71 protein-coding genes and 3 pseudogenes (1 of these 74 cut by a window edge) are annotated in these 87,629 nt (G+C 60.4%); 39 read left to right on the forward strand and 35 right to left on the reverse strand.

Going from position 1 to position 87,629, the window contains the following annotated elements; genetic code table 11:
* The 6 genes and pseudogenes from VF684_RS06315 to VF684_RS06340 all read right to left on the reverse strand — a co-directional run.
* Positions 1–196: the 5' end (the start) of an ABC transporter substrate-binding protein gene (locus tag VF684_RS06315; RefSeq protein ID WP_376900324.1), read on the reverse strand. It extends 722 nt beyond the left edge of the window; the window shows 196 of its 918 coding nt (coding positions 1–196); it begins with the start codon at positions 194–196; the stop codon falls past the left edge of the window.
* A gap of 83 nt (positions 197–279) precedes the next feature.
* Positions 280–1,083: an ABC transporter ATP-binding protein gene (locus VF684_RS06320; protein ID WP_110302425.1), complete on the reverse strand. Its 804-nt coding sequence runs from the start codon at positions 1,081–1,083 to the stop codon at positions 280–282.
* On the reverse strand, positions 1,083–2,120 hold the full coding sequence (locus tag VF684_RS06325) for a FecCD family ABC transporter permease (RefSeq protein WP_042656962.1): 1,038 nt from the start codon (positions 2,118–2,120) through the stop codon (positions 1,083–1,085). The genes VF684_RS06320 and VF684_RS06325 overlap by 1 nt, the downstream gene beginning before the upstream one ends.
* Positions 2,121–2,127: 7 nt before the next feature.
* A pseudogene (locus tag VF684_RS06330) lies at positions 2,128–3,142 on the reverse strand (FecCD family ABC transporter permease).
* Positions 3,143–3,267: 125 nt separating this feature from the next.
* Positions 3,268–5,235, reverse strand: coding sequence for a TonB-dependent receptor domain-containing protein (locus VF684_RS06335; protein WP_139439918.1), 1,968 nt, complete (start codon positions 5,233–5,235; stop codon positions 3,268–3,270).
* Between the two features lie 278 nt (positions 5,236–5,513).
* Entirely contained in the window at positions 5,514–6,317 is an 804-nt protein-coding gene (locus tag VF684_RS06340; RefSeq protein ID WP_139439909.1) for a siderophore-interacting protein, read from the reverse strand.
* A gap of 324 nt (positions 6,318–6,641) precedes the next feature.
* Between VF684_RS06340 and VF684_RS06345 the strand changes: the two genes are divergently transcribed.
* Positions 6,642–8,159 carry an HD domain-containing phosphohydrolase gene (locus tag VF684_RS06345; RefSeq protein ID WP_005361714.1) on the forward strand — a complete coding sequence of 506 codons (1,518 nt, stop codon included), beginning with the start codon at positions 6,642–6,644 and terminating at the stop codon, positions 8,157–8,159.
* Positions 8,160–8,252: 93 nt separating this feature from the next.
* On the opposite strand, the gene VF684_RS06350 is transcribed toward VF684_RS06345, so the two are convergent.
* A complete protein-coding gene (locus VF684_RS06350) occupies positions 8,253–9,518 on the reverse strand; it encodes a TIGR03503 family protein (protein WP_139439910.1) in 1,266 nt (421 codons plus the stop codon).
* Positions 9,515–10,249, reverse strand: coding sequence for a DNA polymerase III subunit epsilon (gene dnaQ / locus VF684_RS06355; RefSeq protein ID WP_005337813.1), 735 nt, complete (start codon positions 10,247–10,249; stop codon positions 9,515–9,517). The genes VF684_RS06350 and dnaQ overlap by 4 nt, the downstream gene beginning before the upstream one ends.
* 79 nt (positions 10,250–10,328) lie before the next feature.
* On the opposite strand from dnaQ, the gene rnhA reads away from it, so the two are divergent.
* Positions 10,329–10,793: a ribonuclease HI gene (gene rnhA, locus VF684_RS06360; protein WP_005353268.1), complete on the forward strand. Its 465-nt coding sequence runs from the start codon at positions 10,329–10,331 to the stop codon at positions 10,791–10,793.
* Here the strand turns inward: rnhA and VF684_RS06365 are convergent.
* Positions 10,781–11,503, reverse strand: coding sequence for a methyltransferase domain-containing protein (locus VF684_RS06365; RefSeq protein ID WP_162516067.1), 723 nt, complete (start codon positions 11,501–11,503; stop codon positions 10,781–10,783). The genes rnhA and VF684_RS06365 overlap by 13 nt on opposite strands.
* A 72-nt stretch (positions 11,504–11,575) precedes the next feature.
* Here VF684_RS06365 and gloB point away from each other — a divergent pair, with 72 nt between their 5' ends.
* Positions 11,576–12,340 (forward strand): hydroxyacylglutathione hydrolase, encoded by a 765-nt coding sequence (gloB, locus tag VF684_RS06370; protein ID WP_139439911.1) that lies wholly within the window; start codon positions 11,576–11,578, stop codon positions 12,338–12,340.
* Between the two features lie 70 nt (positions 12,341–12,410).
* The gene (locus tag VF684_RS06375; protein ID WP_376898646.1) at positions 12,411–13,964 is read left to right on the forward strand and encodes a lytic transglycosylase; all 1,554 of its coding nucleotides are present in this window, start codon (positions 12,411–12,413) and stop codon (positions 13,962–13,964) included.
* 157 nt (positions 13,965–14,121) lie between these two features.
* On the opposite strand, the gene astE is transcribed toward VF684_RS06375, so the two are convergent.
* Positions 14,122–15,147, reverse strand: coding sequence for a succinylglutamate desuccinylase (gene astE, locus VF684_RS06380; protein ID WP_201986062.1), 1,026 nt, complete (start codon positions 15,145–15,147; stop codon positions 14,122–14,124).
* Between the two features lie 282 nt (positions 15,148–15,429).
* On the reverse strand, positions 15,430–15,639 hold the full coding sequence (locus tag VF684_RS06385; RefSeq protein ID WP_113739172.1) for a DUF1127 domain-containing protein: 210 nt from the start codon (positions 15,637–15,639) through the stop codon (positions 15,430–15,432).
* Positions 15,640–16,164: 525 nt separating this feature from the next.
* On the opposite strand from VF684_RS06385, the gene VF684_RS06390 reads away from it, so the two are divergent.
* Positions 16,165–17,058 carry a DNA replication terminus site-binding protein gene (locus VF684_RS06390; protein ID WP_204484264.1) on the forward strand — a complete coding sequence of 298 codons (894 nt, stop codon included), beginning with the start codon at positions 16,165–16,167 and terminating at the stop codon, positions 17,056–17,058.
* Between the two features lie 155 nt (positions 17,059–17,213).
* Here the strand turns inward: VF684_RS06390 and VF684_RS06395 are convergent, their stop codons facing one another.
* The 3 genes from VF684_RS06395 to VF684_RS06405 all read right to left on the reverse strand — a co-directional run bounded on the left by VF684_RS06395 (position 17,214) and on the right by VF684_RS06405 (position 23,333).
* Positions 17,214–21,089, reverse strand: coding sequence for an SNF2-related protein (locus VF684_RS06395; RefSeq protein ID WP_440173958.1), 3,876 nt, complete (start codon positions 21,087–21,089; stop codon positions 17,214–17,216).
* A 433-nt stretch (positions 21,090–21,522) separates the two neighbouring features.
* Entirely contained in the window at positions 21,523–22,608 is a 1,086-nt protein-coding gene (locus VF684_RS06400) for an ATP-binding protein (protein ID WP_440173959.1), read from the reverse strand.
* Positions 22,605–23,333, reverse strand: coding sequence for a response regulator (locus tag VF684_RS06405; protein WP_058055860.1), 729 nt, complete (start codon positions 23,331–23,333; stop codon positions 22,605–22,607). The genes VF684_RS06400 and VF684_RS06405 overlap by 4 nt, the downstream gene beginning before the upstream one ends.
* 157 nt (positions 23,334–23,490) lie before the next feature.
* Here VF684_RS06405 and VF684_RS06410 point away from each other — a divergent pair.
* Positions 23,491–24,646: pseudogene (locus VF684_RS06410) on the forward strand (efflux RND transporter periplasmic adaptor subunit).
* Positions 24,647–24,661: 15 nt separating this feature from the next.
* Complete coding sequence (locus VF684_RS06415) at positions 24,662–27,796, forward strand: multidrug efflux RND transporter permease subunit (RefSeq protein ID WP_201997962.1); 3,135 nt, start codon at positions 24,662–24,664, stop codon at positions 27,794–27,796.
* Positions 27,797–27,848: 52 nt separating this feature from the next.
* Here the strand turns inward: VF684_RS06415 and VF684_RS06420 are convergent.
* A pseudogene (locus VF684_RS06420) lies at positions 27,849–28,625 on the reverse strand (IS5 family transposase).
* Between the two features lie 104 nt (positions 28,626–28,729).
* Positions 28,730–30,346: a phosphoethanolamine transferase gene (locus tag VF684_RS06425; protein WP_201912471.1), complete on the reverse strand. Its 1,617-nt coding sequence runs from the start codon at positions 30,344–30,346 to the stop codon at positions 28,730–28,732.
* 230 nt (positions 30,347–30,576) lie between these two features.
* Between VF684_RS06425 and VF684_RS06430 the strand changes: the two genes are divergently transcribed.
* The 9 genes from VF684_RS06430 (at position 30,577) to VF684_RS06470 (ending at position 41,520) form a co-directional block, all read left to right on the forward strand.
* Positions 30,577–31,812: an HD-GYP domain-containing protein gene (locus VF684_RS06430; RefSeq protein ID WP_058056006.1), complete on the forward strand. Its 1,236-nt coding sequence runs from the start codon at positions 30,577–30,579 to the stop codon at positions 31,810–31,812.
* Positions 31,813–32,165: 353 nt separating this feature from the next.
* Positions 32,166–33,836, forward strand: a complete 1,671-nt coding sequence (locus tag VF684_RS06435; protein WP_019445443.1) for a sensor histidine kinase — start codon at positions 32,166–32,168, stop codon at positions 33,834–33,836.
* Complete coding sequence (btsR, locus tag VF684_RS06440) at positions 33,833–34,537, forward strand: two-component system response regulator BtsR (RefSeq protein WP_019445442.1); 705 nt, start codon at positions 33,833–33,835, stop codon at positions 34,535–34,537. Before VF684_RS06435 ends, btsR begins: the two co-directional genes overlap by 4 nt.
* Positions 34,538–34,677: 140 nt before the next feature.
* Complete coding sequence (locus tag VF684_RS06445) at positions 34,678–36,099, forward strand: carbon starvation CstA family protein (protein WP_005350521.1); 1,422 nt, start codon at positions 34,678–34,680, stop codon at positions 36,097–36,099.
* Between the two features lie 222 nt (positions 36,100–36,321).
* Entirely contained in the window at positions 36,322–36,660 is a 339-nt protein-coding gene (locus tag VF684_RS06450) for a DUF3302 domain-containing protein (RefSeq protein ID WP_149153237.1), read from the forward strand.
* A 3-nt stretch (positions 36,661–36,663) separates the two neighbouring features.
* A complete protein-coding gene (locus VF684_RS06455) occupies positions 36,664–37,701 on the forward strand; it encodes an HlyD family secretion protein (protein ID WP_149153238.1) in 1,038 nt (345 codons plus the stop codon).
* 115 nt (positions 37,702–37,816) lie between these two features.
* Positions 37,817–39,577, forward strand: coding sequence for a DEAD/DEAH box helicase (locus VF684_RS06460; protein ID WP_149153239.1), 1,761 nt, complete (start codon positions 37,817–37,819; stop codon positions 39,575–39,577).
* 112 nt (positions 39,578–39,689) lie between these two features.
* Positions 39,690–41,129 carry a D-alanyl-D-alanine carboxypeptidase/D-alanyl-D-alanine endopeptidase gene (gene dacB, locus VF684_RS06465; protein ID WP_005350510.1) on the forward strand — a complete coding sequence of 480 codons (1,440 nt, stop codon included), beginning with the start codon at positions 39,690–39,692 and terminating at the stop codon, positions 41,127–41,129.
* A 94-nt stretch (positions 41,130–41,223) separates the two neighbouring features.
* On the forward strand, positions 41,224–41,520 hold the full coding sequence (locus VF684_RS06470) for a GrxA family glutaredoxin (protein ID WP_223849348.1): 297 nt from the start codon (positions 41,224–41,226) through the stop codon (positions 41,518–41,520).
* Between the two features lie 104 nt (positions 41,521–41,624).
* Here VF684_RS06470 and VF684_RS06475 read toward each other — a convergent pair whose 3' ends face one another.
* Positions 41,625–42,470, reverse strand: coding sequence for an endonuclease/exonuclease/phosphatase family protein (locus VF684_RS06475; protein ID WP_005350508.1), 846 nt, complete (start codon positions 42,468–42,470; stop codon positions 41,625–41,627).
* Positions 42,471–42,577: 107 nt separating this feature from the next.
* Between VF684_RS06475 and VF684_RS06480 the strand changes: the two genes are divergently transcribed.
* Positions 42,578–42,802, forward strand: coding sequence for a hypothetical protein (locus tag VF684_RS06480; RefSeq protein WP_005337874.1), 225 nt, complete (start codon positions 42,578–42,580; stop codon positions 42,800–42,802).
* On the opposite strand, the gene yciA is transcribed toward VF684_RS06480, so the two are convergent.
* The 6 genes from yciA to VF684_RS06510 form a co-directional block, all read right to left on the reverse strand.
* On the reverse strand, positions 42,803–43,207 hold the full coding sequence (gene yciA / locus VF684_RS06485) for an acyl-CoA thioester hydrolase YciA (protein WP_005337875.1): 405 nt from the start codon (positions 43,205–43,207) through the stop codon (positions 42,803–42,805).
* A gap of 59 nt (positions 43,208–43,266) precedes the next feature.
* A complete protein-coding gene (locus VF684_RS06490; protein WP_440173966.1) occupies positions 43,267–44,115 on the reverse strand; it encodes an NAD-dependent epimerase/dehydratase family protein in 849 nt (282 codons plus the stop codon).
* Between the two features lie 294 nt (positions 44,116–44,409).
* On the reverse strand, positions 44,410–45,300 hold the full coding sequence (locus VF684_RS06495) for a TIR domain-containing protein (RefSeq protein WP_440173968.1): 891 nt from the start codon (positions 45,298–45,300) through the stop codon (positions 44,410–44,412).
* 256 nt (positions 45,301–45,556) lie between these two features.
* Positions 45,557–49,132, reverse strand: a complete 3,576-nt coding sequence (nifJ, locus tag VF684_RS06500) for a pyruvate:ferredoxin (flavodoxin) oxidoreductase (protein ID WP_376898658.1) — start codon at positions 49,130–49,132, stop codon at positions 45,557–45,559.
* Positions 49,132–50,775: an NAD(P)-binding protein gene (locus VF684_RS06505; protein ID WP_376898660.1), complete on the reverse strand. Its 1,644-nt coding sequence runs from the start codon at positions 50,773–50,775 to the stop codon at positions 49,132–49,134. Before VF684_RS06505 ends, nifJ begins: the two co-directional genes overlap by 1 nt.
* A 176-nt stretch (positions 50,776–50,951) precedes the next feature.
* A complete protein-coding gene (locus VF684_RS06510) occupies positions 50,952–51,704 on the reverse strand; it encodes a substrate-binding periplasmic protein (RefSeq protein WP_368174471.1) in 753 nt (250 codons plus the stop codon).
* 77 nt (positions 51,705–51,781) lie between these two features.
* Here VF684_RS06510 and VF684_RS06515 point away from each other — a divergent pair, with 77 nt between their 5' ends.
* Positions 51,782–53,632 carry an MOSC N-terminal beta barrel domain-containing protein gene (locus VF684_RS06515; protein WP_376898662.1) on the forward strand — a complete coding sequence of 617 codons (1,851 nt, stop codon included), beginning with the start codon at positions 51,782–51,784 and terminating at the stop codon, positions 53,630–53,632.
* A 221-nt stretch (positions 53,633–53,853) separates the two neighbouring features.
* On the forward strand, positions 53,854–55,566 hold the full coding sequence (locus tag VF684_RS06520; protein WP_021231121.1) for a methyl-accepting chemotaxis protein: 1,713 nt from the start codon (positions 53,854–53,856) through the stop codon (positions 55,564–55,566).
* 77 nt (positions 55,567–55,643) lie between these two features.
* Here the strand turns inward: VF684_RS06520 and htpX are convergent, their stop codons facing one another.
* The 5 genes from htpX to bioB all read right to left on the reverse strand — a co-directional run bounded on the left by htpX (position 55,644) and on the right by bioB (position 60,456).
* The gene (gene htpX / locus VF684_RS06525; protein WP_005337890.1) at positions 55,644–56,516 is read right to left on the reverse strand and encodes a protease HtpX; all 873 of its coding nucleotides are present in this window, start codon (positions 56,514–56,516) and stop codon (positions 55,644–55,646) included.
* A gap of 113 nt (positions 56,517–56,629) precedes the next feature.
* A complete protein-coding gene (bioD, locus tag VF684_RS06530) occupies positions 56,630–57,307 on the reverse strand; it encodes a dethiobiotin synthase (protein ID WP_005337893.1) in 678 nt (225 codons plus the stop codon).
* Positions 57,308–57,366: 59 nt separating this feature from the next.
* Positions 57,367–58,182 carry a malonyl-ACP O-methyltransferase BioC gene (gene bioC, locus VF684_RS06535; protein WP_139441188.1) on the reverse strand — a complete coding sequence of 272 codons (816 nt, stop codon included), beginning with the start codon at positions 58,180–58,182 and terminating at the stop codon, positions 57,367–57,369.
* Positions 58,175–59,371 (reverse strand): 8-amino-7-oxononanoate synthase, encoded by a 1,197-nt coding sequence (bioF, locus tag VF684_RS06540; RefSeq protein WP_376898664.1) that lies wholly within the window; start codon positions 59,369–59,371, stop codon positions 58,175–58,177. The genes bioC and bioF overlap by 8 nt, the downstream gene beginning before the upstream one ends.
* Positions 59,368–60,456, reverse strand: a complete 1,089-nt coding sequence (bioB, locus tag VF684_RS06545; protein WP_201997949.1) for a biotin synthase BioB — start codon at positions 60,454–60,456, stop codon at positions 59,368–59,370. The genes bioF and bioB overlap by 4 nt, the downstream gene beginning before the upstream one ends.
* Positions 60,457–60,649: 193 nt before the next feature.
* Between bioB and bioA the strand changes: the two genes are divergently transcribed.
* A complete protein-coding gene (bioA, locus tag VF684_RS06550; protein ID WP_201997948.1) occupies positions 60,650–61,924 on the forward strand; it encodes an adenosylmethionine--8-amino-7-oxononanoate transaminase in 1,275 nt (424 codons plus the stop codon).
* A 177-nt stretch (positions 61,925–62,101) separates the two neighbouring features.
* Positions 62,102–62,914 carry a HAMP domain-containing protein gene (locus VF684_RS06555; protein ID WP_005350472.1) on the forward strand — a complete coding sequence of 271 codons (813 nt, stop codon included), beginning with the start codon at positions 62,102–62,104 and terminating at the stop codon, positions 62,912–62,914.
* A gap of 9 nt (positions 62,915–62,923) precedes the next feature.
* Here the strand turns inward: VF684_RS06555 and VF684_RS06560 are convergent, their stop codons facing one another.
* Positions 62,924–63,268 carry a hypothetical protein gene (locus VF684_RS06560; RefSeq protein WP_139441191.1) on the reverse strand — a complete coding sequence of 115 codons (345 nt, stop codon included), beginning with the start codon at positions 63,266–63,268 and terminating at the stop codon, positions 62,924–62,926.
* 200 nt (positions 63,269–63,468) lie between these two features.
* Here VF684_RS06560 and asnS point away from each other — a divergent pair, with 200 nt between their 5' ends.
* From asnS to VF684_RS06580, 4 genes are all read left to right on the forward strand, one after another.
* A complete protein-coding gene (asnS, locus tag VF684_RS06565) occupies positions 63,469–64,869 on the forward strand; it encodes an asparagine--tRNA ligase (RefSeq protein ID WP_043818544.1) in 1,401 nt (466 codons plus the stop codon).
* A 110-nt stretch (positions 64,870–64,979) separates the two neighbouring features.
* Entirely contained in the window at positions 64,980–65,735 is a 756-nt protein-coding gene (locus VF684_RS06570; protein ID WP_440173975.1) for a substrate-binding periplasmic protein, read from the forward strand.
* A gap of 374 nt (positions 65,736–66,109) precedes the next feature.
* The gene (locus tag VF684_RS06575) at positions 66,110–67,453 is read left to right on the forward strand and encodes an anaerobic C4-dicarboxylate transporter (protein ID WP_005337916.1); all 1,344 of its coding nucleotides are present in this window, start codon (positions 66,110–66,112) and stop codon (positions 67,451–67,453) included.
* 174 nt (positions 67,454–67,627) lie between these two features.
* A complete protein-coding gene (locus VF684_RS06580; protein WP_376898667.1) occupies positions 67,628–68,284 on the forward strand; it encodes a hypothetical protein in 657 nt (218 codons plus the stop codon).
* A gap of 139 nt (positions 68,285–68,423) precedes the next feature.
* Here the strand turns inward: VF684_RS06580 and VF684_RS06585 are convergent, their stop codons facing one another.
* Both VF684_RS06585 and dcuC read right to left on the reverse strand, forming a co-directional pair.
* Positions 68,424–69,563, reverse strand: a complete 1,140-nt coding sequence (locus VF684_RS06585) for a M20 family metallopeptidase (RefSeq protein WP_376898669.1) — start codon at positions 69,561–69,563, stop codon at positions 68,424–68,426.
* Between the two features lie 134 nt (positions 69,564–69,697).
* A complete protein-coding gene (gene dcuC / locus VF684_RS06590; protein WP_005359344.1) occupies positions 69,698–71,074 on the reverse strand; it encodes a C4-dicarboxylate transporter DcuC in 1,377 nt (458 codons plus the stop codon).
* Between the two features lie 285 nt (positions 71,075–71,359).
* Here dcuC and VF684_RS06595 point away from each other — a divergent pair, with 285 nt between their 5' ends.
* The 8 genes from VF684_RS06595 to VF684_RS06630 all read left to right on the forward strand — a co-directional run bounded on the left by VF684_RS06595 (position 71,360) and on the right by VF684_RS06630 (position 78,713).
* Positions 71,360–71,674 (forward strand): hypothetical protein, encoded by a 315-nt coding sequence (locus VF684_RS06595; protein ID WP_005337929.1) that lies wholly within the window; start codon positions 71,360–71,362, stop codon positions 71,672–71,674.
* Between the two features lie 319 nt (positions 71,675–71,993).
* On the forward strand, positions 71,994–72,344 hold the full coding sequence (locus VF684_RS06600; RefSeq protein WP_005337930.1) for an ArsC family reductase: 351 nt from the start codon (positions 71,994–71,996) through the stop codon (positions 72,342–72,344).
* Positions 72,345–72,363: 19 nt separating this feature from the next.
* Positions 72,364–73,491 carry a succinyl-diaminopimelate desuccinylase gene (dapE, locus tag VF684_RS06605; protein WP_139463231.1) on the forward strand — a complete coding sequence of 376 codons (1,128 nt, stop codon included), beginning with the start codon at positions 72,364–72,366 and terminating at the stop codon, positions 73,489–73,491.
* Positions 73,488–74,177 carry a M15 family metallopeptidase gene (locus VF684_RS06610; RefSeq protein ID WP_376898671.1) on the forward strand — a complete coding sequence of 230 codons (690 nt, stop codon included), beginning with the start codon at positions 73,488–73,490 and terminating at the stop codon, positions 74,175–74,177. Before dapE ends, VF684_RS06610 begins: the two co-directional genes overlap by 4 nt.
* Positions 74,174–74,320 (forward strand): hypothetical protein, encoded by a 147-nt coding sequence (locus VF684_RS06615; protein ID WP_005337933.1) that lies wholly within the window; start codon positions 74,174–74,176, stop codon positions 74,318–74,320. Before VF684_RS06610 ends, VF684_RS06615 begins: the two co-directional genes overlap by 4 nt.
* A 280-nt stretch (positions 74,321–74,600) precedes the next feature.
* On the forward strand, positions 74,601–76,328 hold the full coding sequence (locus VF684_RS06620; protein ID WP_376898673.1) for a potassium/proton antiporter: 1,728 nt from the start codon (positions 74,601–74,603) through the stop codon (positions 76,326–76,328).
* A gap of 43 nt (positions 76,329–76,371) precedes the next feature.
* The gene (locus VF684_RS06625; RefSeq protein WP_376898675.1) at positions 76,372–77,475 is read left to right on the forward strand and encodes a beta-N-acetylglucosaminidase domain-containing protein; all 1,104 of its coding nucleotides are present in this window, start codon (positions 76,372–76,374) and stop codon (positions 77,473–77,475) included.
* Positions 77,476–77,504: 29 nt separating this feature from the next.
* Positions 77,505–78,713, forward strand: coding sequence for a cation:proton antiporter (locus VF684_RS06630; RefSeq protein ID WP_376898677.1), 1,209 nt, complete (start codon positions 77,505–77,507; stop codon positions 78,711–78,713).
* Between the two features lie 72 nt (positions 78,714–78,785).
* On the opposite strand, the gene VF684_RS06635 is transcribed toward VF684_RS06630, so the two are convergent.
* Positions 78,786–79,418 (reverse strand): LysE family translocator, encoded by a 633-nt coding sequence (locus VF684_RS06635; RefSeq protein ID WP_042058111.1) that lies wholly within the window; start codon positions 79,416–79,418, stop codon positions 78,786–78,788.
* Positions 79,419–79,650: 232 nt separating this feature from the next.
* Here VF684_RS06635 and VF684_RS06640 point away from each other — a divergent pair, with 232 nt between their 5' ends.
* The 4 genes from VF684_RS06640 (at position 79,651) to VF684_RS06655 (ending at position 82,616) form a co-directional block, all read left to right on the forward strand.
* Positions 79,651–81,273 carry a methyl-accepting chemotaxis protein gene (locus VF684_RS06640; RefSeq protein ID WP_376898679.1) on the forward strand — a complete coding sequence of 541 codons (1,623 nt, stop codon included), beginning with the start codon at positions 79,651–79,653 and terminating at the stop codon, positions 81,271–81,273.
* 175 nt (positions 81,274–81,448) lie between these two features.
* Positions 81,449–81,979: a DUF1523 family protein gene (locus VF684_RS06645; protein WP_005337948.1), complete on the forward strand. Its 531-nt coding sequence runs from the start codon at positions 81,449–81,451 to the stop codon at positions 81,977–81,979.
* Positions 81,976–82,272, forward strand: coding sequence for a winged helix-turn-helix domain-containing protein (locus VF684_RS06650; RefSeq protein ID WP_005337957.1), 297 nt, complete (start codon positions 81,976–81,978; stop codon positions 82,270–82,272). The genes VF684_RS06645 and VF684_RS06650 overlap by 4 nt, the downstream gene beginning before the upstream one ends.
* 74 nt (positions 82,273–82,346) lie before the next feature.
* Positions 82,347–82,616: a putative quinol monooxygenase gene (locus VF684_RS06655; protein ID WP_234879884.1), complete on the forward strand. Its 270-nt coding sequence runs from the start codon at positions 82,347–82,349 to the stop codon at positions 82,614–82,616.
* 136 nt (positions 82,617–82,752) lie between these two features.
* On the opposite strand, the gene VF684_RS06660 is transcribed toward VF684_RS06655, so the two are convergent.
* Together VF684_RS06660 and rihA are read right to left on the reverse strand one after the other, a co-directional pair.
* Complete coding sequence (locus VF684_RS06660) at positions 82,753–83,220, reverse strand: hypothetical protein (protein WP_139441201.1); 468 nt, start codon at positions 83,218–83,220, stop codon at positions 82,753–82,755.
* Between the two features lie 33 nt (positions 83,221–83,253).
* On the reverse strand, positions 83,254–84,189 hold the full coding sequence (rihA, locus tag VF684_RS06665) for a pyrimidine-specific ribonucleoside hydrolase RihA (protein ID WP_139441202.1): 936 nt from the start codon (positions 84,187–84,189) through the stop codon (positions 83,254–83,256).
* A 222-nt stretch (positions 84,190–84,411) separates the two neighbouring features.
* On the opposite strand from rihA, the gene VF684_RS06670 reads away from it, so the two are divergent.
* Positions 84,412–85,140, forward strand: a complete 729-nt coding sequence (locus VF684_RS06670) for an RluA family pseudouridine synthase (protein WP_162516118.1) — start codon at positions 84,412–84,414, stop codon at positions 85,138–85,140.
* 154 nt (positions 85,141–85,294) lie between these two features.
* Here the strand turns inward: VF684_RS06670 and udp are convergent, their stop codons facing one another.
* Positions 85,295–86,050, reverse strand: coding sequence for a uridine phosphorylase (gene udp, locus VF684_RS06675; RefSeq protein ID WP_005337975.1), 756 nt, complete (start codon positions 86,048–86,050; stop codon positions 85,295–85,297).
* 382 nt (positions 86,051–86,432) lie between these two features.
* On the opposite strand from udp, the gene yiaY reads away from it, so the two are divergent.
* On the forward strand, positions 86,433–87,584 hold the full coding sequence (gene yiaY, locus VF684_RS06680) for an L-threonine dehydrogenase (protein WP_005337978.1): 1,152 nt from the start codon (positions 86,433–86,435) through the stop codon (positions 87,582–87,584).
* Positions 87,585–87,629 lie beyond the last annotated feature (45 nt).

The raw sequence follows: 87,629 nt of genomic DNA on the forward strand, positions 1-87,629 counted from the left end.
CGGCGCCGATGGGGGTCAGCCCCAGGGTCAGGGTGCTGTCGAGTTCGAGCTCGCTCAGCACCACCACCCGCGTTGGCTGGACTGGCACCTGCACCTTCTGGCCAAACGCATCAGTCACTTCACGCATCTCCTGCGCCTGAACCAGCGGCGCGGCCAGCATCAGGATGGCTGCTGCCAGGGCGGCAAAACGCTTCATCATCTCACTCCTTCTCGTTGCACGGCCCGGATAATCGGCCGCGAGGATACACTCGGTGGGCCCACAGAGCAGGCCCATATGACTCAACTCGCCGAACGCAGGGCTCGGCCATGTTCGTGACGACGGGGCACGATAATGGGCGCCCCATCGCCGGGGGCATGCAGAATGTCGACACTGGTCTGGTAGAGCCGGTCGATTAGATCCTTGGTCACCACCTCCCGGGCCGGGCCCATGGCGGCAATGGTCCCCTCGCCGATGGCGATCAACTCGTCACAGTAGCGGGCCGCCATCGCCAGATCGTGGATCACCAGCAGCACGGTTTTGCCCTCGGCAGTGATGCGATGGATCGCCTCCATCACCTCGGTCTGGTGACCGATATCGAGGGCACTGGTGGGCTCGTCGAGCAGCACCATGTCGCTGTCCTGCGCCAGGATCATCGCCAGCCACGCCCGCTGTGCCTGCCCGCCGGAGAGGGACGCGGCGCTCTGCTGCCAGATGCTTTCAAGCTGCATCCGCTCGCATGCAATACGCACCATGCGGGCATCCTCCTCCCCCCACTGATTGAACCAGCCCTGATGAGGGTGACGGCCATACTGCACCAACTGCTCCACCAGAATGCCGGCAGGCAGGGTTGGCCGCTGAGGCAGATAGGCGAGCTCCCGCGCCAACCCCTTCATGGGGTAGCTGGCGAGCGGCTTGCCCTTAAGCAGGATCTCGCCGCGTTGGGCTTTCATCTGGCCGGATAACAGCTTGAGCAGGGTCGATTTGCCGCAGCCGTTGGGGCCGACGATCCCCACCAGCTTGCCCCTCGGCACGCTGAAAGAGATGTCCCGCAAAATGGGGGTCTGCTGATAGGCGAAATGGAGGCGATTTACGGTGAGCGTCATCAGTCAGCCCTCTGGCGATCGTTAACAAGAAGAAACAGCAGCAACAGGCCGCCGAGAATACGGGTCATGATGCCGGTCGCCACCTCGTGAGGGCTGGCCAGCACCCGGACCAGGGTATCGCTGGCAAGCAGCAGCAGGGCACCGCTGAGTGCTGCCAGCCAGAGCGGCACCACCCGGTCTTTCACCAGCCAGGAGGCAAGAATGGGGGCCGCCATGGCGATAAAGACCACGGGGCCGCCGATGGCGGTGCCGAGCGCCGCCACCAGAATGGCCTGGGCCAGAATGCCCAGTTGTACCCGATCGCCGTTGACGCCAAGCCCTCTGGCCATCTCGGGGCCAAAGCGCAGCACCGCCAGCGAGCGGGAGAGATAGACGATCCACGGGCAGAGCAGCAGCAACAGGATGGCGATGGGGGTGATGGTGCTGTAACCCACGGCGATAAAGCTGCCCATGTTCCACAGATAGAGAGAGCTCAGGTGCAGCAGGGCCTGAGTGGACATCACAAACTGGCCGAGCGCCTCGAACAGCTCGGAGAGGCCGATGCCGATCACCACGAACAGATAGCCCTGCTCACCCGGTTTGCGGCAGAGGGCATAGAGCACCAGCGCCGCGAAGATGGCACCGATTGGGGCAGCCCACCAAGGCCAGCTGCCCACGGTCAGGTAGAGGGAGAAGACGATGATGGCCAGAGAGGCGCCGTTGTTGACCCCCACCATGTCGGGAGTAGCCAGCCGGTTGCGCACCAGAGTTTGTACCAGACAGCCGGAGAGCCCCATGGCCGCCCCCGCCACCACCACCCCAAGGATGCGCGGCAGCCGGATCTTGAACAGGGTGAGCTGCTCAAGCCGCGTCCCCTCCCCCAGCAGAGTGTTGACCACCCCGGCAAAGCCGAGCTTGCCGCCGCCAACGCTCAGGGCCAGCAGACCCAACGCTAGCAGCGCCATGGCCAGCAGAGCCAGCCAGCGCCAGCTCGGCAGATGGATCAGCAAAGAGCGGTTGCCGGCACGCAGGCAGAGCATATCGGTAGGTGTGCGCATCAGCCCCTCACTTGACGGTCAGCAGGGTACGAAAGCCCCCGCGATGAACAATGGCGATCAGTACTGGCGCACCAATCAGGGCCAGAATAACCCCGTTGGGCAGCTCGAACGGCTGGATCAGCCAGCGCGCCAGAATGTCGGCCAACAGCAGAAACAGAATGCCGAACAGGGCGGAGAAACAGACCTGCACCGACAGCTTTACCGGCTCTACCAGTCGGCCACAGTAGGCGGCCAGAAAGCCGACAAAGCCGATGGGGCCGGCGATGGCGATGGCACTGGCGGTAAACAGGGTGGCGGCCAGCAGCACGCCAATTCGCACCCGGTTGGGGCGAATCCCCAGCGCCTGGGCCTGACTGTCCCCCATCTGCATCAGGGTCAGCTGGCGACAGAGCAGCAAGGTGATGACAAACGCCGCCAGCACGAAGGGCAGCACGGCGACGATGGCATCGAGATTGGCCGCCGACAGGGAGCCGAGGTTCCAGAAGCGGTACTGCTCCAGCACCATCTTGTTGGAGAGCAGCAGAAAGCTGGAGAGACCGCCGAAGGTGGCGGAGAGCGCCACCCCGACCAGAATCAGCTTGAGGGGATTGGAGCGGCCAATCATCATGCCGAGCCCCAACACAATCACGTTGCCGAGCAGTGCGCCAAGTCCGGCCCAGAGCAGATAGCCATAGGCGGACTCCACCCCGAACCAGGTAAGCCCCACCACCAGCGCAAAGACGGCCCCGGCGTTGACACCGAGCAGGCCGGGCTCCGCCAGCGGGTTGCGGGTCGCGCTCTGCAACAAGGAGGCAGCCAGAGAGAGAGGCGCCGACCACCATGGCACAGAGGGTGCGCGGCAGTCGCAAGGTTTTGAGCACCATGGCGAGCTTCTCGTCACTCGCCCAAGGCGCGTCACCCATCAGGTAGCCAAGCACCTCGCGGGCACCATAGACGCCCGCACCGGTGGCGAGCGAGAGAGAAAGCAGTACGAACAGGAGGAAAAATCCCAGCCAGAACAGCGAGGTCTGGTCTCTAAACACCCTTTAACTCCTTATGGTGGCAATGCGCATGTTGTTGACATACATGTGGTTGAAATAAAAGCCTTCACCCGAGGTGATACCGTGGCAACAACGGATGCCCGCCAGTGCGGGCTCCCGCTCAGCCACTACATCTTGTAGGCCACACCGGCATAGACAGTGCGCCCGTCGAGGATCTGATCGGCCTCGGTGGAAACCCAGTCACGCTTGGTATTGGTCAGGTTGTTGAGCCCGAACTTCAGCTCCAGTGCCCGGGTGGCGTTCCAGACTGCCCCGATATCCAGTGTGTGGAATCCGGCGGTAGTCTCATAGGTGGTGCCGCTCATGCGCGGAACCGGCAGAATCTGGCTGCCGGTGTAGTTCCAGCCGAGCTGGGTACTCAGGCTCTCGATGACCTGCCACCCCAGCTTGGCGTTGGCGGTATGCTCCGGCGTCCGATAGAGATCCTTGCCGCTGGTCTTGTCCTCCCCGTCGATCAGGGTGACGTTGCTGGAGAGGGTCAGGGCATCGGTGATATCAAACCAGCCGCTCAGCTCCACCCCCTTGATGCGGGCCTTGCTGACATTCTGATAGGTCATCACAGCCGGACGCCAGGTGGCGGTCCATGCCTCGCTCTGGATCTTGTCCTTGATATCGTTGTGGAAGGCGGTAACCCCGGCGCCCCAGAACGAACCATCATAGGCGGTGCCCAGCTCGTAGCTGACGGCGGTTTCCGGCTTCAGATCCGGGTTGCCCACCACGGCGCAGCGACCGCGACAGGCAGCTACGGCATAATCCGGGTTGGACTGGGCAATGGTCGGCGCCTTGAACGCCTTGCCAATGCCGCCCTTGACCACCCAGTTGTCCGTCAGGCTGTAGAGGGCATAACCACGGGGGCTGAACTCGGTGCCATAGGTCTCGTGGTGATCGACCCGGCCACTCAGGGTCAACGCCAGATCGCCAAAGCCAAACTCATCCTGCAGATAGAGCGCGCTCTGGTTGACGCTGACATCGCCCCCCTTGAGGTTGACGTTATGCTTGAGTTCGGTGATGCGGTACTCGGCACCGCTGGTCAGCAGGTGGCTGCCCAGATTACCGCTCAGCTGGCCATCGAAGGTGTGGTTGGTCTGGCTCACATCGCTGCTGGTCTTGCTCAGCGCCGTCATCAGTTCGGAGTCGTCAAACAGGTCAACCTGCTCGAAGGCATAGCCGACCCGGCTGTCGAACTGATCCCAACGGCCGACGTGGGTGGCGTTGAGTCCCAGTCGTTCCATCTGCTGGATGTTGCGCGGCGTCTGGCCGTAGTTGTTCCAGTGGGCCTCCCGATCGTCTTTGGCGTAGTTCATCCCCACATCCAGATCCTGACGATCGTCGATCAGCCATTTGACGTTGGAGAGGATCCCCAGCTTTTCACGCTGCTCGATGGCATCGGCCTTGGGGTTGATGCTCTGCTCGCTCTGCCAGGCATCTCTGTGGTTCCCTTCCACCACCAGGTTGGCCAGCAGCTTGTTGTCGATCAGTGCCCCGCCCACATAGGCACTCGCCTTGTTGATATCCCCGCCGTGACCATCGGTGGGGTCGCTGAAGGTATAGGTGGCCGCCGCTTCGGTCTTCTCCCCGGGTTGACGCAAGATGACATTGACCACCCCACCCAGCGCATCGGCACCGTAGAGGGAGGAGATAGGGCCACGGATCACTTCGATACGCTCGATGGCCGCCATCGGGATGGCGGAGAGATCGAAATCATTGCCATAACCGGAGGTAAGAGCATCGCGGGAACTGATACGCCGGCCATTGACCAGCAACAGGGTGTAATCCCCCTCCAGCCCGCGCAACTTGATCTCGCTGCGGCCGTAGCTGGTCGCAGGGCTGATATTGACCCCCGGCAACTGTTTCAGAGCGCCGGTCAGATCATTGACATTGAGCTTGTCGAGCTCGGCCCGGGTCACCACAGAGACGCTGGCCGGGGCGGTCAGCTCGCTGTGCCGGGTTTTACTCGCCGTCACCACCATAGTTTCATGAGCGGTGACAGGCGCAGTCCCTTGGGCCAGAACTGGCAGGGCAAAAAGGGACAACACCAGCGGATGCACTGCAAATCGTCGGGATGATGTACGCATCATCAACACTCCACATAAAACAACCAAGGCCAACACCACCGACATCCCTGTCTGACCTCGCCAGACCCGGTGCAAAGTGATGGAGTTCATTGGCATGAACAGTCGTCCATGCCCCATCACCCCGAACATCAGTGCATTACGGCAAGCCCTGCGTTGTGCTATGCCACTCGCAGCCATCAATAACAAAAGCGCCGTACCGACTGACATCGGGACGGCGCAATACTAAATGCAAATCATTTTTATTTGCAAGGGTGAATCAGGTATTCTTTCGCATCCGCTTAATTATCCATCACATCGTGACGGGTCTGGTGATAGGCCTCTTCACTCTTGCCCCGACGCCAGTACGGCACGGCGTAGAGCGACTGGCGATCCACCTCGAGCACAGACCGAAAATGGCGGCGCAGCGGCAGCACCAACGCCTCTTCCCCACCCAGCCAGAAGAAGCTACCATCGCGCACCAGCGGCAGAGCAATCACATGCTCCAGCAGGCCACTGGACTCGGGCTCACCGACAAACCAGTGACAGCGCACCCCGACCGGTAGCGTCAACGGTTGAGCATCGGCCTGATCCGGCACCAGAATCGCAATTTCCCCTCTGGCATCGGCAGGCATCACCTCACACATCGCCATGATGGCGGGCAAGGCGGTGAGATCCCCCACCAAGCAGTAGTGATCGGCCGATTGCAGCATGGGGTTGGGACCACCCGGCCCGGAGAGGATCACCTTCTCTCCCAGCTTGGCATGGGTAGCAAAGGCGCTGGCGGGCCCGCCGTCACCGTGCAGCACGAAGTCGATATCAATTTCCTGCTCATCACGGCGAAACGCGCGGATGGTGTAGGTGCGGATCACCGGCTTGTCAGCCGGGTCACTCCAGCGCGGGCCGCTCGGGGTCATGGCAGGCAGCACCGGCTCTACCTGATGGGGCTGGGCCAGCATCACCTTGATATGGGCTCCACCGCAGGTAAAGGGATAGTCAGCCAGTTCGCTGCTACCAAAGGTGATGCGACGCAAATGGGGGGTGACCTGGGTAATGGCTTTGACAGTCAGCAGACGGGGACGATTGGGAGGCAGAGATGGGGACACAATGAGGCTCCTCGTTGAGTGTGTCGCCCATGCTACACGCAAATAGGAATTACTATCAAATAAGATTATTTCTCGTCTAATAGCTACAAACTGGATTCAAACATCCCCAACCACTGGCGTCCACACCCCAATCCAGAAATAGGCTTTATGCACGCTAGCTCCATGATTGGGCAAAGAAAGCAGCCGGACAACGCCACAGTTACAAAGGGTTCCATTTGCTTATTTCGACCATAGTTTTTCGAGATCAAATTTTATTTCCCAATAAGTTTCCTATCCTTAGTGAAGCAGTTAATGTAAGCACAGGATGCCAAACAGGATTGTATGATGGATGACCAGATCCTGATTATTGATGATGACGATCTCTCCCTCCCCGACGCACAGCAAGCGGGCTGGAAGGTGATGATTGTTGACGATGAGCCTGAAGTGCATCGCATCACCAAAATCACCTTGAACAAATTCGAGTTTGACAATCGCCCCATCGATTTTCTGCATGCCTATTCCGCGGCACAGGCCAAAGAGTTGCTGGCCACCACCCCGGACGTTGCTCTGTTGCTGCTGGACGTGGTGATGGAGGTCGACCACGCCGGCCTCGATGTCGTCAAATACGTCCGTGAAGATCTGCAAAACAAGATGGTACGCATCGTGTTGCGTACCGGCCAACCCGGCCAGGCGCCGGAAGATGACGTGGTCACCAACTACGACATCAACGACTACAAGGATAAAACCGAGCTCACCTCCCAGAAGCTGCGCACCCTGCTGCGGGCCAGCCTGCGATCCTATCGGGATATCCGCACCCTGGAGAGTAACCGTCAGGGGCTGGAAAAAGTCATCGAAGCCTCCAAGGGGATCTTTGAGAAACGGGCGTTGCGCCAGTTTGTCGAAGGCGCTCAGGAGCAGCTCAGCGCCCTGCTCCATCTGGGGGAAACCCAGATATACGACGTCAAGCAATACGCCTATGAGGTGAAGGATCAAGTATTGGAGCCCCTGCTCCCCGGCCATCCCGCCATGCTCCTCACGGATGCGCCGGAGATCCTGCGCCAGGCTATGAGCAAGCGCAGCAACGTCTATAACGCCACCCAGATGGTGCTCTACTGCCAGAATCCGCGCCACCATCTGCTGTTCCACATCGAGACCACCCGCCAGCTCAGCCAGATCGATACCAGTCTGCTGACCCTGTTTACTGAAAACATCATAGTGGCGCTGGAGAATATCCGGCTCAATGAGGTGATCGCCGACAACCAGCGGGAGATCATCTATCGCATCGGCGAACTGGTCGAAACCCGTTCAAAAGAGTCAGGACTGCACGTCAAACGGGTCGCGCTCTATACCGAACAATTCTGCCACCTGATGGGTATGAGCGAAGAGCAGAGCGAGCTGGTGAAACGCGCCTCGCCGCTCCATGACATTGGCAAGGTGGGAATTCCCGATGCCATCTTGCACAAGCCGGGCAAGCTGACACCGGAAGAGTGGGAGATCATGAAAACCCACGCCCAGCTCGGGCAGGATATGCTCTCCGGCAGCGATCTGGCGCTGTTTCAGATTGGTGCCACCATCGCTGGCAATCACCATGAGAAATGGAATGGCAGTGGCTATCCCCGCGGTCTGAAAGGGGCGGATATTCCGCTGGAGGGACGAATTGTGGCGCTGGCTGACGTGTTCGATGCCCTGGGTTCGGATCGCTGCTACAAGAAGGCGTGGCCGCTGGACAAGGTGCTGGCCCTGATTGAAGAGGAGAAGGGGCAGCATTTCGACCCCCAGCTGGTCGAGCTGATGATGGCCAATCTGGACAAGTTCCTCGAGATCCGCGAGCAGAACAAGGATGTCTATATCGGCGAACACTGATAGCCAGCTTGTTCTGTTTATGAACTAAAAAAAACCGCCCTGCTTATCAGGGCGGTTTTTTATATCTGGCATCACGCCACTTCAGAACGAGGGTTACTGCTCTGGCAGATTGAGATCCAGCTTGGCAGCCGGTTGTCCGGCTTGCTGATTCTCGGCCTGCGCAGCGGCCAGAGCACGCTTCAGAGCACGCCGTTTTTGTATCACCACAAACCCGACCCCACCCAATACCGCCAGCAGCACACCACCACCCGCCAATGCCCAGATCAGCCAGCCCATTTCCTCCTCTGCCGGAGCTTCATGGGTCGCCTCGGCGCTAGATACAGGAGCTGCGGCCGACACCACCTCTACAGGAGGCGGCGGTGGCGGGAAGACATTGAAGGTTTTCACCGGCAACTCGATTTTCAGCTCACGGCCGAGGCGAGTGGTGCCATAGAGGGTTGCTTTCACCTCATGCTGACCGACCTCCTTGATGTTGGAGAGATCGATATCAAGCTTTGGGTCGCTGGCGGTCTCGCTGAACTCGTAGAGGCCGCCCACATTGCTGGTCACACTCCCCTTGACCACCACGGAAGCGGGATCCAGCTCATCACGGTCGATTAGCAGTGAGAGCTTGGCACCCAGCTCATCCGAAGGCAGCGCCAGGTTATAACTGAACGGATAGGGGTAAAGCAGCACATCCTGATAACGGGCACGGACAAACACCTGATTACCCGTGCTGTACATGGCGCGGTACTTGCCACCGGGAATATCCTGCAGCGTCACTTCCGCCGTCATGATGCCATCGCCCGGCACTTCGTCGAGCCCCTTGCCATCATCGCGATAGTGGCCAAGTACTTGATCCAGCACGACCTCTTTCTTATCGGCATCGCTGAACGATTGCAGCTTGACGGTCATGCCAAGGTCAGAGAGATAGTATTTATCTTTCGGCGGCTGACCATTGATCAGCAACCACGCCTTGAGCTTGACCACCTCCCCCTGATAGAGCTGCATCGGCAGGGCGGCGATATCGAGCCGGATATCGGAGAGAATGCGCACCCGATTGTCGGGATCCACCTCGCCAATCGCCTGCCAGGGGCCCGGCATGGGATTGCGCAGGGTAATGAGATCATGCTCCGGCAACGCCAGCCAACCCACATCGGCAGGTTTGACCTTGCCCACGTAAAGCTTGCTGCCATCGGGGCGAACCAGGATCACGGACGGGGTGCCCGGCTTGCGCTTGATGATGAAGGTGATCTCCTTCACGCCGTAATCGATGCGAAAGCGGTTATCCAGCAGCGGAATATCGGAAGGGGCAAATACCTCGGTCGCCGTCGCCCCCAGCGAGAGCAATAGCAGCAGACCGGCACACCACTTGCTCATTGCCGCCACAGACAACTTCCTCCTTTCTTCTGTACCAGGTCCAGTCTCGCCTCGTGCAGGGCCTGAACCTCGGTGCTGGCACGCACCACCTTGAGGGCGGGTCGGTTGCTCTCTAACCGGCGAATGCTGGTGTCCTGATTGCTTTCGTTTTCGTTGCTCTCGGTGGCCAGATTGAGTTTGGTCTGGCCGCCGGTCATCAGCAGGTAGACGTCCGCCAGGATCTCCGCATCGAGCAAAGCCCCGTGCAGGGTACGGTGGGAGTTGTCGATACCGTAACGATCGCACAGCACATCCAGGTTGTTGCGCTTGCCGGGGAAGAGATCCCGCGCCATCGCCAGGGTATCTGTGATGGTGCAGATATCCGCCGTCTTGAAGTTGAGTCCGAGCTTGCTGAACTCGTAGTCCATGAAGCTCACGTCAAACGGTGCGTTGTGAGCGATCAGTTCGGCGCCGCGGATGAAGTCGAGGAACTCGTCGGCGATCTGGCTGAACGACGGTTTGTCACGCAGGAACTCGTCGGTGATACCGTGCACCTGGATCGCTTCCGGGTCGACCAGACGATCAGGCTTGATATAGACGTGATAGTGGTTACCGGTCAGCTTGCGGTTGATCACCTCCACACAGCCGATTTCGATAATGCGGTGCCCCAGATAGACAGGGCCACCCGCCGTATTCATACCTGTGGTTTCAGTATCCAGAATGATCTGGCGATTCAGTTGGGGTGTGTTCATGATCCAATCTATGTCAAACTTCGGCTTTACTTACTCGCTAGTTTACCCCAAGCCTCATGTTAAAACAGATTGATTGCTCATGTTAAAACAGATTGATGTCTATACCGACGGCTCCTGCCTTGGCAATCCGGGCCCGGGTGGTTACGGGGCCGTCATGGTCTACGGCAAGCACCGCAAAGAGATTTCCGCCGGATTCAAGTTGACCACCAATAACCGGATGGAGCTGATGGCCGCCATCATGGGGCTGCGCACCCTCAACGAACCGTGCAAGGTTCGCCTCACCACCGACAGCCAGTATGTCCGCCAGGGGATCACCCAGTGGATCATCGGCTGGAAGAAGAAAGGGTGGATGACCGCCAACCGGCAACCGGTCAAGAACGTCGATCTCTGGAAGGAGCTGGATGCGGAAGTGGGTCGCCACCAGATTGAGTGGCTCTGGGTGAAGGGTCACTCCGGCCACCCGGAGAACGAACGGTGCGACGAGCTGGCCAGAGAGGCCGCCTGCGGCAAGGATCTGGCCGAGGATACCGGCTACCAGCCCTGACGGGCCATTCCCGGTGTGGCGAGGGACTTTGGCAGTTGCCAGCGCCGCCGCACCGGGATCAGTGGAAAGCGCCGTTTACGGGCCGCAATCACGTATACCGATGCAAATGCCCTGCAATAATCCCGCCCGACACTCTCCCGCCACCAACTGTGCCAGCTCTGTTTACCCATAAACGAGTAACCGAAACGCTCGTCGAACATCACCTCACATCCCAGCAGATGCAGCCAGTCCGTCACCCGCCCCGGGGTGAACATCCGTGCTGACCAAGGCATTCTGCGCCGCAAGAACGGCACACAGTGACCGATCCCGACCAGACTCATGGGGTTGTAGCCGCTGATGATCAGCCAGCCATCGTCGGTCAACACTCTTTCGGCTTCGCGCAACACTTGGTGGGGATCGGCGGAGAAATCAAGGCAGTGAGCCAGTAGGCAGGCATCGACGCTGCCGGTCCGCACCGGCAGATCGAGGGGATCGCCATACATGTCGAGCAGCCGCCCGCCGGGGGCGACCCCGATCTGGTGACGAATGGAGGAGCGTTTGCAGGAGAGTTCAGCGCTCAGAGCGCCAATTTTCAGCAGATGATACCCAAACAGATTGGGGCACCAGTTGTCGAGCCGATCCTGGATCTCGGCCGCCACCCAGTCCCCCATAGGCAATGCAGACCAGCTGGTCGGGATCTCGATTTGTTGTTCGGTACGTGCCACCTGCATAATAGGGCTCAACTCGGGGTTTCGAACGCCATCCTGTTATATAAGATACCCTCCCTAAAGAGAAGCAGACTCATGTATCCAGTGATCACAGTTCCAGCCTTTAATGACAACTACATCTGGTTGATCCGCCACGAAAATCACTGTCTGGTGGTCGATCCGGGCGATGCCGCACCCGTGCTGGAGCGGCTCGAGGCATTGGGGCTGGTGCTCGATGCCATCCTGCTGACCCATCACCATCACGACCATGTCGGGGGCGTCACCGACCTGCTTACCCACTTCCCCCACGCCCGGCTCTATGGCCCCAAACTTGACCCGATGCCGGATCACCACGGTCAGTGGCTGGAAGATGGCGATCAGATCAACTGGCACGGCCTCGCCCTTGAGGTGATCCATGTGCCCGGGCACACTCGCGGCCACATCGCCTACCACGGCAACGGCATGCTCTTTTGTGGCGATACCCTCTTCTCGGCCGGTTGTGGCCGCCTGTTTGAAGGGACGCCGGAGCAGATGTACCACTCGCTGCAACGACTCGCCGCCCTGCCCGATGAGACCCTCATTTATTGTGCCCACGAGTACACCCTCTCCAACCTGCGTTTTGCCTATGCGGTCGAGCCGGACAACCCGGCGATCCGCCGCCAGATCGGGCTGATCAGCAAACTGCGGCAACAAGGGCTGCCAAGCCTGCCAACCCGGCTGGGTGACGAACGCACTTTCAACATTTTTCTGCGCTGCGAACAGGATTCAGTGAAATTTTCTGCTGAAAAGCATGGGTTAAAATGCGTGGAAAATCCGGTAGATACCTTCACCATCCTGCGTCAGTGGAAGGACGTTTTTTGAACAAACCTTGATCAGGGGGCCATTGCCCCTTATGATGCGAGCTGTTTTTCCTAAAAATGACCGGAACGAGATGAAGGTACGAACGGCCTTATTGGCAGCGCTGTTGCTCAGCGGCTGCCAAAACCTGAGCCATCAGGATGACCGGGCGCTAACGGCAATCGAGCCGATCAAGTCCCCCCAGGTCAAGAAAAAAGCGCATAAAAAACACTCTTCCCATTTCCTGTTTGGCGATGAACAGCTGGACGAAATGGAAGATACGGACAATCTGTGGGTGCGTATCAGCGATGATATGCAACTGGAAACTCCGGACAACCCGCGCATCCGCCAGCAACGTGAGTGGCTGTTGCGCAATGATAAGCATCTGGCGACCATTGCCAGCCGGGCTGAACCCTACCTCTATCTGATGGTAGAGGAGATTGAACGGCGTGAGCTGCCAATGGAGCTTATTACTGTCCCGATGATCGAGAGCATGTTTGATCCCCATGCCCGATCCCGCAGCAATGCCGTCGGTCTGTGGCAGTTTGTGCCAGCGACAGGCAGAAACTTCGGTCTGCGCCACGACAACTGGTATGACGGACGGCGCGATGTGCTGGCCTCCACCAATGCGGCGCTCGACTATCTGGAATACCTGAACCGCTTCTTTGACGGTGATTGGCTGCAGACGCTAGCCGCCTACAATGCCGGGGAAGGACGGGTTCGCAACGCCATCCAGCGTAACCAGCGCGCAGGCAAACCGACCGACTACTGGTCGCTCGATCTGCCCCGCGAAACCCGGATGTATGTGCCCAAGGTCCTCGCCATGGCTGACATGATCAGCAATGCGGACAAGTACAATATCCAGTTGCCGGTGCTCGCCAACGAGCCGAAGCTGCGAGTGGTGGAGACCGGCAGCCAGATCGATCTGAATGTGGCCGCCCAACTGGCAGGTCTGCGCACGTCACAGCTCAAGGAGGTCAATCCGGCCCTGAGCCGTGGTGTGATGTCGCCCCGTGGTCCTTACCGCCTGCTGGTACCGGTAGAATATGCCGATACCCTGGAGCTGGCACTGGCCGATCTGCCCAAGAGCGAGCGTATTCGTACCCGCTCCTATCAGGTCACCAGTGGCGATACCCTGTCGCGCATTGCCCAGAATCATGGCGTCAGCGTGAGTGAGCTGAAGCTGGCCAACAATCTGCGCAGCAACAACCTGCGTCGCGGTCAGCAACTGGTGATCCCGACCCACGGTCAGGTCAGCAGCAAGGCCAGCTCCGCCAGCAAACCGCAACAGCTGGCAAGCCGTGGCAGCAGCCAGAAGGCCAAAGTCAGTTACAAGGTGCGCTCGGGTGACAACCTGTGGAGCATCAGCCAGGCACACGGCGTCTCCCACGAAGAGCTCGCCAAGTGGAATGGTCTGAATGCCAAGTCGGCGCTCAAGCCAGGCATGAAGCTGGTGGTCTATCCCAAGCAAGGGAAGAAGAGCGACAAATCGATGGTGTATCAGGTTCGCCGTGGCGACTCCATCTCCTCCATCGCGGCTCGCTTCCAGGTGGCCATCAACGATGTGATGCGCTGGAATCAGCTGGATAAAGGGGATTACCTCAAGCCCGGTCAGGAGCTGACCCTGTTTGTGAAGAACAACAGCTAAGCCTCACCGCTTGAACCCGATAAAAAAAGGGGCCAGTCATCTGACTGGCCCCTTTTATTACTGCGGCTAACCGCTGCTGTGTCTGAGCCACCGACGAAAACAATGGCTTGGCGCCGCCTGCGGATGCATCACCGCTCTGAAGGCAAAACTATCACCGCTATTCCCAGAGCCTTGTCGGCACCACCATCAGCACGGTGCGCTGGCCGATCGCCACATTGGCATTGGGGAAGACTACCGCCTCACGCGGCTTCTCGACCGTGTAGCGAAGCTCGCCATCCTCGGCCAGCACGAACCCTTGCGGGAATTCGGTGAAGTTGTCGACATCGCTGGCAAACAGGAAGCGAAAGTCCGCCGATTTTTTGGTGATCACCCGATCGATGGCAAACAGGGTGAAATCATCCGCCCGCCACGGCTCCAGCGCCACCTCATCCTGAGTGACCAGCTCCTGCAGCGCTTGGCGGGTTTCGATAAAGCGGGTCATATCGTTCTCGCCAAACGGGCGCACCTTGCCCAACTCCACCGTAAAGGCGTGGGCACCATGCTGGCGTGAGCTGTAGTAGCTGAAGGTCGTGGTCGGGCTAGCGGAGAGCAGAATAGTACGCACCCCGCAGGCGCCGAGGAACTGCACCTGCTCGCGGCAGTGAGGCCGCTCGTGGGGGAAGGGGTAGACGGCAAACTTCTCGTGGCGCGAGCCGCGAATGGCGGTGTGCAGGTCGTAGTGGTAACGGGGACGAGCCGGATTGGCAAAGAAGCGGCTCACATACTGCTCGAGGCGCATGGCGCGGATCCGCTCCCGATTGCACAGCCCCTCCCCCTTGCTGTGTGCTCCGGAGAAGAGCCGGTTCATGTTCTCCTCTACCTCCCGCAGCCCCAGATTCATAGCAGCCGGATTGCCAAACAGGAACAGCACCCGATGACGGGCGCTCAGCTCGCCTGAGAGCAGACGACTCAGCAGCTGGTTGCAGATCTCGATGGGGGCAGTCTCGTTGCCGTGGATGCCGCAGGAGAGGACGATATCCTTGCGCCCTCCCGGCTGGCCGCCCGCGCCACTGGCAGGCTCCAGACAGAGCACGCCAGTATCCCAGACGCTGACCCGCGCACCATCGGGCAGGGCAAATTCAAAGGGCTCAAGCTGCCACTCATGGCTGCGGGTCAAGGCCAAAAAATCGTGCTGGGGAATCATCCGTCTCACCCTCTCGCTCTGGAACACTATGGTCGGATTATACGCAAGGCATCGCGGCTTAAAATCGTTTTTTAAACAAATTCAAACATTAACGATACAAGTGTGATAACAATCGAACGATGACAGCAATGACGGTAGCGATATGGAATAAAGAGGAGAGGAAAAAGGATCAACGTAAAACAGGGGGAGATAAAACAGACAATGACAGACTTGGCGGCCGGGCGCCACGGGGCAGAACAGCAAACGACTCAGCAGAAAAACAAGGCATCCATGCCCGGCTGATCAACCACGCCAGAACGGCTTGGTGGTCTCTTGATAACGGTCAGCTTCGTTCAGGCCGATGTCTTTGAGCAGGTACTCGGGCAGCTCGGAGAGCTGGCGACGGCTGCGGCTGCGCTCCAGCCAGGTCAGAACGGTCATTTTAACGCGAGCAACCAGATTCAATTGGCTGGAATGCTGGTAACCGGCTTCGGTATAAGTCATGTTGGCCATGATGTGGCTCCTCTGAATATTTGTTTACGCACTGGGCTTTATTTGATGCGCAAAGCTTAGTCAGGGAGTCAGACCGACTCAATTGACGAATTTTGATACGTTACATTAGTAAATCTAATGTCTAAAAACGGCAGGGTTTAATTTTAATCCTTTGATTTTAAACAAATAATTATTTTTACGGTTGGCCAGCAGAGTCGCACAGCATATTGTGCTGCATGGCACCCATCTATATATGCATTTTACTGCTTTACATATGCAGGGATGGACAGGGTGTGAACAGCTGGCAACAGCGGAGTTACACGTGATTGTTAATTTAATGATCTTGTGGCGATCTTTATTTAACACCCTGAAACATAAATAAAACCATCACCACATCCCCATTCAGAGGCGCACATTGCCCCCTCCTCAAAGTGCCTCTTGGCACTCCAACCGCATGCTGGTATGTTTATTTATACAGTAGTTTTGCTACCCGCAGCGATGTCATACCTGATGTCGTCAACAGCGGGTCAGACCACAGGATCATCGATGGATACCTTTACCCCGACCGCCGCCCTGCGTCAACAGATGGCCGCCATTGAAGCCTCTCTCAACCAGCTGGCCGATCTGCTTGGCCAACTCGAGCTGCAGGAGGCTCATGTCTATCCTCTCCCCCCGGTGCCACAGGGGGAAGAACACGACCCGATCGAGCAAATTGAGGTGGGCTATCTCAACGGTGAAGCCGCGCTGGCGGCTACACTCGCCGCTTATCGGGATCACAGCGCCCGCCCCGGCTGCTCCACCAAGGCGACTCATCGGCTGCCCGGCTGGTTGCGCTTTCCTGCCGCCGCAGCCCCCTTGCTGCAACCGCAGATCGACCAAATCAACCAGCAAAAGCTCGATTTCAAGGGGCTGGTGCAGCAGGCGGGGGGACGGGACGAGAAGTTCGAGCTGGTACATACCGCCCTGCCCGGGGTGATCACCCTGCAGGTCTACCGCAAACTGACCCTGCTGGCGGGAGAGCTGCAATCCCTTGGCTTTACCTGGGCTGACAAGCAGACCATCAATCGCCTCAGTCGCGAGCAGGTGCTTGAGATGCTGGAGCGCAGCCGCCGCTACATACCGGCCCTCTCCAACAACGAAGAGTGGAGCAAGATGGTGGATCAGGAGGTGTACGACATTCGCCGTCTGCCCGCCGATGCCGAGCTGCGGATCCGCCGCCCGGTCAAGACCCACCCGATGATCAACCTGCTCTGGTTGGAGCGCACCCCGCGCAAGCAGCAGATCAAGGCGAGCCTGCCTCTGCTGCTCTGCTCGGATACCCCGCCTGCAGTCACCCATCTGGGCAACTATCCCCCCAAGAGCCGGCAGGCGCGGCGAGATCGCAAGATTGGCGGCGAGCCCATCATCGAGCGGCTGCACCTCTATCTCTATCAGGGGTGACTGGATCAGGAATAGCTGGATCAGGGATAGCTGGGCCGCCTTGCCGCGATAAACGAGTACCCCATATCTGCGTCCCAAACGAGAAAGGGGAGAACATCTCTGGATGTTCTCCCCTTTTCTGTCTCGATAGGCGGTATGAAAGGTGGCGTCGCCAATCAGCCCATCAGCAGGGCCCGCAGGCTCTCCACATCCAGCCCGCGCACCTCGGACTGGCCACTCAGCAGGCCATCGGCCAGCGCCCGCTTCTCGTCGTGCAGAGCGACGATCTTCTCCTCCACCGTCTGCTCGCACACCAGCCGGTACACGGTCACCGGCTGGGTCTGGCCCATCCGGTGCGCCCGATCGCTCGCCTGATCTTCCACCGCCGGGTTCCACCAGGGATCGAGGTGCAGCACGGTATCGGCCTGGGTGAGGTTGAGGCCGGTCCCCCCCGCCTTGAGGCTGATGAGGAACAGCGGCACCTCCTCATGACGAAAACGCAGGATGGAGTCCTGACGGGACTTGGCAGAGCAGCCCCCATCCAGATAGCAGTAATCCCAGGATTTCTGCTCGATGCGGGCACGCAACAGGCTCAGCAGATCGACGAACTGGCTGAACACCAGCACCCGATGACCACCGTCGATCGCCTCTTCCAGCAGGGCCATCGCCTCATCCAGCTTGCTGCTGGTCTGTGACCACTCGGGCATCACCAGCTCCGGTGAGCAGCAGAGGCGGCGAAGCCGGGTCAGGCCACTCAGCACATGCATCAGGGCGCGGCCATCGGCGCTTTGCACCTGCTGCACCACTTCCCGCCGAGTCGCCTCGTAGAGCTGGCGCTCTTCGGGGGAGAGGCTGATGTGGTGAATGATCTCGGTCTTGTCCGGCAACTCGGTCAGCACCTGCTGCTTGAGACGACGCAGGATAAAGGGGCTGATCACCGCCCGCAGCAATGCCATGTGCTGGGGATCCTTGACCGCCTTGCCAAAGCGACGCTTGAACTCGCCAAGGCTGCCGAGCAGCCCCGGGTTGATGAAGGTAAAGAGGCTCCACAGCTCTCCCAGATGGTTCTCGATGGGGGTGCCGGAGAGGGCGAGGCGAAAATCGCCGTCGAGCTGGAACAACAGCTTGGCGCGCTGGGTACCGGCGTTTTTGATCTGCTGCGCCTCATCGAGCACCATGCTGGACCATCGGCGGGACTTGAGCGCCTCCGCCAGGCTGCCAAGCATGCCGTAGTTGATGAGGATCACCTGACCGGCCTTGGCCTCGCGAATCATCCCCTCCCGCTCGGCCGGGTTCTCGAACACCACCACATCAAGCTCGGGGGCAAAACGGTTCACCTCCTCCTGCCAGTTGGTGACCACTGACTTGGGCACCACCACCAGGGCAGGGCCAAGGTGCTGGCGCATCCGCAGCACGATAAGCGCCTGCAGCGTCTTGCCTAGACCCATGTCATCGGCCAGACAGGCACCAAAACCGTGATGGGCCAGGGTCGCCATCCAGCGCACCCCCTCTTTCTGATAGTCTCGCAGGGAGGTAAGCAGCTCATCCGGGCAATCGACCTCCTGCTGCCACTCCTGCTGCAGGGATTGCCACGCCGCATCCCCTTCGGTGGTAATGACCGAGAGCAGGCGAGTGAGGGGATAGGCCAGTTTGTTGTTGATGCGCTGCTCTTCATCGAGCATGGCCCCCAGCATGGTGAGCCGCTCCACCAGCTTGTCGCTCAGCATCAGGCTGGTCTTCTCATCGAGCTGAACGGTGCGCTGCCCCGGGGTCATCTGGCGCAAAATAAGGCGCAGATCGAGGATCTGGTGCTCATCGAGGGCCAGTGCCCCTTCGACCTGGAACCAGTCCTGCCGCCGCTCGATGCGCAGGCTCAGAGCCGCTTCATCAAGGCTCTTGAGGCGAGCGCTGTCCTGATGCCAGTGAATGACCACACCGGCATCCACCAGCTCGGGCAGGGCATTGACCAGCGCCAGCGCCTGTTCCCCCTGCAGCAGCCACTCGCTGCCGGGCAGGCCGATGGGCAATTGATTGCGCAGCAACTGGGCCTGCAGCTTCTCGGCCCCGAGATCCCTCTGCCAGTAGTGGTACGCCTTGATCCCCTGCCGTACGATCGCCTCCCCCTTGCCAAGGGGCTGGGGCGGCAGATCCTCAAAGCGAGTGACCAGCTTGACCGACAGCTGACCATCCTGCCAATCCAGTTGCACCGAAGGAATGCCCGGCCAGGGAGCCAGTTCGGCGTTGCCGCTAAGCCCCGCAACCTGACTGTGCCAGGGCAACTCGGGAATGGCGTCCAGGGTGCGTTGCAGCTCGGCCAGCCCCTCGGCGGGCAGCAGCGGGATGGATTCGAGCGCTGGCAAGCGGTCGAGCAGCGGCTGCGGGGTGAGGATGAGCTGCCACAGATCCTGCGCCAGCGGCATGATATGGGCCCCGCGGGCGGCCGCATCGGGGCAGAGCTGCGCGCTCATCCCCTGTTCGGTGGCCACCACCTGCAGCAGGGGGGCGCTGATGGCCAGTTGCAGCTTCTGCCCCTTGGCGTTGAACAAGCGGGGGTGATCGGCCAGCGGCGCCCAGACATCCCGCGGCAGTCGCCCCATCACCCGTGGCAGGGTGCGAACCAGTGCCCAGTCATGCTCGTCGAGCATGGCGGCATACTGGGTAGAGAGCAGGGCCGGATCAACCCGGCGACCGGCGGTCCACTCCCCCTTGGTACTCAGCTTCTGGATCTTGCACTCCAGCTCGGGCCCCTCGGCATGGAGCAGCCACACCAACCGCTCCTGCGGCTTGCGCACGCCACTGGAGCGTCCCAGCCCCTGCAACCAGTTGAGCCAGCTGGCAGAGGCCGCGGTTTTATCCTCGTCCCCGTCATCATCCTGCTCGTCACTGCCCTCTTGCGCACTCTCCTCACTGCCGCGCAGTTGGCACAAGGGCGCCCCTTTGGCCGCCTCGCCCAACAAGATACGCAGCAGATCCTGACAAAAGGCCATCAGGCGATGATGGGGCTCGGCATCGAGCAGATGAGAGAGATCCCACTTGTGCAACATGGCCACCTGCGGGCTCTGGGCACCGTGACGGGCCAGCGCGCAGAGATCGAGCCAGAGATAGCCCCAGTGGAGCTCCTCCACCGGCAGTTGCAGGGTATCGAACAGGCCAACCGCCTGACCGTGGCGATCACCCGCCCACTGGCTGAGCAGGTCGGCAAGCAGGGGGAACTGGCCAGTCAGGCTGCGCTGCCACTTCTTGCGCTGTTCGCTGGCGATGACGGGATCGGCCTGCTGCAACCAGCCAAGCCAGAGCAGGGCGCTGAACGAACGGGGCCACTGGCCCGCCTCGCCCTCATCGGTTGCCTGCCACTGGCCCAGTGCGGTGAGCAGCCGCTCGCCAAGCGGGCCGCTCTGGCTCTGCTGGGCCAGCGCCTGCAGGGCTGGCCAGCCGGGGGCGGCATCCTTGTCCTCGCCGGTTGGCGATGTGCTCTCGCCATCCCCGCAGAGCCAGCGCCACTCCGCCTCGAACGCTTTGGCCCGGGCCTGTACCTCGGAGGCGCAGCGCACCAGCGCATTGGCCAACGGCCAGCGCTCTTCATAGGGGGCATCAAGCAAGAGTTGCAGCGAGAAGTGCTCCAGCAACATTTGCTGCCAGGCGGGGCTGGAGCCCGCCAGCAACTGGTGAGCGTCCGGGGTATCGAGCAGGGTCAGCAGATCGCTGGCCGAGAAATAGGTGGGGATCTCCCCCGCCTTGCCGCGGCAGAGCTCGCGCACCACCGCATGGGTAAGATCCTGCCCGGTCAATGAGGGCACCCGGCTCCAGTCAGGCGCCGGGCAGAGACCGGCACGCACCCCCAGGATCAGCGCCAGCGTTCCCTCGGCGGTCAGGCTCCACTGCTGCTCCCCGCGCAATCTGACCAGCCCCGCATCCTGCAATCGAGCCAGTTTATCGATCAGGGCATGGCCTATCGCCAGTTGTTCTTGCAGCAAACGGGTACTGGCAACGCGCTGCAATTGCAGGGTGGCGAGCAGGGCATAACTATCCGAAGAGAGGGTGGACGCAGACATCAAGACTCACGGGCAAGTGCAAAAGCGGAATTTTAACGGTAAAGCGCCAGCGGCTCGACCCTTTACCGTGAAATAACTCAAAAAAAAACGGCCATCCATGATGACCGTCGAAAGTAACGAAGGAAATAGCCGGATCATCCGGTTACCTCCCACAGCGGGAAAATCGGGAGCGCTAGCCCCTAATTCGTGGAGCCAATGCTAGAGGTTGGCGCCCGAAAAAGCTTTGAAGCGGATCACAGTTGAAAAGGATTTCTGAAAACGGTTTCAATTTTTAGCGGCAAAAAACCGTGATTTCGCGCCAAATGAGCCATGTTCCAACCCCTCCTGCTCACCCGGCACAAGCGGTAGAAAACCCTATAACGGTCGCTTGTCGAACGCCCTTGTGCGGGCAGCTGTCAGCTGTATAGCTTCATCAGAACCTGCCACCCCTAGGCTAGATTTCAGGGCCACCGGACATGGCCGAGATGGGCCAGGAGAGCACGAATCTGCTCCCTCCCCGCCCGGTAGCTTGGCACACCGCGCTGCCGCCGTGGGCCTCGGCAATCGCCTTGACCACGGCGAGTCCAAGTCCGCTGCCGCCGCTCTTGCGCGAGCGTGACGGATCTCCGCGACGAAACGCATCGAAGATACAGGCGGCGACCTCCTCGCTAATGCCAGGTCCCTCATCTTCCACACTCAGGACGCACACACTCTCCGAGCGATACAGCCGCACGGTCAGCAGCCCCGACAGCGCGTGCTTCTGGGCATTTTCCAACAGCGCCATCAGAGCCTGACGGATGCGAAACAGATCGCAGCAGACATGAAGTTCGCTATCGAGCTCCCGCTGCAACACAAATCCGCTCGCCGCCAGAGGGCTGGCAAACGCCTCAAGCACCACGGCAAGCTCGTCGGCCAGCCTGACCTCGGTCCGCTGCAACTCCAGATGGCCGCTGTCGTTGAGGCTCAATACCCGCAAATCCTCGATCAGGTGATTGAGCCCCTCCACCTGACGCAGCAACCCCTCGAAGAGTTCGCTGCTGGGAGGAAATACCCCTTCGGCCAGCCCCTGCAAGCGGCCGCGCAAAATGGTCACCGGAGTGCGCAATTCGTGGGCGATGGCGGCATTCCAGAACTCCCGCTCGCGGGTCATGCTCTGCAGCCGCTCGGCCATGGCGTTGAAGTCGCGCACCAGTTGCGCCGTCTCCCCGATCGCCTGCTCATCCTCCGGCACGCGGGCATCGAGTTTGCCCTCGGCCACCTCGCGCAGGCTGGTTGCCACCGAGTTGAGGGGAGTCAGGATGCGGCGAGAGAGGCGCACCGCCACGTACAGCGCCATCCCCAATGCAATGAGAATGGTGGAGCCGATCCAGATCATCTCGACTCTGGAGGGCACCCAGGTCTCGGAGATGCTGCCCGGCACAAACGCCACGGCGATGCCATAAAACACATAGGTGCCGATCACCGCGAGGGAGATGATACCAAGCGTCATCAAGCCCAGAGAGCGGATGATCTGCCTGCGAAGGCCGGGCGCCGATTTCATGCATCGCCCCCGAAGCGATAGCCAACGCCCCAGACACTGGCGGGGACCCCCTGAATGCCGTGTGTCTCCAGTTTTTTGCGCAACTTGCTGATGTGGCTATCCACCGTACGCTCCTGGGTATCCCCCTCCGGCAAGCAGTGAGTCAGCAGTTCGGCGCGGCTGAACGCCCGTTTCGGCGCCCGCATCAAAGAGGCGAGCAACTTGAACTCGGTCAGGGTCAGCTCCAGCACTTGCTGCTGGTCATCGCGGAAAATGCTGGCCTCGTGGCTCTCCAGATCGATCTGAAACTGGCCGACCCGCAGCACGTTCGCCGTGGCAGGCTTTACGGCTCGGGTGCGTCGGAGCACGGCCTGCACTCGCGCCACCACTTCGGCCGGATTGAAGGGTTTGACCACATAGTCATCCGCCCCCATGCGCAGCCCCATCAGCTTGTCGAGATCCTGATCGAGGGCGGTCAGCATGATCACCGGCGTATCGCCGCGCGCCCGGATCTCGCTGAGCACCTGCCAGCCATCCAGTTGCGGCATCTGCACATCCAGCAGCAGGAGATCGGGTTTGAATGCCTGATGCATGGCCAGCGCTTCACGGCCATCGGCGGCGTGCAGGGAGCGCAAGCCATGACGTTGCAGGTAAGCGGCGAGGATGTCGGCGATCTCGGCTTCATCCTCTGCAATCAGTACCAGTGACTGGCCCGCCGGGCTGGCGGGAGCATTGAGATGGGACATAGTCGGACTCGAAAAAAGGTGGCGTTGAACTTTATCATCGCCTCCATGGATTCTCCACAAAGCCTCGAATCATTCGCAATAGCCCCTCGCCATAATGGCCGCTCGATGCACTCTTCGGTCACATCACACCGGAGAGACGGTTTAACGAGGTGAGTGGATGAGGTTTGTAAAACAGCGGTATGCGGGCGCCCTGCTCGCCGTCATTGCCGCATTCGGGTTGGCGGGTTGCGATGTCGCGCCGCAAGAGCAGGAGGCTCCCGCCCCTCCTCAGGTGTCGGTGCTGACTCTGACTGGTCGGGAGCTGGTCATCAGCGAGGATCTGCCCGCCCGGGTGGCGGCACTGCGCAGCGCCGACATTCGCGCCCAGATCAGCGGCATCGTGCAGCGCCGCCTGTTCGAAGGGCGCCGAGATCAGCGCAGGCACAGTGCTGTTCCAGATAAACCCGGCCCCCTTCAAGGCCGATGTCGACAGCGCCGCCGCCGCATTGCAACGGGCCGAGGCCGTGCTGGCCCGCGCCCGCATCCAGATTGAGCGCCTGAAGCCGCTGCTGCGCACCGACGCCATCAGCCGCCAGACCTATGACGATGCGATCTCCCAGCGGGATCAGGCGGCCGCCGATGTGGCCCAGGCCAGGGCGACCCTGGCCCGGCACCAGCTGAACCTGCAATTTGCCAGCGTGGAGGCCCCCATCGCCGGACGCATCGATCAGGCGCTGGTGAGTGAAGGGGCCCTGGTGTCGCCCACCGATGCCACCCCCATGGCCAGGATCCAGCAGATTGATCAGGTCTACGTCGATGTGCGTCAACCGGCCTCGGTGCTGGAATCCCTGCGCCAGCAGGCTGGCTCAACGGCACCGGAACTGGCGGTGGAGGTCCTCGGCAGCAATGGCACGCCGCTGGGCATGCAGGGGCGCATCCTCTTCTCCGGCATAGAGGTCGATGCCGGGACCGGCGACGTGCTGCTGCGGGTGCTGGTGGATAACCCTGAGCGACGCCTTTTGCCCGGCCTCTATGTGCAGGCGCGCATCCCCCGGGCCCGCTATGCCAACGCCCTGACCGTGCCCCAGCAGGCGGTAGTTCGCACCTCGGGTCAGACCAGCGTGTGGGTGGTGGATGGCCAGCGGCAGGCACAGCTGGTTCCGGTCAACACCGCTGAACTGGTGAATAGTCAGTACCGCATCGCGTCCGGGCTCAGTGCCGGGCAACAGGTGGTGATCGAAGGGATCGACCGTCTGACCCCGGGGGTTCAGGTCATTGCCTCCCCCTGGCAACCACCCACCGTCAGCCAACCGGCTGACAGCGGCATTCGCTGAATCGGAGAGTTATCCATGCCGCAGTTTTTTATCCATCGCCCAGTGTTTGCCTGGGTGATCGCCCTGTTCATCGTGCTGGCAGGGGTCATCGCCATCCCCAAGCTCCCCATCTCCCGCTATCCCTCGGTGGCGCCGGTGTCGGTGACCCTCTATGCCACCTATCCGGGCGCCACGCCGCAGACCCTGAATGATGCGGTGGTGAGCCTTATCGAACGCGAGCTGTCGGGAGTGAAGAACCTGCTCTACTTCGAGTCGTCGGTGGACGCCTCGGGCAGCGCGCAGATCACTGCCACCTTCAAGCCGGGCACCGATCCGGAGCTGGCCCAGATGGACGTGCAAAACCGCATCAAGGCGGTCGAGCCTCGCTTGCCACAAGCGGTGCGGCAAACCGGCCTGCAGGTGGAGTCCGCCTCATCCGGCTTTCTGATGATGGTCGGCATGACCTCACCGGATGGCCGCTTCGATGAGGTTGCCCTCAACGACTACATGGCACGCAATATTGTGCAGGAGCTGCGCCGCATCGACGGGGTAGGACGAGTGCAACTGTTCGGCGCCGAGCAGGCCATGCGCATCTGGGTAGATCCGGCCAAACTCGCCGCCTACGGGCTGACTATCAGCGAGGTGGCACAGGCCATCGAGCAGCAGAACATCCAGATAGCACCGGGGCGCCTCGGTGACGAACCCGCCCTGCCGGGGCAGCGCCTGACGGTTCCCCTCACGGTTCAAGGGCAGCTGACGACCCCCGAGGCATTCGCCGCCATCGTGCTGCGAGCCGGTGGTGATGGCGCCAAGCTGGTTCTGGGTGATGTCGCCCGGGTCGAGCTGGGGGCGCAATCCTACGCCTTTTCCAACCGGGAGAACGGCGTGGCCGCCACCAGCGCCGCCATCCAGCTCTCCCCCGGCGCCAACGCCGTGCGTACCGCCGATGCGGTGCGCACCCGTCTCGCCCAGCTCGCTCCTACCCTGCCAGCGGGCATGACCTATTCGATCCCGTTTGACTCGGCCCCTTTCGTCAAGGTCTCCATCGAAAAGGTGTTCCACACCCTGCTGGAAGCCATGGTGCTGGTGTTTCTGGTGATGTTTCTCTTCCTGCAAAACCTGCGCTACACCCTGATCCCGGCCATCGTCGCCCCCATCGCTCTGCTTGGCACCTTCGCGGTGATGCTGCTGGCCGGTTTTTCGATCAACTCTCTCACCATGTTCGGCATGGTGCTGGCCATCGGCATCATAGTCGACGACGCCATCGTGGTGGTGGAGAACGTCGAGCGCCTGATGGCCACCTGGGGGCTGTCGCCCCGGGAGGCGACGTCGCAGGCCATGAAGGAGATCACCGGGGCGGTGATCGGCATCACCCTGGTGCTCACGGCGGTGTTCCTTCCCATGGCGTTTGGCAGCGGCTCGGTGGGGGTCATCTACCAGCAGTTCACCCTGTCGATGGCGGTGTCGATCCTCATTTCGGCCTTCCTCGCCCTGACCCTGACGCCTGCGCTCTGCGCCACCTTGCTGCGTCCGGTCAGTCCGGATCATCATGAGAAGCGCGGCTTCTTCGGTGCCTTCAACCGGGGTTTCGAGCGGTTCACGGCAGGCTACAGTGCGCGGGTAACCCGGCTGGTCGGGCGCAGCGGACGGATGATGGCGGCCTTCCTTGCCCTCTGCGCCGTGCTGGCCATCGCCGCCACCCAGCTGCCCTCCTCTTTCCTGCCGGACGAGGATCAGGGTTACTTCATGACCTCCATCCAGCTGCCGACCGGTGCCACCAGCGAGCGCACCCTTGAGGTGGTCAAGGCCTTCGAGGCTCACGTCGCCTCTCGCGAGGCGCTGGACACCAACCTGGTGGTGCAGGGCTTCAGCTTCTCCGGTGCAGGCCCCAATGCCGCCATGGCCTTCACCATGCTCAAAGATTGGGATCAGCGCCATGGTGCCACGGCAGCCGAAGAGGCAGATCTGGCACAAGCGGCTATGGCAAATATTCCTGAAGGCACGGTAATGAGCCTGCTGCCGCCCGCCATCGACGAGCTGGGCACCGCCTCCGGCTTCACCCTGTTCCTGCAAGACAGGGCCAATCGGGGGGAAGCCGCGCTGCTGGCCGCTCAGGCCCAACTGCTGGAACTGGCCGCCAAAAGCCAGGTAGTCAGTGATGTGTATCCCGACAATCTGCCTCCCGGCGAGAGCATTCACCTCGAGATCAACCGACAGAAGGCAGAAGCCATGGGACTCTCGTTCGCCAGCGTAAGCAGCACCCTGTCGGCCGCAATGGGGTCGCTCTACGTCAACGACTTCCTCAACGGCGGGCACATGCAGCAGGTCATTCTGCAGGCCGACGCGTCGGCGCGCATGCAGCTTGATGACGTGCTCGGCCTGCGGGTGCGCAATGCCAGCGGCGGCATGGTCCCCTTGCGGGAGGTGGTGACACCGGAATGGCGCGAATCGCCGCAACAGATGATGCGCTTCGATGGCTTTCCTGCCGTGCGTATTGCCGGAGGGGCAGCGCCCGGCATCTCCAGCGGAGCGGCGATGGCGGAGATGGAGCGTCTGGTAGCGCAATTGCCGCCAGGCTTCGCATTGGCCTGGACGGGACAGTCGTTGCAAGAGTGCCAGTCGGCCGAGCAGGCCCCCCTGCTGATGCTGCTGTCGGCGCTGGTGGTCTTCCTGGTGCTAGCGGCACTCTATGAAAGCTGGTCGATCCCGCTCTCGGTGATGCTGGTGGTGCCGCTGGGCCTGCTCGGTGCCGTCGCGGCCGTGATGCTGCGCGGCATGCCCAACGACGTCTTCTTTAAAGTAGGCATGATCACCATCATCGGTCTATCGGCCAAGAATGCCATCCTCATCGTGGAGTTTGCGCGCCAGTTGCACAGCGAAGGGCGCTCACTGCTTGATGCGGCTGTCACTGCTGCCCGCCTGCGCCTGCGCCCCATTCTGATGACGTCGCTGGCCTTTACTCTCGGTGTGGTGCCCTTGATGCTCGCCAGTGGCGCCAGCGCGGAGACCCAGCACGCCATCGGCACCGGCGTGTTTGGCGGCATGATCAGCGGCACCCTGCTGGCCATCTTCTTCGTGCCGGTCTTCTTCGTCTTCGTCATCGGAACCCAGGCGCGCATTCAGGCCTGGCGGGCACGACGAGCATCCAACCGCATTCATCCGAATCGATGACTACAGAGGCGTTGTTGCCCAAATCAGCCATTACCCCAGCCCTAGGTGATAGCTACACTTGGGGTTCTCTAACCGGCAAACCAAGGGCATTCAGTTTGTTCATCGCACACTCGTAGGCCATGACCTCTCCCACTTGTCAGTTGTAGTTACGTAGACTGATTTTTCCCGTCATCAATTGTTTGAACCTATACATCGCCGTCTCGGCCAATGAGCGCCGATGATACCCGGACTGCTGCTTCCAGTGAGTCAGCCCCTCCTTGCGCATCACCAGAACCGCTTCATTACGTGGGTGCCCCTCTTCCCATAAACCGGCATTCTTGTGCGGCGGAAATACATGCCCTGGCTGCCACGATGTCGTGGATCGCCGGGTCTACCGCCAGATGCAATTTGCGCCAGACCCGACGCTTGTCATGGCCATGCTGTCTGACTTTCCATTCACCCTCGCCAAACACTTTCAAGGCGGTGGAATCGATAACCAAATCGATCACCTTGCCCTTGTGTGGCTGGCGGTATGCCACCTCCACGGTACTGGCGCGCTTGCTGACACACTGTAGTCGGGGGCACACAGCGGCACATTCATCAGCTCAAACAGCGAGTCGAGCAGGCCCTGTGTCGCCCGCAGGGAGAGGTTGAAAATGCTCTTGAGCATCAGGACGGTAGAGAAGGTCTGGTCAGTGTAGAGCTGGCTGCGGCCCCGGCGCCCATGATGGCCGTGGCGGAACCAGTTGTGCATGGCCTCTGCATCAACCCAGAAGGTGAGTGAACCACGGTTAATCAAAGACTTGTTGTATTTAGGCCAGTTGGTGATGGGATGAAGGGATGTGCCCATGATGCAGACTTCAAAGGGGATGGTGGTGATCAGATCACCGAGCTCTCAGTAAGTTCCCTTCAAGCTGCATCGATTTGGGCAACAACGCCAGTAAATATCTCATCTCACCCCGCCCGACATGGCTTGAACAGATCCAGCTTGTTGTCGTAAACACTCGTCTGCACATCCATGATCCCCAGCATGGAGTGAAAGAGGTTGTCATGGGAGAAGCGCTGACTGCTCGCCTCCGCCGCCAAGCACCCCATATCCAGCTGGCGATCGGCCTGCAACTGGGGCGAGAACCAGGTCAGCAGCGGCACCCGGGTCTGATCATCCGGCGCGAACTTGTATGGTGTGCCGTGCAGATAGAGCCCCATGGCCCCAAGGGATTCGCCGTGATCGGAGAGATAGACCAGTCCCACATCGTACTGGCTCTCCAGCGACTTGAGCTTGTCGATCAGTAGCCCCACCACCTTGTCGGTGTAGCGGATGGTGTTGTCATAGGTGTTGACCAGCTCTTCGTTGCTGCAGTTTTCAATGTCGCTGCGCGGGCAGTCCGGCATAAAGACGCGCTCGCTGGCAGGGTAACGACGAAAATAGGTCGGACCATGGCTGCCCATCAGGTGAAAAGCCACCAACTTGTTGCCCTTCATGCCGGCAATCTGCTGATCCAGCCCCTCCAGCAGCACCTCGTCATAGCAAGACTCCTCCTGACAGAGCGCAGGATAGGATTTGGGGAGGATCTCGATGGTCGGCACATTGCGGCACACCCCTTTGCAGCCGCCATCGTTCTCTTTCCACAATACCGAGACTCCGGCATGTTGCAGCACATCGAGCAGGCCGTCACGGGAGCTGGCAAGCTGGTCATCGTAGCCGCGGCGCGTGAGGTTGGAGAACATGCAGGGCACCGAGACGGCTGTTGCTGTACCGCAGGAGCGCACATCCCTGAACGACACCACCCCCTGCTCTTTGGCCGTGAAGCTGTTGGTCGCCTTGCCATACCCGTTAAGGGAGTAGTTCTGGCTGCGCGCCGTCTCCCCCACCACCAGGAACATCAAAGTCGGCTTGCTTCCCCGGGCCACCACCCTGGCATCTGTCCCCAGATGCTGGTAGGGGATCGGCGTGGCAAACAGCACATCCCGCCCATATTTGTAGAGGCCGTGCACATAGTTGGCGGGCACAATCTCTTTGGCCAGCGACTTGTTGTTGCGCCCGACCGAGGCGTAATCCTGATAGTAAAGTGACGCGACGCCCCCGATAAACAGCAGAGAGATAGCCAGTGCACCAGCCCGCAACGCCAACCCATGATACCAGCGAGCCGGATAGCGGATCCGCAGTGACCAGAGCACCAGAACAGGCAACAGCCCGGTCAGCAGAAACCAGAGTGCAACTGAGCCATTCAAATAGGCCCCCGCCTCACCACTGTTGGTCTCCACTATGTTCTGGATCATGCCTGCATCAAAGATGACGCCGTATTTGAGCATGGCGTAGCTGACGATGGAGCCAGTCAGAATGAGCACGGTAAAAAAGGGCTTGAGCACAAACCGGAACGTGAAGGGAATAAACACGGCATTGAGCGCCGCGATCAGCACCAGCGGGATCGAGATGGCAAATCCGGCTTTGACATGGGTCAGGGCGCTGAGCACCGTATAGAAATGCAAAAAGATTGGCCAATTCAGTACCAGGGCGAAAAAGAGTACCAGCAACAGATTGGTCTGCAGTACACCGAGAGTTACACGCATAAACAACTCCTACATACCGGCCTGCAGTGCAGCGGGCCGGCCAAGCCAACAAAAACGACGGGGCCAGCGTAGGAAGTAAAACTTAAGCGCGAATTAAGAGGAGAAGCACAGCGCTCGTGCGCCCCATCACAGCACGGGGTGCTCCGCTGCCCCGAAATGGATTTTTAGTTGTCTATCCATCGGATTTTGCTAGCTTGTTGAGTAGGCATTCACGAAATGCAGGTTAACCGATGGCACTGATCCAAGCCTCGATAGAGCAATTGAGAGTAGGCCACTATATCCATCTCCCCACGGGATGGACTAACCACCCGTTTATGTTCAATACCTTCAAGATCAAGGACCAGCAGCAACTCGACATTCTCCGTCATCTTGATCTCACCCTGCTGATGGTCGACCCCGACAAGAGCGATCTGCCCATCGAGCCGCTGCTACGCGGCGATATCCCGGATGCCGGGCCTGACCTTGATGAGTTGGAAGAGCTGATTGCCTCGGGCCCGCCCCCCTTTGACGAAAAGGCCTTTCGCCGCTCCATGCGCGCCGCTGACAAAGCCTTTGGCCAATCCATGAGCGAGCTGCGCGATGCTCTCGGGGCGCTGAACCTCAAACCGGATGAGGGGCTGGCCAATACAGCCCAGATTGTCCGCAATGCCGCCTTCACCCTCAGTCAGCATGAAGGGCCTCTCGGGCTCCACCTTATTCGCAGCCCCCACACCGATATCCTGCTGCAACACAGCCTCAATGTGGCTTTCATTGCCATGCTGATGGCACGCGAACTCGGCATGAACCCCATCGAGATTGAGGAGACGGGACTTGCGGGACTTATCCACGATATCGGTGAACTGAAAATCCCTAGCCAGATCACCCAAAAACGCGGGGACCTCAGCAAGGCCGAGCAGAACTTCCTCAATATGCATCCCCAGTACGGGCTGGAGATGCTGACCCAGCTCAACGCCTTTGAACCGAAAATCCGTCAGGTCGCCCATCTGCACCACGAGCGGCTCGACGGCAGCGGTTATCCGCTCGGGATCAAGGGCGGGGAGATCCCGCCGCTGGCGCGGTTGATCGGGCTGGTCGACTTCTACGACGAGCTGCTCCATCCCCGCAACAGCGGTAACCCGGCCGCGCCGAGTCAGGCCATCAGCCAGCTCTACAAGCTATCCCAGAAGAAGTTCGACCAGAATCTGGTCAAGTTGCTTGTCAAGGTGCTGGGGGTCTATCCGCCGGGATCACTGGTGAAACTCTCCGACGAGAGCATTGCGCTGGTGCTCTCTACCGAACCCACCATGCCCCTCAAGCCGAAGATCCTGCCCTATATCAAGGCCCAGCGGCCAGAAGCCGTCGCCATGATCGATCTGCGGGAAGATGAACGCACCATCACTGCTTTTATCAAACAGGAGGAGCTGGATGAGGGACAACGGCAGTTCTTCAACCTGACCCGCCGCTTCTGCTACTACTTTGCATTCTGAGTTATCCCCAGAAGCTGGGGATAACTCATTGGACAAACCGGAATAATTGCTCAAACCCCCATCAGAAGGTTGCCAACTGACCATGTATAAAAAACGCCCAGCCAAGGGGCCGGGCGGAGCATGCCACCTCCGTGTGGCGTATCCAGCGGATACATTCATGCTCCATCCATCAATATCAACCCGCTGCCGCTTACACAAATATCAATTTAACATGCTGATTTAATATGGTTTTATCCACTTGTTCTGGCAAACTGACGGCCCGTTGCGCCCAGTTGGGCCAACAGAACAAGATCCTGATCACACTTATTCACGGGCTGAACATTTTTTCAGCTGGCTTATGAGGAGCGTTTTTTATGCAGTTGGTCCTCTCCTTGCTGCAACAGATGAGCGTCAGCCTGGTGATCGCCTATCTCTTCTCGAAAAGCCCGCTGCTGCGCCCGCTTGCCAACTATTCCGTGAGACTACCTCACAAGATACTGATATACATCATCTTTTCCAGCTTTTGTATCCTCGGCACCTATGTGGGCCTCGATATCGATGATGCCATCGCCAACACCCGGGCGGTCGGCGCCGTCTTGGGGGGATTATTGGGGGGACCGCTGGTGGGCTTTCTAGTGGGGCTGACCGGCGGCCTGCACCGCTATACGCTGGGGGGATTTACCGATCTCGCCTGCGCCATCTCCACCACCTGCGAGGGGTTGCTCGGGGGCATAGTGCACTGGCGCCTGATGCGCTCGGGACGAACGGATGCCCTGTTTGAACCGCGCATCGCCTTCTTTACCACTCTCTATGCCGAGATCATGCAGATGGTGATCATCCTGCTGGTGGCGACCCCGTTCGACAAATCCCTGCTGCTGGTGCGCACCATCGCCACCCCGATGATTCTGGCCAACTCCTGCGGCGCGGCGCTCTTTATCAGCATGATCCGCGACCAGCAGCGGATGTATGAGAAGTTCTCCCGGGTCTTCTCCGCCAAGGCGCTCAATATCGCCAACCGCACAGTGGGGATCATGAGTCAGGGCTTTACCCCGGAGGCGAGCAACAAGATTGCCCGCATCATTCAGGAGGAGACCGGCGTTGGGGCGGTCGCCATCACGGACACCGAGCAGATCCTCGCCTTTATCGGCACCGGCGAAGATCACCACCTGCCGGGTACCCCCATCGCGTCAGCCATCACCATGCAGGCCATCGCCCAGAACAAGGTGCTGTTTGCCGATGGCAACAGCCAGCCCTATCGCTGCAGCCTCTCCTCCGCATGCCAGCTGGGTTCGGTGCTGGTGATCCCGCTGCAGGGGGACAAAGGAGTGATCGGCACCATCAAGCTCTACGAGCCGAAGAAGCGGCTGTTTCTCAAGATCAACCACACCCTGGGGGAAGGGATTGCCAACCTGCTGTCACAGCAGTTGCTGGCCGGTCGGCTGGAGCAGCATCAGCGGCTGCTGGTGCAGTCCGAGTTGAAACTTATCCAGGCCCAGATCAACCCCCACTTTCTGTTCAACACCCTCAACACCATCAGTGCCATCACCCGGCGCGATCCGGACAAGGCACGAGATCTTCTGCTGCATCTTTCGCTGTTCTTTCGCAAAAATCTCAAACGCCAGAGCGGCCTTGCGACCCTGCAGGAAGAACAGGAGCACTGCCAATCCTATCTGGAGATCGAGCTGGCCCGCTTTGGTGATCGGCTGACGGTGATAAACGAGATCCCGCCCCATCTGGCCACACTGCGACTGCCCAGCTTCACCCTGCAACCGTTGATCGAGAATGCCATCAAGCACGGCATCTCGACCCTGCTGGAGCAGGGGCGCATTCGCCTCTGGACCGATGAGCAACCCGCCAGCGTCACCATCCATGTGGAAGATAATGCAGGCACCTGGCAAGCACATCCCGCTGGCGACGGTCTGGGCATGACCATTGTCGATCGGCGGCTGAAAAGCGCCTTTGGCGAGCGCTATGGCGTGACTATTGCCTGCGAGCCTGAGCAGTGGACCCGGGTCTCGTTCACCATCCCCAAGGAGCAACCATGATCCGCACCCTGATAGTCGATGACGAACACTACGCCCGCGAAGAGCTGAGGCAACAGCTGGCCTGCGATCCTGCCATCGAGATCGTGGGGGAAGCGGCCAACGCCATCGAGGCGCTGCCGCTTATTCAGCGCCTCAAGCCCGATGTGGTATTCCTCGATATCCAGATGCCCAAGCTGAGCGGCATGGAGCTGGTCGCCATGCTCGACCCCCTGCCCCGGATCGTCTTTGTCACCGCCTTTGACGAATATGCCATTCAGGCCTTTGAAGAGAACGCCTTCGACTACCTGCTCAAACCGGTGGAGCCCGCCCGGCTCGCCAAGACCCTCGCTCGCCTCAAGCAGGATATCTCCCCGCAGCCCATAGATCGGCTGGCCCCCACCATCGAACATATTCCGGGCTATCTGCACAATCGGGTCAGGCTGCTGCCCATCGCGCAGGTGGAGTATGCCTTCTCCGATCTGGGCGGGGTCCATGTGGCCTGTCAGGGCGAGCTGTTCCACACCCAGCTCACCCTCAAATCGCTGGAAGAAAAGAGCCCGCTGCTGCGCTGCCACCGCCAGTATCTGGTCTCCCCCAACGCCATCTTCGAGATCCGGCTGCTGGATAACCAGCTGGCAGAGATTGTCACCCCGAGCGGCGCCCGGGTGCCGGTCAGCCGTCGCTATCTCAAGGAGCTCAAAGATCAGCTGGGGCTGGACTGAACCGCGGAGTGTGCGCCTGATCACAGCCGCCGACCGCTCGGCGCGCCAAAGCGCCGCTCGGGGAGTTTCACCTGCCAGTCAGGCGCAACCGTTTTAGACTCGCTCTGCACACTAAAAAATAACAATGCAGGAGCGTAGCAATGATCTGGTTCTTCCTCTGTGTCGGCTTACTTGTGGCCGGCTACTTCATATACGGCAAATTCATCGAACGGATATTCAGCCCGAAACCCGAGCTGAAAACCCCCGCCATCACCATGGCTGACGGGGTGGACTATGTCCCCATGTCGGACAAGAAAGTCTATCTGGTTCAACTGCTCAACATCGCAGGTGTCGGCCCCATCTTCGGCCCCATCCTGGGTGCCCTCTACGGCCCGGTCGCCATGCTGTGGATCGTCTTTGGCTGCATCTTCGCCGGTGCGGTACATGACTACTTCTCCGGCATGCTGTCTGTACGCGCCAAGGGGGCCTCGGTGCCAACCGTGGTCGGTGAGCATCTGGGCACCGCCGCCAAGCACTTCATGAACCTGTTTGCCGTGGTGCTGCTGATGCTGGTGGGCGTGGTATTCGTGCTGAGCCCGGCAGGCCTCTTGGCCAACCTCACCTCCACCGATCTGGTCTACTGGATCGTGGCAATCTTTGCCTACTACATCCTCGCGACCATAGTCCCCATCGACAAGATCATCGGCCGCTTCTACCCCATCTTCGGCGCCCTGCTGGTCTTCATGTCGGTCGGCCTCATCGTTGGCCTGATCGCCTCCGGCAAAGGCTTCTACAACACCGGGATGGACTTCTCCAACCTGCACCCGACCGAACTGCCGCTCTGGCCGCTGCTGTTCATCACCATCGCCTGTGGCGCGGTATCAGGCTTCCACGCCACCCAGTCACCGCTGATGGCGCGCTGCATGCAGAACGAAAAATCTGGCCGCTTCATCTTCTACGGTGCAATGATCGGTGAAGGGATCATCGCCCTTATCTGGTGCACCCTGGGTCTCTCCTTCTACGACAGCACCGAAGCGCTCAACGCCACCATGGCCAACGGCGGCCCGGCAGCCGTGGTACACGAAGTCTCCACCAGCCTGCTCGGCACAGTCGGCGGCATTCTGGCCATCCTCGGCGTGGTGATCCTGCCCATCACCTCCGGTGACACCGCGTTTCGCAGTGCTCGCTTGATCGTGGCGGACTTCCTGAAGATGACCCAGAAGCCGCTGGCCAAGCGTCTGCTGATCGCCATCCCCATGTTTATCCTTGGCTTCATCATCTCCAAGGCTGAATTCGGGGTGATCTGGCGCTACTTCGGCTGGGCCAACCAGACCACCGCCGTCATCATGCTGTGGGCTGCGGCTGCCTACCTCATCAAAGAGGGCAAGCTGCACTGGATCTGCACCATTCCCGCCATGTTCATGACCGCTGTGGTGATCACCTATCTGGCCAATGCCCCCATCGGGTTCGGGCTTGAGATGGGGACCTCCACCATCATCGGCCTGACTGCAACGGCGGCCATTACCGTGGCCTTCCTGATGAAGTTCCGCCAGCCGCTGGTCAGCAGTACCAGCGAAGGGTAAAAACAGCAAAAAATACAGCGAAAGCAGCACAAAAAGGCGCCTGATGGCGCCTTTTTTAATGACAAAAAAACTAATAAGACAACTATTGGACGGCTTCAGCTTCAATACAGCGAATAGCTTTAAGATTCCGGGCGAACTGACGATAAATGTGTGATTCTTAATTGCTTTAGTGCTTGTTGGAACCAATGATTAAGCTGTGCGTCATGCCAGTGGAGGTTATAAATGGCCCTTGATTATTTTGCACTTGGTCTGCTCGTCTTTGTCGGGCTGGTCATTTTTTATGGCGTCATCGTTATCCACGATATTCCTTACGAGATTGCCAAACATCGGAATCACCCTCATCAGGATGCCATTCACGTGGCAGGTTGGGTCAGCCTGTTTACCCTGCATGTGCTGTGGCCCTTCCTCTGGATCTGGGCCACCCTCTACCGCCCGGATCGGGGCTGGGGCTTTAACCAGCGTCTGCAAAAAGATGAAGATGATATCGCGGCCCTCAGAGAGGAGCTGGCTGAGCTGAAAGGCCGTCTCAACCATATCGAACAGCAAGAGCAACAGGGATAAATCATGGACCTGCTACTGATCCTGACCTACACGGCACTCTGCGTGGCCATCTTCAAAATCTTCCGGATCCCGCTCAACAAGTGGACCGTCCCCACCGCAGCACTGGGCGGCGTGCTGCTCATCGGCACCCTCATCATGCTGATGAACTACAACCACCCCTACTCCGAGATGGCGCGCAACTACTACGTCTCTACCCCCATAGTGCCGCTGGTCAAGGGCCGGGTCGTTGAGGTGCCGGTGCAGGCCAATCAGCCGGTGAAAAAAGGCGACGTGCTGTTTCGCCTCGATGACGAGCCGTTCCGCCTGAAAGTGGAGAGCCTCACCGCACGGGTCGAATCCAACCGCGAGCACCTCAAGTCCATTGAGGCAAGACTGCGCTCCGCCAGGCTGGATCGGGATCGCGCCAGCGACCTGATGCGCCGTGGCGTGGGCAAGCAGCGCGACCTCGACGTCACTCAGGCCAACGTGGACGATATCGTGGCCCAGATTGACCAGCAGAAAGCCACCCTGAACGATCTGCAGGCCCAACTGATGGAGGCCAAGTACCAGCAGTCACAAACCGTGGTCTATGCCCCGAGCGATGGTCATGTGGTGCAATTGGCCCTGCGCCCCGGCATGATCGCCACCCCCTTCATGTATCGTCCGGTGATGACCTTCATCCACAAGGATGACACCGCCTACGTCGGCTGGTTCTGGCAGAACAGCATGCAGCGACTGGCGGTGGGCGATGAGGCCGAAGTGGTGATCGATGGCATCCCCGGCAAGATCTTCAAAGGCAAGGTAACCGCCGTGGTTCCGGCCATTGCCGCCGGTAACGTGCAGGCCAACGCCGGTCTGCTGGATCAAACCACTGCGGTGCGCCCGGGTCGTCTGCCGGTGGTTATCTCCATCACCGACCCCGAGTGGGCCAAGTATCAGGTAATAGCAGGCTCCAGCGGGCAGGCTGCCATCTATACCCACTACTTCCACCATGTATCTGTGATGCGCAAAGTACTGCTGCGCATGGCAAGCTGGATGAACTACATCTTCCCGTTCCATTGATCAGCACCCAAGCACCCTGCGGGCCGGCATCATGCCGGCCCGCTGTTTTTGTGACGGCAAGCACCCTATAATGGCGCCATCCTGCACCACCCCACATCGACACACCCAAGCCTGCATGTTCGTTCTCAGACCCTATCAGACCGACGCCGTCAACGCCGTGATCAGCCACTTTCGCAAACACCCGGATCCCGCCGTGGTAGTGCTGCCCACCGGTGCCGGCAAGAGTCTGGTGATCGCCGAGCTGGCCCGCAAAGCGCGCGGCCGGGTGCTGGTGCTGGCCCACGTCAAGGAGCTGGTGGAGCAGAACCATGCCAAGTACGAGGCGTGGGGGCTCAAGGCCGACATCTTCGCTGCCGGCCTGGATCGCAAGGAGGCAAGCGCCCAGGTGGTGTTCGGCTCGGTGCAGTCGGTTGCCCGCAATCTGGCGGCCTTCGACGGGGCGTTTTCGCTGCTCATCATCGACGAATGCCACCGGGTCTCGCTCGATGATGACAGCCAGTACCATCAGGTGATCGACCACCTCAAGGCCGCCAATCCGGCCCTCAAGATCCTCGGTCTCACCGCCACTCCCTATCGGCTCGGGCTGGGCTGGATCTACCGGCGCCACTATCACGGCATGGTCAAGAGCCACGGCGAGCGGCTGTTTGGCGACTGCGTGTTCGAGCTGCCCTTGCGTTTTATGGTCAAAAACGGCTACCTGACCCCACCGCGCATGGTGGATGCTCCCATAGTCCACTACGACTTCAGCAAGCTGGTGGCGCGGGAGAACGGCCTCTTCAGCGAGGCAGATCTCAACGGCGAGCTCAAGCGCCAGCAGCGGGTCACCCCCCATATCCTGAGTCAGGTGCTGGAGTATGCTGCCGACCGGCAGGGGGTGATGATCTTTGCCGCCACCGTCGAGCACGCCCGCGAAATTCACGGCCTGCTTGGCGCCCGAGGCCAGCAGGCAGCTCTTATCACCGGCGAGACGCCGGGGCCGGAGCGCGATGCCCTCATCAGCGCCTTCAAGGCGCGGGAGATCAAGTTTCTGGTCAACGTGGCGGTGCTCACCACCGGCTTCGATGCCCCCCATGTCGATCTTATCGTGATGCTGCGCCCCACCGAGTCGGTCTCGCTCTATCAGCAGATCGTCGGGCGGGGCCTGCGCCTCTCGCCGGGCAAGGAGGATTGTCTGGTGCTCGACTATGCGGGCAACAACTTCAACCTGTTTGCCCCCGAAGTGGGGGAGCCCCGCCCCCATGCCGGTACCGAGCCGGTACAGGTGCCCTGCCCCGCCTGCGGTTTTGCCAACACCTTCTGGGGCAAGACCGACGAGGATGGCAAGGTGATCGAGCACTACGGCCGCCGCTGTCAGGGGCTGTTTGAAGATGACGAGGGCAACCGCGAGGAGTGTGACTACCGCTTTCGCGCCAAGATCTGCCCCGGCTGCGGCGCAGAGAACGACATTGCCGCCCGCCGCTGCCAGAGCTGCGATCAGTTGCTGGTGGACCCGGACGACAAGCTTAAAGAGGCGCTCAATCTCAAGGATTGCATGGTGATCCGCTGTGCGGGGCTAACCCTCACCGCAGGGCGCGGCAAACAGGGGGAGCGGCTGGAGGTGACCTACCACGATGAGGATGGGCTGACCCTCAGTGAATACTTCGGATTTCACTCCCCGGGCGCACGGCGCTTGTTTCAACAGCACTTTGTGCGTCATCATTGGCCCGCCCCGGGGCTGGAGCCCGAATTTACCACCCTGGCGAGCGTGCTGGCCGCGCAAAGCCAGTTCCGTCATCCGGATTTTGTCATCGCCCGCAAATCGGGTCGCTTCTGGCAGATAAAAGAGAAGATTTTTGATTATGAGGGTCGCTATCGTACCGCCAACTCGATGACATGATGGCGACCGGCATACATGGCATGAATTGCGTTATCCCGTCGATCCCGCATCGGCTGGTTGAATTATCAGGGTCGGCACCACTGCCGGGCCCTTCGTCACGTTAGAGGATGTTATGCAGCGGCTGTTGATTGGTTTTTGTGCTCTCTTTTCTTCTCTGGCGGCTCATGCCGCCCCGCTGACGCCCCCTCAGGGTGGCCAGTACGCCATCATGGTGCAGGGCAATAACGGCGTCGAGTTCGCCCGCCACGCCGATCAGATGATCGCCCCCGCCTCCACCATGAAGGTGCTCACCGCGCTGGCGGCCCGCCTCGAGCTGGGTGCCGACTTCCGCTTCGCCACCGACATTCAGGCCCAACCCGGAGCCAAACAGGGTGACACCATCAACGGCGATATCTGGATCAACTTCGTCGGCGACCCCACCCTCTCCCGGATGGATCTGCTGGCCCTGTTCAAACAGCTCGGCGTCACCAGCATCAAGGGCAATGTCTACGTCAACACCGGCGCCTACAACGGCTACGAGCGCGGCAACGGCTGGTCGTGGGGGGATCAGACCCTCTGCTTCGCCGCTCCCGTCTCCTCGGTCATCATCGACAAGAACTGCGCCTACGGCACCATCACCGCCACCCAGATTGGCAAACCGGCGGTCGGCAATGTAGCTACCGGCGTCCCCATCGGCATCGGTGCCGACAACGTGGAGGTGATGAGCTATGGCGATATGGCGCGCCAGTTCTGCGCACTGGAAGTGGACATGGCCAAGGGCAACTTCTACGAGCTCAAGGGTTGCATTACTCCGAACAAGGAGCCGCAGGGACTGCGTTTCGCCATTCACGACGTGGAAGCCTGGGGCTGGGACAACATCCGCTGGGCGATGAACCGGGCCGGTATCAAGCATGATGGTCTGCTGCGGGTCACCCACAAGGCCCCTGAAGGGGCTGAGACCCTCGGCACCCACTACTCGGTCTCCCTGCCGGTGATGCTGGCCAAGATGCTGAAGAAATCGGACAACCTCTATGCCGACACCTTCCTCAAAACCGTGGGCCGTCACTACTACAACAAGCCGGGCAGCTATCGCAGCGGCACCATGGCGGTGCGCGCCATCCTGACCAAGAACGGCATCGATCTGGGCAATGCCACCCTGGCTGACGGCTCCGGTCTCTCCGCTCACAATCTCATCAGCGCCCGTCAGATGATGTCGGTGCTGAACTTCATCCAGAAAAATGATGCCGAGCTTGGCCTGATCAAGCTGCTGCCAAGCTCCCAGGTGGATGGCACCCTGGCGTGGCGCCGCAGCGTCACCGCCCCCATGATGAAGAACAAGGTGCACGCCAAGACAGGGACCATCACCGGCACCTCCAATCTGGTGGGCTTTATCGACACGGCAGGCGGCCAGCGCAAGGCGTTCGTGATGTTCCAGCGTGGCCTGTCCCAAGATCCGGCCACCCATGAGCGCTACCGTGCCAGCAAGGCGCCGTGGCCCTGGACTGTGTTCGAGAAGGGGGTGCTGGAGAGCATCTATCAGCAGCAGCCGATCCAGATCGCCGATGAGAGCTGATCCAATAGGCCCGCTCGAATCAGGGTATCGATAATTTCGGCTTCAAGTCGCCACGAGGCAGGGCTATGCTGTTGCCTGCCTCATATCAACGGCCATACATAAACGGCTTAAAAAACGGAGAGAAAATATGTTTGCAGTGATTTTTGGTCGCCCGGGTTGCCCCTACTGTGTCCGTGCCGTACAGATCGCCGAGCAGCTGACCGAACAGCGAGATGACTTCAAATTCCGCTACGTGGATATCCATGCCGAAGGGATCACCAAAGAAGATCTGGCCAAGAGCGCTGGCAAGCCGGTCAATACCGTGCCGCAGATCTTCCTGGACGAGCAGCACATCGGTGGCTGCACCGATTTCGAAGCCTACGCCAAAGCGAATCTGGGTCTCTACCAGTAATGCCTGCGGGTCATCCCGAGCGGGTTGACCGCTAGAGCGTATAAAAAATCCGGCGCCATCAGGCGCCGGATTTTTTATGGGCAACACGCACACATCATTCCCGCTCAGGGAGTCACAGACTGGGCGGCAAAGCGCGCAATGATGGGGTTGTGATCCGAACTGTCGGTGGCCGGTGAACTCACCTCGACCAGGTCCAGATTGCGGTAGTAGAGGTGATCCAGCGGGCGACCGAAGGCGGTGCGGCGCAAGTCAGGCACCGGCACGGCCTCTTGCAGCCCCAGCTCGTCCACCAGTTTGCTTAACCAGAACTGACGCTTGTCGCTCCAGGTGTTGAAATCACCGGCCAGGATCACCGGCCCCTGATGGCGGCGCACCAGCGCAGTCAAATCGTTGAGCTGCTCGCGGAAGGTAGCCATCCCCAGCTCGAAATTGACCGCATGGATATTGATGACCATCACACCGTCAGGATCTCCCTGCAGCGGATAGAGGCTCACCAGCCCGGATTTGGGGATGCGCAGCAAGGGTTCGGGGGAGCGTACGCCACAGACGAACGCCTGCGGGGTCTTGGCCACCGTCATCACCCCGAACGACACGCCGCCCTGAGTGAAGGCTTGCAGCTGTTGCCACTGGAAATCACCGGCGCGCAGCCAGTCGAGCATATCGGGACGAGTGGCCGACTCTTGCAGCAGCACCAGATCCTGCCCCTTGGCATAACTGTCCATCCCTTCACGCCAGTTCTTGCGCTGGCCCTTGTAGAGATTCCACACCGTCACCCCGAATTCACGGGGCAGCGCCGTGGTCGCCAACGCTACCAGCGGCGGACGCTGGCAGTCGAGTCCCGGCACAATCCCTTGAGCTGTGACCAGATGGTTCTGATCCGGCACCTCAAAACAACCTACCAACCCCAGGGTCAGCAGGGAGGTGCCAAGAATGCGATAACTATTTTTCATTGGCTAACAACCGCCCGCCTTTGCTTTTTGTTGCGACCATCACAAACGTCATCCACGCCGACTAAGCTGATAGTCCCTGTTCCACCCAACCAGAAGGACGCTGTCTCATGGCGAAAGAACTTCGGTACAACGTGACGTTTTATGATCAACAAGGAAATTGTCATCAAGTGGAGCTGGCCACCGTCTATCAGATAAGACGGGACCCTCAATGCGATCTCTGCCTGTTTGACACCCTGCAATATGTGGGCTCGGAAGAGATGCTGGAACGCATGATACGGCAAAAAACCGGGCTTGAGCAGGAAATATCCATCATCAATGCCCGGCTGATTTAATCAGGCACTCACCGGAACCGGGCGGGATTTGCCCTGTTCGTCGATGGCGACATAGGTGAAGATCCCCTCGGTCACACAGTAACGCTGGGCATCGTTTTCCCGCAGTACCGGCTTGACCCACACCTCCAGCTTGAGCTTCATGGAGCTGCGGCCGATCTTCATGCAGCGGCCGTAGCAGCAGACCACATCGCCCACCTTGACCGGACTGTGAAAGGTCATGCCTTCGACGGATACGGTACAAATACGTCCTTTTGCCAGCTCCTTGGCCATAATGCCCCCACCTATATCCATCTGGGACATGATCCAGCCACCAAAGATGTCGCCATTGGGGTTGGTATCGGCTGGCATTGCCAGGGTTCTCAGCAACAACTCCCCATCGGGGTGACGTTTTGTATCTACCATCATTACCGCCTCTCTCTCATGGATGGCGGCATGATAGGGGGCGATCACCCCCTTGGCAAACCTCAATTGCCCGAGGCAGCGAGCTCGGCAAACCAGTGGGCCGGATCGGGCCAGCGATAGTTGAATCCCATCTGCTGACAAATCAGCTGACCGTCGATGGGCTGAAATTCACCGGCAGGCTCGATAAAGACAGGCGCGGGCAGCCCCTGCTGACGCGCCGCAAAGGGGTAAAACTGCTCGCGGCGCGGATGCACAGGCGCGCTCAGGTTGAAAACATCCCCGTCCTTGCCCCGCTCCAGCAGCAAGATGCAAGCCGCCACCACATCGTCCAGATGAACCAGATTGACCGACTGGGCGCCGCCATCGAGAGTCTTGCCCGCCAGGAAACGGCCGGGATGGCGATCCGGGCCATAAAGGCCAGAGGGGCGCACTATCATCACCGTCTCGAAACCTGCCGCCAGCACCGCCTGCTCCGCCGCCAGCATCCGCTCGCCACGGGCATGGCGGGGTTTGGGCTGCTCACCCTCTTCTTGACCCGCCCCCCATACCGAGGTGGCGCTGATAAACAGCACCCGCCGGGTGCCACTCGCTTTGGCCAACGCACAGGCCCTTGCCACCGCCTGCGGATAGTCATCGGTCTTGCTGGGCGGTACGCAGATCACCAGACTCTCGCAGGGGATGGGCCACTGCTCTTTTTGAGCAGAGACGGACATCTCGGCAGAGCCCATGTTGGCAGAGATGGTCAGCGGATAGGCGTTGATCCCCTCCCCCTGCAGACGGGCCGCCTTCTCGGTGCTGCTGACCGTCACCGCCACCGGCTTGCCAGCCGCCAACAGGGCTCGCGCCAGCGGCAGCCCCAGCCACCCCGCCCCCAGAATGCCGATCGTCCCGGCGAAATGTTGCTCTGTCATCGTCCCTCTCCTGCTTGACGCTATTTGCCCCGCAGCTTACCTGCCTTGGTAGGAAAGGGAAGCCTTAACCTGCAGATAGACAAATGCCGCCAAGACGGCGGCATATTTCTCACGTTCGGAAATCATATTTTCCTAACGTCCTATCTCTTGACCAATTCAATACTGCTCTCAGGTACAAAGTTCAGAGTAAATATAAAACCTCTCAGTTGTCTCGAGGAGAAAGATCATATCGCTAAGGGCAATACAAAATTTGACGTAAGTAAGACCAAAGTCACAAAGCGGTAGTGAGAACCGTTATGCTATTTCATACCCTGATGCTTTAAGGTCTTTGATGACGCTATATGCCACTTCTTCAATACTGTTCGTGAATTTTTTATAGATCATTCCACTAACATCACTTGGTAGTGCTACATCACCTGTATAGAGGCAACAAACCTTTGATCTTCCAAGCTTGCCCACGAAGTAGCCAAACTCAAAAATAACGTTTGGTCTTGCTCGGAACTCCTTGACTCTATCCTTGTCATCTTTTGACTCTTCTGACTTTAGATATGCAACTTCATCAGGAGTAAGCAAAATGAATGCATAACCAACGTCGCTATGCTTCTCAAATTTTTCAATAACAGTCAGACCTTCATCAGCCTGTCGATGTAGCACTACTGGTTCTAAGCCAATTTCACGGAGAAAAATTTCGAGATTTGATTTTGCTTTATCATCATGCCCATGCACAACAAAGACTTTTTTTGACTTTGATGGCGAACGTTGCGATACAGTTTGCTCCGAACCAGATGAAGTATGAGGATGATTTAGTGGTATTAGCTCTAGTCTTTCAAGGATCGAATCGAGGCGATGTACCTTGTCGTCGATACTTTTGTATAAATCCTCAATTTTCTCCCTAAGCGACGGTTCTCCCATCGAAACAAAGACTCCTCCAAACCAGCTTGAATACTCACCAGCAAGTTCTTCCGTTGTGAACATTCTTTTAAGGAGTTCTGTATTAAATGAATCCCATTTGCTGAATCCATTTCTGGCCGCCTCAAGAGACTCCAGCGACACGATCCCCATTTGCTTTATGTCAAGACCCTTTTGAATTCGATCTTGGAGTTTAGATTTTGCCTCATCTCTAGACATGCAGAGTTCTGCAGACTGCTTTGATGTCGCTGTGACGGACTTCTTACTTATTGCCAATGTTATCTCCTTAAAACTCTCACTACTTATTATGCGTAAAACCACCACATAACAACTCGTTGTTATTCCGTATATCCTGCCCATCCATATTTAACATATCAACAGCATTGTTAAATATTTTCAATGCGTTAGATTAACGTAGAGAGCATCTACTGCCAAACGTATTGCCATTTTTTCTTTATCAACATCACATATTTCTCAGGCAACAAAAAAGCGGGCCAATAGCCCGCTTGGTTATATTTCACTCACCCTATCCTCACACCGGCGGATGGAAATGGCTGGCTTCGCGGGTAGCCATCTCCTCGTAGGTGGCCCACTTCTGCCACGCCACTTTTTGCGCCACCTGCATCAGCCGTTCGGCCTCCTCAGGATGGCTCTGGGCCAGCACCCTATAACGGGTCTCCTCCTGCCGGTATTCAGCGAGGGGAATGGAGGGGCGCAGGCTGTCGAGGCTGAAGGGGTTCTGCCCCGCACTGCGCAGTACCGGGTTGTAGCGCATCAGCGGCCAGTGACCGGAAGCCACAGCGCGTTTTTGCTGGGTCAGGCCAAACTCCATATCGATGCCGTGGGCGATACAGTGGCTGTAGGCGATGATCAGCGACGGGCCCGGATAGGCTTCGGCCTCACGCAAGGCCTGCAGCGCCTGCTGCGGGTTGGCACCAAAGGCGATGCGGGCAACATAGACGTTGCCGTAGGAGATGGCCTGCAACGCCACATCCTTCTTGGCCAGCGTCTTGCCCCCCGCCGCGAACTTGGCGACGGCACCGAGCGGGGTCGATTTCGACATCTGGCCGCCAGTGTTGGAGTAGACCTCGGTATCCATTACCAGCACGTTCACATCGCGCCCGGAGGCGAGCACATGATCGAGCCCCGCTGAGCCGATATCATAGGCCCAGCCATCGCCGCCGATGATCCAGACCGAACGGCGTACCAGCTGATCAATCAAGGAGAGCAGCTCGCGGGCCTTGCCGGATTTCACCTCTTCCAGCCGCTCGCGCACTTGCGCGACCCGGGTGCGCTGGGCGCGGATCTCCGACTCCAGCCGCTGTGGGGCGCTAATCAGGGTATCGACCAGCTCTGCGCCCAGCTCTCCCTTCATCGCTTCGAGGGCCGCCACCGCCTGACCGTGATGCTGATCGGCGGTGAGACGAAAACCAAAGCCGAACTCGGCGTTGTCCTCAAAGAGGGAGTTGGACCAGGCGGGCCCCTTCCCTTCGCCGTTCTTGGCCCACGGTGTGGTCGGCAGGTTGCCGCCATAAATGGAGGAGCAACCGGTGGCGTTGGCCACTAGCATGCGATCGCCAAACAGCTGGGTCAGCAGCTTGAGATAAGGTGTCTCGCCACAACCGGCGCAGGCACCGGAGAACTCGAACAGGGGTTCGAGGAACTGGGCACCGCGCACCGTGGAGAAGTCCACCCGCTCGCGAGCAGGCCAGGGCAGGCTCTCGAACCAGCGCAGCGCCTGTTTCTGGCCAGCGAGATGCGGCGCCTTGTCCATCATGGCGATGGCGCGCTCGCCCTCATGACTCTCATCCGCTCCGACCCGCACCGGACAGGCCTGCACGCACTGGCCACAACCGGTGCAATCTTCCGGATAGAGCTGCAATGTGTAGCGGCTATCGGGGAAGCCCTTGGCGGTGACGGGCACCGACTGAGCGGCCTCGGGGGCGGTCGCCAGCCAGTCCTGATGGTAGAACTTGGCCCGCAGCGCCGCGTGGGGGCAGACAAAGACGCAGTTGCCGCACTGGATGCAGATATCGGAGTGCCAGATCGGGATCTCGCGGGCGATATCCCGCTTCTCGAAGCGGCTGGTGGCGGTGGGGTAAGTACCATCCACCGGCAGCATGGAGACAGGGATCAAATCACCACGCCCCGCCAGCATCTCGCCGGTGACCCGCTGGACAAACTCGCTGCCGCCGGGAGCCAATGGCAGCGGATAGTCGCTGATCTGCTCCTCACCGGACGGGATGACCACCTGATGGAGGTGGGCCAGGGTATCGTCCACCGCCGCGAAGTTGCGCTCGACCACCTCGGGCCCCTTGCGGGCATAGCTCTTCTCGATGCTCTCCTTGATCAGCGCAATCGCCTCATCCCGCGGCAAGATGCCAGCCAGCGCGAAGAAACAGGTCTGCATAATGGTGTTGATGCGATTGCCCATGCCGTTGCGCTCGGCCACCCGATCCCCATCGATGCAGTAGAGGCGGATATCGAGGGCACGGATGCGGGCGCGCAGCCGCTCGGGCAGCTCGGCCCAGACCAGCTCAGGCTCATAGGGAGCATTAAGCAGCAGGGTCGCCCCTTCGGCGGCATGCTCCAGCAGATCGACCGACTCGACAAAGCCCCACTGGTGGCAGCCGATAAAGCTCGCCTGCTCGATAAGCCAGGGGGCGTCGATGGGCTCGGGGCCAAAGCGCAAGTGAGAGACGGTACGCGAGCCCGACTTCTTGGAGTCGTAGACGAAGTAGCCTTGGGCGTGAAAGCCCTCCAGCTCGCCAATGATCTTGATGCTGTTCTTGTTGGCGCCGACGGTGCCGTCGGCGCCAAGGCCGAAGAAGAGTGCCCGTACCCGACTGGCGGGCTCCAGATCGCCGATGGGGTGCCATGCCAGACTGAGGCCCGACACATCATCGACAATCCCCACGGTAAAGCGCGGGCGCGGCGCATCAGAGGCGAGCTCCTCGAACACGGCCGCGCACATGGCAGGGGTGAACTCTTTGGAAGAGAGACCGTAGCGACCGCCACTGAGCCAGGGCAGCCGCTTGAAAAGGCCGCGCTGCAAGCCGTCAATCAGCGCGCTCTGCACATCCAGCAGCAGCGGCTCGCCACCGGCCCCCGGCTCCTTGGTACGATCGAGCACCGCCATGCGCCGCACGCTCTGCGGTAGCGCATCGAGCAGCGCCTGTACCGGGAAGGGACGATAGAGGCGAATGACCAGCACACCGGTCTTGCGATCCTGCCGGTTGAGCCAATCCACAGTCGTGCGGGCGGTGGCCGCCCCCGAGCCCATCAGCACGATGACATCGGTGGCATCGGGCGCGCCGTGGTACTCCACCAGCCGGTAGTGGCGACCGGTCAGCTCGCCGAGGTTGTCCATGCACTGCTGCACCCGCGCCGGTACCGCCTCGTAGAAGGGGTTGACGCTCTCGCGGGACTGGAAGTAGGTATCCGGGTTCTGGGCTGTGCCACGCATCACCGGATGATCCGGGTTCAGCGCCCGGGCACGGTGGGCGCGTACCCAGTCGTTGTCGATAAGGGCGCGAATTTCATCCCGATGCAGGGCGGTGATCTTGTTCACCTCGTGGGAGGTACGAAAGCCGTCGAAGAAGTGGATAAAGGGCACCCGGCACTGCAGGGTGACGCTGTGGGCAACCAAGGCCAAGTCCTGCGCCTCCTGCACCGAGCCGGAGGCGAGCATGGCAAAGCCGGTGCTGCGCGCCGCCATCACGTCCTGATGGTCACCAAAAATCGACAGCCCCTGCGCCGCCAGCGAGCGGGCCGCCACATGGAACACCGCCGAGGTCAGCTCACCGGCAATCTTGTACATGTTGGGCAGCATCAGCATCAGCCCCTGACTGGCGGTGAAGGTGGTGGCGAGCGCCCCCGCCTGCAGGGCGCCGTGTACCGTACCGGCCGCCCCCCCTTCACTCTGCATCTCCACCACAGTGGGAATGTTGCCCCACAGGTTGGTCTGCCCCTCCGCCGCCCAGGCATCGGCCAGTTCTGCCATGGTCGAGCTCGGGGTAATGGGGTAGATGGCACACACTTCACTCAGCTGGTACGCCACCCGGGCCGCGGCTTCGTTGCCGTCGACCATGATCAGTTCATGTTTCATTAGGACTCCTCCGGTTGGCGCAGCTCGATGGCGTGACAAGGGCACTGGTCGTGACAGGCACCGCAGCCGGTGCAGCGCTCGGCATCCACCTGATACCCCTTGCCCGGCCCCAGCTTGGCGATGGCCTGCTCGGGGCAGCTGCCGTAGCAGCCGTCGCACTCGAAGCAGTTGCCGCAGGAGTAGCAGCGCGCCGCCTCGTAACGGGCGGCCACCTCATCCAGCCCGCCGATGATCTCGCCAAAGTCATCCCGCGCCCACGCCGGTTTGACCGGCTGACTGCTGGCCGGGGCGTGGGTCTGGAACCAGAGTTGCAACTGCTCCGGCCCCACCAGCGGGTAGGAGAGCGGTTTGTGGTAGTGGCGACCGCGCAGCCAGGCATCCATATGGCGCGCCGCCTTCTTGCCGTGGCCGGTGGCGATGGTGACGGTGCGCTCGGAGGGCACCATGTCGCCGCCCGCAAACAGACCCGGCACATCCGTCATCAGGTTGCCCGCCACCTGTACGACCCCCTCCTTGTTGACCCGCACGCCGGGGATGCTCTCCAGCACCGATAGGTCGACCTCCTGACCGAGCGCCAGAATAAGGGAGTCCGCTTCGAGGGTTTCAAACTTGCCGGTGGGCACCGGCTTGCCCTCGGCACCCAGCGCCATCACCTCCACCTCGATATTGGTGTTGTCGAGCTGACGGATGCTGCGCAGCCAGTTGATCTTGATACCCTCCTCCTCGGCCTCGTCGGCTTCGAAGGCGTGAGCGGGCATATGATCCCGGTCACGGCGGTAGATGATCATCGCCTCCTCGACCCCGAGACGGCGGGCGGTGCGGGCCGCGTCCATGGCGGTATTGCCGCCGCCGTAGATCGCCACCCGTCGTCCCAGTTTAGGGGGCGGTAAGCCCTGCTCTTCGGCCAAACTGGCTTGTTCGAGGAAGCTCACCGCATCGAGGATCTTGCCCGCTTCACGGGCCGGAATATCGACCCGCTTGGCCAGATGGGCGCCGATGGCCATAAAGACGGCATCAAAGCCCCCCTCGTCGCGCTCACGCAGCACATCCTCCACCTTGTGGTTGAGGGTCAGGGTCACCCCGGCCGCCACGATGCGGGCCACCTCCCGATCCAGCACGTCGCGGGGCAGACGGTAGGCGGGAATGCCAAAGCGCAGCATGCCGCCAGCAAGCGGCCCGGCTTCGCGGATCTCCACCTGATGGCCGAGCCGGTTGAGGTGCCAGGCGCAGGAGAGGCCGGAGGGGCCGGCACCGATCACCAGCACCTTCTTGCCGCTGGCAGGGGCAGGTGGCGCAGGCTGCCAGCCACGGGCCAGCGCCTCGTCGCCGAGGAAACGCTCGATGGCATGGATAGAGACGGATTCATCCACCTGACCGCGGTTGCAGGCGCTCTCGCAGGGGTGATAGCAGACCCGGCCATGAATGGCGGGCAAGGGGTTCTCTTCGGTCAGGGTCTGCCAGGCCGCCTCAAAACGGCCGGCCTGCGCCAAAGAGAGCCAGGCCTGGATATTTTCTCCGGCCGGGCAGGCGTGATTGCAGGGTGGCAGGGCTGGCCGCCAAACGGGTAGCCGGGTACGCACCGGGCCTGTTCCCGTTTTCAGGGAGAGATCCGGCAATGGGGTCATGTCCAGTTGTTTGCTCATACATTGCTTTCTTCTTTTTGTGTGACAGGCCCCACCCGATGGCGCTTGATACCGTGTAGCCGAGGCGGACGGTGGCCGGATGGGGAAGAAGCGAAAGCGTTAGAAACTGGGAACTGAGTCGATAATGGCCGCTTTTTTGTACTGATTAGCGAATCAGGATCAAAAAATGTTGCACTTTATGGTTCATAGAGACCAGAACGTGACTCAAGTAACATCTTCTCCAGCTGACCGCTGGCTTTCAGTTTGGCGAGCCCCCGATTGAAGGTTTTGATCAATTCGTCAGCGTTGGCACGCTTGCGGCTGATCAACAGGTGACCTTCGACCTTCATCACGGGTTTTGAATGGGTTGCAAAGAGATCGACCGTGCTGGCCGGGTAGAACTGACGCAGGGAGTAGTAGCCGACATCTATGTTCTCCAGGGTCAGGTCGGCGCGGCCGGAGAGCAGCAGATCAAAGCTCTGGCGCAGCCGGGTGACGAACTGCACCTGCAGCGGCACCTGCGCGATGGCTGCAAAAAAATCTGCATTGTAGGTATAGCCACTGACCGCAGCCAGCTTGCGATCCGCCAGATCCTGATAGCTGCGCCATTCCAGCGGATCGGACTTGAGATAGAACCAGACGTAGGTCTCGCTCAGGATGGGATCGCTGTAGAGATGGGTTTTGCGCCGCTCGCTCGACTCATACCAGTGGACAGTGCCATCCACCACCCCCTCCTCCGACAAGCGAAAGGCCCGCTTCCAAGGCAGAAACTGGAACTTGACGCTCACCCCTTCACTCCTGAATGCCTCGCTCACCACATGGGGGATCAGCCCCTGATACTTCAGCGTCTCGGAGCAGTAAGGGGGATACTCTCCCGTGGTCAGAGTCAGCTCCTGCGCCCAGAGCCCTTGGCAAAAAAGGCTCCCCGCCAGCAACCAGCTTATTTTCATCCCGATGCCCTCTTGTTCTGTTTTCCCAACTATAGACCGCCCCCTTGAAAGGATTGCCGGATCGTCGGGGAACCGTTATGTTCCCCTTTTTCCAGGCGATCGCGCCGCGTCACAAGGATATGAAGATGCCCAGGCTAGACAGCATTCACCTCTACCCCATCAAATCGACTGCAGGTATGCCGCTGGCTCGCGCCCGGGTGACCGAAGAGGGACTGGCAGGGGATCGCCGCTACATGGTGGTCAAACCGGACGGCACCTTTATCACCGCCCGTACCCATCCCCAGCTGCAACAGGTCGTGGCCACCCCCATCGAAGGAGGCTTGCAACTGCGCTATCCGGGCTTTGAACCGCTCACCCTGCAAGAGGTCGACTTCAGCCGCACCCCGCAAGCTACCGGAGTCTGGAGCGACCGTTTCACCGCCCTGCACACCGACCCCAAAGCCGATGGCTGGCTAAGCCGGGTGGCAGGGGAGAGGGTGCAACTGCTCTGGCTGGGTGAAACCTCGGATCGCTTTCGCGAGAAGACCGGCACCCGGGTCAGCTTTGCCGACGGTTATCCGCTGCTGCTGATAAGCCAGGCTTCCCTTGAGGATCTCAATCTGCGCTCCGATGCGCTGCACCAGATGAGCCAGTTCCGCACCAATCTGGTGGCAAGCAATACCCAGCCCTTCGAGGAGGACAGCTGGGTGCGTATCCGCATCGGCGAGGTGGAATTCAAGGTGGTCAAGCCCTGCAGCCGCTGCATCATGACCACGGTGGAAGCAGGCACCGATCGCTTCAACGCCCTGAAAGAGCCGCTGGCCACCCTCACCCGCTACCGCCGTGGCGAGGATGGCGAGGTCTACTTCGGTCAGAATCTGATCGCCCTGAACGAGGGCTGGATTGAGGCAGGCAGCGAGATAGAAGTACTGGAGCGCACCCGTCCGGTGGTCTATCCCGCCGCCGCGCCGAAGAAGCGGGAGCTGGTCTGCGTGGCCCGCGAACCGCTGGCGCGGGATCTGGAGACCTTCTGGTTCGAAGCAGCCGATGGCGAGCCCCTGCCCGACTACCTGCCGGGCCAGCATCTGCCCATCAGTCTCGATATCAAAAATGAACGGATCCTGCGGCGCTATACCCTGAGCTCCACGCCGGATCACCCGGAGCGTTACAGCATCAGCGTCAAAAAGGTGGAGGGTGGCCGCATCTCCCACTGGCTGCACCAGCAGTTGCAGGTGGGTGATCGGCTGCTGGCCGCCAACCCCGCAGGCGAGTTTCACTTAGGGTCCGAGCGCAACCTCCTGTTGCTCTCCGCAGGCTCCGGCGTCACCCCCATGCTGGCGATAGCCCGCACCCTGGCGCTGCGCGGGGAGCTGGAAGAGGTTCACTTTATGCACCTGTGCCGTAGCGAAGCGGACATTCCCGCCGCCAGCGAACTGCACGCAATGGCGCAGCAGGGCATGACCCTCACCATTATCCTGAGCCAGCCGGACAATCACTGGCAGGGGCTGCAAGGGCGACTCAATGATGAGCATCTGCAACTGGTCAAAGGGTTGGCCGAAAAAGAGGTCTTTATCTGCGGCCCCCACGGTTTTATGGCCGATGCGGCGGCGAAAGTGGCAGCCCTCGGCGTTCCGGCCGCGCGGATCAAACAGGAGAGTTTTGGCGGCGCCATTCTCTCGGTGGCCCGCCCCCATCAGGCGGTGCAACTGTGTATCGGCGCCCAAGCCTTTACCGGCAACAATCAGCGCACAGTGCTGGATCAGGCCAACAAGCAAGGTGTAGAGCTGCCCTGGAGCTGCCGCGCCGGCATCTGCGGCAGTTGCAAACAGACGCTGATCTCGGGCGAGGTGGATCACCCCGACGCCCCCGCCATCACCGCCGCCGAGCGGGCGGAGGGCAAGATCCTTGCCTGCTGCGCCGTGCCGCTCACTGACCTTGAAATCCTATGATCGGGTGATCGGGCCGCATTAACTCACGCCACCCAGATGACCAGGGAATTGACCCCGGTCATCTTTATCCACACTTGTTCAGCTGATCCGCCCTTAATTTGTCCCCACGGCCTTCATCAGTGAGTTTCCCTTCCTATACTCTCAGAGCAAAAAGCCTTGCCAGCCATTGACTTGGCGATGCTCCATACGACACTCAGCCATAGGGAAAGGACGCCCATACCATGGAACAGAACAAGCCCGCCTTTCAGCTCAACCTGCTGCTATCCGTCATCACCCTGATCCTGCTGTCACTGGTGTTTTTCGCCTACAGCTGGGCTGGGAAACAACTGGAAGAGAGTTATCGACAACAATATGTCTCCTACCTGCTGGCCGACGAACTGCGCCAATCCTCCGATGATCTGACCCGACTCGGGCGCACCTATGTCATCACCAAGGATCCAGCCTACGAACAGCAGTACATGCGGATCCTGGCCATTCGCAACGGCGAACAGCCGAGACCGGATGGCTACAACCGTATCTACTGGGACTTTGTCGCCGCCAACGGCCAGAATCCCCGTCCCGACAGCAATGTTCGCCGTGGCCTGATCGACCTGATGAAGGATGCCGGTTTCACCGACGGCGAACTCGCCAAACTCAACGAGGCCAAAAACAACTCGGATGCCCTGGTCAACACCGAGGTCGCCGCCTTCAAACTGGTGCAGCAGAGCGATGGCGACCCGGTTGCCAACCAGCAAAAAGCCATCGCCATGATGCATGACAAGGCCTATCACCAGAACAAGGGGCGCATCATGTCCCCCATCGATGACTTCTACGTGATGATGGAGCAGCGCAACCATGAGGCAGTCGAGAGCGCCATCGCCAATACCGACATGCTGCGCTATCTCTTTATCGCCCTCGGTCTGGTGTTGATGTTCTTCCTCTGGCGCACCTATCGCTCCCTGCTCGATCTGGTGGGCACCTCGGTCGAACAGCTCAAGACCGATCTCCATATGATGGCGGAAGGGGACTTCTCGCGCCCCATCAAGGTGCCGCCAGGATCGAAAGAGAGCCTAATCGGCCTGCTCGGCGGTATGCAGACCACCCTCAAGGGGATCATCGCCAAGGTCTCCCACTCCACCGAGGAGTTGTCCCACTCTGCCGACAGCATCGCCCAGATCGCCGAGCAGACTGCCCAGTTTGCCACCGATCAGCAAACCAGCACCCAGACCATGGCCGCCGCCATCGAGGAGCTGGTGGTGAGCATCAGCCACCTCTCCGACAACGCCACCCATGCTGACGAGCTGAGCAAGGTCTCCGCCAATACCCTGGAGGAGGGTTCGGGGGTCATTAAAGAGACGCTTGGCAGCATCGAGAATATCTCCACCACTGTGGGGGATGCAGCCAGCACCATCTCCGAGCTCAACGGCCATACCCAGCAGATTTCGGAGATCATCGGGGTGATCCGCGGTATCGCCGATCAGACCAACCTGCTGGCTCTCAACGCGGCCATCGAGGCAGCGCGGGCCGGTGAACAGGGTCGCGGCTTTGCGGTGGTGGCCGACGAGGTGCGCAATCTGGCCAGTCGCTCGGCGGCCTCAACCCAGCAGATCACCGGGATGATTAGCAAAATCCAGAGCGGGGCGGATGCCTCCATCCGCAGCATGGAGAACACTGTCAACAACGTCTCTCGCGGGGTCACGCTGGCCAACCAGACCGGCGAGGCGATCGCCAGCATCCAGAGCCACGCCTCCAACCTCACCGGCTTGATGGGAGAGATCAGCCACACCCTGCGCGAGCAGTCCACCGCCGCCAACGAGGTGGTATCTACCGTCGGCAACATCACCTCTCTCTCCGAACAGTCAGGGGATGCCGCCCGCCACGTGTCCCAAGAGGCAGCCAAGCTCAAGCAGCTGTCACGGGTACTGCGCCAGGAGATGGGACACTTCAAGCTTTAAAGAACGCTGAAAAGCAAAACGGCTGCCCGAAGGCAGCCGTTTTTTATTCGGGGTGATCCCCCGTCATTCAGTATCTATCAACCACGCAGGGCGGCGATACGCTGCTCGATGGGCGGGTGGCTCATGAACAGCTCGCTCATGGAGCGCTTGCCGTTGATGCCAAAGGCCATCATGGAGCCTTCCAGCTGCGGCTCGGCACCGCGGGAGAGGCGCTCAAGGGCGGCAATCATCTTGTCGCGACCAGCCAACTTGGCGGCACCGGCATCGGCACGGAACTCGCGCTGACGGCTGAACCACATGACGATGATGGAGGCCAGAATGCCGAACAGCATCTCCAGCACGAACACGGTGATCATGTAAGCAAAACCGCCGGTGCTGCTGCTCTCTTCCTCGTTGTTGGAGCTGAAGAAGTTGCTGATCACGCCAGCCACGATCCGGGCGAAGAACATCACGAAGGTGTTCACTACCCCCTGGATCAGGGTCAGGGTCACCATGTCGCCATTGGCCACGTGGCTCACCTCGTGGGCCAGCACCGCTTCCGCCTCGTCACGGCTCATGCTGTAGAGCAGGCCGGAGGAGACCGCCACCAGCGAATCATCGCGGCGGGCGCCGGTCGCAAAGGCGTTCATCTCGGGAGAGTCGTAGATCCCCACTTCCGGCATCTTGATACCCGCTTCGCGGGCCTGACGGGCCACAGTGCTCACCAGCCAGTGCTCGGTCTCGTTACGGGGTTGCTCGATGACCTGGACGCCATAGCTGCGCTTGGCCATCCACTTGGACATCAGCAAGGAGATAAAGGAACCCCCAAAACCGAACACGGCACAGAACACCAACAGCCCGGAAATGCTGGACTTGTTGATCCCCAGAACCGAGAACAGGATATTGAGTACCACCCCCAGCACCAGCATGACGGCCAGGTTGGTCACCAGGAATAGCATAATTCGCTTCATATAGACTCCTTGTGAAGATAAGGGACATGACCGGGGATCACTCGGGAACCCCACCTGATCATGTTAATGTCGACATTCTAGGGAGATTCGATGAATGTTCGCTGAATATGCCGTCAAAGTAGCGGCGAGATATCGAGACGCCCCTGCAAATCGGCTTCAAGCGGATTGTTTATAAACGGAATTTCGCCGAGGAAGGGGGCTGGCAGCAAGCCCCTCAGGGTGTCCAGATTTTCCTGATAATGGCTCATGGAACCATGGAGCCGATTAATTACCCACCCCGCCACCGGCAGCTGATCGTTGCGGATGGCGGCAAAGGTGAGCAGCGCATGGTTGAGGCAACCCAACTTGGCGCCCACTACCATGATCACCGCCATGTTCTCCTGTTTCACCCAGTCCGACAGCAGATGCTTGCGATCGAGCGGCAAATACCAGCCCCCTGCCCCTTCCACTACCGCCAGTTCGGCCCCGGCCTGTTCAATCTTGCGTAGCCCCTCGCTCAACCCCTGCATGGTGATAGGCTGGCGCGCCTCGCTGGCGGCGATGTGGGGCGCAATCGGCGGCTCATAGGCGAACGGATTGACCACCTCATAGGGCAGCGGCAGACTCGCCGCCTCCTGCAACAGAACGGCATCCAGGTTGCGCAGCCCGTCCGGGGTGCGGGCACATCCGGCCGAGACCGGCTTGTAACCCGCGCACTTGATTCCCTGTGCGCTGAATTCACGCAGCAGGGTGCGCGCCACCAGCGTCTTGCCCACATCGGTATCGGTGCCGGTGATAAAGAATGATTTCATACGGTTCTCTCCTTGGCAGGGCCCGTTGACTACCCTGCACACAATGCGATTCCCGGCGCTCAGCGAGGCTTGCTGAGACGGCCGAGGCACACCCGATAACTGGCGACCAGCCTGCCATCTGGCTGGCGAAACGCCTCATACGCCTGCGCCAACTGCTGCAATCTGGCGCGCCCGCTCAGACCGGCTGGGGCGGCACTCCCCTGATTGTCATTGACCTGATTGGCCCCAATCCCCTTGAGATCGCGCAACAGCTGCGGCACTTCAAGATAGGCGAGATCCCAGGTGATACAACGCAGCTCGGGAGCAGAGACCCCGGCGCTAGCCAGCGCCTGCTCCAATTGTGGCAGGCTGAGGAAGCGATTGACATGGGCGCGACCATCAAGCTGCTGCCAGGCGGCTCGCAACTGCCAGAGCGACTCATCGAGCAGGGTCGAGAAAAAGATCTGGCCGCCCGGTTTGACCACCCGCAGCAGCTCGCCAAAAGCCTGGGCCGGACGCTCGCACCACTGTAGCGCCAGACTGGAGAAAACCCAGTCGAACGCGCTGTCGGCGAAAGGAAGCTGCTCCGCATCGCCGCAGAGCAGGCGAGCACCGCTGCAACGCAAGGCGGCCTGCGCCAGCATGCCGGGGGCGAGATCCAGCCCCACCAGCTGGTGACAACGGTTCGCCAGTTGGGGCAAGAAAAAGCCGGTGCCGCAGCCCAGATCCAGCCCGCTCACCGTCAGATCAGTGCCAACCAGCCTGTCTGGCATCCATTCCAACAGCGCCTGCCCCACCTCCTGCTGAAAGCGGGCGTGGGCATCGTAATGACGAGCGGCGGCGCCGAAACGGCGAGCAAGCTGCGCCTTGTCGACCGTTTGAAAGCGCTCAGTCATAGTGAGCCTCCCCTAGCGTTGTAACTGCAGGGCAGACCCCCAAGGCATCGAGCAGGCGATCCACATCCTGCTCGCTGTGGGCCGCGCTCAGGGTAATTCGCAGCCGGGCCGTACCGACTGGCACAGTGGGCGGGCGAATGGCGCCAGCCCAGATACCGCGATCCCGCAGCCGTTCAGCCAGTTGCAAAGCAGCAACGCTCTCCCCCACCAGCAGCGGCTGGATCGGGGTGTCGCTCGCCCCCAGTTGCCAACCCTGCGCCTTTGCCCCTTGCCGGAAGCGGGCGATCAGCTGGCCAAGATGGGCGCGGGCATCCTCGGCGGCACGTACCAGTTCGATACTCTTGCTGACCGCACAAGCCTGGGCGGCGGGCATATGGGTGCTGTAGACATAGTGGCGGGCGAAGTTGACCAGATACGCCACCAGCTCGCGACTGCCACCGACAAAGGCACCGGCGACGCCAAGCGCCTTGCCAAAAGTGCCCATCTGGATGTGTACGCTGGCAGGGTTAACCCCCTGCGCCGCCAGGGTGCCGCGCCCCTCGGGCCCCTGCACGCCGAGGCCGTGGGCATCGTCGATCATCAGCCAGTTGCCGCTCCGGGCTGCCAATGCCGCGAGTTCACCCCAGGGGGCCTGATCCCCGTCCATGCTGAACACCCCCTCCGAGACGATGAGCCCGCGATTTGGCTCAAGCTGTCGTTCAAGGGCCGCCATATCGTTGTGGGCAAAACGCTTCATCTTGCAAGGGAGCTGGCTGCCCATCTCCTGCAAAGAGGCGTGGATGAGTTTGTCCTGCCACAGCAGATGTTCCTTACCGAGCAGCGCTTTGAGCACCGCCTGATTGGCCGAAAAACCGCAGTTGAAGAGCAGCACCGCCTCCACCCCGAGCCACTCGGCCAGGGTCTCCTCAAGCTGTTGGTGGGCACGGCAGTAACCGGTCACCAGCGGCGAGGCGCCGGAGCCCGTGCCATAACGCTCAATCCCCGCGTTGAAGGCGGCCTTGATGGCGCCGTGATCCGCCAGTCCCAGATAGTCGTTGGCGGAAAAGTTGAGGTAGTCGCGCCCCGCAACCCTGAGCCGCCCGCCACTCGCCCCGTCGGTCGCGATGCGGCGACGCAGCAGATTGGCCTGCTCGCGCTCGGCCAGCGCCGCGCCCAACCCAAAGGGGCCCGTTACTGCAGGGCTGTTCATGACCGAACGGCCCCTGCACGGGGGCGGGTGGCGTCATAAAACATTTCGGCAGGTTCGCTCTGGCGGCTCACCTCGGCCAGCAGCTCCTCTTCTTGAACCTGATCCGGCTTCTGGGCCCGCTGAGCGGGGCGAATGCCGAGTCGCTTGAACAGCTGCATATCGCTGTTCTCGTCCGGGTTGGGAGTGGTCAGCAACTTGCAGCCATAGAAAATGGAGTTGGCCCCGGCCATAAAGCACATCGCCTGCATCTGCTCGTTCATCTTCTCCCGCCCGGCGGAGAGGCGCACATGGGAGGCGGGCATCATGATCCGCGCCACGGCGATGGTGCGGATAAATTCGAATGGATCGAGGTTCTCCTCGTTCTCCAGCGGCGTTCCCTTCACCTTGACCAACATGTTGATGGGCACGCTTTCGGGGTGGCGCGGCAGGTTGGCCAGCGCCATCAACAGGCCCGCCCGATCTTTGGCCTGCTCGCCCATGCCGACGATGCCGCCAGAGCAGACCTTCATGCCGGCACTGCGCACATGCTCCAGGGTATCGAGCCGATCCTGATAGGTGCGGGTGGAGATGATCTCGCCGTAAAACTCCGGCGAGGTGTCGAGGTTGTGGTTGTAGTAATCGAGCCCCGCAGCGCCAAGACGGGCCGCCTGATCGGCGGTGAGCATCCCCAGCGTCATGCAGGTCTCCATACCGAGCCCGCGCACCTCCTCGATCATCCGGATGATGTAGGGCATGTCTTTTTCTTTGGGGTTGCGCCAGGCGGCCCCCATGCAGAAACGGGACGAGCCATTGGCCTTGGCTTCGCGGGCCCGCTCCAGCACCTTCTCCACCTCCATCAGCCGCTCGGCCTCAAGACCGGTATGGTAACGGGCGCTCTGGGGGCAGTATTTGCAATCTTCCGGGCAGGCGCCGGTCTTGATGGAGAGCAAAGTACTCACCTGCACTTCATTCGGGTCAAAGTGGGCGCGGTGGACAGTCTGGGCCTGAAACAGCAGATCGTTGAACGGCAGGGCAAACAGGACCTGAACCTCGGCGAGGGTCCAGTCGTGACGAAGGGCGTGACCGCCCGCGGTGAGAGCATTCATACATGGCTTCCGGTTGTTATTAGTGGGATCCTGCGCCCGCCATCTTGGGATGGACGGCCACAAAACCCGCCGCCGGGCCCGCGCGCTCAGGGTGATGCGCAGTGCCAAGTGGCTGAAATTGTTGGCTAGTGTAGAGAGCACGCGTAGACTGTCAACACCGACCAGATCAAACCAATTGACAACAGAACAACAAATGACCAACCAAGAATTCGACCTGCACCACATCTGGCACCCCTATACCTCCCTCACTCACCCCCTGCCCTGCTATGAAGTGGCCAGCGCCAAAGGGGTGAAGATCACCCTCAGCGATGGCCGCAAACTGGTGGATGGCATGAGCTCCTGGTGGGCTTGCGTGCACGGCTATCAGGTGCCGGAACTGGACGCTGCCGCCACCGCCCAGCTCGGCAAGATGTCCCACGTGATGTTTGGCGGGCTGACCCACCCCCCGGCGGTCGAGCTCTGCCGCAAGCTGGTGGAGATCACTCCGAAGGGGCTTGATCGGGTCTTTCTGGCCGATTCCGGCTCGGTAGCGGTGGAAGTGGCGCTCAAGATGGCGCAGCAGTACTGGCACGCCAGGGGGACGCCCAGAGCCAAATTTGTCGCCCTGCGCAGCGGCTATCACGGCGACACCTTTGGCGCCATGAGCGTCTGCGATCCCGATGGCGGCATGCACGAGCTCTACAAGGGATTCCTGCCGGAACACTATTTTGTCGATGCGCCGAACTGTCGCTTCCACGCCGAGTGGGACGAGCAGTGCGTGGTGGAGCTGGCCACACTCATGGCCGATCATCACGAGGAGATAGCCGCCATCGTGCTTGAGCCCATAGTGCAAGGCGCTGGCGGCATGCGCTTCTACCACCCCCGCTACCTGCAGTGGGTGCGTGCCCTGTGCGACGAGTTCGGCGTGCTGCTCATAGCTGACGAGATTGCCACCGGCTTTGGCCGCACCGGCCAGCTGTTTGCCTGTGACTGGGCGGGGATCAGCCCCGACATCATGTGTCTGGGCAAGGCGCTCACCGGCGGCTACCTCACCCTCTCGGCGACCCTGACCACCGAGCATGTCGCCCGTACCATCTGTGACGGCAAGGCGGGGGTCTTTATGCACGGACCCACCTTTATGGGTAATCCCCTCGCCTGCGCGGTGGCCAACGCCTCCATCGAGTTGCTGCTGGCCTCACCGTGGCAGGAGCGGGTGCGCGCCATCGAGCATCAGCTGCGTACCGAACTGGTAGAGCTGACCCTGCACCCGGCGGTCGCTGATGTGCGGGTGCTCGGCGCCATCGGGGTGGTGGAGATGAAAGAGCGGGTGGATGTGGCGCGCATCCAGCGCAAGTTTGTCGAACTGGGCGCCTGGATCCGCCCCTTTGGCAAGCTGGTCTACCTGATGCCACCCTTCGTTATAACCCCCGAACAGCTGCGGGTATTGACCGGCGCCATCCGTCAGGCCATCACCGAAGGCGAGTTTTAATGCAATGCAACGGGCGGCCATCGCTGCCGCCCGTTTGACTACCGGCATTTGATATATAAAGAGGGCAACTTTATCCACTTCAGTGCAGTTTCACTTGCCGTAATGTGAGCAAAACACCAGACCTGAGGCCCCAAGAGGGGTAAACTGCTGCGGTTTTACCATCAAGAAAGACTGCTCATGCGCCTCTCCATTGCTGCCAAAATCAACTTTTTCCTGCTCTTCATCTTCTCCATGGTACTGGTCTTCTCCGCAGCCTATCAGGCAGTGCGCGAGCGCGATCTCATCCTGACCCTCATCAAGGAGCAGAGCCGCGAGCAGACCGAAGCCTATTTCGATGGCCTCAACATGCTGATGCTGACTGGCAAGATGGATGCCCGCGATACCCTGCGCGGCAAGTTTCTCGACCACGCCCATGTGGAGGATGCCCGCATCGTGCGTGGCGATGCGGTGAGCAAACAGTTCGGGCCGGGACGGGAGACAGAGCAGGTAAAAGATGAGTTTGATGAGCTGGCTCTGGCGGGCAAAGGGAGTCTGGAGGTGGTGCACAACGGCATGCACAGCCGTCTGGTGGTCACCCGACCGCTACTGGCCAAGAAGGATTTTCGCGGGACCGACTGCACCAGCTGTCATCTGGTGCCGGAGAACACTGTGTTAGGGGCCGTGCGCTTTGACTACTCCCTCGATTCGCTGTTTACCCGGGTCGAGCAGAATATTCTCACCTCGGCGCTCATTCTCACCGGCATCTTCGGGATGGGACTGCTGCTGACCCTCTGGGTCATCCGCACCTGGATCGTGCGCCCCCTCAACCAGTTGACCCGCTCCATGGAAGAGGCCACCGACTTGCACGACTTCGGCCACCGGCTGGAGGGGGATGACGGCGACGAGATTGGCCGGGTGGCGGTGGCCTACAACCAGATGCTCGACAGTGTGGAGCGCCAGCTCGGCAAACGCACCAAGGCCAGCAGGCAGGAGCCGGATCAGCCCCGCTAAGACGAACGCTTAACCGACGTAGTAGAAAAGCAGACTGGCGATCAGCACCAATAGCAGGATGGCCAGATTGACATGCCGGGAATCATCCTGACGGCGGCTGCGCTTGCGCTCCAGCAGCAACACCGCCAGCGTCAGGGCACAGCAGCTCCAGAGCCCGTAGACCAGCCAGGGGGTAAGGGCCGGGTCCCAATAATCGCGCACCTCGATCCCGCCATAGACCAGAAAACCGTAGGCGATTTCGGGACGGGCATAGTGGTAAAGGGAGAGCAGCACGATAAAGCCGCCCCAGCAGAGCATCACCAGCCCCTGCAACAACCGTGTCAGCCAATCTGGCCCATGCCGCCGATCTTTCACCCACCTCTCCTGCGCCCGTGACACTCTTGTTGAGTGAACCATGCCGAAAACCCCACCAGAGTCCGACATTTTTGCTTGTTTATCAAACCCGCGCGGGTAAGATTGACGGCTTAGTCTGCCATGGTGGGCCATCTGTGCCCGGGCCAGACTCCCTAGTGTTGCAAATAGCGCTGCAAGAACAAGCTGGAGACAATATTTCGATGACGCACGCATCCGTAGTAGATGTGCTGGCCGGTAAGTATCCGGTCGGCACCACCCAAACTGTCAAAGGGTGGATCCGGACTCGCCGTGATTCCAAGGCGGGGATCTCATTTTTGGCCATTTCCGATGGATCCTGTTTCCATCCGGTACAGGCAGTTGTCCCCAATACCCTGGCCAATTACGAGAATGAAGTGCTGCGTCTGACCACTGCCTGCTCCGTGGAAGTGACCGGCGTGGTTGCCGCCTCTCAGGGCAGCGGCCAGGCTTTCGAACTGCAGGCGACCGAGGTGAAGGTAGTCGGTTGGGTCGAAGATCCGGACACCTACCCGATGGCTGCCAAGCGCCACAGCATCGAATACCTGCGTGAACAGGCCCACCTGCGCCCGCGCACCAACATCGTTGGCGCCGTGACCCGCGTTCGTCACTGCCTGGCGCAAGCCATCCACCGCTTCTTCCACGAAGAGGGTTTCCTCTGGGTTGCGACCCCGCTCATCACCGCCTCCGACACCGAAGGTGCCGGCGAGATGTTCCGCGTCTCCACTCTGGACATGGAAAACCTGCCGCGCACCGACGCCGGCAAGGTGGACTACAACGAAGATTTCTTCGGCAAAGAGGCTTTCCTGACCGTATCCGGCCAGCTGAACGCCGAAACCTATGCCTGCGCCCTCTCCAAGGTCTACACCTTCGGCCCGACCTTCCGCGCTGAAAACTCCAACACCAGCCGCCACCTGGCCGAGTTCTGGATGGTTGAACCGGAAGTGGCCTTCAACGATCTGGAAGATAACGCCGCCCTGGCCGAAGCCATGCTGAAGTATGTCTTCAACGCCGTACTGACCGAGCGTCGCGACGATCTGGAGTTCTTCGCCCAGCACGTGGACAAGGATGCCATCGGCCGTCTGGAGCGTTTCGTCTCCTCCGACTTCGCCCAGATCGACTACACCGACGCCATCGAAGTGCTGAAAAACTGCGGCAAGAAGTTCGAGTTCCCGGTCTCCTGGGGTATCGATCTCTCCTCCGAGCACGAGCGCTATCTGGCCGAGGAGCACTTCAAGTCTCCGGTGGTAGTAAAGAACTACCCGAAAGATATCAAGGCCTTCTACATGCGCCTCAACGACGACGGCAAGACCGTTGCCGCGATGGACGTACTGGCTCCGGGCATCGGCGAGATCATCGGTGGTTCCCAGCGTGAAGAGCGTCTGGACGTGCTGGATGCCCGTCTGGCCGAGATGGGCCTGAACAAGGAAGATTACTGGTGGTATCGCGACCTGCGTCGCTTCGGTACCGTGCCGCACTCCGGCTTCGGTCTGGGCTTCGAGCGTCTGGTGGTCTACGTGACCGGCATGGGCAACGTCCGCGACGTGATCCCGTTCCCGCGAACTCCGCGTACCGCCGAGTTCTGATCAGCGGCATCTTGCCACTGCATTGCAAAAGCCGACCTGTGGGTCGGCTTTTTTATTGTCACCGTTATGGGTGATACTCAGGATCAACCGGCACAAGGAACTCGTCGCCTATGGGATATCGCCTGCTGCTCTCGCTATTGCTGTCCTGCATGCCTGTTCAACTGTGTGCCGAGCCCGTTCGTCTGACCACCCTGGAGTGGCCCCCCTACACCAGCCAGAGCCTGCCCGATGGCGGCCTCACCGGTCATATCGTCAAACGCGCCTTTGCCGAAGCGGGACTGGAGGTGACGTTCGACTTCTATCCTTGGCAGCGGGCGGTACGGCTGGCGGCCGACCCGACCCAGCCTTATAGCGGCTATTTTCCCGAGTACCTCTCCGACACCCTGCCGACCCTGTGGCGCAGCTCCGCCAGCGTAGGCGACAGTGTGCTGGGTATGGCGCAGCGCTCAGGCCCCCCCATCCCCTGGCAGCAGCTCACGGATCTCGCCCCCTACCGGATCGGCGTGGTGGAGGGGTACGTCAACACCCGTGAATTCGATGCCCTGATGGCCAGCAAGCGCCTCAACACTGCCGCCGTCGATGCGGACCTGCTCAACCTGCGCAAATTGCAGCGCGACCGGCTCGATCTAGCGGTGATCGACCGGGATGTTTTCTACTGGCTCACCTATCACGATGACAAGCTCCACCCCGAACAGCTGCAGTTCAACCCGAAGATCCTCGGCTACAAGAGCCTGCACATCATGTTCCGTCCCGATCAACAGGCGTTGCAGCAACGGGTGGCGCAGGCCATTGCCAGATTGGATATTGCCAAGCTGAGCGAGGATTATCAGCGCCGCTATCTGCAGCAAGCCCCTGCGGCCAAATGAGTCAATCCGCTGAAGTCAGCCCTTGCTGGCAAAAATAGCCTGAGCGCTGGCTTTTTCACCCTCTTCTGCCGCAATCGAGCCCTTTTTATGCCCCTCCCCTGCAGTTCTGTTGCCGCACTGTGCTGCCACCATGACCACCCGATGGCTTGGCCCCGAGTGATACCACTTGGTGACAAAAATAATGTTTTTGTTAGTACGTGGTTTTTAAGTGGTTTAATCAAAAATTCATCGAGTTATTGAAGTAACTCAATTTTTTCACTTTTTCAGGGGAGCAGAATAGCAACTAACCCTTTTGGGCTAAATAAAACAGACAATGACAATTCATGGTTCAGGCTACCCGCGGCAATATGGGTTGAATCACACGAGGTAACGGAATGATCTTGATGGAATTTTTAGTGGTACTCGGCTGCTTGCTGCTGGGTACCCGCTTTGGGGGCATGGGACTCGGTCTCATCAGTGGTATCGGTCTCTTCCTGCTGACCTTCGTCTTCGGCCTGGTGCCGGGCGAACCGCCTGTTCAGGTAATGCTGACCATTCTGGCGGTGATCGGCTGTGCCGCCACCCTGCAGACTGCCGGTGGCCTCAACCTGATGATGCAGGTGGCCGAGCGTCTGCTGCGCCGTCACCCGCAATACATCACTATCCTGGCGCCGCTCACCACCTGGACCCTCACCTTCCTGTGCGGTACCGGCCACGTGGTCTACACCATGTTCCCCATCATCGCTGACATCGCGCTGCAGAAGAACATCCGTCCCGAGCGCCCGATGGCCGTAGCCTCCGTTGCCTCCCAGATGGCCATCTGCGCCTCCCCGGTCTCCGTTGCCGTGGTCTCCATGGTTTCCATTCTGGCAGCCGGCCACGGTATCGGTCAGGCTTACGGCCTGCTCGACATCCTGATGATCGCCATCCCCTCCTCCCTGACCGGTGTCATCGTGGCGGCCCTGTGGAGCCTGCGTCGCGGCAAGGATCTGGACAAAGACGAAGAGTTCCAGGCCAAGATCAAAGATCCGGAGCAGCGTGCCTTCATCTACGGCGGTGGTGAAACCCTGCTCAACACCAAGTTCCCGAAAGAGGCCTACTGGTCTACCTGGATCTTCTTCGCCGCCATCGCTGCCGTGGTATTGCTCGGCGCCAACGAAGGTCTGCGTCCGGTGTTTACCATCAAGGACAAGACCGGCCCGCTCTCCATGAACCTGGTGATCCAGATGATGATGCTGATCGCCGGTGCCATCATCCTGATGCGCTGCAAGGTCAAGCCGGGCGAGATCGCCAACGGTGCCGTCTTCAAGGCGGGCATGGTCGCCATCTTCTCCGTATTCGGGGTGGCATGGATGAGTGAGACCTTCTTCCAGGCTCACATGCCCCTGCTCAAAGAGACCCTGGCCCATGTGGTACAGGCCCAACCCTGGACCTACGCCCTGGTGCTGTTCCTCATCTCCAAGCTGGTAAACAGCCAGGCCGCCGCCCTCACCGCCATCGCCCCCATGGGTCTGGCGCTGGGTGTGGAGCCGAAGCTGCTGATCGCCTTCCTGCCGGCGAGCTACGGCTACTTCGTGCTGCCGACCTACCCGAGCGATCTGGCCTGTATCGGTTTCGACCGCTCCGGCACCACCCGCATCGGCAAGTTCATCATCAACCACAGCTTCATCATTCCGGGGCTGATCGGGGTGGTGACCTCCTGCTCGCTGGGCTTTATCCTCACCAGCATCCTGCTCTAATCGCAGTCGCGTTTACCACGCTATTGCAATACAGGCCCCCGCTTCGGGGGCCTGCTTTTTTCCCCGCTCTGTTACCTCAACCATTTCCCCGCCGCCATTTCCGGACACTATGCCTTTACCTCTGCCCCCACCGCTGGGTAGCATGCCCCCTCGTTCACCACCGGAATCTCATTCATGTCTCGCGTCATCCTGCTCTGGAGCGGTGGCAAAGATGCCATGCTGGCCCTCTGTCATGCTCGCCAAGCGGGCCATCAGGTGGTGGCACTGGCCACCTTTGCGCCGCCAGAACCCCGATTTCTCGCTCACCCCTTGCCGCTGGTGCGCCGTCAGGCGGAAGCCCTCGGGCTGCCCCATCTGCTGGTCACCATAGAAGCGCCGTTCGATCTCGGTTATGAGCGGGCACTGGCACGGCTCAAGGAGGAGTGGCAACTCGATGGGGTGGTCACCGGCGATATCGACAGCGTGGGCGGTGCGCCTAACTGGATCCGCGAGCGCTGCCGCCCGCTTGGTATCACCGTGCATACCCCGCTCTGGCAGCAATCTCGTCAAGCCTTGCTGGCGGATATGCTGGCCCGCGGCATCGTCGCCCACCTCTCCTGCGTCGATACCCGGGTACTGGCTCCCGAGTGGACTGGACGCACCCTTGATGCCGCCACCCTCGCCGAGTTGCAGCAGCTGGCAGCAACCCAAGGCTTCGATGCCTGCGGCGAGCAGGGGGAGTACCACACCATGGTGACCGACGGCCCGGGCTTTGCCGCCCCGCTGCACCTCGATGGCTGGCAGGTGGCGCGGCAGGATCATCTGGCCTATCTGGCCGAGCCACAGGGGTAACGGCCGCAAGCCATCTGGCCAACTCACTCAGCGCGCGAAAAATCGAGATAAAAAAACGGGAGGCAACAGCCTCCCGTTGGGGTTTGAGCAGACCAATGTTGAGCGGGCCAATAACGACCCGAACAAGAAATAAACCGGCTTATTTCGCCAGCTTGCCCAGCACCCGCTGCAGCAGACGGATACGCGGTTCGATGCTGTCGAGCAGCAGGAACTCCGCCTCCGAGTGGAAACCGCCCCCCATAGGGCCGAAGCCATCGAGGGACGGCACCCCCGCAGCGGCGGTGAAGTTGGCATCCGAGCCGCCACCGGCCTCCAGCCAGTTGAAGGGGATCCCCTCCTCCTTGGCTGCCGCCTCCACCAGCGCCATCACGGCCTCTGTGTCACCGCTCGGGCGCATCGCCGGCTTGAAGGTCTGGCGATCCACCTCGACCCGACAACCCGCAAGGAAGGGGTTGTTGGCCATAAAGGTGAGCCGATCGTGCACCGCGGCGGCCTCTTCGTTACTCCAGAAGCGCAGATCGACGATCGCCTCGGCAAAGTCCGGCACCACGTTGACACCGGTGCCGCCCTGTACGACGCCGACGTTCATGGTGGTGCCCGTGGTCATGTTGACCTGCTCGTTGATGGCCAATACCCAGTGCGCCAGCTCGGTGATGGCAGAGATCCCTTCGGTGAGGGCCGAACCCGCGTGGGAGGCCTTGCCGTGGAAGGTGATGCGGTACTTGGCATTGCCCTTGCGGGCGCTGATGAGATCTCCGCTCGGGCGAGCAGCTTCAGCCACCAGCACGCAGCCGCTCTGTTTGGCCTTCTCCACCAGCCAATCTTTCGACCAGGGGGAGCCAATCTCTTCGTCGCAGTTGTAGCAGACCAGCACCTTGAGCTTGGCAAGCAATGCCGGATCCATCTCTTTGAGTGCATACCAGATAGAGAGCAGGCCGCTCTTCATGTCTGACACGCCGGGGCCAAAGGCTTGATTGCCTTCGATTTTCAGCGGGCGCTTGGCCGCCGTCCCCTCGGGGAAGACGGTATCCATGTGGCCGCACAGCATCACGTCGTAGTGATCGGCACCCGGCGCATTGGTGATCTCGAGGCAGGGGCCGCACTCGGCAGCGAACTGGTGGCGAGTCACCTGCCAGCCGATAGCCTCATATTTCTCGGTCATGATGTCGGCCACTTTCGCTACCCCGGCCGGGGTGCGAGTACCGCAATCGAGGTTGATGAGCGGGGCCAGATCGGCCAGATAGCTATCGAGGGAAAACGGGCTTTTTACAACTGTCATTATCTTCTCCATGCAACAATCAGCATTGATGGCCGATCGTCTATTGCAACAATTCGACACAGTGAGAAAAAGGCGGGCAGCCATGCCACCCGCCCGACCGGTAAATTCCAAACACCACTACATAACCCGCATCACTACATGAACAGCAGATAGTTGAGGGTCAACGCCGTCACCAGCGCCCCCGCCATCGGCACGCTGGTGCGCTTGACCACGGTAAAGGGCGATACCTTGGCAATCCCCGCACAGGCGATCAGTACCGCTGCGATGGGAGAGACGGTACGGCCGATACTGGAAGCGAGCTGCATCGGCAGCAACATGGTCACCGCAGGCACGCCAAACTTGGCCGCCACCGCCGGTGCCAGGGTAGAGAAGCTGAGGAACGCCGCGTTGCCGGAGCCCATGATGACCGCCGCCACCATGATCAGCGCCACCATCACCAGGGTCATCAGACCGCTGCCGATACCGGCATTGCTGGCAGAGTGCAGCAGGGTATCGATGGCGCCGATGGCCTTGAGGGATTCGGCAAACAGCTCGGCACAGACGATGAGCGCCACCACGGGGCCAAACACCTTGCCCATGCCGTCGAGGAAGCTGGAGAGCCCGGCAAAAGCGGTACGCACCGAGCGGCTACGCAGCAGCTCGCACAACATGCCGATAAAGACCGACAGCAGCATGGCCACCTCCACGCTCATCTTGATGTCGCTCACCAGCAGCTTGGAGAAGGTCATCATCAGCACGAAGGGGATGATCGGCAGCAGGGCATACCAGGTAGGCGCCTGCACGCTCTCGGTGCCCTGCTCGTCCAGCTCGGCGTGATCGCCGCGATGGAGCGCAGGATCCCAGCCATCCTTGCGATCGCAGTGACGCTGCCAGAAGAAGTGCAGCACCATGGTCACCAGCAGCATGGGGGCCACCAGCCAGACCTGGTAGTCGACGAAATAGCTGGTCGGATCCATGCCGGATTGACCGGCGGAGAAGATGGCGTTGGTCTGGGTCGGGCCAATCTCAAACGCCTGTGAGGTGGCGATGACACCACAGGCGGAGGCCGGGCTGATGCCGAGGTTGCGCATCACCGGATACATGGTGACCATCAACAGCAGGCCAAGGCCGGTAGCGGAAGTAACGAACAGGGAGACGAATACCGCCACCAGATAACAGATGGAGAGCATCAGGTAGCTGGACTGGATGCCCGCCACCGGCTTGACCGCCACCCGCACCAGCGCCTGGGAGGCACCGATATGGGACATGTAGGTGGCAAAACCCGCCACCGCCATGATAGTGAGGCCGAGGCCCGCCGCGCGGTAGGAGAAGATCCCCTTGAACACTTCGAACAGGTCGAACAGGGCGAAGCCGGTGCTCTTGTCAGCGGGGAGAATGGGGTGCAGCCCCAACCAGTAGGCCACTGCAAAAATGGCCATGCCCGCCAGCGCCAACACCGCCTGCGGGTTGTAATCCTTGATGATGCCGTAGACCACGGCGACCAGAACGAGCAAGACGAATAAAAGTTCCAATATTCACTCCTGATAAATTTATCGAAGAGCGAAATCTAGTGATCTGACCACTGTTTGCCTTTGATCCCTATCAATAAAGGTGCCGTCACCGTGATTCATTAGCATAATATGTCGGCCATGTAACAATTTTTCGTTATTTCAACTGCCGGAAAACCTTTATCACCCCATATCCGGGAATTGTGTGACGCGACTCCCCTCTTTTTTGCGTTGGATCAACATATGACGGCGCCGAACTGGCGAAGATGCGCTTCGACATATAGCGACCATTTCGCGCCGGAGAGAGTTATGACAAGCCAAGCCACCGCAGGTGCTTCGACCTGCGACTACAAGCTGTGGGACATCCTCGTCGAGTCTGCAAAGGAACGCACTACCATTCGTTACTCCAAACTGGCCAAGCAGGCCGGGCTGGAGCAGTGCCAGGATGAACTGCGCACCCTGCTGCAACGCATCCGCATGTACTGCACCGAAAACAACCTGCCGATCCTCTCCGCCATCGTGGTGGACGACGTGGGCAAATACACTGGCCTCTCTTCCAGCCTGCCTGATGCACCCTGGGAACGGGCCCGGGTCTTTGACCATGAGTGGACCACCCTGCACTGATTGAGGTGCTTGATGATGCCGACCAAACGCGCCCGCTGGCGCGTTTTGGCTATCTGGCGTTTGCCCCCTTCTCTTTTTCTCCTGCAATAGTCGATATTCTCCCGCAATACCCAACCCCATCGGGCACGCCCACCGTACTGCTTCTGATCTTGAGCTCAAAATCGCCGTTCAGGTGTGACCAGTTCCGGTAAAACCCGCGAGCCAGACCATCGGCGTTGCCATGGGATTGCCACAATGCCAGAATCGGGCCCTTGCACTGCGTTGATTCGGATTTTCGGGACGCGGCCCACGGCCAGCGCCCACAAGAGAAGGACTCCCCATGGCCATCACCCTCTATGGCATCAAGAACTGCGACACCATCAAGAAAGCCCGCAAGTGGCTGGATGAGGCCGGTATCGACTACCGCTTTCACGACCACCGTGCCGACGGCCTGAACCCGGACGATCTGGACAGCTGGCTGGCAAAACTCGGCTGGGAAGCCCTGCTCAATAGTCGCGGCACCACCTTCCGCGCCCTGCCGGATGAGGCCAAACAGGGGCTCGATACCGCCAAGGCGCGCGCCCTGCTGCTGGAACATCCGGCCATGATCAAGCGCCCGCTGCTGGACCGTGACGGCGAACTGACTCTGGGTTTTAAGGCTGATCACTACCAATCCCTCTTCTCCCGTTAAGGACAACTAAGGACAACTGATGTCGGATGTCATCGCACTGGCCAAGGATCTGATCCGCCGCCCCTCCGTTACCCCCCTCGATGAAGGGTGTCAGACCCTGATGGCGGAGCGCCTCGCCAAGCTCGGGTTTGTCATCGAGCCCATGGTATTTGAGGACACCACCAACCTCTGGGCCCGTCGTGGCAGCGAGGGGCCGCTGTTCTGCTTCGCCGGTCACACCGACGTGGTGCCCGCCGGGCCGCTGGACAAATGGCACACCCCGCCGTTCGAGCCGACCATCAAGGATGGTGTGCTCTATGGCCGCGGTGCCGCCGATATGAAGGGCTCGCTGGCTGCCATGGTGGTGGCGGTCGAGCGCTTCGTAGCCGAGCATCCTGATCACACCGGGTCCATCGCCTTTCTCATCACCTCCGATGAAGAGGGGCCCTTTATCAATGGCACCACCCGGGTGATCGACACCCTGGAGGCCCGCAACGAGAAGATCCGCTGGTGCATCGTCGGTGAACCCTCCTCTACCGCCGTGGTCGGGGATGTGGTGAAGAACGGCCGCCGCGGCTCCATCACCGGCGATTTGCTGGTGCGCGGAGTGCAGGGCCATGTCGCCTACCCCCATCTGGCTGACAACCCCATTCACAAAGCCGCGCCAGCGCTGGCGGAACTCGCCGCCACCGTGTGGGATGAGGGCAACGCCTACTTCCCCCCCACCAGCTTCCAGATCGCCAACATTCAGGCGGGTACCGGCGCCTCCAACGTCATCCCTGGCGAGCTGCAGGTGCAGTTCAACTTCCGCTTCAGCACCGAACTGACCGACCTGGATATCCGCGAGCGGGTCGAAGCGCTGCTGGATAAACATGGCCTCGATTATCAACTGAACTGGACCCTCTCCGGCCAGCCGTTCCTCACCGACACCGGCGCGCTGCTCGATGCCGCCGTGGCGGCCATCGAGGCGGTGAACGGCCAGCGACCAGCCCTGCTCACCACTGGTGGCACCTCCGACGGGCGCTTTATCGCCCCTACCGGCGCCGAGGTGATTGAGCTCGGTCCCGTCAACGCCACCATTCACAAGGTGAACGAGTGCGTGAAGGCGGACGATCTGGATCTGCTGGCGGACATGTACCAAGGGGTGCTCGAGAGATTGCTGGCATGACGCAGGAACAACTGCTGGGGCTCGACGAGAGCCACCTTATTCTGGTGGGGCGCGGCCCCCATCGTCTGACTGCCGCCACCGCGGCGGCCTTCAACGACATGCAGGTGGCAGCCGCCTATGAGGGATTCAACCTGCAGGCGGCCTCCAGCTGGCGCAGCTTCGAGCGCCAGCTCGCCATCTGGAATGGCAAGTGGCGCGGCGAACGGCCGCTGCTCGATGCCAACAGCCAGCCCATCGATGCCCTGCAACTGGGCGAGATAGAGCGGCTGCACGCCATCCTGCGCTGGAGCGCCCTGCCCGGCACCAGCCGTCACCACTGGGGGACCGATCTCGATATCTACGACCCGGACTGCCTGCCCGCCGATACCAAACTGGCGCTGGAGCCCTGGGAGTATGAAGCCGGGGGCTGGTTTGCAGATCTCGGCGAGTGGCTCAGCGATCATATGAGCGACTTCGGCTTCTTCCTCCCTTATGCCAAGCCGGTCGGGGCAGAGAGCGGGGTCGCCTACGAGCCCTGGCATATCAGCTTCTCGTTGGAGTCCGATGAGCAGCGGCTCGATCCCGCGGCACTGGCGCTTTGCCTGCAACAGGCGGATATTGAAGGCAAGTCGACCATATTGGCCAACCTTGATGAAATTTTGGCCCGTTATGTCACCACCTGTCCTGACGAAAGGAAAATCCCATGAATCTCTGGCTGTGGATAGGGTTGCCGCTGCTCTTTCTGCTCGGGCTGTTTCTCAATGCCATCAAAGACATGAAACGGCTGGAGAAGCAGTTGCCCAACTACAAGGACAAGATCCGCGAAGTGAAGGATGACGAGGACGACTGAATCCCGCCCCCATCCCGTGGGGAGCGCCCTTGTGCTCCCCTCTCCCTCTGCTGTGCCGTTTCGCTTTTCCCCGCCCTCTCCTCCCTGCGCATCCTGTAATTGACGCTCCTTTGACTCCGCTTTCGATAACGCCGTCACTGTCAGAATATGGCGCGGCCATGCTGAAAAAAGGGATGAAAAATGTAAGAAAGTGCAAATTGATGCACAAATAAGCCACACAAGGGGGGCCTAACTGCATATAATGTGCCTACTTTGCACATTACCAGGAAGGAGTTCGCCCTTGGATGCCGCTACCATCAACAGTTTCTTTTTTGTCGCTGCCCTGTTGGTGGGAGCCAGCGTACTGTTGAGCGCCCTCTCTTCCCGCCTCGGTATTCCCATTCTGGTTATCTTCCTCGCCGTCGGCATGCTGGCCGGTGAGGATGGCCCCGGTGGTATCCACTTCGCCGACTACTCCATCGCCTATCTGGTGGGCAACCTGGCGCTTGCCATCATCCTGCTCGACGGTGGCATGCGCACCCGGGTCTCCTCGTTTCGGGTCGCGCTCTGGCCTGCGCTATCGCTCGCCACAGTCGGGGTGGCCATCACCACCGGCCTGACGGGTCTGGCCGCCGCCTGGCTGTTTGACCTCAGTCTGATGCAGGGAATGCTGATCGGCGCCATCGTCGGCTCCACCGATGCGGCGGCGGTCTTCTCCCTGCTTGGCGGACGCAGTCTCAACGAGCGGGTAAGCGCCACTCTGGAGATAGAGTCAGGTAGCAACGACCCCATGGCGGTGTTTCTCACCGTCACCCTGATCGAGGTGCTCGCCACCGCCCAGCAAGGACTGGATGGGGGCTTCCTGCTGCTGCAACTGGTCAAGCAGTTCGGTCTTGGCGCCGGGATTGGCCTCGGCGGCGGCTGGCTGCTGTGGCGGCTCATCAACAGCGCTCGTCTGGCGCCGGGGCTCTATCCGCTGCTCACCGTCAGCGGCGGCCTGCTGATCTTCGCCCTCACCACTGCGGTCGGTGGCAGCGGCATCCTCGCCATCTATCTGACCGGTCTGTTGCTCGGCAACCTCTCCCTGCGCAGTCGCAGCACCACCCTGTCGGTGCTGGATGGTCTGACCTGGCTCAGCCAGATCGGGATGTTTCTGGTGCTGGGGCTGCTCGCCTCCCCCCACAAGCTGCTGCCCATCGCCCTGCCCGCACTGGCGCTGGCGGCCTGGATGATCCTGTTTGCTCGCCCGGTATCGGTCTGGATCGGGCTGCTGCCGTTCAAGAACTTCGCCCCGCGCGAGCGCTGGTTTATCTCCTGGGTTGGCCTGCGCGGCGCCGTGCCGATCATTCTGGCGGTGTTCCCCATGATGGCGGGGCTGCCCAACGCCCAGCTCTACTTCAACGTCGCCTTCTTCGTGGTGCTGGTCTCGCTGATTCTGCAGGGCAGCTCGCTGCCGCTGGCCTCAAAACTGGCGCGGGTGGAGGTACCGGCACCGCCGTCGCCCATCAACCGTTCCGGGCTCGAGATCGATCTCGACAGCCAGTGGGAGACCTTCGTCTACCAGCTGGGGGAGGAGAAGTGGTGCATCGGTTCGCCGCTGCGGGATCTGCAGATGCCTGCCGGCACCCGGATCTGCGCCCTGTTTCGCGGCCGCGAGCTGCTGCACCCCTCGGGCAGTACCTGTCTACAGGCCGATGACATCCTCTGCGTGATCGGTCACGAACGTGACCTCCCCGCCCTCGGCCAGCTGTTCAGTCAGGCGCCGGAGCAAGATCTCGGCCCCCGCTTCTTCGGCGACTTCCTGCTGGAAGCGGATGCTCGAGTGGTGGATCTCGCCCCTCTCTACGGGCTGGATGTGAGCGAGGTGGCGGATCAGACACTGGGCGATTTTATTGCCAGCCAGTTGGGCGATAATCTGGTGGTCGGTGACAACATCGAATGGCAGGGCCTGATCTGGACCGTGGCCGAAATGGACGAGAGCGTGCCGAGCAAGATCGGGGTGCGCTTTCAGGAAGAGGACCCGGTCTGACCGACCGTCCCGTATCAAGTCCCCAGCAAGAAGGGAGAGAGTTATGCCATATCAAAGTTTGCTGTCCGGCCCCCTGCCCCCCGCTGCCAATCTGGGGGTCATTGAAGGCTTTTTTGGCAAGGGATGGAGCTGGCAGGCCCGCGCCCGCTACGCCCAGTGGCTGCCGCGCCACGGTTACGGCTTCTATATCTACGCCCCGAAAGAGGATGGCTATCTGCGCAAGCACTGGGCCCTCCCCTGGCCCGAGCAGCAACTGGCGGATCTCGCCGAGTTGGCGCGCCAGTGCCGCGCCAACGGGCTCGCCTTCGGGGTGGGCTTAAGCCCGATGGGGGCGCACCACGACTACGATCGCAAACGCCCGGCGCTGCTTGAAAAAGTACGCCTGATCGACGAGATGCTCCAGCCCGACATTCTGGCGGTGCTGTTTGACGATATGAAGGGGGATACCCCGGACCTGGCCCGTCACCAGCTCACCATCGCCCACGACATCGCGGCCCACAGCAAGGCGACCCGCCTCATCTTCTGCCCCAGCTACTACTCGACCGATCCGGTACTGGAGAAGGTGTTCGGCGCCATGCCCCCCCGCTATCTGGAAGAGCTTGGCGAGCAGCTCGACCGCCGTTTCGAGATCTTCTGGACCGGCCCCAAGGTTTGCTCCAGCGAATACCCGGCCAGCCACCTCAAGCAGGTGACCGAACTGCTCGGCCGCAAGCCCTTCCTGTGGGACAACTACCCGGTCAACGATGGCAGCAAGGCGAGCAGCTACCTCCATCTACGCGCCTTCGAGAACCGCCCAGCCGAGCTGGTGGAGCTGGTCGCCGGCCATGCGGTAAACCCGATGAAGCAGGCGGCGCTGTCGGCCCTACCGCTCGCCACCCTGCCGATGAGCTACCGCCTCGGCAAGCAGTACGATCCCGACAAGGCGTTGCACGCCGCCCTCAATGCCACCTGCGGCCCGCAGATCTCGGCGATGATCGAGGCCGACCTGCCGCTGTTTCAGGATCTGGGGCTGGCGCAGCTCACCCCCGAGCAGATTGCCGCCCTCAAGGCCCGCTACCTGCCGTTTCGGGATCAAGCCTGCGTCGACGAAATCGTGCGCTGGCTCGACGGGGAGTATGTGTTCGACCCCGACTGTCTGACCGATTGATCTGCCCTGCGGGGCCGTAAGGATATTGCATGGACGCATCCCTGATTTACCAGAACCTGGCGGTGATCGCCGCTTTCTTGCTGGTCTATAGCCTGATTGCCGGGCGCTTCGAATCAAAACTGGTCAACGGCCCCCTGCTGTTTATGCTGGCGGGCTGGCTACTGGGGCCGGGAGGTGTGGAGCTGATCGCCCTCTCCATCGACAGCGATGGCATCAAGCTGCTGGCCGAGCTCTCGCTGGTCATCGTGCTGTTCAACGATGCCGCCAACACCAACTGGCAGGTATTGCTGGCCAACCGGCAACTGCCGATCCGGCTGCTGCTGATTGGCCTGCCCCTCACCCTGGTCTGTGGCGCCCTGTTTGGCCACTGGCTCTTCCCCGATTTGCCACTGCTGGAGATGGCCATTCTCTCCACCATACTCGCCCCCACCGATGCGGCGCTCGGCAAGGCGGTGGTCAGCAACCCGGCCGTACCGGCACCGGTGCGTGAAGGGCTCAATCAGGAGAGCGGCCTCAACGACGGTATCTGCGTGCCGGTACTGCTCCTGCTGCTGGCCCTTATCGCCCCCACCGAACAGCACGCAGGAACCGCGACGCTTGCCATCACCCTGATGCTGGAGGAGATCGGCATTGGCCTGCTGGTTGCCTTCGTGCTGACCAGCCTCACCATCCGGCTGCTGAAAATCTCCTATCTCAACGGTTGGCAACTGCCACTGTGGCGACAGCTCACCATGCCGGGGCTGGCCCTGCTCTGCTTCGCGCTGGCCCAGAGCCTGGGTGGCAGCGGCTTTATCGCTGCCTTTGTCGGCGGCCTCTTTATCGGGCGCAGACTCGGTGAACACAAGCACGCCTATATGGACAGCTGCGAGGGGTATGGCGACCTGCTCTCTGTGGTGATCTGGATGGTGTTCGGTGCCACCCTGCTCCCCATGCTGCCGGAGCTGATGCACTGGCAATACTGGCTCTATGCCATTGCCAGCCTCACCCTGCTGCGGATGCTGCCGGTCTGGCTGAGCCTCATCGGCACCGGCCTCAAGCCAGAGCTCAAGCTCTTTATCGGCTGGTTCGGGCCACGGGGCCTTGCCAGCATCGTCTTTGCGGTGATGGTGCTGCAAAACCAGCCGGCGCTGATCGGCCAACGCCCCATCATCGCCACCGTGCTCTGCACCATCATATTGAGCGTGTTGCTCCACGGCCTGACCGCCAACCCCTGGGTCGAGCGCTTCAAGCCTCGCTGAGCCAAGCCGCGCCCATAAAAAATGCCACCGACGGTGGCATTTTTCTTTTGTGGCGAGGGTCACTGACGGCGCTCAACCAAGCGCCAGCCAGACCCCCACTCCCAGCATCAGGGTACCGGCAATGCGGTTCATCAGGGTAACGTTGCCGCTTCTGGCGAGGAAGTGGCGCAAGGTGCGGCCACCGCTGGCGTAGAGCAGCAGGCAGGAGAACTCGATGACCAGGATCAGCGCCACCAGCGCGCTGATCTGCGGCGCCATCGGCTTGTCGGCAGAGATAAAGGGGGGCAGCAAGGAAATCATAAAGGCCCACCCCTTGGGGTTGGCGATGGCGGTGACAAAGCCCTGCACCGCCAGTCCCATGGCGCTGGTCTGCTGACCGGCCGAGAGATCTGCCGGAATGGCCATCTTCCCCTTGGCCTGCCACATCTGGATGCCGAGCCACACCAGATAGGCGCCCCCGACATATTTGAAGGCGGCGAAGATCCCCGGATAGTTGAGCATGATGGCGGCCACCCCGATCACCGACAGTACCGAGACCAACCCTACCCCGATCAGCTCACCCCACATCATGTGCAGGGTACGGCGCACACCCAGGCTCATCCCCAGCGTCATCGACAGGGTCATGCACATGCCGGGGGTCACCGAGACAAAGAAAAAGGTCGGGATAAACAGAGCCAGAATGGCCGGATCGATCCAGCTGGACACTACACACCTCCATATGACGAGAGCGGGAAATCACGAAAACAGGACAGGATTGACACAACCCAGCCAGTTGTACCACATATTCAGGGGATAAAGCGCTCAATCATGCCTAAACGGCTCCTTTCTCACAAGAAAAAACCTTTTCTTCAGCACATTTCAGCAATAAAAGCCTGTGACAGCTCCTGACGTGCATGTGTAAGATATCGGCTCCTCCAATTCCGGATTAGAGCCATTTATGTCATTGAATAATCTATCAATACGTGTCCAGGTCTTGATACCTTTGCTGCTGGCCAGCCTGCTGATGATGGTGATGATCGCCATCAGCAAACAGGGACTGGATGAAGCCATCAATGACATAGATGAGACGACCCAGAGCGTGGTCCAAAACAAGGACGATATTGCCAAACTGATCCACGCCACCTACCGGCTACGCACCAGCGCCATCTATGGCCTCTACGATGCCAAGCTGTTTGCCGCACTGCCCGCAAACCTCAACAGCGCCGAGCAGGAGATCAATACCATCCTCGGCCGTCTGGTGCTCCCCGGTGCCGAGCAGGATAACCGTCAGGTCGCTGCCGCCCTGCAGGCCTACCTCAGCCATACCCGCAGCAACATGCTGCCGCTGCTGGCGCAAAAACATCAGGGTGGCGGCGATCCGGTCGCCTACGAGGCGGCTCGCCTCCATTTCCGCGAGCTGGGTGAACAGCTGATCAAGCAGATCGACAGCATGTCCGCCCACATCAACCAGCTGATCCAGCAAGAGCTGGCCGAAGAGCAGGCCCACTACGACGCCACCCTGCTGCGTACCCTGCTGCTCACCGCCGGTACCCTGCTGGCGGCGCTGATCTGTGGCTGGGTCCTCTCCGGGCGCATCGTCAGCCCCATCAGTCAGCTACAAGAGGTGATGCACGCCGTGGCGCAAGGGCGCTTCAACGTGCGCGCCAAAGCGGAGGGCAACAACGAGCTGACCCGTCTGGCCAAAGATATCAATCTCACTCTGGGGCAACTTGGTAGCACCATCGAGAACCTGACCGGGATCAGCAACAGCGTCGCCTCCGCCGCCACCGAGCTGGCCGCCGTGATGACCCAGTCCGAGGCCAATGCAAAGCAGCAGCACAGCGAGATCGAACAGGTCGCCTCCGCCGTAACCGAACTCTCCAGCACCGCTGACAACGTCAACCACAATGCAGCCATCGCCGACGAGCTGGCACGGGATGCCAATGGCCGGGTCGAACAGGGGCTCGCCCTCTTTACCGAAAGCATTGCCGCCAACAGCCGGATGGCGGGCAGTCTGGAAGATGCTGCCGCCATCGTGGCCCAGCTCAAATCCCAGTCCGAGCAGATCGGCAAGGTAATTGAAGTGATCCAGGGGATCTCCGAGCAGACCAACCTGCTGGCCCTCAACGCGGCCATCGAGGCGGCCCGTGCCGGCGAAACCGGACGTGGTTTTGCGGTGGTGGCCGACGAGGTGAGAATGCTGGCAGCCCGTACTCAGGACTCCACCAAGGAGATCCAGGCCATCATCGAGCGGCTGCAGAGCCAGTCCCAATCCGCCAACAACGGCGTGCAGGAGACTCTGGAGATCCTCAGCCATAACCAGCGCTTGTCCGCTCAGGTGCAGGATCTGCTAAGCGGCATTACCGGTGCCGTACGCCAGATCAACGACGCCAACGCCCAGGTGGCCACCGCCGCCGAGGAGCAGTCCTGCGTCACCGCCGACATCAACCGCAACATCACCAATATTCACGAGATCGTGAGCCAGAGCTCCGCCGGCATCAGCCAGAGCGCCAGTGCCAGCAACGAGCTCTCCCAGCTCGCCGAGCAGCAACGCAAGCAGCTGGCCCAATTCCAGCTGTAAGCGCACAAAGTGAACCAGACAAAAAGGCCCGCAAGGGCCTTTCTTGTTGATGGAGCAATGGCTTTGTCTCTGTTTTAAACGCCATTTTTTGGCTTGTGGCGCCATAAGGGGCTGGGCTGCCCTGTCAAATATCGGTATGGTAGAGGCACGTTACTCCCCCTCACGTGAGCACACCATGAGCCTGAGATTCAAGAAACCCGCTTTTATCGCCTTGGGGCTCATCGCCCTCATTTCCGCCGCCTGGCTCGACTACTACCTGCCGGAGCACACCATCGCCACCATCACCGGGGTCGAGGTGAAGCGCACCGACAAGGATGGCCCCATCAGCCAGAAGAACCCGGCTGACGGCCCCACCACCGACGTCTATTACATCTACACCGAGCGCCCCGGCGAGAAGATCCGGGTGTTTCGCAATGAAGATACCGAGTGGGGCTGGCCCTTCTACTTCAAGTTCAACGCCGCCGACGTCCAGGCCAAGGCCAAGTCGATGGAGTTCGAGAAACGCCTGGCCATCATCACCTCCTACGGCTGGCGCGTGAACATGTTCTCCATGTTCCCCAACGTCACCAAGATCGAGAGCACAGAGCCTGACGCCTCCACCTGGAGCTTCTTCCGCTGGTTCTGGTTCGGCCTCTGGGCCCTAGTGATGGGCAAGGCAGCCATTGCGACCTGGCGCTACTTCGATCGTCTTGAGGACGAGATATGAGCGAGCCGAGCAAGACCCGCACCAGCTTCTACCGGCGGCTCTACGTGGCCTGGCTGATCAGCCAGGGCACGGATACGGTACCTGCCATCATGGAGGCGACCGGCATGCCGCGCCGCACCGCGCAAGATACCCTGACGGCGCTGGCCGAACTCGATATCAGCTGCGCCTTCGAGCAGACCGAGGGGGCTCGCCACCTGCAGGGACACTACCGCATCAGCGACTGGGGGCCCATCAATCCGGCGTGGATCAAGGCTCAACTGCCGCTTATCAAAGAGACGTTGAGCTATCCCTGATCCGAGTGTTATGCGCTTCACATAAACAAATCAGCTACATCTGCAAAAATTTAAAAGGATGAAAATTGAGCAAGGTGATTCTAAAAGGCTTCATTGTTGTGCCACAAGCTGAGTTAACTGCTGTTATCAATGAGCTAGACAATCATATTCGTTTGACGAGATTAGAGGATGGTTGTCTGATTTTTGAAGTCACGCAAAACGAAGAAAACCAGTATCGGTTCGATGTATATGAAGAGTTTAAAGATCAAACTGCTTTTGATAGGCATCAGCTAAGAGTTAAATCGTCTAAGTGGGGTAAAGTTTCTGTTAATGTTGAACGTTATTATGAAGTTACTGTGAGTTGAACATAACAAACACCTCGAGAAGGAATGCCAACGCGTGCCGTGCCAGCCCCTTAGGCTGGCGAAGGGGAACAAAATAGAGGGGCCAGCCGGCAAGGCTGGCCCCTCTATTTTCAGGCCGATGGCGTGACAGGTCGCCCTACTCGGGCATGACCGAATCCTCAAGCTCCCCGTCAGACTCGCCGCGGGTGCAGTCGATGATGGAGCGCTTGGGGTTGTTGGGATCGCGCAAAAGCAGAGGGGCTGAGCCCTCGTTGTGCTTCTGCTCGTCGCTAAACTCGCTGCCGTAGGCGTTGTGGGTCAGCCGGCGGGCGTTGGCGATGGGGGTATCAACAAACAGGGCATGCACTTCGAAGCTGGAAGCGGGCACGATAAAGCCGACCACCGGCAGGCCGTGCAGCTCCTCGTGCACCTTGTACCAGGCAAAGCCATCGCTCACCTTGTAGGGGGTGTAGTTGGCCAGTTGTAGATTGGCGGCCCTGCCCGTCTCATCCACATAGAGATCGGTAAATTCACAGGTCGCCAGCCCCTGCCACATCCGCTCGAATGGCGTCGCACAGCCTGTCAGTTGCAACCCGGCCAGCAGCACCAAGCCTCTCTTCCACATTCCCCGCCCCTTCTTGCAAAAATGAACCGGCGCTCAGTCAAACGCCCGCAGCCGCGTCACCAGCAGATCGATAAAGCCCGGACGATCCAGCCCCAACAATACCAGCGCATTGGCTGGCTTGCCGGTCAGACCATAACGATCCACCACCGTCATCCCCACGGTATGCTCCCCACTGGTCTCGATATCGACCCGGCACTCGACCCCGTGGAACAGCTCGGGAGCCAGCAACCAGGCAATGGTACAGGGGTCGTGGAGCGGTGCACCAGCAAATCCCCACTTGGGATCCCGATGGTAGATCATGAAAAAGTCGAGCAGCCCGGCCACGCACTGGGCCACCGGATTGGTGATGGCGCGCACCCGCTCGATATCCTCATCCATCACCTGCGCCTCATGGGTCACATCAAGGCCACACATGGTGATGGGGATACCCGACTTAAAGACCATATCGGCCGCTTCCGGGTCCACATAAATATTGAATTCCGCAGCAGGCGTCCAGTTGCCAGCCCCTGCGGCGCCCCCCATCAATACGATGCGGGCAATCCTGGGTTTGAGCTCGGGATGCGCCGCCAGCAGCAGGGCGATATTGGTGAGCGGGCCGGTCGGCACCAGAGTCACGGGCTCCGCGCTCTCGCGCAGACATTTGACCATCAGCTCGATCCCCGTCATCCCCTGCGGTGCAAAGGCGGGATCCGGCAGCTTGGGACCATCGAGGCCCGACTCGCCATGGACGTTGTCGGCGATGATCAGCTCGCGGGCCAGCGGTTTCGGCGCCCCTGCCGCCACCGGAATATCGTCACGCCCCAGCAAGGTGAGGATGCGCAGGGCATTGTTGAGGGTCTTGTCCGGCGTCTGGTTGCCCGCGCTGGTGGTGACCGCCAGCACGTCAAGTTCAGGGCTGGCCAGCGCCAGAATGAGGGCGATGGCGTCGTCGTGGCCGGGATCACAATCGAGAATAACAGGCTGTGCCATGGGATGAGTCCTTACAACATAACAGGGAGCCATACCTTAACAAGCAAGCCTCGGATGAACTCGGGAAGGGGTCACAAAACGGGGCCTTATTGCTGACCTGGGCGGTTTGCACGGCACGCCACCTCGCTCAACACGGCTCACTATCAAAAGTTTGCATGGCGTCATGCCGTTCATTTTCCGAGGCAGCGCACCGCCCATTCGCCCGGCCGCGCCGGTTCGGGTATGATCGCCCCCCGTTTCCAGCCTGTGCCACCTATGTCCGTTATCGTCGACACCTTTATTGCCCCGCCCTGCAATGCCGCCATCGAGATCCTGTTCGAAGATGAGCACCTGCTGCTCATCAACAAGCCGAGCGGCCTGCTGAGTCTGTCGGGCAAGAACCCGCAGAACCTCGACTCGGTTCACTATCGACTGGTGCAGGATTTCCCAGGCTGCACCCTGGTGCATCGCCTAGATTTTGGCACCTCAGGCATCATGGTGGTCGCCAGAAACAAGGCCATCAATGCCCTGCTCTGCCAGCAGTTCAGCCAGCGGGCGGTGAGCAAAGCCTACAGCGCCCTGCTGTGCGGTCATCTGATTGACGACGAAGGGGTTATCGACGCCCCCATCGCCAAGGATCCGGCCCTCTTTCCGCTGATGAAGATCTGCGCCGCCAGCGGCAAACCCGCCCGCTCCCACTATCAGGTGATTGAGCGGCTGGAGTTGCAGATGCAGGGGCAGACCGTGCCTTTGACCCGGGTACGACTGGTGCCGGAGACCGGCCGCACCCATCAGCTGCGCATCCACAGTCAGTTGCTGGGCCACTCCATCCTCGGCTGCGATCTCTATGGCGGCCTGCTGCAACCCGGCTGCGAACAGGCGCCGCGGCTGATGCTGCATGCCAGCGAGCTGGATTTTGCTCATCCGGTGAGCGGCGAGCCGATGCAGATCCGCTGTGCCGCGCCTTTTTAGGAGCAATCAGTAGAGGCCGTCAGTAGATGGCAATAGACGCGAGTGCGGCGGGAATAGAGAAAGGCGTGACGCGAGAAGAAAAGGGACAAATGGCGGATAAAGATAGGGGCCGCGCTTTCGCAACGGCCCCCACCCCCCACTCTTTGTGGTGCTATCAGATCAGCTTGCGGGCAGCGCCCAGTACGATCTTGATGGCATCAGATTCGGTCTTCGCCATGGTCTCGGCGTTCGGGATCTCTTGCTGGGTACGGTTGACGATAACGCCAGCCACCATACCGGCACGCAGGCCCTGGCTGGAGCACATGGTCAGCAGGGTTGCAGATTCCATCTCATAGTTCAGCACGCCCATGGCTTGCCACTCTTTCATGGAACCCTGGAAACGGCTCACTACGCGGCCGGATACGGTGTCGTAACGCTCCTGACCCGGGTAGAAGGTGTCGGAGGATGCAGTCACACCGATGTGCAGCTTGGAGCCCATCTCTTTGGCGGTGTTAACCAGCGCAGTGGTGCAGTCGAAGTCGGCAACAGCCGGGAACTCCATCGGTGCGAAGTGCAAGCTGGCACCGTCGAGGCGCACGGAACCGGTGGTCACGATCACGTCACCCACGTTCAGGTGCGGCTGGATGGCGCCGGTGGTGCCGATACGCAGGAAGGTGCGGATACCCAGCTGGGCCAGCTCTTCCACTGCGATGGAGGTGGACGGGCCACCGATACCGGTAGAGCAGATGATCACGGCCTTGCCGTCCATCTCGCCACGCCAGGTAGTGAATTCACGATGGCTGGCCAGGTGTACCGGGTTATCCAACAGCTCTGCGATACGCTTTACACGCTCGGGGTCACCGGGGACGATCGCCAGGGTGGCGCCTTGCAGATCCGCTTTCTTCAAACCCAAGTGAAATACATCAGACATATTGGACTCCTGGTTGCCCCCTGCCAGCATGGTCAGGACGCAAATTAAGATGATTCTTTATGATACTTTCAAGCCTTTACCCCCCTCTTCGGGGAGGCGCCAACTATGGTCGAAAGCGCTTTCCAATTCCTTGAAGCGCCTCACACTTCCACGCATTGACAGTAACAAACATTGCGCAAAACGTTTGCTAACTCAATGAAATAATTGACAAACGTTTTTCTGCAAATCGAGTCAGATGCGAGAAAGTCAAGCCTGGTTCAGCGCTTAATTAACGACTCGTGATCGACCCCGTAAAGTTGTAAACAAGATGCTTTTGTATCCCTTTCTAGATGGTAGCCTAGCTCTTAACTACCACTTAATGGCTAACTATAGGAAGTCCATCATGGCTACATTCAAATTCTATATTCCCGCTATCAACCTGATGGGTGCAGGCTGTCTGCAAGAGGCTGCCGCCGATATCAAGGGTTACGGCTATCGCAAGGCGCTGATCGTCACCGACAAAATTCTCAACCAGATCGGCGTGGTCGCCAAGCTCACCACCCTGTTGGCTGAACATGGCATTGAAAGCGCAGTTTTCGATGAGACCAAACCCAACCCCACTACCAGCAACGTCGAAGCGGGTCTGGCCATGATCAAGGCCAACGGCTGCGACTGCGTCATCTCGCTGGGTGGCGGCTCGCCCCACGACTGTGCCAAGGGCATCGCACTGGTTGCCGCCAACGGTGGCAGCATCAAGGATTACGAAGGGGTGGATCGCTCCGCCAAGCCGCAACTGCCGCTTATCGCCATCAACACCACCGCCGGTACCGCCTCCGAGATGACCCGCTTCTGCATCATCACCGACGAAGCACGCCACGTGAAAATGGCCATCATCGACAAGCACGTTACCCCGCTGATGTCGGTCAACGATCCCGAGCTGATGCTGGCCAAGCCAGCCGGTCTCACCGCCGCCACCGGTATGGATGCCCTGACCCACGCCATCGAGGCCTATGTCTCCACCATCGCCACCCCGGTGACCGATGCCAGCGCCGTGATGGCCATCGAGCTGATTGCCAAGCACCTGCGCACCGCCGTTCACCATGGCGATGACCTGCATGCCCGCGAGCAGATGGCCTATGCCCAGTTCCTGGCCGGCATGGCTTTCAACAACGCAAGCCTGGGTTACGTGCACGCCATGGCCCACCAGCTGGGCGGTTTCTACGACCTGCCCCACGGCGTCTGCAACGCCGTGCTGCTGCCCCACGTTCAGGCGTTCAACGCCCAGGTGAGCGCCGCTCGCCTGAAGGATGTGGCCCGCTACATGGGGGTGGACGTGAGCGCCATGAACGACGAGCAGGGCGCCGCCGCTGCCATTGCCGCCATCAAGCAGCTGGCGCTGGATGTGAAGATCCCGGCCGGTCTGGAGCAACTCGGCGTCAAGGCCGATGACTTCGATACCCTGGCCAGCAACGCCCTGAAAGATGCCTGCGGCTTCACCAACCCGAAACAGGCGAGCCACGAAGAGATCGTCGCCATCTTCCGCGCAGCGATGTAACAGCAGCCGGATTGCCAGAAAGGGTCGCAGTGCGACCCTTTTTAT

The sequence above is a fragment of the Aeromonas sp. Lyrl_2 genome (assembly GCF_051948815.1).
Taxonomy (GTDB): Bacteria; Pseudomonadota; Gammaproteobacteria; order Enterobacterales; family Aeromonadaceae; genus Aeromonas; species Aeromonas veronii.

Excerpts from the sequence above, each read along its gene's own strand:
- VF684_RS06320 (WP_110302425.1), bottom strand. The coding sequence starts at position 1,083 with ATGACGCTCACCGTAAATCGCCTCCATTTCGCCTATCAGCAGACCCCC.
- VF684_RS06325 (WP_042656962.1), bottom strand. The coding sequence starts at position 2,120 with ATGCGCACACCTACCGATATGCTCTGCCTGCGTGCCGGCAACCGCTCT.
- VF684_RS06335 (WP_139439918.1), bottom strand. The coding sequence starts at position 5,235 with ATGCGTACATCATCCCGACGATTTGCAGTGCATCCGCTGGTGTTGTCC.
- VF684_RS06345 (WP_005361714.1), top strand. The coding sequence starts at position 6,642 with ATGGATGACCAGATCCTGATTATTGATGATGACGATCTCTCCCTCCCC.
- VF684_RS06350 (WP_139439910.1), bottom strand. The coding sequence starts at position 9,518 with ATGAGCAAGTGGTGTGCCGGTCTGCTGCTATTGCTCTCGCTGGGGGCG.
- dnaQ (WP_005337813.1), bottom strand. The coding sequence starts at position 10,249 with ATGAACACACCCCAACTGAATCGCCAGATCATTCTGGATACTGAAACC.
- rnhA (WP_005353268.1), top strand. The coding sequence starts at position 10,329 with ATGTTAAAACAGATTGATGTCTATACCGACGGCTCCTGCCTTGGCAAT.
- VF684_RS06365 (WP_162516067.1), bottom strand. The coding sequence starts at position 11,503 with ATGCAGGTGGCACGTACCGAACAACAAATCGAGATCCCGACCAGCTGG.
- gloB (WP_139439911.1), top strand. The coding sequence starts at position 11,576 with ATGTATCCAGTGATCACAGTTCCAGCCTTTAATGACAACTACATCTGG.
- VF684_RS06375 (WP_376898646.1), top strand. The coding sequence starts at position 12,411 with ATGAAGGTACGAACGGCCTTATTGGCAGCGCTGTTGCTCAGCGGCTGC.
- astE (WP_201986062.1), bottom strand. The coding sequence starts at position 15,147 with ATGATTCCCCAGCACGATTTTTTGGCCTTGACCCGCAGCCATGAGTGG.
- VF684_RS06385 (WP_113739172.1), bottom strand. The coding sequence starts at position 15,639 with ATGGCCAACATGACTTATACCGAAGCCGGTTACCAGCATTCCAGCCAA.
- VF684_RS06390 (WP_204484264.1), top strand. The coding sequence starts at position 16,165 with ATGGATACCTTTACCCCGACCGCCGCCCTGCGTCAACAGATGGCCGCC.
- VF684_RS06395 (WP_440173958.1), bottom strand. The coding sequence starts at position 21,089 with ATGTCTGCGTCCACCCTCTCTTCGGATAGTTATGCCCTGCTCGCCACC.
- VF684_RS06400 (WP_440173959.1), bottom strand. The coding sequence starts at position 22,608 with ATGAAATCGGCGCCCGGCCTTCGCAGGCAGATCATCCGCTCTCTGGGC.
- VF684_RS06405 (WP_058055860.1), bottom strand. The coding sequence starts at position 23,333 with ATGTCCCATCTCAATGCTCCCGCCAGCCCGGCGGGCCAGTCACTGGTA.
- VF684_RS06415 (WP_201997962.1), top strand. The coding sequence starts at position 24,662 with ATGCCGCAGTTTTTTATCCATCGCCCAGTGTTTGCCTGGGTGATCGCC.
- VF684_RS06425 (WP_201912471.1), bottom strand. The coding sequence starts at position 30,346 with ATGCGTGTAACTCTCGGTGTACTGCAGACCAATCTGTTGCTGGTACTC.
- VF684_RS06430 (WP_058056006.1), top strand. The coding sequence starts at position 30,577 with ATGGCACTGATCCAAGCCTCGATAGAGCAATTGAGAGTAGGCCACTAT.
- VF684_RS06435 (WP_019445443.1), top strand. The coding sequence starts at position 32,166 with ATGCAGTTGGTCCTCTCCTTGCTGCAACAGATGAGCGTCAGCCTGGTG.
- btsR (WP_019445442.1), top strand. The coding sequence starts at position 33,833 with ATGATCCGCACCCTGATAGTCGATGACGAACACTACGCCCGCGAAGAG.
- VF684_RS06445 (WP_005350521.1), top strand. The coding sequence starts at position 34,678 with ATGATCTGGTTCTTCCTCTGTGTCGGCTTACTTGTGGCCGGCTACTTC.
- VF684_RS06450 (WP_149153237.1), top strand. The coding sequence starts at position 36,322 with ATGGCCCTTGATTATTTTGCACTTGGTCTGCTCGTCTTTGTCGGGCTG.
- VF684_RS06455 (WP_149153238.1), top strand. The coding sequence starts at position 36,664 with ATGGACCTGCTACTGATCCTGACCTACACGGCACTCTGCGTGGCCATC.
- VF684_RS06460 (WP_149153239.1), top strand. The coding sequence starts at position 37,817 with ATGTTCGTTCTCAGACCCTATCAGACCGACGCCGTCAACGCCGTGATC.
- dacB (WP_005350510.1), top strand. The coding sequence starts at position 39,690 with ATGCAGCGGCTGTTGATTGGTTTTTGTGCTCTCTTTTCTTCTCTGGCG.
- VF684_RS06475 (WP_005350508.1), bottom strand. The coding sequence starts at position 42,470 with ATGAAAAATAGTTATCGCATTCTTGGCACCTCCCTGCTGACCCTGGGG.
- VF684_RS06480 (WP_005337874.1), top strand. The coding sequence starts at position 42,578 with ATGGCGAAAGAACTTCGGTACAACGTGACGTTTTATGATCAACAAGGA.
- yciA (WP_005337875.1), bottom strand. The coding sequence starts at position 43,207 with ATGATGGTAGATACAAAACGTCACCCCGATGGGGAGTTGTTGCTGAGA.
- VF684_RS06490 (WP_440173966.1), bottom strand. The coding sequence starts at position 44,115 with ATGACAGAGCAACATTTCGCCGGGACGATCGGCATTCTGGGGGCGGGG.
- nifJ (WP_376898658.1), bottom strand. The coding sequence starts at position 49,132 with ATGAAACATGAACTGATCATGGTCGACGGCAACGAAGCCGCGGCCCGG.
- VF684_RS06505 (WP_376898660.1), bottom strand. The coding sequence starts at position 50,775 with ATGAGCAAACAACTGGACATGACCCCATTGCCGGATCTCTCCCTGAAA.
- VF684_RS06510 (WP_368174471.1), bottom strand. The coding sequence starts at position 51,704 with ATGAAAATAAGCTGGTTGCTGGCGGGGAGCCTTTTTTGCCAAGGGCTC.
- VF684_RS06515 (WP_376898662.1), top strand. The coding sequence starts at position 51,782 with ATGTTCCCCTTTTTCCAGGCGATCGCGCCGCGTCACAAGGATATGAAG.
- VF684_RS06520 (WP_021231121.1), top strand. The coding sequence starts at position 53,854 with ATGGAACAGAACAAGCCCGCCTTTCAGCTCAACCTGCTGCTATCCGTC.
- htpX (WP_005337890.1), bottom strand. The coding sequence starts at position 56,516 with ATGAAGCGAATTATGCTATTCCTGGTGACCAACCTGGCCGTCATGCTG.
- bioD (WP_005337893.1), bottom strand. The coding sequence starts at position 57,307 with ATGAAATCATTCTTTATCACCGGCACCGATACCGATGTGGGCAAGACG.
- bioC (WP_139441188.1), bottom strand. The coding sequence starts at position 58,182 with ATGACTGAGCGCTTTCAAACGGTCGACAAGGCGCAGCTTGCTCGCCGT.
- bioF (WP_376898664.1), bottom strand. The coding sequence starts at position 59,371 with ATGAACAGCCCTGCAGTAACGGGCCCCTTTGGGTTGGGCGCGGCGCTG.
- bioB (WP_201997949.1), bottom strand. The coding sequence starts at position 60,456 with ATGAATGCTCTCACCGCGGGCGGTCACGCCCTTCGTCACGACTGGACC.
- bioA (WP_201997948.1), top strand. The coding sequence starts at position 60,650 with ATGACCAACCAAGAATTCGACCTGCACCACATCTGGCACCCCTATACC.
- VF684_RS06555 (WP_005350472.1), top strand. The coding sequence starts at position 62,102 with ATGCGCCTCTCCATTGCTGCCAAAATCAACTTTTTCCTGCTCTTCATC.
- asnS (WP_043818544.1), top strand. The coding sequence starts at position 63,469 with ATGACGCACGCATCCGTAGTAGATGTGCTGGCCGGTAAGTATCCGGTC.
- VF684_RS06570 (WP_440173975.1), top strand. The coding sequence starts at position 64,980 with ATGGGATATCGCCTGCTGCTCTCGCTATTGCTGTCCTGCATGCCTGTT.
- VF684_RS06575 (WP_005337916.1), top strand. The coding sequence starts at position 66,110 with ATGATCTTGATGGAATTTTTAGTGGTACTCGGCTGCTTGCTGCTGGGT.
- VF684_RS06580 (WP_376898667.1), top strand. The coding sequence starts at position 67,628 with ATGTCTCGCGTCATCCTGCTCTGGAGCGGTGGCAAAGATGCCATGCTG.
- VF684_RS06585 (WP_376898669.1), bottom strand. The coding sequence starts at position 69,563 with ATGACAGTTGTAAAAAGCCCGTTTTCCCTCGATAGCTATCTGGCCGAT.
- VF684_RS06595 (WP_005337929.1), top strand. The coding sequence starts at position 71,360 with ATGACAAGCCAAGCCACCGCAGGTGCTTCGACCTGCGACTACAAGCTG.
- VF684_RS06600 (WP_005337930.1), top strand. The coding sequence starts at position 71,994 with ATGGCCATCACCCTCTATGGCATCAAGAACTGCGACACCATCAAGAAA.
- dapE (WP_139463231.1), top strand. The coding sequence starts at position 72,364 with ATGTCGGATGTCATCGCACTGGCCAAGGATCTGATCCGCCGCCCCTCC.
- VF684_RS06610 (WP_376898671.1), top strand. The coding sequence starts at position 73,488 with ATGACGCAGGAACAACTGCTGGGGCTCGACGAGAGCCACCTTATTCTG.
- VF684_RS06615 (WP_005337933.1), top strand. The coding sequence starts at position 74,174 with ATGAATCTCTGGCTGTGGATAGGGTTGCCGCTGCTCTTTCTGCTCGGG.
- VF684_RS06625 (WP_376898675.1), top strand. The coding sequence starts at position 76,372 with ATGCCATATCAAAGTTTGCTGTCCGGCCCCCTGCCCCCCGCTGCCAAT.
- VF684_RS06630 (WP_376898677.1), top strand. The coding sequence starts at position 77,505 with ATGGACGCATCCCTGATTTACCAGAACCTGGCGGTGATCGCCGCTTTC.
- VF684_RS06640 (WP_376898679.1), top strand. The coding sequence starts at position 79,651 with ATGTCATTGAATAATCTATCAATACGTGTCCAGGTCTTGATACCTTTG.
- VF684_RS06645 (WP_005337948.1), top strand. The coding sequence starts at position 81,449 with ATGAGCCTGAGATTCAAGAAACCCGCTTTTATCGCCTTGGGGCTCATC.
- VF684_RS06650 (WP_005337957.1), top strand. The coding sequence starts at position 81,976 with ATGAGCGAGCCGAGCAAGACCCGCACCAGCTTCTACCGGCGGCTCTAC.
- VF684_RS06660 (WP_139441201.1), bottom strand. The coding sequence starts at position 83,220 with ATGTGGAAGAGAGGCTTGGTGCTGCTGGCCGGGTTGCAACTGACAGGC.
- rihA (WP_139441202.1), bottom strand. The coding sequence starts at position 84,189 with ATGGCACAGCCTGTTATTCTCGATTGTGATCCCGGCCACGACGACGCC.
- VF684_RS06670 (WP_162516118.1), top strand. The coding sequence starts at position 84,412 with ATGATCGCCCCCCGTTTCCAGCCTGTGCCACCTATGTCCGTTATCGTC.
- udp (WP_005337975.1), bottom strand. The coding sequence starts at position 86,050 with ATGTCTGATGTATTTCACTTGGGTTTGAAGAAAGCGGATCTGCAAGGC.
- yiaY (WP_005337978.1), top strand. The coding sequence starts at position 86,433 with ATGGCTACATTCAAATTCTATATTCCCGCTATCAACCTGATGGGTGCA.